Origin of the sequence: Alistipes sp. Marseille-P2263, assembly GCF_018101075.1 — a bacterium.
GTDB classification, from domain to species: Bacteria; Bacteroidota; Bacteroidia; order Bacteroidales; family Rikenellaceae; genus Alistipes; species Alistipes dispar.
Genome location: NZ_JAGQEJ010000006.1, coordinates 1 through 115343, shown reverse-complemented (window position 1 = coordinate 115343; position 115343 = coordinate 1). Strand labels below are relative to the sequence as shown.

Annotated in this window: 88 protein-coding genes and 2 riboswitches (1 of these 90 running past the window's edge); of the genes, 43 read left to right on the top strand and 45 right to left on the bottom strand. The window is 64.0% G+C overall.

Annotation, left to right across the window (positions count from 1 at the left end):
- The 10 genes from KB554_RS08710 to KB554_RS08665 all read right to left on the bottom strand — a co-directional run.
- Nucleotides 1–201: the 5' end (the start) of a hypothetical protein gene (locus tag KB554_RS08710; RefSeq protein WP_211035638.1), read on the bottom strand. Its footprint begins 204 nt before the window's first position; 201 of the gene's 405 nt are visible here — the first part of the coding sequence; its start codon is at nt 199–201; its stop codon lies beyond the left edge, outside the window.
- 3 nt (nt 202–204) lie between these two features.
- Complete coding sequence (locus tag KB554_RS08705; protein WP_211035636.1) at nt 205–3030, bottom strand: carboxypeptidase regulatory-like domain-containing protein; 2826 nt, start codon at nt 3028–3030, stop codon at nt 205–207.
- A 267-nt stretch (nt 3031–3297) separates the two neighbouring features.
- Nucleotides 3298–5358, bottom strand: coding sequence for an SUMF1/EgtB/PvdO family nonheme iron enzyme (locus KB554_RS08700; protein WP_211035634.1), 2061 nt, complete (start codon nt 5356–5358; stop codon nt 3298–3300).
- A 112-nt stretch (nt 5359–5470) separates the two neighbouring features.
- Complete coding sequence (locus KB554_RS08695) at nt 5471–7648, bottom strand: SUMF1/EgtB/PvdO family nonheme iron enzyme (RefSeq protein ID WP_211035632.1); 2178 nt, start codon at nt 7646–7648, stop codon at nt 5471–5473.
- Between the two features lie 52 nt (nt 7649–7700).
- Nucleotides 7701–9044 carry a DUF4302 domain-containing protein gene (locus tag KB554_RS08690; protein ID WP_211035630.1) on the bottom strand — a complete coding sequence of 448 codons (1344 nt, stop codon included), beginning with the start codon at nt 9042–9044 and terminating at the stop codon, nt 7701–7703.
- Nucleotides 9045–9064: 20 nt separating this feature from the next.
- Nucleotides 9065–9967, bottom strand: a complete 903-nt coding sequence (locus tag KB554_RS08685) for a putative zinc-binding metallopeptidase (protein WP_141429073.1) — start codon at nt 9965–9967, stop codon at nt 9065–9067.
- A gap of 19 nt (nt 9968–9986) precedes the next feature.
- Nucleotides 9987–11672, bottom strand: a complete 1686-nt coding sequence (locus KB554_RS08680; RefSeq protein ID WP_141429076.1) for a RagB/SusD family nutrient uptake outer membrane protein — start codon at nt 11670–11672, stop codon at nt 9987–9989.
- A 20-nt stretch (nt 11673–11692) separates the two neighbouring features.
- Nucleotides 11693–15025 (bottom strand): SusC/RagA family TonB-linked outer membrane protein, encoded by a 3333-nt coding sequence (locus KB554_RS08675; protein WP_141429077.1) that lies wholly within the window; start codon nt 15023–15025, stop codon nt 11693–11695.
- Nucleotides 15026–15724: 699 nt separating this feature from the next.
- Complete coding sequence (locus tag KB554_RS08670; protein WP_211035628.1) at nt 15725–17077, bottom strand: TrpB-like pyridoxal phosphate-dependent enzyme; 1353 nt, start codon at nt 17075–17077, stop codon at nt 15725–15727.
- Nucleotides 17078–17378: 301 nt separating this feature from the next.
- Nucleotides 17379–17951 (bottom strand): DUF2284 domain-containing protein, encoded by a 573-nt coding sequence (locus KB554_RS08665; RefSeq protein ID WP_211035626.1) that lies wholly within the window; start codon nt 17949–17951, stop codon nt 17379–17381.
- Between the two features lie 86 nt (nt 17952–18037).
- A riboswitch (cobalamin riboswitch) is annotated at nt 18038–18235 on the top strand.
- 432 nt (nt 18236–18667) lie between these two features.
- On the opposite strand from KB554_RS08665, the gene KB554_RS08660 reads away from it, so the two are divergent.
- Nucleotides 18668–19039 carry a hypothetical protein gene (locus KB554_RS08660; protein WP_141429084.1) on the top strand — a complete coding sequence of 124 codons (372 nt, stop codon included), beginning with the start codon at nt 18668–18670 and terminating at the stop codon, nt 19037–19039.
- The gene (locus KB554_RS08655; protein WP_141429086.1) at nt 19036–19572 is read left to right on the top strand and encodes a cob(I)yrinic acid a,c-diamide adenosyltransferase; all 537 of its coding nucleotides are present in this window, start codon (nt 19036–19038) and stop codon (nt 19570–19572) included. The genes KB554_RS08660 and KB554_RS08655 overlap by 4 nt, the downstream gene beginning before the upstream one ends.
- Before the next feature lie 11 nt (nt 19573–19583).
- On the opposite strand, the gene KB554_RS08650 is transcribed toward KB554_RS08655, so the two are convergent.
- The 4 genes from KB554_RS08650 to KB554_RS08635 are packed head-to-tail and all read right to left on the bottom strand — an operon-like array spanning nt 19584 to nt 24633.
- Entirely contained in the window at nt 19584–20294 is a 711-nt protein-coding gene (locus tag KB554_RS08650) for an adenine nucleotide alpha hydrolase (protein ID WP_211035624.1), read from the bottom strand.
- A 12-nt stretch (nt 20295–20306) separates the two neighbouring features.
- Entirely contained in the window at nt 20307–21458 is a 1152-nt protein-coding gene (locus KB554_RS08645) for an ABC transporter substrate-binding protein (protein ID WP_211035623.1), read from the bottom strand.
- Complete coding sequence (locus KB554_RS08640; protein WP_211035622.1) at nt 21455–23551, bottom strand: TonB-dependent receptor; 2097 nt, start codon at nt 23549–23551, stop codon at nt 21455–21457. The genes KB554_RS08645 and KB554_RS08640 overlap by 4 nt, the downstream gene beginning before the upstream one ends.
- A gap of 14 nt (nt 23552–23565) precedes the next feature.
- Nucleotides 23566–24633, bottom strand: coding sequence for a DUF5074 domain-containing protein (locus KB554_RS08635; protein WP_211035621.1), 1068 nt, complete (start codon nt 24631–24633; stop codon nt 23566–23568).
- Nucleotides 24634–24742: 109 nt separating this feature from the next.
- Nucleotides 24743–24955: riboswitch (cobalamin riboswitch) on the bottom strand.
- A gap of 18 nt (nt 24956–24973) precedes the next feature.
- On the opposite strand from KB554_RS08635, the gene KB554_RS08630 reads away from it, so the two are divergent.
- Entirely contained in the window at nt 24974–26728 is a 1755-nt protein-coding gene (locus KB554_RS08630; RefSeq protein WP_242116247.1) for a glycosyltransferase family 39 protein, read from the top strand.
- A gap of 74 nt (nt 26729–26802) precedes the next feature.
- On the top strand, nt 26803–27174 hold the full coding sequence (locus KB554_RS08625) for a GtrA family protein (RefSeq protein WP_211035620.1): 372 nt from the start codon (nt 26803–26805) through the stop codon (nt 27172–27174).
- A gap of 10 nt (nt 27175–27184) precedes the next feature.
- On the opposite strand, the gene KB554_RS08620 is transcribed toward KB554_RS08625, so the two are convergent.
- From KB554_RS08620 to KB554_RS08610, 3 genes are read right to left on the bottom strand one after another with little or no spacing between them, the layout of a single operon-like run.
- The gene (locus KB554_RS08620) at nt 27185–27910 is read right to left on the bottom strand and encodes a polyprenol monophosphomannose synthase (protein ID WP_211035619.1); all 726 of its coding nucleotides are present in this window, start codon (nt 27908–27910) and stop codon (nt 27185–27187) included.
- 37 nt (nt 27911–27947) lie between these two features.
- Entirely contained in the window at nt 27948–28658 is a 711-nt protein-coding gene (locus KB554_RS08615; RefSeq protein ID WP_211035618.1) for a DNA alkylation repair protein, read from the bottom strand.
- A gap of 13 nt (nt 28659–28671) precedes the next feature.
- Complete coding sequence (locus KB554_RS08610; protein WP_211035617.1) at nt 28672–29556, bottom strand: hypothetical protein; 885 nt, start codon at nt 29554–29556, stop codon at nt 28672–28674.
- Nucleotides 29557–29722: 166 nt separating this feature from the next.
- Here KB554_RS08610 and KB554_RS08605 point away from each other — a divergent pair, with 166 nt between their 5' ends.
- The gene (locus KB554_RS08605) at nt 29723–30295 is read left to right on the top strand and encodes a GNAT family N-acetyltransferase (RefSeq protein ID WP_211035615.1); all 573 of its coding nucleotides are present in this window, start codon (nt 29723–29725) and stop codon (nt 30293–30295) included.
- A gap of 3 nt (nt 30296–30298) precedes the next feature.
- Nucleotides 30299–31216: a lysine exporter LysO family protein gene (locus tag KB554_RS08600; protein ID WP_179954803.1), complete on the top strand. Its 918-nt coding sequence runs from the start codon at nt 30299–30301 to the stop codon at nt 31214–31216.
- A gap of 5 nt (nt 31217–31221) precedes the next feature.
- Here KB554_RS08600 and KB554_RS08595 read toward each other — a convergent pair whose 3' ends face one another.
- From KB554_RS08595 to KB554_RS08575, 5 genes are all read right to left on the bottom strand, one after another.
- Nucleotides 31222–31506 carry a transcriptional regulator gene (locus KB554_RS08595; protein WP_211035613.1) on the bottom strand — a complete coding sequence of 95 codons (285 nt, stop codon included), beginning with the start codon at nt 31504–31506 and terminating at the stop codon, nt 31222–31224.
- Nucleotides 31507–31585: 79 nt separating this feature from the next.
- Nucleotides 31586–32176: a hypothetical protein gene (locus KB554_RS08590; RefSeq protein ID WP_141429106.1), complete on the bottom strand. Its 591-nt coding sequence runs from the start codon at nt 32174–32176 to the stop codon at nt 31586–31588.
- A 33-nt stretch (nt 32177–32209) separates the two neighbouring features.
- Nucleotides 32210–32668: a DUF2141 domain-containing protein gene (locus KB554_RS08585; protein WP_211035611.1), complete on the bottom strand. Its 459-nt coding sequence runs from the start codon at nt 32666–32668 to the stop codon at nt 32210–32212.
- 12 nt (nt 32669–32680) lie between these two features.
- Complete coding sequence (locus KB554_RS08580) at nt 32681–32920, bottom strand: 2TM domain-containing protein (RefSeq protein ID WP_141429110.1); 240 nt, start codon at nt 32918–32920, stop codon at nt 32681–32683.
- Between the two features lie 479 nt (nt 32921–33399).
- Nucleotides 33400–33699, bottom strand: a complete 300-nt coding sequence (locus tag KB554_RS08575) for a GNAT family N-acetyltransferase (protein ID WP_141429111.1) — start codon at nt 33697–33699, stop codon at nt 33400–33402.
- Between the two features lie 70 nt (nt 33700–33769).
- Between KB554_RS08575 and mutY the strand changes: the two genes are divergently transcribed.
- Nucleotides 33770–34822 (top strand): A/G-specific adenine glycosylase, encoded by a 1053-nt coding sequence (mutY, locus tag KB554_RS08570; protein WP_211035609.1) that lies wholly within the window; start codon nt 33770–33772, stop codon nt 34820–34822.
- Here the strand turns inward: mutY and KB554_RS08565 are convergent.
- From KB554_RS08565 to KB554_RS08530, 8 genes are all read right to left on the bottom strand, one after another.
- Nucleotides 34798–35751 (bottom strand): calcium/sodium antiporter, encoded by a 954-nt coding sequence (locus KB554_RS08565; RefSeq protein ID WP_211035607.1) that lies wholly within the window; start codon nt 35749–35751, stop codon nt 34798–34800. The two genes, mutY and KB554_RS08565, sit on opposite strands and share 25 nt — an antisense overlap.
- A 51-nt stretch (nt 35752–35802) precedes the next feature.
- Nucleotides 35803–36603, bottom strand: coding sequence for a zinc transporter ZupT (gene zupT / locus KB554_RS08560; protein WP_141429117.1), 801 nt, complete (start codon nt 36601–36603; stop codon nt 35803–35805).
- 164 nt (nt 36604–36767) lie between these two features.
- The gene (locus KB554_RS08555; RefSeq protein ID WP_211035606.1) at nt 36768–37634 is read right to left on the bottom strand and encodes an HAD-IIA family hydrolase; all 867 of its coding nucleotides are present in this window, start codon (nt 37632–37634) and stop codon (nt 36768–36770) included.
- Complete coding sequence (locus KB554_RS08550) at nt 37631–38566, bottom strand: glycerophosphodiester phosphodiesterase family protein (RefSeq protein WP_211035605.1); 936 nt, start codon at nt 38564–38566, stop codon at nt 37631–37633. The genes KB554_RS08555 and KB554_RS08550 overlap by 4 nt, the downstream gene beginning before the upstream one ends.
- A 13-nt stretch (nt 38567–38579) precedes the next feature.
- A complete protein-coding gene (locus tag KB554_RS08545) occupies nt 38580–39788 on the bottom strand; it encodes an FN3 domain-containing metallophosphoesterase family protein (protein ID WP_211035604.1) in 1209 nt (402 codons plus the stop codon).
- A gap of 53 nt (nt 39789–39841) precedes the next feature.
- Nucleotides 39842–41407 (bottom strand): calcineurin-like phosphoesterase family protein, encoded by a 1566-nt coding sequence (locus KB554_RS08540; protein ID WP_141429124.1) that lies wholly within the window; start codon nt 41405–41407, stop codon nt 39842–39844.
- 21 nt (nt 41408–41428) lie between these two features.
- Nucleotides 41429–43201: a RagB/SusD family nutrient uptake outer membrane protein gene (locus tag KB554_RS08535; RefSeq protein WP_141429125.1), complete on the bottom strand. Its 1773-nt coding sequence runs from the start codon at nt 43199–43201 to the stop codon at nt 41429–41431.
- 13 nt (nt 43202–43214) lie between these two features.
- Entirely contained in the window at nt 43215–46523 is a 3309-nt protein-coding gene (locus KB554_RS08530; protein ID WP_211035603.1) for a TonB-dependent receptor, read from the bottom strand.
- A 564-nt stretch (nt 46524–47087) separates the two neighbouring features.
- Between KB554_RS08530 and KB554_RS08525 the strand changes: the two genes are divergently transcribed.
- The 32 genes from KB554_RS08525 (at nt 47088) to KB554_RS08375 (ending at nt 91045) form a co-directional block, all read left to right on the top strand.
- A complete protein-coding gene (locus KB554_RS08525; protein ID WP_211035602.1) occupies nt 47088–50039 on the top strand; it encodes a fibronectin type III domain-containing protein in 2952 nt (983 codons plus the stop codon).
- A 123-nt stretch (nt 50040–50162) separates the two neighbouring features.
- Complete coding sequence (locus KB554_RS08520; RefSeq protein WP_211035601.1) at nt 50163–51503, top strand: sn-glycerol-1-phosphate dehydrogenase; 1341 nt, start codon at nt 50163–50165, stop codon at nt 51501–51503.
- Nucleotides 51504–51609: 106 nt separating this feature from the next.
- The gene (locus KB554_RS08515) at nt 51610–52971 is read left to right on the top strand and encodes an MFS transporter (protein WP_141429132.1); all 1362 of its coding nucleotides are present in this window, start codon (nt 51610–51612) and stop codon (nt 52969–52971) included.
- A 49-nt stretch (nt 52972–53020) separates the two neighbouring features.
- Nucleotides 53021–53794 carry a DeoR/GlpR family DNA-binding transcription regulator gene (locus KB554_RS08510; RefSeq protein WP_141429134.1) on the top strand — a complete coding sequence of 258 codons (774 nt, stop codon included), beginning with the start codon at nt 53021–53023 and terminating at the stop codon, nt 53792–53794.
- A gap of 297 nt (nt 53795–54091) precedes the next feature.
- Nucleotides 54092–55354 carry a dihydroorotase gene (locus tag KB554_RS08505; RefSeq protein ID WP_211035600.1) on the top strand — a complete coding sequence of 421 codons (1263 nt, stop codon included), beginning with the start codon at nt 54092–54094 and terminating at the stop codon, nt 55352–55354.
- Between the two features lie 122 nt (nt 55355–55476).
- Nucleotides 55477–56568, top strand: a complete 1092-nt coding sequence (gene carA, locus KB554_RS08500) for a glutamine-hydrolyzing carbamoyl-phosphate synthase small subunit (protein WP_141429138.1) — start codon at nt 55477–55479, stop codon at nt 56566–56568.
- Nucleotides 56561–59743, top strand: coding sequence for a carbamoyl-phosphate synthase large subunit (gene carB / locus KB554_RS08495; protein WP_141429140.1), 3183 nt, complete (start codon nt 56561–56563; stop codon nt 59741–59743). Before carA ends, carB begins: the two co-directional genes overlap by 8 nt.
- A 147-nt stretch (nt 59744–59890) precedes the next feature.
- Nucleotides 59891–60631 carry a dihydroorotate dehydrogenase electron transfer subunit gene (locus tag KB554_RS08490; protein ID WP_141429142.1) on the top strand — a complete coding sequence of 247 codons (741 nt, stop codon included), beginning with the start codon at nt 59891–59893 and terminating at the stop codon, nt 60629–60631.
- Complete coding sequence (locus KB554_RS08485; RefSeq protein ID WP_211035599.1) at nt 60625–61584, top strand: dihydroorotate dehydrogenase; 960 nt, start codon at nt 60625–60627, stop codon at nt 61582–61584. Before KB554_RS08490 ends, KB554_RS08485 begins: the two co-directional genes overlap by 7 nt.
- 92 nt (nt 61585–61676) lie before the next feature.
- Nucleotides 61677–62381: an orotidine-5'-phosphate decarboxylase gene (gene pyrF / locus KB554_RS08480; RefSeq protein ID WP_141429145.1), complete on the top strand. Its 705-nt coding sequence runs from the start codon at nt 61677–61679 to the stop codon at nt 62379–62381.
- 186 nt (nt 62382–62567) lie between these two features.
- On the top strand, nt 62568–62852 hold the full coding sequence (locus KB554_RS08475; protein WP_141429147.1) for a thioredoxin family protein: 285 nt from the start codon (nt 62568–62570) through the stop codon (nt 62850–62852).
- A gap of 12 nt (nt 62853–62864) precedes the next feature.
- A complete protein-coding gene (gene pyrE, locus KB554_RS08470) occupies nt 62865–63497 on the top strand; it encodes an orotate phosphoribosyltransferase (protein ID WP_211035598.1) in 633 nt (210 codons plus the stop codon).
- 13 nt (nt 63498–63510) lie between these two features.
- On the top strand, nt 63511–64596 hold the full coding sequence (pyrB, locus tag KB554_RS08465) for an aspartate carbamoyltransferase (RefSeq protein WP_211035597.1): 1086 nt from the start codon (nt 63511–63513) through the stop codon (nt 64594–64596).
- A 260-nt stretch (nt 64597–64856) separates the two neighbouring features.
- Complete coding sequence (locus KB554_RS08460) at nt 64857–66155, top strand: MFS transporter (protein ID WP_242116245.1); 1299 nt, start codon at nt 64857–64859, stop codon at nt 66153–66155.
- 24 nt (nt 66156–66179) lie between these two features.
- Entirely contained in the window at nt 66180–68237 is a 2058-nt protein-coding gene (locus tag KB554_RS08455) for a family 20 glycosylhydrolase (protein ID WP_141429154.1), read from the top strand.
- A 21-nt stretch (nt 68238–68258) separates the two neighbouring features.
- A complete protein-coding gene (locus KB554_RS08450; protein WP_141429156.1) occupies nt 68259–69266 on the top strand; it encodes a glycoside hydrolase family 130 protein in 1008 nt (335 codons plus the stop codon).
- Nucleotides 69266–71530, top strand: coding sequence for a GH92 family glycosyl hydrolase (locus KB554_RS08445; protein ID WP_242116244.1), 2265 nt, complete (start codon nt 69266–69268; stop codon nt 71528–71530). The genes KB554_RS08450 and KB554_RS08445 overlap by 1 nt, the downstream gene beginning before the upstream one ends.
- 9 nt (nt 71531–71539) lie before the next feature.
- Complete coding sequence (locus tag KB554_RS08440) at nt 71540–73789, top strand: GH92 family glycosyl hydrolase (protein ID WP_211035596.1); 2250 nt, start codon at nt 71540–71542, stop codon at nt 73787–73789.
- Between the two features lie 21 nt (nt 73790–73810).
- On the top strand, nt 73811–76135 hold the full coding sequence (locus KB554_RS08435) for a GH92 family glycosyl hydrolase (protein WP_211035595.1): 2325 nt from the start codon (nt 73811–73813) through the stop codon (nt 76133–76135).
- Nucleotides 76136–76455: 320 nt separating this feature from the next.
- Nucleotides 76456–76923, top strand: a complete 468-nt coding sequence (gene purE / locus KB554_RS08430; protein WP_211035593.1) for a 5-(carboxyamino)imidazole ribonucleotide mutase — start codon at nt 76456–76458, stop codon at nt 76921–76923.
- Nucleotides 76924–76930: 7 nt separating this feature from the next.
- The gene (gene purK, locus KB554_RS08425) at nt 76931–78079 is read left to right on the top strand and encodes a 5-(carboxyamino)imidazole ribonucleotide synthase (RefSeq protein ID WP_339328763.1); all 1149 of its coding nucleotides are present in this window, start codon (nt 76931–76933) and stop codon (nt 78077–78079) included.
- Nucleotides 78080–78126: 47 nt separating this feature from the next.
- Complete coding sequence (locus tag KB554_RS08420) at nt 78127–81861, top strand: phosphoribosylformylglycinamidine synthase (RefSeq protein ID WP_211035589.1); 3735 nt, start codon at nt 78127–78129, stop codon at nt 81859–81861.
- A gap of 91 nt (nt 81862–81952) precedes the next feature.
- Nucleotides 81953–82669 carry a phosphoribosylaminoimidazolesuccinocarboxamide synthase gene (purC, locus tag KB554_RS08415; RefSeq protein WP_211035586.1) on the top strand — a complete coding sequence of 239 codons (717 nt, stop codon included), beginning with the start codon at nt 81953–81955 and terminating at the stop codon, nt 82667–82669.
- A 1-nt stretch (nt 82670) separates the two neighbouring features.
- The gene (gene purF, locus KB554_RS08410) at nt 82671–84083 is read left to right on the top strand and encodes an amidophosphoribosyltransferase (RefSeq protein ID WP_211035584.1); all 1413 of its coding nucleotides are present in this window, start codon (nt 82671–82673) and stop codon (nt 84081–84083) included.
- A gap of 107 nt (nt 84084–84190) precedes the next feature.
- Nucleotides 84191–85216 carry a phosphoribosylformylglycinamidine cyclo-ligase gene (purM, locus tag KB554_RS08405; protein WP_141429172.1) on the top strand — a complete coding sequence of 342 codons (1026 nt, stop codon included), beginning with the start codon at nt 84191–84193 and terminating at the stop codon, nt 85214–85216.
- Between the two features lie 4 nt (nt 85217–85220).
- Nucleotides 85221–85805, top strand: coding sequence for a phosphoribosylglycinamide formyltransferase (gene purN / locus KB554_RS08400; protein WP_211035582.1), 585 nt, complete (start codon nt 85221–85223; stop codon nt 85803–85805).
- Nucleotides 85780–86199 carry a pyridoxamine 5'-phosphate oxidase family protein gene (locus KB554_RS08395; RefSeq protein ID WP_211035580.1) on the top strand — a complete coding sequence of 140 codons (420 nt, stop codon included), beginning with the start codon at nt 85780–85782 and terminating at the stop codon, nt 86197–86199. The genes purN and KB554_RS08395 overlap by 26 nt, the downstream gene beginning before the upstream one ends.
- A gap of 7 nt (nt 86200–86206) precedes the next feature.
- Nucleotides 86207–87736, top strand: a complete 1530-nt coding sequence (gene purH / locus KB554_RS08390) for a bifunctional phosphoribosylaminoimidazolecarboxamide formyltransferase/IMP cyclohydrolase (RefSeq protein ID WP_211035579.1) — start codon at nt 86207–86209, stop codon at nt 87734–87736.
- A 91-nt stretch (nt 87737–87827) separates the two neighbouring features.
- Entirely contained in the window at nt 87828–89078 is a 1251-nt protein-coding gene (purD, locus tag KB554_RS08385; RefSeq protein ID WP_141429180.1) for a phosphoribosylamine--glycine ligase, read from the top strand.
- Nucleotides 89079–89080: 2 nt separating this feature from the next.
- Complete coding sequence (locus KB554_RS13395) at nt 89081–89203, top strand: hypothetical protein (RefSeq protein ID WP_277927708.1); 123 nt, start codon at nt 89081–89083, stop codon at nt 89201–89203.
- A gap of 56 nt (nt 89204–89259) precedes the next feature.
- On the top strand, nt 89260–90105 hold the full coding sequence (gene folD, locus KB554_RS08380; RefSeq protein WP_211035577.1) for a bifunctional methylenetetrahydrofolate dehydrogenase/methenyltetrahydrofolate cyclohydrolase FolD: 846 nt from the start codon (nt 89260–89262) through the stop codon (nt 90103–90105).
- A gap of 145 nt (nt 90106–90250) precedes the next feature.
- On the top strand, nt 90251–91045 hold the full coding sequence (locus tag KB554_RS08375) for a class I SAM-dependent methyltransferase (RefSeq protein WP_211035575.1): 795 nt from the start codon (nt 90251–90253) through the stop codon (nt 91043–91045).
- A gap of 53 nt (nt 91046–91098) precedes the next feature.
- Here the strand turns inward: KB554_RS08375 and KB554_RS08370 are convergent, their stop codons facing one another.
- The 8 genes from KB554_RS08370 to KB554_RS08335 all read right to left on the bottom strand — a co-directional run bounded on the left by KB554_RS08370 (nt 91099) and on the right by KB554_RS08335 (nt 100637).
- Nucleotides 91099–92484, bottom strand: coding sequence for a GNAT family N-acetyltransferase (locus tag KB554_RS08370; RefSeq protein ID WP_211035573.1), 1386 nt, complete (start codon nt 92482–92484; stop codon nt 91099–91101).
- Complete coding sequence (locus KB554_RS08365) at nt 92477–94387, bottom strand: LTA synthase family protein (RefSeq protein ID WP_211035572.1); 1911 nt, start codon at nt 94385–94387, stop codon at nt 92477–92479. The genes KB554_RS08370 and KB554_RS08365 overlap by 8 nt, the downstream gene beginning before the upstream one ends.
- A gap of 6 nt (nt 94388–94393) precedes the next feature.
- Nucleotides 94394–95248, bottom strand: a complete 855-nt coding sequence (gene nadC, locus KB554_RS08360; protein WP_141429189.1) for a carboxylating nicotinate-nucleotide diphosphorylase — start codon at nt 95246–95248, stop codon at nt 94394–94396.
- A gap of 9 nt (nt 95249–95257) precedes the next feature.
- Nucleotides 95258–95743 carry a hypothetical protein gene (locus tag KB554_RS08355; protein WP_211035570.1) on the bottom strand — a complete coding sequence of 162 codons (486 nt, stop codon included), beginning with the start codon at nt 95741–95743 and terminating at the stop codon, nt 95258–95260.
- A gap of 6 nt (nt 95744–95749) precedes the next feature.
- Entirely contained in the window at nt 95750–98032 is a 2283-nt protein-coding gene (locus KB554_RS08350; RefSeq protein ID WP_211035568.1) for a TonB-dependent receptor, read from the bottom strand.
- A gap of 92 nt (nt 98033–98124) precedes the next feature.
- On the bottom strand, nt 98125–98709 hold the full coding sequence (locus KB554_RS08345) for a LuxR family transcriptional regulator (RefSeq protein WP_211035733.1): 585 nt from the start codon (nt 98707–98709) through the stop codon (nt 98125–98127).
- 5 nt (nt 98710–98714) lie between these two features.
- A complete protein-coding gene (gene rlmH, locus KB554_RS08340) occupies nt 98715–99188 on the bottom strand; it encodes a 23S rRNA (pseudouridine(1915)-N(3))-methyltransferase RlmH (protein WP_141429193.1) in 474 nt (157 codons plus the stop codon).
- Nucleotides 99189–99299: 111 nt separating this feature from the next.
- Entirely contained in the window at nt 99300–100637 is a 1338-nt protein-coding gene (locus KB554_RS08335; RefSeq protein ID WP_211035565.1) for a glycoside hydrolase family 2 TIM barrel-domain containing protein, read from the bottom strand.
- A gap of 119 nt (nt 100638–100756) precedes the next feature.
- On the opposite strand from KB554_RS08335, the gene asnS reads away from it, so the two are divergent.
- From asnS to KB554_RS08320, 3 genes are all read left to right on the top strand, one after another.
- A complete protein-coding gene (gene asnS / locus KB554_RS08330; protein WP_141429196.1) occupies nt 100757–102145 on the top strand; it encodes an asparagine--tRNA ligase in 1389 nt (462 codons plus the stop codon).
- A gap of 113 nt (nt 102146–102258) precedes the next feature.
- The gene (gene rpoN / locus KB554_RS08325) at nt 102259–103680 is read left to right on the top strand and encodes an RNA polymerase factor sigma-54 (RefSeq protein WP_141429198.1); all 1422 of its coding nucleotides are present in this window, start codon (nt 102259–102261) and stop codon (nt 103678–103680) included.
- 88 nt (nt 103681–103768) lie between these two features.
- Nucleotides 103769–104377 (top strand): hypothetical protein, encoded by a 609-nt coding sequence (locus tag KB554_RS08320; protein ID WP_141429200.1) that lies wholly within the window; start codon nt 103769–103771, stop codon nt 104375–104377.
- A 162-nt stretch (nt 104378–104539) separates the two neighbouring features.
- Here KB554_RS08320 and gdhA read toward each other — a convergent pair whose 3' ends face one another.
- The 6 genes from gdhA to KB554_RS08290 form a co-directional block, all read right to left on the bottom strand.
- Nucleotides 104540–105895, bottom strand: a complete 1356-nt coding sequence (gene gdhA, locus KB554_RS08315) for an NADP-specific glutamate dehydrogenase (RefSeq protein ID WP_211035563.1) — start codon at nt 105893–105895, stop codon at nt 104540–104542.
- A gap of 239 nt (nt 105896–106134) precedes the next feature.
- Nucleotides 106135–106737, bottom strand: a complete 603-nt coding sequence (locus KB554_RS08310) for a DUF4923 family protein (protein WP_211035562.1) — start codon at nt 106735–106737, stop codon at nt 106135–106137.
- A 20-nt stretch (nt 106738–106757) separates the two neighbouring features.
- On the bottom strand, nt 106758–108686 hold the full coding sequence (locus tag KB554_RS08305; protein ID WP_211035560.1) for an NAD(+) synthase: 1929 nt from the start codon (nt 108684–108686) through the stop codon (nt 106758–106760).
- Between the two features lie 16 nt (nt 108687–108702).
- Nucleotides 108703–109920, bottom strand: coding sequence for a peptidase T (gene pepT, locus KB554_RS08300; RefSeq protein WP_211035558.1), 1218 nt, complete (start codon nt 109918–109920; stop codon nt 108703–108705).
- A 39-nt stretch (nt 109921–109959) separates the two neighbouring features.
- Nucleotides 109960–111960, bottom strand: coding sequence for an oligopeptide transporter, OPT family (locus KB554_RS08295; RefSeq protein WP_211035556.1), 2001 nt, complete (start codon nt 111958–111960; stop codon nt 109960–109962).
- Nucleotides 111961–112019: 59 nt separating this feature from the next.
- A complete protein-coding gene (locus tag KB554_RS08290) occupies nt 112020–112346 on the bottom strand; it encodes a nucleoside triphosphate pyrophosphohydrolase family protein (protein ID WP_141429211.1) in 327 nt (108 codons plus the stop codon).
- Nucleotides 112347–112606: 260 nt separating this feature from the next.
- Here KB554_RS08290 and KB554_RS08285 point away from each other — a divergent pair, with 260 nt between their 5' ends.
- Nucleotides 112607–113731 (top strand): porin, encoded by a 1125-nt coding sequence (locus KB554_RS08285; protein WP_242116242.1) that lies wholly within the window; start codon nt 112607–112609, stop codon nt 113729–113731.
- 105 nt (nt 113732–113836) lie between these two features.
- Here the strand turns inward: KB554_RS08285 and murF are convergent, their stop codons facing one another.
- On the bottom strand, nt 113837–115120 hold the full coding sequence (gene murF / locus KB554_RS08280; RefSeq protein WP_211035554.1) for a UDP-N-acetylmuramoyl-tripeptide--D-alanyl-D-alanine ligase: 1284 nt from the start codon (nt 115118–115120) through the stop codon (nt 113837–113839).
- Between the last annotated feature and the right edge of the window lie 223 nt (nt 115121–115343).

Here is a 115343-nt window from a genome sequence, read left to right as displayed (position 1 = left end):
CGCCGTGCGTTCGTAGGTGTTCAGGTTGTAGAAATAGGAGATGTCCGTGAGGATTTCGAGCCTCTCCACGGGGCGGCTGTCCGGCATCACGAGCCGGATGGAGACCTCGGTGAAGAGTTCGTTCCCGTCGGGGTGTTCGCAGGCTGCCGGCAGCAGCAGGGGCAGGCAGCAGAGCGTGCGTATGATGCGGTGTCGGATCATGTCTCAGAGTTTGAAATTGACCTCCATGCCGAAATAGGGATCGGAGTAGCGGCGCGTCCGCCCGCCCGATACGTTGATGTACGAGGGGCTGTAGTCGAACAGCCGGTTCACGAATACCGCCACGGTGAGCCTGTCTCGGTAGAGGCGTTTGGATAGTTTGAGGTTCACGTACATGCTGAACGGCGTGAGGTCGTAGAGGTACGCGATGTCGCTGACGTCGTCCTTTATCATGTGTTGCAGGATGCCGTCGGCGGCCGATTCGTCGGTGAAGGGGTGTTCCCTGAGGTCGGTGTCCAGGTAACTCGCCGGGCGCGGGTCGGTCCACTGCCGTTTCCGTCCGGTGAACCATTGGCATTGGAACGAGGTGGAGAAGATCATTCCCAGCCGCGGAATCTGCGTGTCGAACAGGAAATTGGTGTTGCACAGCTCGTTGTAGAAGCTGTCCTCCTTGTCGTAAAGGCCGATGTAGGGGTAGGGTTCGCCGCCCGTCACCACGACCGAGGTGGAGATGTACTGCGGCTCGCTGTTCTCGTAGTCGGTCCGGAAGTAGGCGCCCGAGACGATGAGTTTCGTGGCCAGCGGACGGATGCGCGGGGTCGAGAAGGTGAACTCGACGCCCTGCTTGAGCGTTCGGCTGCCGTTGGTCGTGCAGCCGGTCAGCGCCAGCCGCTTTTTCTCCTCGTAGGGAAGTCCTTCGAGCGACGGCGGCCCCGTGAGCGCCGAGGCGTCGATGGCCGTCTCGTCGTAGTCGCGGAACGTGAAGGCGAGGGGGCGTGACGAGGTGCGGAATCCCGAGGTCATGTCCTCCCGGAAGTAGCCCAGCGACAGCCCGAATCCGGCCCATTCCGCCCGGCCGCGGACCTCCCATTTGAAGTTGCGGGCGGCCAGCAGACCGTAGTTTGTCGGATCGTATTTGTAAACGATCAGGTTGATGCGCCGCAGTTCCGGGTCCTCGGGGAAATAGTTCAGTTGCGTGTAGTCGAAATAGACCGGGTCGGGAAAGAGCTGGTCGAGCGTCGGGGTTTTGGTGTGCCAGCCCGTGCCTCCCGAGAGGGTGAGACGCATCGGATCGCCCGCCACTTCGAATGCCGGCAGCGAGACGGAGAGGTTCAGGCGCGGGTCCAGATAGATTTTGCCCTGAAGCGCATAGCGGCTTCCGAGGTTGGCCATGGCCGTCGCGCGCAGACCCGCCATGGCCTCGATCCGCCATTTCCCGGCCCGGATCACGGTGTTGTCCTCCACGAAGGCCGAGAGCCGGTGCAGGGCCGGAAGCGCGTCGTAGCGTCTCGGGCGGGTGGACATCAGTTCGGTGATGGGGCGCGTTATGTCGTAGAGCAGTCCGCCGCCGTAGTTCTTGGCCATCGACCACTCGGCGCCCGCGCGCAGCGTGCTGCGCGTCGAGCGGGTGTTCGCCGCGAAGAGCGCCATCGCCTTGGCGAAGGCGTAGAACGGCTTGCTCTCCACGCGCAGGGTGGCCTCGTAGCGCGAAGGCAGGATCTCGGCGTCGCAGACCCCCTCCTCCAGCGCCGTGCGGATCGGCACGTTGGCGCTGGCGATCATGTATTTCCAGCGGTCGGTGATGTCGAAGTCCGCATCGACCGAGGCCGAGAGGTCGAAACTGCGGAAAAAGGCGGATTCCTCCTTGACCGCCGCCGAGAAGTTCAATGCGGCCGAAAGGCTGTTGTAGCTCGCCTTGTAACGTTCCAGCGGGCGTCCCGACACCCCTTCGTCGATGTCCTTGTCGCTCTTGATGCGGTCGAACGATCCGGTGTAGTCGATCGATCCGCCCAGCGTGTAGCGGTAGTCCGAAGCGGTCTCCCAGCGTTTTTTCATGCGCCACGAACCGGTCATGCGGCGGTAGTTCTGCCGCGTGTTGCGCGGGTCGGCGCGGGCGTCGAGGTAGTTCGCGCCGACGTTCATCGTCAGCAGGTCGGCCTTCCCGCCCCACTCGAATCCCTTGCCGACGTAGAGGAGCTGGCTCTTCAGGTCGGCCTTGAAGCGGGCCTCGAGGTTGCGGCCGCCCTCCTTGCGCTTGATCTTCACCAGTCCGCTCGTCAGGTCGCCGTATTCGACCGAGGGGATGCCCTGCACGATCTCCACCGAGGCGATTTCGTCCGTGGGGAGCGTGCGCATGTCGATTCCGGCGTTGAGCGATACGGGAACGCCGTTGTCGCTCGTCATGCCGCTCGACAGGGAGCCTCCGTACTGCATCGCCGCGTCGTTCGAGAGCGGCCGCCCGTCCATGACGAACGAGACGCCCAGCGACGAGGTGGCGTAGTCGGCGTCGGAGGAGGCCGCTTCGCGCAGGCGGATGTGGTTTGATGCCGAGAAGGCCGGATCCGACGCCCTTCCGCCGGGGAGCAGTTCGAGCAGGTCCTCGAAGCTCGACGGCTGGAGGTGCTGCATCGCCTCGCGGCCGATGTGCACGGCCGAGACGGGTCCCCGGACTTCGGTGGCCGTGATGACCACGTCGCGGATTTCCGTCGATACGGCCCGGAGCCTTACGACCCGGTAGATCGCGCTTCCGGACGGGACGGCGAGCGTCGTGCGCTGCGTGGCGTATCCGATGTAGGAGACCGTGACCTCGTAGCTTCCGGCGGGGAGCGCGAAGCCGCATTTGCCGGCCGCGTCGGTCGTGGCGGCGTAAGGCGGCTTTCCCGCATCGGGAACGGCCTTCAGCGCCACGGTGGCGTACTGGAGCGGATTTCTCAGCGAATCGGTTACCTCGAACGTGATTCCCGCGTCATTGGCCGGGCGCCGCTGCGCTCCGGCGGCGAGGGACAGGAAGAGGCCCGGAAGGATCAGTAGATATTTCGTCTTGCACCACATAATTCCGAGCACAAAGGTAGAGGGAGGCCGAAAAAGCGGCAATCCCCAATAATAGGTAATTTGCGTCGGAAAACTACTCCGAAAGGGGGAGCCGTATTTTGGGATGCCCTTCCGAGTTTCCGGGGCGGGTGCTGTCCGTCCGCCGGTCCGTCCGGCTGTCCGGACCTTTCTCCGGAAACCTGTTCCGGACCCGGAAAGAGGCGGATACGAAAAATCCGGGATCCCCTCGGAAGGGAATCCCGGACGCCCGGTAAGAATGTGAACTTTTTATTTTTTGGTGAGGGCGATGCGGAATCCGATGCCGTCTCCTTTCGAATCCGGCGTATTGATACGGTTGTAGATGTAATAGATCGACGAGTCGGAGCATTTGAAGTCGCCGCCCCGCTGGTAGCGGTAGTCCTCCCACGAAGGAAGCCCTTCGGGACCCGGAGCTCCCGTGGGGTCCGTTTCAGGTTCGGTCGGTTCCTTTCCGTACGGCCATTTCCAGTCGTACACCCATTCATAGACGTTGCCGCTCATGTCGTGGATGCCCAGCTCGTTGGGTTGCTTGGTCCCCACGGGGTGCGGCTGCTCGTCCTTCGCGTTGTTCCGGTTCCAGGAGACTTCGTTGGCGTCGTCGCCGCCGGCATACACGTAGTTTTCCGACCTGTTGCCGCCGCGTGCCGCGAACTCCCATTCGGCGTCGGTCGGCAGACGGTAGCCCGCGGCCGAGGAGTGGTCGTAAACTACGACGGCCGAGGAGATGCGTCCGCTTCCCTGCTTGTAGGTGACCTGTTCGAACCGGTAGGCCGGTTCGAGCCCTTTGATTTCGCTCAGCCGGTTGCAGAACTCCGCAGCGTCGTACCACGTGACGCCGGTCACCGGAAGGTCGTCACCCATGACCGTCGATTCGTTGAATCCCATCACTTTGGAGAAGACGTCCTGCGTCATTTCGTATTTGCCGATGGCGAAATCTTTCGTCAGCGTCACTTCGTGCTTGTTCTCTTTGGGGGATTTCGGGTGATCGCCGAGGATGAAGCTGCCGGCCTCGACATCGACCGTCTCCACCTGTACGTCGGTCAGTTCGACTGCCGTGGCGGTGTATTCGACCGTGGTCTGGCCGTCCTCGGAGGTGACGGTGTATTTGACCGGCGAAGAGAAGTTCTGGGCCGTACCCGAGGCGGGCGTGAGTTCGGCGTTGGCCGAACAATCGATCGTCGGTGTGAGCGACGAGCGGTCGAGGCCCGGTCTGACGTAAATGGTGATCGTCTTGGCTTCGGCGTCGAGCAGGGCGCTGTAAACGCCCGGGGTCGGTGCGGAGGTCTCCGGGTCGAGGAAGAGCATCCGGGTGATCTCGGCATTCGGGTTGGGCAGCATTTCGGCCGTGATCGTATAGGTCACCTGCGTTACGCCGTCTTCGGCCGTGATGGTGATGGTCGCCGGGTCCTTGAAGGAGCTGTCCCACGAATCCACGAACTGAATCTCTCCGGCGGTGGCCCCTTCGGAGATTTCGTATTCCTGATAGGTGTAATACCAGGGCCATTGGTCGGAGTAGGGAACTTTGAGCAGCACGGTGTGATTCTCCTCGTCGATGATGCCTTCGACCACCGGTTCGGTCGTCACCCTGAACGACAGCAGCCTGGCTTCGGAACTCTTGGCGACCGAGACGGTGACCGTGTATTCGCTCCGCGACTTTCCGTCCTCGGCCGTCACGGTGTACTTGACCGGCTGGGAGAAGTCCTGTTCGGCGCCGCTGGCGGGAGAGACGGTCGCGCCTTCCGATACCTCGATGGTCGGAACGAGCCTGGTGACGTCCGTGCCGCGGGTGACCGTGACGGCGATCGTCAGGGCCTCCTGGTCGATCGTCGCCGGGCCGCTCTGCTCCTCGAACGAGAAGGCCGTGATGGAGGAGGCGGTCAGTTTGGGCTGCGCCTTCTGTACGACCGTCAGCGAGACGGGCGTGACGTAGGTGGCGTCGGAGAACACCTCGACGTCGGCCGTGCGTTCGGTCTCCTTGTCGGTGTAGGGGTCGATCGCAAGGCGGAGCTTGCCGGCCTCCACCGAGGCCTTGCACCAGGAGGTTTCGCCCGTTCCGGAGACCTTCGCCGCCAGATTGAGGTTGCTGATCGCACCGCCGTCCTCGTCCGTGAGGCCGATCGAGACCGTCGCGCCGGAGGCGGTGACGGTGAGCTTGTTCTGAGAGAAGACGACGTTTTCGACACCGGAAAGCGGTGCGAATCCCAACGTCACGGGGTCGGGGGTGTCGGGGTCGTCGCTGCATGCGGCGAGGGCCGCCGCGGCGAAAATCCCCATGGCGAAGATTCGCCGGATATTGCGGAATTTTTTCATGGTCGTTTTTTTGATGGATGATGGGGAAGGGAGCGCCTCCTCGGCTGGAGGCGTGAAGAACGGAAGGGGCCGCATGGACCCGACCCCTTCCGTCGAGGGCCGGCAGGACGGATCAGCGGCGGATCACGACGCGGAATCCGATTCCCGACTGGCGGCACATGTTGTTGGGATTCATGTCGATACCGCCGGCTTGCAGACTCCAGTAGGTGATACGCAGGTTCCATTCGCTCGACGTGTCGTAGTCGCCGCCGCGGATAAATGCCAGGTCGTCCGCATCGCACGGCTCGTCAGGCCCGAACGGATCGGTCACCTCGTCGGTCGAGGGGAAGTCGCTCATGTAGGGGCGCTCGTACCAGTCGTGGTTCCACTCTCCGACGTTTCCGCACATGTCGTGGATTCCGATCGGATTGGCCGGTTTCTCGCCCACGGGATGCGTTTTCTCGCCCTCGTTCTCGCGCCACCAGCCCATTTCGAGCGGGTTGTCGCCTCCGGCGTAGAGATAGCTGTATTGGGCGATTCCCTCTGCGCCGCCCTTGGCCGCATACTCCCATTCGGCCAGCGTCGGCAGGCGGTATCCCGTCGCGCTCATGTCGCAGTTGCGCGTGGCCGTGAGGATGCGGCCGCTGCCGTCCTGTCCGTACTGGATGTCGGAGAGGTTGTAGAAAGTCGTGTAGCCTTCGCGTTTGCTCAGTTCGTCGCAGAACTGCATGGCATCCCAGATGGAAACGCTTTCGACCGGGTGGGTGGCTCCTTCCTTCTTGAACTCCGAGGGGTTGAAGCCCATCACCTCCTCGAACTGCGCCTGCGTCACCTCGTATTTGCCGATCGAGAACGACGTGAGGTTGCAGTAGCGGGCGTTCCCGATGACGCTTGTCGGATCGGGGCTGTCGCCTTGCAGGAAACGGCCGCCCGGAACGTCTATGAGCTCGATGAGCTGCGCGCCGACCTCGGTTCCGTCCTGCGAGATGCCGACCGAGCCGCTGCCGAAAAGCTTGGCTCCCGAGTTGTCGGTGCACGATACGGCGATCGTGGCGCGGCGGGCGTTCTCATCGGTGTTGGGATCGACCGTGAAGGTGAATGCGCCGGACGCGTCCACCTGGCTGATCTTCACCCAGGCGGCCGCTGCGCCGGACTTGGCGTCGGTGGCCTCGACCGCGAAGGTGTAGCCCGTCAGGTCGGCGATCGGGCTGCCCGAATAGGTCAGCGATACCTTGACCGTCGTGGCCGCTGCGGCGCCTCCCGCCACGACCGTATAGTTGTTGCCCGAGAGGGTTACGCCTGCGGCGGGCTCTGCGGAGGTGTCGAGCACCACTTCGCCGCCGACGGTCAGCGTGACGGTGTATTCCCGGGTGGTTTTGCTGTCTTCGGCCGTCACGGTGTATTTCACCGGCTGGGAGAAGTCCTGCGTGCTGCCGCTGGCGGGGGATATCTTGGCGCCTTCCGAAACCTTGATGACCGGAGCCAGCGACGAGAGGTTCGTACCCGCCTTCATCACCGCCTTGACGGTGTTTTCGCCGATTTCGGCCTTGCCGATCTGTCCGGGAACCGTGAACTCGAGGATCTCGGCTTCATGGCTCTTCTCCTCCTCGACCACCACGGCGGCCTGGTATTCCTGCCTGGTGATTCCGTCTTCGGCCGTCACGGTGTATTTCACCGGCTGGGAGAAGTCCTGCGCCTCGCCGCTGGCCGGCGACACGCTGGCTCCGGCCGAAATCTCGATTTCGGGCGTCAGGGCCGTGACGTCGGTTCCGAACGGCACGTTCACCGTGATCGTCATCTTCTCGTAGTCGATTTCGGCGGGCTGGGTCTGCTCCGGGATCGAGAAGTCGAGGATGTGGGCTTCGGCGCTCTTGGGCGTGGGAGCCTGCACGACCTTGAAGGTGAAGGGGTTGATCGAGACGCCGTTGCCCGATCCTGTGAGGCGCACGTCGATCGAACGGGCCGCTTCGCCGCCTTCGTAGGGCTGGACGGTGAATTGCAGCGCATTGTTCTTCGGTTCGATCTGACACCACTCTTCGGAGGCGCTGTTGTTCGACAGTTCGACCTGGAGCGTTACGCCGCTCAGGGCCGAACCGTCGGCCTTCTTGACGGCGATCGAGGCCGAGGGATAGATGCCGTTATTGCTTACGTTGAGCGTGTTGGCCGAGAAGCTCACGCCTATCAGAGAGGTCGAGGGGGAGAGAGCCACATCGGTCTTGACACCGTTTTCGCCGGTGTCGTCGTCGCTGCACGCCGCGAAGGAGCACGCCGCGAGCGCGAGGGCGAAGCCATACTGGAAGATACGTTTCATAATGCGATTGTTTTTAAGGGTTTTCGAATGGATGTGTCCGTTGGCCGGGGGCTCAGAGCAGGGCGCCGGGCATGTAGTTGGCCGGGTCCTTCGTGTCCGTGAGCGCGCCCATCCGGTAGGTTCCGAACGACTGCTTGAGCCAGGTCTTGCGGAAGGTCTTGCCCGTGAGGTAGTCGCAGAGTTTCTGTCCGCAGCCGTTGTCGAGCAGGGTCTGGGAATTTCCCACCGGATCGTAGTCCGTGTTGTAGCGGAGCAGTTTGGTCGTGCCGTTGGGATTTTCCAGGATGTCGAACGTGAAGACCGCCTGATAGAGGCCGAACTCCACCTCCATGTCGATATAGGGCCGGCCTTCGAGCTCGCCGAAGCGCATGTAGATATCGCCCAGCGTCATGCGGAACACGGTGGAGATCTCCTTGCCGAAATTGACGAGCTGCTGCGCGATCTCGCACGACGTGTCGCCGCCGTACATGGACAGACGCACGGCCAGCGCGGAGTATTTGTAGCCGCTGCCGGCGCCCAGCATCGCGTCGAGCCCGATGATGGCCTCGTCCTGCCGCTGCACGGGAATCTGCTGCGAGGAGACGGCCGTGTAGCTTTGCGTGGCGTCGTTCCAGAGGAATCCCGAGATGATCGACCCCTGCATGACGAGCGGCTCCTGCAGTACGATGTTGTGTTTCAGATCGACATAGGACGACGCGGTGGCCGAGATCACCGTGTTGGTGCCCTGCACGTAGCTCAGCGTGACGGAACGCAGGTCGAAATCCACGGCGACCTTCCCGCTGCCCAGCGCGACGTAGCAGTAGCCGTCGCGGTTGATGAATTGCTGGAGGTCCTCCTGCACCTGCATCAGCGCCCCCTGCTGCACGAGGTTCTTCTCTTCGGCCGAGGCTCTCGTCAGCGTGGCCTCGACGCGGTTGCGGCGGCCGAGCAGCGAGAAGGTGTCGCCGTCGAACGAGGCGATTTCGAACTCGAAGTCGGTTTCGAGGCCCTGGTTGTCCTCCGCGCTGCCGCCGCTGATGTCGGAGTTCGGGTCGTTGATGATGGCCAGGTAGCTGTACGTGTCGAAGATCAGCGTCGGACGCTGCAACCCCTGGATGCGGTAGCTGCTTTCGTCGGGCGTGGTCCGGAAGTCGGGGTACATCAGGTTGTCGGTGTACATCGTCACGCGGTTGTCGTCGGTGAAATCCATCCAGAACCGGTAGATGCCCTTCGATGTGGGAATGTTGGCGATCCAGCCGTTTTCGGCCGCGGAGAGCTCCCCGTAGTAGGAGGAGATGGCCTCGTCGAGGCGCTGGTCCACGTCGCCCATCGTCGTTTCGTAGTCGTTGTCGTTGCAGGCGGTCGCAGCCAGCAGCACGACCGGGAGCAGGAATATGCGATAGAGGTGTTTTTTCATCTTTCTGCCGTGTTATAGGGTTATTGATTGTCCGCGACCACCTGGGCGATGGCCTCCTGTACGCAGGTCACCAGTCCTTTTTCGCCCGCCGTGTCGTAGAACTCGATGCCCCAGGTGTTTTTCAGGTAGTCGATCACGATCTGCTCCTTCTGCTGCAACAGGGCCGCGCCGGTCGTCCCGGCCTCGGTCAGCACCGTCTCTTCGTACCATTCGCGGCCGTAGACCATGATCATCGAGATCATCTCCACGAAATCCTCGTCCTTGCCCGACATGGCGTAGGGGGTGATGAAGCCCAGTTGGCGCGCCTCCGAATCCGAGACGCTCGTCCAGCCCGAGGGAAGGTAGTTGCCGGCGCTGATCTTTTCGTAGTTCTTGTCGAAGAGCACCGTCTGGTGCAGAATGTGCGCGAACTCGTGCTCGATGGTGTGGAGGAATTCCTTGACGTTCGCGGCATCCGATGGGTCGAACCCGTTCACGTTGAGCAGCAGAATCTTGCGGCCGCCTTCGGCCTGTCCGAGCTTGATGGCTCCGAATTCGTACTCGGGGCTGCCGACCAGCACGACCTTCTTGGGCGTGATCTCCTTGACGAAGTCGAGTCCGGCCGTCTGCTCGTAGGGCGAGAACCAGACGTCGTACATCACCTGCATGAACGGGATGACCAGCTCCTCATCGACGGGCACTAACTGCTTGTCGATCGAAGGCATCATGTCCGTGGCGTCCCACTTGTATTCGACGTCGATGTTGAACGGCACGACGTAGTTTTCGTAGAGCCACCGGTCGGTCTCCGTCTGGACGGTCTCTTCGCCGCCCAGGCCGGGAATGTCGGCGTTGGGGTCGATGGGGTCCTCCTCGTTGCAGGCCGTGAAGGCTGCTCCGGCCAGGAGCGCGAAGAGGCAGAATTGGATATGACGTAGTGTTTTCATCGTATTTTCAGCTTTTGAATTACCACGGATAGGGGATGTTTACCATGTCGTTGAGTTGAATGCCCGAGGCGGTCGCGATCTGCGGGATTTGCAGGATGCGGCGGTCGTCGTCGGGCGTGAGGGTGCTGGTGGCGCCGTCGATGGTCGTGTGCGTCACGGGAATGTTCCAGCGCAGCACGTCCCAGTAGCGTATGCCTTCGTAGAGGAACTCGATGCGGCGGAAGTCCAGTACGGTCAGGATGAGCGCCTTCTGCACGTTGCCCTCGTCGCCCGCCTTGAAACGGCCGGCGTTGTAGGCGCTGTTGATGAAGTGGTCCGGAGCATTGAGCTGGGCCGTGTAGTAGTCGGTCAGCTTGTCCTTGTAGAGGGTGTTCGGTCCGTAGGCGTAATCGTCTATGCGGCAGGCGGCGAACATGTTCAGATCGTCCAGCGCGCCGTCGTAGTTGCCCAGCATGGCGTAGGCTTCGGCGCGGGCGAGCAGCACCTCCTCCAGCCGCAGCAGCGCGCACTTCGAGTAGGGCACTCCGGTCTGCGCCACGGGATTGTCGATCTTGAAGTCCTCGTAGAACTTCGGCAGCCAGTAGGTGCGTCCGCCGTTCCACTGGTAGGCTACGTTCTGGAAGATCCACGGGTCGCCCGTGACGTTCTCGGTCAGCAGCGTCACCATGGCCGTGCGCTCCATCGCGTGACGGACGTAGGCCGTTCCGACCATCTCCCGGTAGGCCAGCGTCACGCACTCGGTGAGGAGCAGGTTGGCGTTGGCGCTGGCGCTGGTGAAGTCCGTGCCCATCTGGTCGGGATTGCCGCTCTTGATATAGGTGCGCCAGTCGTGGAGGTTGCTCCGCATGAACTGGTCGGCCGCGTCGTTCGGGTCCACGCCCTGTGCCGGCGACCCGTCGGCGTTCAGTACGGGCGTGTCGTCGGTGTAGGAGAGCGCGAAGTGCTGTGTCGGCGTGGGCAGCAGCATGTTGGCGTAACGGATCACGTCGTTGTAGTTGCGCGAGAAGAGGGCGATGCGGGCGCCGAGCGCCGCGGCGGCATCCCGCGTGAAGTGGAATTTGGGCTGGTCGTAGTCGCTGCTGCCGCCTACGAGCTGCATTCCCTCCTCGAGGTCCTTCAGGACGTGTTCGAGCGTCTGGGCGGCCGTTTCGCGGTCGTAATGCTTGATGACGACCGTCTCCGGTTCGGTTACATAGGGGATGCCCGGATTGGCCGCGAGGTTGTTCGTGTCGAAGAAGTCGGCGAAGAGGGTCAGCAGGCAGAAGTGCGCGTAAGCGCGGGCCAGCAGCGCTTCGCCCTTCTGCAAGGAGGCCGCACCGGGATCGGGCAGTTGTTCGATGGCTTCGAGCGCGTGGTTGGCCACGGCGATGGCGTTGTAGGCCGAGGTCCAGTACTGCTCGTTGGTGTCGTTGCCCGATTCCGAGCGGGTGAACTCGTCCCAGAGGAAGGCGCTCACGACGTTGTCGAACGCCGCGTCGGGCTGCATTCCCTGGAAGGTGCTGCCGAAATCGGTGTATCCGTCGCAGCGGTGCTCAATGAGCGTCATGTAGGTTCGGTCGGGGTAGGCCGTGGCGAGCAGTTGGCTGATCTTTTTCGGCGTGTCGATGGTGGTGCGGTTGTCGGGCACGGTGTCCAGGAACTCGCTGCATCCCGCCGACAGCGCCAAGCCCAGCGTTACGAGGAATATTTCGATGATTCTTTTCATGATTGCTTGCGTACTTTATGTTAGAAACCTAAATCGAGCGAGAGCACGAACTGCGTCTGGACGGGCATGGCCACGCCGCCCGTGTTGAAGAACTCGGGATCCTGACCGTTGAGGGCCTTGTCCGAGTACATCAGCCAGAGGTCCTTGGCCGTCAGCCGCACGGCGGCGCGCTTGAACACGCGGCTCTTGCGGACGAGCGCCGAGGGCAGCTCGTAGTTGATCGAGAGCGATTTGAGGCGGATGAAGTCTCCCTTGGCCACGCGCGCCGACGAGTAGTTGTAGTTGTTGTACGGGTAGGCGCTCGAGAGGTAGAGCTTCTGCATGAGGTTGTCGGCGATGGCCGGGATGTCGGTGCGCTGCTCGTCGCCGCTCATGATCCAGCGGTCCTTGAACTCGTTCGGGAGAGCCGTGATGTCGCTGTAGCTGGAGCTGAACACCGGGTTGAGCCGGATGACGTTGCCCGCCTGGAACGTGAAGAAGAGGTTCATCGAAAGACTCTTCCAGCGCAGCGTGGTGTTCAGTCCGCCCGTGTATTTGGGGTCGATCTGCCCCTCGTACTTCAGGAAGTCGGTCTCGATGCCCTGCATGTAGCAGTCGTATCCGATCTCGCCCTTCTCGTTGTAGAACATGGGGATGCCCGTTTCGGGATTCAGTCCCGCGAAGGGAATCGAGAAGAGGCTGTTCACCGGGTAGTTGTTCTTGTTGCCTCCCTCCTGGCGGACGAGCTCGAACACCTCCGGACTGTTCTTGGCGTTGCGGATGATGTTCTTCGAATAGCCGAAGGTGAAGTGCGCCGACCAGGTCCAGTCCTTGGTGCTTATCATCTTGCCGCCGAGCGTGATGTCCACGCCCTGCGAGTCGAGATCGGCGTAATTCGCGTTCTTCCACATGAAACCGCCGATACCCGCCACCTTGATCTGCGAGATCAGGTCGAAACCCTGCCGGTTGAAGTAATCCACGTTGAAGTCGAGCCGTCCGCCGAACAGCGTCAGGTCGAAGCCCACGTTGAGCTGGTAGTTCTTCTCCCACGTCAGCTCGGTGTTCTGCAAGTCGGCCAGCGTGATGCCCACCTCGGCGTTTCCGGGCCGGTAGAGCTCCTGGTTGTAGTAGAGCGCCATGGCGTTCGAGGCCGAAGGCGGGATGTTGGCCGTCAGTCCGTAGCTGGCGCGCAGGCTCATGAAATCGACGATGCGCGAGGCGTTCTCCATGAAGGCTTCGTTGGAGATGATCCACTTCCCGGCGAAGGTCCATGTGGGCAGCCACCGCTTCGCGGCGCCGCGTCCTAACTGGTTCGAACCGTCGTAACGCGCCGAGGCCGAGATCGAGTAGCGGCGGTCGAACGTGTAGTCGGCGTTGGCGTAGAAGGCCGCATTGCGCTCGTAGGTGTCCTCCATCATGTAGTAGGGCGACTGCCGGTAAACGAGCATCTCCATCAGTTTGGGATCGAGCGACACCACGCCGCCGCCGTCGTACTGGTAGCCGTATCCGGTCGTGGAATTGACGCGCCGGTCGGTGGAGCGGATTTCCATGCCGCCCAGCACGCTCAGCTCGTGCGTGCGGTCCGTATCCCAAACCTTTGTGTAGCTGAGCGAGTTGCGGACGACGTAGTTGAGCATCTTGTTGGTGGCCGTGTTGTAGAAGCCGCCGTAGGGGAGCACGACGACCGGTTCGGCCGAGAGGTCGTTCGGGTCGCGGTAGAGGAACGGGTTGAGGCTGCGGATGGTCGAGTTGCCCGCCGCGCGGTAGGCGTTGGCGGCGTTGGCGTGCTCGGTGATTTCGTGCTCCTGCGTGGTCTGCACGTAGCGCAGCGCCCCGGTGAAGTTGTAGCGCAGTCCCGGGACGATCGTGTAGTTCAGCTCGCCCTGCAACTTCACGTCGGCCACCGTCAGGTGGAGCTGGTTGTTGCGCAGCTCCGAGAGGATGTTGAACGGGGCGTAGTTCATCGTGATGTACTCCAGGTTGCCCTCGTCGTCGTAGGGGCGCAGGGCGCGGCTGGTGTTGAGCGCGTAGCTGAAGGGGTTGATGTCGAAGTCGCGCGAGAAGCTGCCTGTCACCACGTCGGACTGGCGGGTGAATGAACCGGGGGCGTCCTGCTGGCGCAGCGATCCCACGACCTGAACCGACGTGCGGATTTTGCTGCTGACGTCGAAATCGTTGCGGAAATTGACCGTGTAGCGGTTCACCTTGTCCGCGATGCTCCAGCCGTTGTCGCCCAGGAAGCCGATCGAGGCGTAGGTGCGCGACTTCTCGGAGCCGGACGAGATGCTGAGCGAGTGCTCGTGCATGAGGTTGTAGGTGAACAGCTTGTCGAACCAGTCGGTGTTGGCCCTGGCGTACTTCATCAGGAAGTCGTGGCGTGCCTGCCGCGTGTTCTCCAGCCCGAATTTGCCGCTGCTGGCGTTGTAGGCGTTGATCTGGTTGTACATGATGCCGTAAACGCCCGAGTTCGCGGAGTTCACGATGTCGGGTCCGAGCAGCCCCTTGCGCTCCATTTCGGAGAAGACCGACATCTGGTCGTAGGAGTTCATGATGTTGTACTGCGAATAACGGGGCTTGGTCCGCAGCGTGAAGTTGCCGTTGTAGGTGATGATCGGGGCTCCCTGTTTTCCCCGCTTGGTGGTGATGACGATCACGCCGTTCATGGCGCGGGCGCCGTAGAGCGCCGTTGCGGCGGCGTCCTTCAGGATGTCGAAGGTCTCGATGTCCGAAGCGTTGATGCCCGCCACCGAGGAGCCGAGCAGCGTGGTGGGGTCGCCGCTCGAAAGCTGGTCGTTGGAGATGTCCACGACGTCCTCGAGCACCATGCCGTCCACTACCCACAGCGGCTTGTTGTCGCCGTTGATCGACGTGACGCCGCGGATGCGGACTTTGGGGGCCGCGCCGAACGTTCCCGAGACGTTCTGCACCGAGACGCCCGCCACCTTGCCTTCGAGCATGCGGCTTACGTCCGTCACGCCGGCCATGTTCAGGTCCTCGGTCTTGAGTTTGACGGACGATCCGGTGAAGGTCTGCTTCTTGATGTCCTGGAATCCGGTCACGACGACCGCGTCCATTTTGAGGGAGGATTTCTGAAGGGAGACGTCGATGTGCCGGCGCCCCTTGATCTCCACCTCCTGCGTGTCGTAGCCCACGTAGCTGACCACCAGCGTCGTCGCGCCTGCGGGCAGGGCGAGTGCGAATTTGCCTTGTGCGTCGGTCGCTATGCCGACGGTCGTGCCCTTGACGGCCACGCTCACGAAATCCAGCGGTTTGCCGTTCTCGGCATCCCTGACTACGCCGGAGAGTCTTGTCTGGGCGACGGCTGCTGCGAAGCCCGCACAAAAAAACAGAAACAGGAGTAGTGTTTTTTTCATTTCATAATGTGTTGGGTTAATAATTGATGAGGGTAGGGAGTTTTCGGTTTTCAGGGGCCCGGGCGCACAAAAAAGCCTGACATCCGGAGCGGATGCCAGACTTGACGGTATGATACGGGCGCAACGAAGGCTGCCTCCGAGTCCTTCTGGGGCACGGGGATCAGCGTCCATACATTGTTAAGCGTCTGATAGAAAATGCGTTCCGTGGATATGGAACGCCGGAGAACCTTACCGGAGTCCGTGTTTGAAAGTTCCCCCCCCCCTTCTCGGTCCGGCGGCTTCCGCAGCGGCTCCCGCCGGGCGGGTGGTCCGTCCGGTGAGGCAGGGGATTATCGGCTGGCGTCGTGACATGCGTTCGGGTTTGCGGGTGCGTTTCGGGGGAGGTTCGGTAGGCGTATGTTACGGTTTGGTATTGTTTTCGGTGCGAAAAGCGTCGGGTTGTAATCCGTATTTCGTTTCTAAGTTGCGGTTGTTAGTCTATTCTTGTTAAAAATACGACGATCTGAAATTTTGCATTGAATTAACTGGATGCAAGATATAAAAGATTTTTCGAAATTCATAATATTTTTTAATTTTTTAGCGAAAAAACGGATGGCTCTGTTTCCTCTGTGATTTCGGATTGTAAGCGGAAACCCTGCGCAGGAGGGTGCAGGACCGTGAAACGGGGCATTTCTCTCCCGTTTCACGGCCTTTCCCCTGTCAGGCGATCCGGTCCAGCGAACGGCGTATCTCCGCATCGGTCGGGGTATAGTCCTTCAGCGCACCGGAGAGGTATTGTTCGTAGGCATAGAGGTCGATCACGCCGTTGCCCGAGAGGTTGAAGAGGATGGTCTTCTCGCGCCCCTCCTCCCGGGCTTGCAGGGCCTCGCGGACGGCGGCGGCGATGGCGTGCGTCGATTCCGGCGCGGGGATGATGCCTTCGGTCTTGGCGAACAGGATGCCGGCGCCGAGCGTCTCGGTCTGCGGAATGGCGCAGGCTTCGACGAACCGGTCCTTGAGCAACTGGCTGACGATGGCTCCCGCACCGTGGTAGCGCAGTCCGCCGGCGTGGATGTCCGAAGGCTGGAAGTCGTGCCCCAGCGTGTACATCGGGATCAGGGGGGTATATCCCGCCACGTCGCCGAAGTCGTACCGGAAGGCTCCCCGCGTGAGTTTCGGGCAACTGGCGGGTTCGACGGCCACGACGCGGACCGGGTTGCCGCCGGTCAGCCTCTTTCTCAGAAACGGGAAGGCCAGCCCTGCGAAGTTGCTGCCGCCGCCGAAGCAGCCGATCACCACGTCCGGCTCGGCGTCGGCCATCTCCATCTGCGCGACGGCTTCCTGTCCGATGACGGTCTGGTGCAGCAGCACGTGGTTCAGTACGCTGCCCAGGCAGTAGCGCGTGTCTTCGGGGTGTTGCAGCGCCATCTCCACGGCCTCCGAGATCGCCAGTCCGAGGCTGCCCGAGCAGGCCGGGTCCTTCGCCAGCGCGGCGCGGCCCGAGGCGGTGCGGTCCGAGGGCGAGGGGAAGCACTGTGCGCCCCAGGTCTGCATCATCAGCCGCCGGTAGGGTTTCTGGTCGTAGCTCACGCGGACCATGTAAACCTCGACGTCGATGCCGAAGTGCCGTCCCGCGAAGGCGATGGCCGAACCCCATTGTCCGGCGCCCGTCTCGGTCGTGAGGCGGCGGATGCCCTGCTTGTAGTTGTAGTAGGCCTGCGGTACGGCCGTGTTGGGCTTGTGCGAGCCGGCGGGCGAGACGCTCTCGTTCTTGAAGTAGATTTTCGCCGGCGTGTCGAGCGCCTTCTCCAGTCCGGTGGCGCGTACCAGCGGCGTCGGCCTCCAGATGCGGTAGATCTCCTGTACCTCCTCGGGAATGTCGATGAACCGTTCGACGGACATTTCCTGTTCGATCAGCTCCTCGGCGAAAACGGCCGACAGTTGCTCCCGGGTGACGGGTTCCCGGGTGACGGGGTGCAGCGGCGGCAGCGGCCGGTTGGGCATGTCGGCTACGATGTTGTACCATTGGGCAGGCATCTGACGCTCGGTCAGGCAGAATTTCTTCGTTTTCATTTATCGTGGATTTTTAAGGGTTTTGTGCAAAAGAAAAGCCCGCTGTTCACTTTCGTAAACAACGGGCTTGTGGCTCGGGATTCCTGCTGACCTATACATACGCCGGACCGCACTCATTGTTCACGAGAGTCAATGAGCGCCACCACCAAGCCTGTATGTTCAGATTTCGAATCATGTTTTCGCAAATATAGGGAATCGGTTCCGAAAATGCAAATTTTCCGGCAGGATTTTCGCGGTTTTCTCCGAAAAGGGTTTCCCGGCGATTCCGGTTGCGCCGTGCGGCATTATATATAGGTGGCCGTCACTCCTTCCACGCGACATGCCCGGCGTCGTGGAAAAGACCGCATACGAGCGTCAGGTATTCGGGCAGCTTTCCCTCCGCGCCCCATTTCAGTTCGATGCCGAACAGTTCGGAGGTCGTGCGGCCGATGTCGAATCCGCACGCTTCGAGCGACGGCCTCACCCGGTCGGGATGGCGGCAGGGGAGCCCTTCCGGCCGGGTGCAGCTTCCTTCGGGGCAGTAGAGGCAGCTTCCGACGTAGGAGAATGCCCGTCCTCCGTAGCGGCGCTCCAGCGCGAGGAGCCTCCTTTCGATCCGGATGCGCTCGGGGCGGAGCAGCCTCCCGGCCTCGGCGAGGGGGAGCCCCTCTTCGCGGGGCGTGATCTTCGCGGCGACGAGCAGCGCCGTGCCGTACCGCAGCCACTCCTCCGCGGGGTCCTTCGCGAAGGGCGGGCAGCCCCAGTTGCGGCCGTAGTTGGGGCATCGGCGGCAATAGGCGGCGATGCGTTCCGCGTCGCGGAAGCGGGCGGTGTACTCGGCGGCGGGAAGCTCGACGGCGAATTCCTCGGCCGTATAGCGGACGGATGCGTTCATGCGGCAAAATTAGTCGTTTCCGCGGGCATCGGTGCGCGGAGCGAAAATTATTTTCCTGCCTTTTGCCTTTTTCGCGGGAAACCGCTATCTTTGTCTCCGGATCTGGTGTTCCGCTCCTCCTGCGGAGGACGGAATGAAAAGGGAATCGGGTGCAAATCCCGGACAGTCCCGCTGCTGTGATGCTCCGTGAGTTCCGAATATCTTCGGCCACTGACCCGCGAGGGGTCGGGAAGGCGTCGGGACGGGAGCGAGTCAGAAGACCTGCCAGATCGATTCGATGCCGGTCGCTCTCGTGGGTTAGGCCTCCGGTTTCGGCGAAGAATTGACATTCGTATGTGTTTCGTTCGGTCTTCGGACCGTCGGCCGCGGGTCGTGCCGATGCCCGTTTCGGGCGGTTATGTCCGGATCGCCTGCGGAGCGCCGGCCGCCGTTCTGTCGCTGCCGGTCCGACTGCTGCTCGCCGATCGGCGTGCTGTCCGGTGTTTCGATCCGCCGGCACGGGCCTGTCCGACTGGGCGGACAGCCTCCGACGGGACGTGGGAGGGCCGTGCCACGGTCTGCACGCTGGCCGGGTCCATCCGGGTGCAGGCGGCGCAGCTTTTGGTACTGGCTTCGGAAGAACCCGAAAAGGCGCGGCGGGGGAAAACGGACGCGTTACTGCCATAACGGATCGGTTCGGGAGATTGGTCGCCGCGCCTTTTTTAAATGCGATGATTATGAAGATCGTTTTCTATGGAATTCCCGAAGAGGAGGTCCGGCGTCTGGCCGGGCGGTACGGCTTCGGGCTCTGCCGTTCGTTCGGGGAGTTTGTCGCGGGCGGCGGGCGGAAGATGCTGTTGCAGCCGCTTCTGCGCACCGACGGGGAGCGGCTGGACTTCTTCGGACGGATGGCGCGGTACGGGGCGTCGGTCGATGCCGTCGTGGTCTCCTGCGCCGACGATTTCAGCGCCGTGCACTACTGCTCGCAGCCCGGGAGGTTCTTCTCCGTGAGCGGCGAAGCCGGGGAGGAGGCATTGGAGTACGAACTGACCCGCATCGTCGAGACCCGCCTGGGACTCGTCTGCGCGCACGAAGGGGTGGAGCCATGACGCGGGGGCAGGTCCATGTCTATACGGGCGACGGAAAGGGGAAGACCACGGCGGCCTTCGGCCTTGCCGTGCGTGCCTTGTGTGCCGGGAAGAACGTGTATATCGGGCAGTTCGTCAAGTCGATGGCTTACAACGAGACGAAGATCGCACGGCTGTTCGACGGTACGGACTCCGCATGGGGGCGCGTGCGCATCGAGCGGTTCGGCCGCGGCTGTTTCATCGGCCGGCAGCCGGAGGCGGTCGATGCGGAGCTGGCCCGGGAGGGGCTGAGGCGGTGTGCCGAAGCGCTTTCCGGTGGGGAGTACGGGGTGGTCGTCCTCGACGAGGTGTCCATCGCCCTCGACTGCGGCCTGCTGTCCGTCGGCGAAGTGCTGGAGGCGCTCGCTGCCCGGGCGCCGCAGACCGAAGCGGTGCTGACGGGGCGCTATGCCCCGCAGGAGCTGATTGCCGCGGCCGATCTGGTGACCGAGATGCGCGAGGTGAAGCACTACTATGCGCAGGGCGTCCTTTCGCGCGACGGCATCGACCGCTGACCTCCCCGCCGTCATTCGGCCGCCTGGAGGTCGGCGAACCAGTAGCCGTAGGTGCGTACCGATCCGTCGTCGAGGCGGATGTCGTAGCTCTGTGCGAAAGGCTTTCCGAGCCGGAACGGGACGGCTTCGCGGAAGATCGGGCCGTCGTAGCAGAAGGTGTGGTATTCGCCGTTCTCGCCGTTGGGGTCGGTCCCTGCGGGCAGCGAAGCGACGAAGGCGGCGTCGATCTCCCGGCCGATGGCTTCGGCTCCCAGTCCGTCGGCCATCGTCGTCACGACGACGGTCCTGAGTCCCGACGAGAGGAAACCGCGCATGACCTGCTCCGAACTCTCGCCCCAGAGCGGTTCGACGACCTCGATGCCCGCAGGGGCGAGCCGCTCCTCGCGGTAGCGGCGCACGTCGTGCAGGAAGATGTCGCCGAAGATGAAGTGCGTCACGCCCTCTTCGCGGTAACGGCGCACGGCGCGGTCCATCGCCGCCGAATAGTCCTCCATGTCGCCCTTCGGCGTGAGATCGACCGTGTGGAGCGGAATGCCGATGCGGTCGGCCTGCGCCCGGAGCAGCTCCGTCGGGATGCCGTGCATCGTCGAACGGAGCGTCGAGCGATTGACGGTGGTCAGCAGCGCGACGATTTCGTAGCGCTTCGATCGCATCGCCCGCCAGAGGGCGTGCGCCGAGTCCTTGCCGCCGCTCCAGTTGAAGACGGCCTTGTGTCTGGTCATTTCGGTCGGGAGTTATTCGAGTTTCCGATAATAATGCATCTCCCGGTCGGCGGCATCGAGCGCTTCGGGATGGAATACGGCGATCAGGTCGTGCAGCACCACGTCGGGCCGCACGACGCCCGATTCCCAGTAGTCGTTGCCTCCGGCGGCGTTCGTGCGCCGGTCGCAGTTGTAGATCTCGCCCCGGCGGACGCAGGGAACGCCGGCGAATTTCGGCAGCCGTGCACGGAATTCCGCGAGCGTCCGGAAACTGCCGGCATTGATCCATACGTCGGCTCCGGAGGCCAGCAGGTAAGCCTTCTCGAGGTCGATGGGCAGCGAGCGGTTCGACGTGTTCTCCCTGTAGATGTAATCCCCTCCGGCATCGGCGATGAGGCGTGCGACGTAGCTTTCGGCCGAGGCCATGAACCACGAATCGCCGTAGGGGGCGTTGATCATCACCTTCGGTCTGGCGGCGGACTCCGCGACCTTCGCCTTCAGCGCCTCGTACCGCTCCGGGATGGGGGCGAACGTCCGTTCGCCCTCCTCGCGCCGGTCGATCGTCTCCGCCACGGCCACGAGCCATTCGGCCTTGCCGAGCGGCGACTCCTCCAGATACTCCCCGATATAGCAGAACGGGATGCCCAGCTCGCGCAGCTTGGGTTCCATCGGGCTGGCGCCGTTCACGCCGAACAGCAGCACCAGGTCGGGGCGCAGCGACAGGAGCCGTTCGTAGTTCACGTTGCCGTCGTAGCCCACGTCGCCGACCCTGTCGGGGTGCGCGGCGACGTATCCGTTGGCGATGCTCTCCCGGCCCGATACGCCGACGATGCGCGGTGCGGCCCCCACGGCGTCGAGCATCGCCACGTGGGTCGAGGACATGCAGACGATGCGCTGCGCCCCGGCCTCGACGGTCTGTCCGTCGAATCCCGCAGGGGGCGTCTCTCCGTTGCGGGCGATGAAGAGCGCCGTGGCGGTTCCTTCGGCGGCCCCCTGCCACGGGGTCCGGGTCCGTAGGATCGTGCTTTGCAGGCCCTCGGCCCCGACGATTTCGAATCCCGCGGCGTAGGCGGGGCGGTAGATGGTCGTGCGGAACTCCTCGAGCGAGGTTCCCGGACGGGCGCCGCAGGCGGCCAGAAGCAGCGCGGCGGCGCAGAGCGTGAAGCGGCGGAGCGGTCGTATCATTTCGCGATTCGGTTTTTCTTTCCCCATTTGGGTTTGACGTTGATGAAGAATTCGCAGTTCATGCGGGGCATGGGACGCGAGAGGACGGAGAGGTACTCCTCGTTGAAGAGGTTGTTGATCGTCGCCTTGAGCGAAAGGTCGGCCCGGCGGAACGCGAAGCCCTTCTCGAGCGAGAGGTTGTTCATCACGTAGGGCGTGAGCCGTCCGGTGAGCGTGATGTCGTTGCTCGACATGGTGTAGCGTTCGCTGTAATAGCAGAACTGCCAGAGCAGCCCCCACGAGCGCCATGCGAGGCGTCCGGTCGCCGTGCCCGAGAACTCCGGTTCGTAGGGAAGCTGCTTGCCCACGGACTGATCGGCCGGGCTCATCGGTTCGCCCACGTTGATCGACGGGGACCACGAGAAGGTCCCGTCGAGGTCGAGCTTCAGTCCGCGGGCCAGCATGACGGACAGGTCGCCCCGCACCTCCACGCCGTAGGCGTGCACCTCCTTGATATTCACCGGCGAGAAGAATCCTTTGGTGGTCGGCAGCCAGAGAATCCAGTCGTCGATCCGCTGGTCGTACCACGAGGCCGAGCCCGAGAGCGTGTAGATCGCGTCACGTCCCACGGCGAACGACAGCCCGGCTTCGTACTGGACGCCGGTTTCGTTCTTCAGGTCGGGATTCCCGCCCGGCAGGAAGTAGAGGTCGTTCAGCGTCGGGAAGCGGAAGTTGCGCGACACGGAGGCTTTCGCCACGACGTTGCCGCGCTTCGAGAGCAGGTAGTCGGCGAAGAGGGCCGGAACCGTGGCCCATTTCGTGCCGTAGAGCTGTTCGCGCAGGACGGCCGACAGGCCGAGCCGCTCCGCGGGCCGCCATTTGGCCGACACGGCGGCGTCGATCTCGACGCGCCCCTGGTCGTAGCCCACGATCGCCTTGTCGCCCTGCTGCAGGACGATGTTCTTGTCGGCGCTCCGGACGAAGTGCTGGTGCAGCGCGATGTCGGCCGTGAAGAGCCACTCGTCTCCCACGGCGTATTCTCCCGCCGCCTGCCCGTAGAAGGTGTCGATCCGGCTTCGGGAGCGGGTCATGGAGGTCATGATGCCGTTGCCCGGGTCGCGGCGGTAGTCGTAGGCCATCCATGTATGGATGTATCCGGCCTTCGCGCCGACCTTCCAGTCGCGGCGCAGGCGGTCCCACGAGAGGACGCTGCGGAGCGTGTGCTCCCGCTGGCGGTTCTCGAACCGGGTGTCGTCGGCGTAGTCGGTCGTCAGCAGCGGCAGTTCGCGGTTCGAGTTGATGTACCAGGCATTCAGTCCGAAGCGGTCGCCGCGGCCGGTGTTGTAATAGATCTCTTGCAGCACGTGCACGTCGTCGAACGCGCCGCTCTTGTTCCGCTCCACCGGATAGTACGACCCGACGATGTTCATCTCCTCGTCGTAGATGTTCTCCTTCTTGTCGCGGTTGCGGTATTTGTAGTCGTTCCGCGAGGACTGGTAAACGGCTCGGGTCGATACCTGCCAGTGCTCGTCGCCCCACGTGAGACGCAGGAACTCGTCGAAGGTGCGGTACATGCCGATTCCCTGGATGTATTGCAGGCCGAATCCGTCGGCGGCGGCCGGTGCGGTCGAGAGCTTCACCACGCCGCCCAGCGCCCCGCCCGCCTCATTGACCGACGACGTGCCGTGCAGCAGCGAGGCGTCGTCGATGAAATACGACGGGATCATCGAGAAGTCGGTCATGCCGAGCATCGGGTTGTTGATGCGCATTCCGTTCCACGTCACCTGCGTATGCGAGGGTCCCGTGCCGCGGAACGAGACCGTCGAGAGCGTCGCCCGGCCGTACTGCTTGACGAAGAGCGGGGAGTTGAACGTCAGCACGTCGGCGATCGACAGGGCGATGTTCTCCTTGAGTGTCACCGAGTCGAACGTCGTCCGTTCGACGCCGATCTCCTTCATCGGCCGCCGGCCCCAGATCGGAACCTCGCGGATGGCTATGTTCCGCTCGGGCCGGGCCTCCGCGGCGGCCTCCTGCGGCGGCTGCGCGCCGCCCTGGGCATGGAGCGCCGCCGGAAACAGCAGCGCCGCGACTATCCGAACCGTCGTCTTTCTCATACTTCCTGTATCCGTTATTTCCAGCAGAATGCGCCGGGGATGATTCCCACATAGAACCGGTCGATCTGTTCGCCCTCGGCCGTATAGCGATAGACGATACCCTGCTGCTGGTAGTCGATGGCGTCGGCCACATAGACGTCGCCGTTGTGCGGATCGACCGTCAGTCCGTAGTATTTCGTGTCGCGGTACTCGATGAAGGGGCGCACCGGCACGCGCTCCTCCTCCACCTGCATCCGCCAGATGTCCCTGTTGATCCAGTAGAGCGTGTCGCGCGTTCCGTTGAGCTGCACCTCCGAGGGCCAGTCGCCCAGCTTGAACCGGAACTGCTTCTCGACCTCGAACGTCGCCGCGTCGATGCGGTAGAGCGACGGGGCTTCGTAGCCGTAGGGCGACCCTTCGTAGCCGCCGTCGGTGATCGTCCACAACTTGTGGTTCTTGTCCATCACGAGCGACGTGGGTTGGATGCCGACCGTCAGTTCGTCCACCACCTCGTCGGTCTCGGTGTCGATCTTCAGGATGCGGTTCTGGTACGACCAGCAATTGACATAGACGTACTTGCCGTACTGCACCATCTGCTCCGTGGAGCCCGATTCCATCGTCATTCCGGGGCACTCGATGTAGCCCGTGATCTCGTAGCGTTTGGGATTGACGATGAAGATGCGGTTGTCCCAGATCTGCGTCACGTAGGCCTTTTCGTCCGAAAGGAAGTGGATGTAGCGCGGCGAGGTGAGGTCCGTGATGCGTCCCACCTCCCGGAAGGTGTCGATGTCGATGGCGAAGATGACGTGCGAATTGTTCACCACGATCCAGCCCACGCCGTCGCGGACGGTCATCGACTGCGCCACGTCGCCCAGCTTGAAGCCGTTGGCGCGGAAGAAAACCTCGTTCTCCACCCGTTTGGTCTTGGGGTCGTAATAGGAGAGCGTGGCGTTGCCGTACTGGAAATTTCCCTCGTTGGTGACGAACAGTCCCCGCCCCGAGGCCGAGAACTCCTCCGTCGTGCCGTAGTCCCACTTCATGCAGCCCGCGAGCAGCATGAGGCAGCCTGCGGCCGGGAGTGTGTATCGTATGATCCGTTTCATGTTCCGCAAACCGTTCGTTCGGTACGGCGGCGCGCCGGCGGGACGGTGGGGAGGGGAGACCGGAGAACGGTGCGCTCCGACGATCCGATTCCGACCCGAAACCCGCGGGTGCAAATCCGTACGGCAAGGCAGGTCTTCTGACTCGTCCCGTCCGCCGCGCCTTCCCGGTCTGTCCCAGTGGCAAAGAGTGCGGCAAAACAGTTTCTCCCCGCAGGGGAGGGGACTTACAGCAGCGAGCACTGCTCCGGATTCTCACCGGATTCCCTTTTCATCCGCGCCGCGGAGAACGGCCGGCGCGGAAACCTTGCGACCGCAAAGGTAGGGAAAAATTCGGAATATTTTGCTACCTTTGCGGTCCGATATGAAGGAGTCGCTCAAAAGATCGTTCGCCTCGCTCGGGGCCGACGGGCTCGTTGCCCTGTGGCTCGGGGTGTGGTGGTGCGCCAACCTGATCGAGGCGGGCTGCACGGAGCTGGCCAACGACGAGGCCTATTACCACATGTTCGCCCAGCGGCTCGCATGGGGCTATTTCGACCATCCGCCCGTGACGGCGCTGCTCGTGTGGCTCGGGGAGCGGCTCTTCGGCGGCGAGCTGGGCGTGCGGTTCTTCTTTACCGTGTTGCAGCCGTTCTATCTCTGGGCGTTGTGGAGGCTCGTCCGTCCGGCGGATGCCGTGCGGCGCGATGCGACGCTGTTCGTCATGCTTTCGGCCTCGACGCTCCTGTTGCAGCTCTACGGCTTTATCGCCGTGCCCGACGGGCCGCTGCTGGCTTCGTCGGCGGTTTTCCTGTGGACGTTCCGGAACTTCTCGGAGGGCCGCCGCCTCGCATGGCTCTGGATGGGTGCGGCGATCGCGCTGATGGCTTACAGCAAATACCACGGCGCCCTGGTGCTGCTCTTCGCCCTGGCGGCCAATCCGCGGCTCTTCGCCCGCCCGGCGCTCTACGCTTCGGGAGCGGTCGCCGCCGTGCTGCTCGTGCCGCACCTCGTGTGGCAGTACCACCACGACTGGGCTTCGTTCGTCTACCACCTCTCGGCGCGCAACTCGGTTTTCCGTCCGGGCTACGTCGTCGAGTTCCTCGCCAACATGCTGGTGGTTTTCAATCCCTTCCTCGTGCCGATCTACGTGCAGGCATGGCGGAAGACGCGGCCGCAGTCGGCAGTCGGCCGGGCGCTGAAACTGCTGCCCGCGGCCTTCATCGGCTTTTTCCTCCTCTCGTCGCTGCGCGGCTACGTGCAGCCGCAGTGGGTGATCGTCTCGGTCTTCGGACTGATCTATGTCGCCTTCGCCTATGTCCGCCGCCATCCCCGCACGCGGCGGTACGCGATGGCAGCCGGCGGTGCGACCCTGCTGCTCGTCGCCGCCGTGCGTGCCGAGATGATCTTCAATCCGCTGGGACTCCGTTTCGAGGTCTTCGACAATTCCGAGAGCTACGGCGCCATCGCCGCCGAGGCGCAGGGCCGTCCGGTCGTTTTCCACCACGGCTACGCCGTCGCGGCCAAATACGCTTTCTATACGGGCGGCGAAGCCTATTGCCAGCCCAATATCCGCTATCGTACGCACCAATGGCAGTTCCGCGACGACGACTCGCGTTTCGCGGGCCGCGAAGTGCTCGTCGAGTGTCCCCCCCCCGGGATAGCCGACACGACCGGACGCGTGCGGACCGTCCGGCTGGCGAACGGGCGCAGCTTCACGTGGTTCGTCGATCCGGATTTCCGCCCCGTGCGCAAGGTCGGTGTCACGATCGGAGGAATGCCCCGGCGCGTCGCTGCGGGCGATACGCTGCGGCTCCGGCTGCGCTTTTCGAATCCTTACGATTATGCGATCCGTGTGGGCATGGAGCCGCAGGGCGTGCGGCTGTCGATGCTCTGGAAGCACGGCCGCTTCCGCGTCGAGGAGTTCCCGCTGGAGGACCGTTTCACGATTCCGGCCGGCGGCGAGGTGTCGCACGAGGTGATCTTCCCCGTGCCGCAGCGGCTCTCCGGCGCGCAGTTCGAGGCGGGCTTCGCCCTGTGCCGCGAGGGCTATACCAACTGGTTCAACGGAAAACCCGTCCGGACGGAGGTCGCGGCGGCGGAATCCGGTAAAGAATGAAACCCGTCCCCCGGGAGGGACGACAATATGAGAACGGCGGGCGGTGTGCCGTCCGGTGAGAGAGTCAGTCAGTTATGATCGAACAGTTTTTGAAATTCTGCGTCGTGGGAGGTTCCGGTCTCTTCGTGGACTTCGGAATCACCTATCTTTGCAAGGAGTGGCTTCGCCTGAACAAGTATGCGGCCAATTCGCTGGGATTCCTTTGCGCCTCGACGACCAACTATGTTCTGAACCGTCTCTGGACGTTTCACAACGAGAATCCCGACATCGCGGGGCAGTACCTGCGTTTCCTGGGCATCGCGGCCGTGGGCCTGGCGATCAACAACGCTACGATCTATCTGCTACACAATTGTTTCCGTCTGAATTTCTACCTCGCCAAACTCTTCGCCACGGGCGTGGTGACCTTCTGGAACTTCTTCATGAACTACTTCTTCACGTTCCTGTAGGGGCGGGCGTTCAGCGGGCGGCTTTTCTCCGTATCTTCCGCAGCGGCAGTCCCAGCACGCCGAAGAAGGCTTCGCGGAAGATGCCGCCCGACATCTTCGACACACCCTCGCGGCGTTCGACGAAGATGATCGAGACCTCCTTGAGTTTCAGCCCCAGCCTCCAGGCCGTGTATTTCATTTCGATCTGGAATCCGTACCCCTTCATGCGCACCGCGTCGAGGTCCATCGTCTCCAGTGCGCGGCGCGAGTAGCAGACGAAGCCCGCCGTGGCGTCGCGCAACGGCATGCGCGTCACCAGACGCACGTAAACCGAGGCGAAGTAGGACATCAGCAGACGCGACATCGGCCAGTTCACCACGTTCACGCCCTGCACGTAGCGCGAACCCACCACCACGTCGTACCCTTCGGCCGCCGTGCAGGAGAGGCGCACCAGATCGTCGGGATTGTGCGAGAAGTCGCAGTCCATTTCGCAAATGTAGTCGAATCCGTGTTCGAGTCCCCAGCGGAATCCCGTGAGGTAGGCCGTGCCGAGCCCCTGTTTTCCGGAGCGTTCCAGGAGGTGGAGCCTCCCGGGGAACTCCTGCTGGCGTTCCCGGACGATGGCGGCCGTGCCGTCGGGCGACCCGTCGTCGATGACGAGCATTTCGAACGCTTCCTCGAGCGAGAAGACCTTCGAGATCATCGCCGAGATATTCTCCTTTTCGTTGTAGGTCGGAATGATTACGAGCTTGCGCATGGGCGGGACGGTTTTGGTTTCGGGGGCAAATATACGATTATTTTGCCATTCCGCCCCTCTCCGCCCTGCTTTTTCCGGCACGTTTGAGCCGTCGGAGCGCCTTTTTGTCCGCATCGCTCACCCGGTAGGACTCCGCGATTTTCCGCAGCGACCTGTTGAACGTCCAGTCGTCGAGCGGGCAGTCCCGCTCCAGCCACCGGCGGGTGATTTCGGGGCATTTCACGAAGCAGACCGACACGGCCCACGCCACGCCCATCCGGGCGTAGTACCCTTCGTGGCGGACGGCGCCCAGCAGTCCGAGCAACTGCCCGATATGTTCCGCATCCGCGAAATTGCCCAGCGCCATGACGACGGCGAACCGTATGTCGTACTCCGCTCCGGAGCGGAAATAAGGCCGGATGAAACGCCACATCGGTTCGCGTTCGGCCGCTTTCAGACGCCAGCAGAAACAGTCGCATACGGCCCAGTTGTCGATCTTCGGCACGAAGCGCGCGACGTGGCGCAGCTTCTCCTCCGGCGTGCATTTCGCGCAGGCGATGACGAGCCCTTGCAGCAGCCGCTCCTCGAAGTAGAACCCTTCGGCCGTGTCGAGGTAGGCGCGCCACTCCCCGCGGGCGATTTCCCGGGCGATCCGCCGCAGTTGCGGGATGCGGATGCCGATGACATGCTCCTCGCCCGGCATCAGCGGCGAGATGAACTCCCGGTAGCGGGGTTCGGCCATTTCGAGCAGTTGTTCGCGGACGGTCATCGTGCGGCGCGGGTCATTCGCGGCGGGTGACGGTGCGGTAGCAGCCGATGCCGCACACCTCGGTCGAAATTTCGCCCACGCCGTTTCCGGCCTTGGCGTTTATGCCCGTCTGCACCTTCACGTAGTCGATCTGCGGCAGGTCGGCCGGCTGCCCGTCCGCATCCACGGCGTCGGCGATCCGGAAGCGGTTCTTCGCTCCCGTGCGGTCGGTCGCGGACCAGTTGTCGGCATAGCCCCATCCGAAGGCGGTCATGATGTATTTGTTGGCGGCCTCGTCGAAGGTCACGTTGTTGGGCAGCCGGACGCCGCGGTAGGTGAGCGACGGAACCCATGCCGGAACGTAGCTTGCCTGGGAGTGCACGCCGATGCGGTCTATGGTTCCCTTTCCGTCGCGGTTGTCGTGCCATTCGGCCGCGATGCCCTCCTCGTCCGACGGGGCGTAGGTCGCTTCGTAGTCGTAGAGCGTTTCGTCGTTGTCGTCCTCGCTGCCGCGCAGCCGGTACCATGTGCCCGGTGCGCCGTTCTCCCGCACGGCGACCCAGACGACTCCCGGCTCCGAGGAGCCGTCGAAGGCGTTGCCCGTCACATAGAGGTCGTATCCGCCCGTGTTGGCGACCGGTTCGTCGAATTCGGCGACGATATATCCGCCCCAGCCGCCCAGCGAGACGTAGAGTCCCCGGGAGAGCCGCTCTTCGGCGTATGCGACGGCCTCTTCGGGCGTCGTGATCGTCCGGTCGCCGAATCCGGCGTCGGTGCTGTTGATGAACTGTCCCGGTGCGGGAGTGTACTCCGTGACGGCGGAGGCCGGTTCCTCGACCTCGACCGTCGAGGTCTTCTCGCTCGTGTTGCAGGCGGCCGCCGCTGCGGCCAGCAGAAGCAGGCAGGCGTATTTTCCCATGCTCTTGTCTTTTTATGGTGCGTTTCGTCCCGGCGTGCGCGGACGCTCCGCCGGAACCCGGTTCTCGCGGGCGCTTTCGCCCCGCCGGGGCAAAAATACGCTTTTTTCCGCGATTGCCCTCCCTGTTGCCCGGGAAAAAGATTACCTTTGCACAAATATCGGAATTATGGCGGATTTCTGCATTCGGGAGGTTCGGGAGACGACGCCTCCGCTGCTCGATGCCTTCGCGGCGCTGATGCCGCAGCTCTCTGCGGGACTGGAGGCCCCCTCGGCGGCTGCGCTGGAGCGGATCGTGCGCTCGCCTTCGGCGGCGATGTTCGCGGCCTGGCGGGACGGTGCGGCGGTCGGGGCGCTGACGCTCGTGTGGTACGACGTGCCTTCGGGCCGCAAGGGCTGGATCGAGGATGTCGTGGTCGATGCCTCGGCCCGCGGGGCGGGCGTGGGAGAGGCCCTCGTGCGCGCCGCTCTGGAACGTGCCGCATGTGAGGGCGTCGAACGCGTGATGCTCACTTCGCGTCCTGCGCGCCGGGCGGCCCGGGCGCTCTATCGCAAGGTCGGATTCGAAGAGGCGGAGACTTCGGTCTTCGTCCGCAGGACGACGGGGCAGACCGGAAAGATCGCCGTCGGGGCGGCAGGGAACGAACTGGCGGAGGAGGCCGGGGAACAGGCGGCCGGCCTTCTCGCCGAAGCCGGCCGGCAGATGGAAAAACCGAAATCCTCCGCCTCGGACGAACGATAATCCATGCTCACCGTTTTCGCCGTCATTCTGTGCGGTATCCTGACAGGACGCCTGCTGCGCGGCCGGCGCCTCGCCTTTCTGCCGCGTCTCATTACGGCGGTCATCTGGCTGCTGCTGTTTCTTCTCGGTGTCGAAGTGGGAGGCGATCCCGCCGTCGTGGGGGGATTGGCGACGCTCGGCGTCGCGGCCTTCGTCCTCTTCGGCTGCTCGGTCGCGGGCAGCGTCGCCGCCTCGTGGCTCTTGTGGCGCCGTATCCGACTGCGGACGCAGCCTTCCGAGACTGCCGGCGGGCCGGCGGAGAAGTCTCCTTCGTCGCTTTGGTCGGCTTTGAAAGGCAGCCTGGTGATCGTGGCCTTCTTCGCCGCGGGGTGTCTCGTCGGGCTGTTCGCACCGTTCGATCCGGCGGAGTCGCAGGTCAGCGTGCTGGTGCTCTACGCGTTGATGTTCTTCGTGGGCACGACGCTGGGACACGATGCCACGCTCGCCTCCCGCGTGCGGCGGCTCGATCCCCGGCTGGCGCTGCTGCCCGCGGCCACGGCCGCGGGAACGCTCGCGGGAGCCGCACTCGCCGCGCCGTTCATACCCTGGTCGCTGACCGATTCGCTGGCCGTCGGTGCGGGATTCGGCTATTACTCGCTGTCGAGCATCTTCATCGCCGACCTCCGGGGACCCGAGCTGGCGACCGTCGCGCTGCTGTGCAACGTCATGCGCGAAATCTTCACGCTGCTCGCCGCTCCGCTCGTGGCGCGGCGGGCCGGACCGCTGGCCGCCGTGTCGATCGGCGGGGCCACGACCTTCGATACGACATTGCCCGTCATCACCCGTGCGGCGGGTGCGCCCTATGCCGTGGTGTCGATTTTCCACGGCTGCGTGCTGGATTTCAGCGTACCGTTTCTGGTGACTTTCTTCTGTACCCTCTGACGGGGCTATCGGCCGATGTAGCTCCTGAGCGCCTCGACGTATTCGGCGAAGGCGTCGCGGCCGGCATCGGTGATGCGGCAGACGGTGCAGGGCATTCTGCCCCGGAATGTCTTCTCGATGGTTATGTACCCCGCTTTGGCGAGTTTGTCGAGCTGCACGGAGAGATTGCCTGCCGTGGCTCCCGTCTGGCGGCGTATGAAAACGAAGTCGGCGCTCTCGACCCCTATGAGTATCGACATGACGGCCAGCCGCAGCTCCGAGTGCAGCAGGGGATTCAGTTCCTTGAACATGACTTGCGGTCGAAGATGCGGACGATGGGTTCCGATGCCTCCTTTTCTCGGAGATTCTTGTCGTTTTCCTCCATGCCGGTCACTTTTTGGGGTGGTTCGAGCGGTAGTTGAGGATGTGTCCCGGGACGATCATCATGGCGAGGAATCCCGCGGCGAAGAGCGCCGGCTGCCAGTCGTTGTGCACGATCAGCATGCCCGGGGCGAGCAGGATGGCCGCTGCGCCGCAGCATGCGGCGGGCCGGAAGCGCAGGATCAGCCCCGTGGCGGCCGTTCCCATGCCCATCGTGAGCAGGATGACGAACAGGATCGGCAGCCGGATCGGCGTGAACAGCGCGACAAGGCTGAGGAACGAGGCCGTGAGACCGGCCACGAGCCATACGCTGCCGAGTACGCGATCTACGAAGGTGTGGACCCTCCCTTCGGTCCGCTTGCCGCGCGTGAAGTACGTAAGCGTGCCGCCCAGCAGGGGAATCAGCAGCCAGAGGAGATTCCACCGCGGCTCGCCGGTCTGTACGACCGTGCCCCAGACGAGCAGCGTCGTCAGCAGGGTGACGTATCCCCAGACGAGGAACGGCCTCCCGGCGTTGCGTTCCATGTCGTTGCGGGTGTTTTCGATCATGCGTCCGATCAGCGCCAGGCTTTCGGCCGCATCGAGTCTCTTCTCTTCCATGTTCGTGTGTCTTTCCGTTGCAAAGGTATGAATTTATTCCGATCCGCGGTCCAGTTCGTCGGGCGTTCCGGCCGGCGACGTTGCCGCCGGGATCTTTGCACGAGCCGGTGTTTCCGCGGCCTCTCCCGCCGGTTCTTCCGGAAATTCGTAGCGCAGCCGGACCCGGATTTCGTTCTTTTCGGCGGAGAGGACGATGGCGCGGGTGCAGCACCCTTCGGCCGGCTTGCCGTCGTCGCGCCTGTCGAGCCGGTAGTTGCCGTTTTCGTCGTGGAAGAGGTAGAGGGTGACCGAATCGGCCGTGAAGTCTTCCGCGCTGAAAGCGACGCTTCCCGATTTGGGCTTTTCCATACCTTGCCGGGGGCGTGCGTCGCCGTGGATATACCATAGGATGCGGCCTTTGTCGGAGCGCAGGTCGGATACCGTGATTTTCAGATTCCGGGCGGAGGCCGTTGCGCAGAGCAGCAGGGCGGCCGATGCGATGATCGTTTTCATGGTTCTATCGTTTTAGCGGGTTTCGCAGGTGTCGTCTTCGTCCGTCAGGCGCCAGATGAGCGACAGCAGGAGATTGAGGCCCCATCCGGCCGCGACCCATGCGACCCACCAGTATTGGGGCGATGTCCGGTAGTTGATTACGGCGAGAAATGCGCAGGTCACGGCATAGTGGACGATACTGCGGGTGAACGTGCGGGTGAAAATCCGGCGCTTTGCGGTCGTGTCGCGGTTTTTTTCCGATGTGTTTTCCATTTTCCAGAGGATTCGTGGCCGTTGGTTTCGAATTTGTATTGCAAATATAAAGTAGTTTATAATATAAACCAAATTTTCGAGGAGGAAATCGTCGGAAAAAAGCGATACCGTGATTAATAAAGAGGAAATCCGACTTGGAGAAACCCCGATTTGTCGGAAAGGAGCCGATCCGGTTTCCTTCGGAGCAGGACCGTGATGCGTTGGGCTGCGATGCGGCGGAACAGGCCGGAGGCGGGATATGGCAGGAGAGAACGGGGCCGGGAATCGCAAAGCGGCGGATTCGGGGGAGGCCGTAGCGGAAGCGGCAGCCCCCTTTGCCGTGCCGGTTGCGGCTGCGCGGATTGCAGTACTGCGAACGCGCATTTTCCCGGGGCGTTCCGGCGGCATGAAACGGTGTTATTCCCGGGAGCCGATTCCGGAGGACCGGAGATAGCGGGCGGGACGGCTGTCCGGCGATCCGTCCGCCTGTTCGTCCGGGGCTACCTGCGTACCGTCTCCCGGAACACCAGTTTTTCCCATTGGGGATGGCGGTCGATATACTGCGCGACGAAACTGCATTGGGGAATGACCTGCAACTTTTTGTCGCGGAGGTCTTCCAGCGCGGCGGCGACCAGCTCCCGGCCGATGCCCTGTCCTTCGAATTTCGGGGGAACTTCTGTATGCGTCAGAATCCGGTAGCCCGGCCCCAGAATGTACTCGATCACGGCTTTGTCGCCGCCCAGGTCGAACTCGTAACGTCGGAGCGCGGTATTGTCCGTCAAAGTGTGTCTCTTCTCCATAATCCCGTTTTTTTAATTGTTTTCGGTTTCAAACCTCAAATTCGATTCCGAAGTTGTATTTTTGCAGACGATGACATACCGTATCGCCGACATATTGCTTGACTGGTACTCGCGCGAGGGGCGCGATCTGCCGTGGCGCCGCACCCGCGATCCCTACCGCATCTGGCTCTCCGAAGTGATTCTTCAGCAGACCCGCGTGGCGCAGGGAACGGAGTATTACCTCCGTTTCGTCGGGCGTTTTCCCGACGTCCGCTCGCTGGCGTCCGCTTCGGAAGACGAGGTGCTCAAGCTCTGGCAGGGGCTGGGTTATTACAGCCGTGCCCGGAACCTCCATGCCGCCGCCCGGCAGGTCGTGGACGACTTCGGAGGCCGCTTCCCGACGACCTTCGCCGGGGTGCGTTCGTTGCGCGGCGTGGGCGACTATACGGCCGCCGCGGTCTGTTCGGCGGCCTACTCGCTGCCTTATGCCGCCGTGGACGGAAACGTTTACCGCGTCCTGTCGCGTCTGTTCGACATCGCCGAGCCGATCGACACCGCCTCCGGCCGGCGTCTCTTCGCCGAACTGGCCCGCTCGCAGCTCGACGAGCGCGATCCGGGGCGTTACAATCAGGCGATCATGGACTTCGGAGCCCTTCGGTGCACGCCCTCCCCGCCCCGTTGCGGCGAGTGTCCGTTCGGCGACCGCTGTCTTGCCCTCGCGGCGGGCACCGTCGTCTCCCGCCCCGTCAAGCAGGGGCGGACGCAGGTGCGCGACCGCTGGTTCCATTACCTTCATATCACCTCGGGCGGGCGGACCCTGTTGTGCCGCCGTTCGGGACGCGACATCTGGCAGGGTTTGTACGAGTTTCCGTTGCTCGAAACCCCGGAGGCCGCGGATTTCGGGGCGCTGTTGCGGATGCCGCGTTTCGCGGAACTGCTGGGCGATGCGCCGTGGCGGCTGCTCGGCAGTATGCCTGTTGCGCGACACCAGCTTTCGCATCAGACGATCCATGCGGTTTTCCACCGCATCGAGACCCCTTCGCTTACGCCTGCCGCCGAAGCGCTGGCCGTTCCGACCGGGACGTTGGGCGACTATGCCGTGCCGCGGCTTATCGACCGCTACCTGATGAGCTGCCAGAGGTAGAGGGCGTAAGCGGCCAGGAACAAAATGCCCTCCGCTCGGTCTATGGCCTTGCGGCGGAATGTGAAGGCCGCGAGGAATAGCACCAGCGAACTCAATGCCGCCATGCCGAAATCCAGAGCCGTGATGCCGCCCGGCGTCAGCGGCCGGATCGTCGCGCTCAGTCCCAGAATCAGGAGAATGTTGGCGATATTCGAACCGATGACGTTGCCCAGCGCCATGCCGGCCTTGCCCTTCAGGAGCGACACGACCGACGAAGCCAGCTCGGGCAGCGACGTTCCGCCCGCCACGAGCGTCAGGGCGATCACCGAGTCGCTCACGCCCAGCCGCCGTGCGACGGCCGTCGCATTGTCAAGGAACATTTCGCCGCCGAAGACCAGTCCCGCGAGCCCTCCGAGAATCATGACGGCCATGATCCAGCCCTTCGTCGGGGACTTTGCCCCGCTTTCGGCCGGAACCGCATCGGTGCGGCCCGTGCGGCGGATCGTGTAGCCGATCAGCAGTACGTAGAGCGCGAGCATCGCAATGCCGTCGATACGGCCGATCCGGTCTGTCGCCCCGGCGCTGAAGAGCGAGTCCGACGCCAGCGCGACGAGCAGCAGCGACACTACCATACCTAACGGAATGTCGCGGCGAATATTGCCCGCCGTGAGCGGAAGAGGGCGTATGAGGGCGCAGACGCCCAGAATGACGAATACGTTGAAGATGTTGGACCCCACGACGTTGCCGATCGCCACGTCGCTCTTTCCGGCGACGGCCGAGAGCACCGATACGACCAGCTCGGGCGTCGAGGTTCCGACGGCTACGATCGTGAGTCCGATGATGAACTCCGGGACGCGGAGCCGTTTGGCGAGCGCCGCCGAGCCGTCCGTCAGAAAACTTGCGCCGGCGAGAATCAGGCCGAGGCCGGCGAGCAGGAGGAGGATTTCCATAGAGGGATACGTTTTTCCGGTCCGGGACCGCCGTACGGCCGCCGCGCCGGATCAGGACAACAGAATCAGGCTTGCGGCCATGACGGCCATTCCGGTCACCACGCCGTAGATCGAGATATGCGCTTCGCCGTATTCGCGGGCTGCGGGCAGCAGTTCGTCGATCGAGATGAAGACCATGATACCCGCCACGCCGGCCAGGATGCAGCCCATGAGCGTCGGCGACATGAAGGGCATGAGCACCAGCCATGCCAGCACGGCTCCCACCGGCTCGGCCAGTCCCGAGAGCAGCGAGAGGCGGAACGCCTTGCGCCGGTCGCCCGTGGCGTAGAAGATGGGGATCGAGACGGCGATGCCCTCCGGAATGTTGTGGATGGCGATGGCCACGGCGATGGCCACGCCGAGGGCCATGTTGTCCACCGCCGAGGTGAAGGTGGCGATGCCCTCCGGGAAGTTGTGGATACCGATGGCCAGCGCCGTCATCACGCCCATGCGCATCAGGTGCGGGTTGCGGGGCTGGTTGTCCATCTCCTCGACCATGTGGGCCTCGTGCGGATTCTCGAACGAGGGGACCAGCCGGTCGATGACGCCGATCAGGAGGATGCCGGCGAAGAAACTCGCCACGGTGACCGCCGTGCCCGTGCGGACGCCCCATTCGGCCGTGAGCGAGAGGTTCGCCTGCTGGAACAGTTCGACGAACGAGACGTAGATCATCACGCCGCCCGAGAGACCGAGCGAGAACGACAGCAGCCGCTTGTTGGTGCGGCGTGCGAAAAAGGCGATGGCGCTGCCGATGCCTGTCGCCAGACCGGCTCCGAGCGTCAGCAGTAGCGGCAGAAGTATGTTCGTTTCCATTGTAAGATGCGTTTTTGCCTGTCGTTGCAAAGATAGTGCATCATCCGGAATAAACCGCTCCCGAGGATTCGGTATTTCTTATGGCGCTATAAGCGGAACGGGCCCCGGACTGTCGGTTATGACTTGTCCGGGACCCGTTCCGTCGTCGGCGCCTGCGCTCCGGACTATGCCCGGCGGGCTTCGCGGAGCAGTTCGCCCAGCGTGCCGATGTGTTCGGCGATGAGATCGGGTCGGTGCTCGGCCGCCTCGGCGACGTCGAGCGTCGTCTCGCCCGAGAGCACCAGCACGCCCAGCGCCCCGGCGTTGCGGGCCATTTCGACGTCGGTGTAGATGCGGTCGCCGACCATGGCGATCTGTTCGGGCCGGAGACCGTGCCGGGCGAGGATGCCCGAGAGCATGTTCGGGTCGGGTTTGCCCAGCGTGACGTCGGGGCGGCGTCCCGTGGCGTGTTCGATCGCGGCGCAGATCGACCCGCAGTCCACCAGCACCGTCGGAAGGTCGGTTGGGCAGACGCGGTCGGGGTTCGTGGCGATGTAGGGAAGCCCCTGCTTCGCCCACCAGGCCGCGCGGCACAGACGGCTGTATTCGAGCGTCATGTCGAAGGCCGCGACGACGGCGTCGGGCACGTCGTCCGCCGAATCGGCCGTCGGGACGTATCCCGCGGCCTCGAACTCCGAGACCATCGAAGGGGTGCCGAGCAGGAACAGCCGCCGGGCTGCGGGGTAGTGCTCCCGCAGGTAGTCGATGGTGGCCAGCGTCGTGGTGTACATCTCTTCGCGTGTGGCCGCGATACCCAGCGAAGCGAGCTTCGTGAGGTAGTCGGCGATCGACTTCGAGGGGTTGTTCGTCAGGAACGAGTAGCCTATGCCCAGCTCCCGCAGCTCCGAGAGGAACGCCCCGGTCCAGGGAAACAGCGATCCGCCCATGTAGATCGTGCCGTCCATGTCGAGCGCCACATGGCGGATCCGGCCGAGGCGGCCGAGCAGCTCTTCGTGCTCCCAGACGGAGCGGTAACGGTGGAATTGCATCATTGGTCTGTTTTTTTCGTTGATCGTTCGGGGATGTGTCGGGTGCGGCGCAGGTCGAGGTCCCGGAACAGGTAGGGGTAGTCGGTCTCTATGACGTCGCAGCCGCTCGGGATTTCGAGTTCGTAGCCGCGGACCCGCTCGTCGTCCGAAGCCCGCCGGTCGTGGGTCGGCGCGACGGAGATCATGCACATCACGCCGTTGGCATGGAGGCTGTCGTAAAGCTCCTGCCGGGCGGGAATCATCATCGGACCGACGTAGGCCTGCATCTGCGACCACGGGATCCGGGCCTCTTCGTAGGCGCGGTATTCGTCCATGTCCTTGCACCAGGCCGAGAACATGGCGTCGGGGTCGCGGTCGAGCAGCATCCGGGCCTGTCGGGCGTCGTGCACCGTATATATGACGTTGGGCGGGTCGAGGCGGTTGATGAACGCCGACATGACGTCGAGCGGCACGTCCTTTATGTCGAGGTTGAGGACCGTCTTGCCCCGGCTCCAGCGGATGCATTCCTCGAGCGTCGGAATCCGGAACTGCGTGAGGTTGCCTTCGCGGTCCCGGAGGCGGAATCGCCGCAGCTCGTCGTAGGTGTAGTCCGAGACGCGGCCCGTACCGTCGGTGGTGCGGTCGATCGTGGCGTCGTGCATCAGTACGATCACGCTGTCTTTGGTCAGCCGGGGGTCGATTTCGAAGAACGACGGCATCATCGAGAGGGTCTTCTCGAACGATTCGATACAGTTCTCGGGATAGCCCGTGACCATGCCGCCGCGGTGTCCGCTGACGACTATGGGACGGTCGGGCGAGTAGCGGAACCATTCGTGCAGTTCGGCGCGGGTCCGGATGTCCGTGTAATGGGGTCCTTCGGTTCCGGAAGCTCCTCCGAAACAGGCTGCGCAGGACAGTGCCCCTGCGCAGAGAAGCGCGTATGGAACGATTTTCATGGCGTAGCGGCGTTTAGGGGCGTCGGTCCGGCGCGGTGTCCGCGCTCCGGCTGTCGATGCGGTGGCGTTTGAGCGTCGTGCCCGCCGGGTCGATCACTTCGAGGTCGATGCCCCGGCGGTCGGCCTTCACGACGAGTTTGTCGCGGTTCGAGTTGATGAGGATGGGAAAGTTCGTGCCGCGGCTTCCGTCGTCGATCCAGCCGTAGCGGTGGTAGTGCCCGCAGAGCATGACATCGACCTCGGCCTCGTTGAGAATCGGCACGAACAGCCGGCGGATCTCCTGTTCGCCGTGCCAACTGCTCTTGCCGCCCGGGACCATGTGCAGGAATACCACGTGCAGCGGAGCTTCGCGGTAGGCGTCGCTGGCCACCACCTGCCGCAGCCATTCGGCCTCCTGCGTGCGGTAGGCGTCCGTGGCGGCCAGTCCGTAGTAGCGGATGTCGCTATCGGGTTTGTCTTCGCCGCAGTCGAGCATCAGGAAGAATACCGGACCCTGCCGGAAGGCGTAGTAGGCTTCGCCGGTCGGGGTGGGGAAGTAGTCGAGGTAGCGGTGCGACGCCGACCCGCGGTTTTCATGGTTGCCGCGCGTGGCGAAGATCGGGATGCCGGCCGGCGAGAGCAGCTCCGCGGCCGTGTCGAGGTATCCGTCGAATAGTTCCGACACGGATTCGATCTGCGTCAGCATGTCGCCGTTGAAACAGACGAAGTCGGGCCTGCGTTCCGGAGCGTCGGCCAGAAGCTGCCGCAGGATCGAGTCCCGCCCGTGGATGTCGTTCACGACCCAGCATTCGATCCGCTCCCTGGACGGGTCGAGCGTCGTGGCTCTGTACGGTTCGTGTTTGAGTATGTCGCTGCCGTACCCCTCGCCCAGTATGACGCGCTTGTTGCCCTCGTCGCGGAGCACGGCCTGCTGCATGATTCGGTAGCGGTAGGTCGTGCCGGGGCGCAATCCCCCGACGCGGACGCGGTGCAACTGCCCGGTGCGGCGTTTGCCGATGTGGGTGTCGTAGTATTTCGGACGTTCTTCGGCGTAGAAGTGCGTGCCGTCGTCGGGCGCCACCTCGACCCATGCCGCGGCATCGACGGTTGTGGTCCATACGACGGTGAAACCGTCTTCGGAGACCTGTTGCAGATAGGGTCCGTGGGCGATGCGCACCGAGGGTTGCCCGCAGGCGGCGGCTGCGAGCAGCGATGCGGCGCACAGAAAAAGAAAGCGTTTCATGCGATCGTTTTTCGTTTATCGTTCAAAGATACGAATAATTATCGGGCTGCGCGTCATTCGTAGGCCGGGTAATCGGCGGCCGAGCCTGTCGTGAGGTGCGATTGCGTGTAAACGTTGCCGAACGGATCGGTCGCGCGGACCTCCGTTTCGGCCGACGGGTTGCGGAGCGTGTAGTGGAACAGATGCGAGGTGTTCGTGCGGTCGTAGTTGTCCGGATTGCGTCCCAGCACGCCGCAGTGGTAGCCCGAGGCCCATGCGTCGCGTTTGGTCGCGTCGTCCCCGAAGGGTTCCATTTCGCCTGTCCGCACGCCGTTCTCGTACACCTCGATCTTCCATGTCTCGTCGGCGTTCCAGACGTTGGCTACGATCTGCCCCTCCTCGGCGTAGGAGAAACGGTAATTGGGCGTGTAGCCCTCCATGAAGAGGTCGCCGGCACGGTAGAGCCGGATCTGGCAGCCGATGTCGAGCCCCGTGCCTTTGTATTTCCACGAGGCGATCGAAGGCCCTTCGATCCGGTAAACGGCGTATCCGTTCGGCGTGCCGTCGGTGTTGATCGTCGATTGCCACCATGCGCCGCACACGGCTCCGTGGACGTGTTCGTAGATGCCCGGATGCCGGTCCGCGTAGATCAGGTTCTCGGCGTAGTGCGTGTGGCCGGTCATGACGTGCACCTCGGCATAGCCTTCCAGCAGGTCCAGCACCGCCTGCACGTTTTGCGCCGTTCCGTCGCGCAGCGGCATGTGCGTGCAGAGAATCACCATCTTCTCCTTCGGTACGAAGCTCAGATCCGCGGCGAGCCATGCCACCTGATCGTCGCGGAATCCGAGCGCGTAGTCGTCGTGGTTGCGGAAGATCATGTCGTCCATCGCCACGATGTGTACGTCGCCGCGGTCGAACGAGTAGTTGATCGGGCCGAAGGCGTATTCGAAGTTGCGCTGCGCGGCGATGTCGTGTGCGTCGGTGTACTCCTCCTTCGACACGGAGATCACCTCGTAGTCGTGGTTGCCCATGAGCTGAAAGAGCGGCAGACCGGTCTTTTGGGCCTGCATGGCGCGCTTCATCAGCGGAAACACGGCGTTGGTGTAGTCCGTGTTCGCCGTGTTGTAGCCGATGTCGCCCAGCGTGATGCCGTAGCAGGGGAGGTCCGATGCGGCCGCCTGTCCGGCGATGTCGGGCACGGTCTCGTTTTCGAAACGCGCGATGTGCGAGTTGTTCTGACACTGCGGGTCGGCTACGCAGAAGAGGTTGAAGGCGCTCTCCTTGCCGCCGGCCAGCGGCGTGAGCGTGAAGTCGTAGCGTTTGCGGCCTGCGGCGATCTGCTGCCAGAAGCGCGGCAGCCCTTCGCCGAGCGGAATCTCGTATTCGGCCGGAACCGAGACGTAGATCTGATAGGAGTGTTCGCAGCCCGTGAGCTGATAGACGCCGTTTTCGTCGGTCGCCGTGCAGGAGTAGCCGTCGCTCACCACGACGCCCTGCAACGGGCGTCCGTGGTTGTCGGCGACTACGCCGTAGAAGTCCGTTTCGGGGCCGATCGGGCTCTTCACCGGACGGTCGTCGTCGTTCGCGCACCCCGGCGACAGCAGCGCGACGGCGGCGAGAAGTGTTATGATGCTTTTCATGTGACGTTGCGTGTTTGCGGGTTATTTCCAGTAATGGTTTTGTCCCAGGTCGGGATTGATGTTCAGCGCCGTCTGCGGCACGGGACGCAGGTAGCGTTTCTCCTCGAAGTTGCGTCCGACGGAGTAGAGCAGGCGTCCGCTGGTGTCGTTCTCGAGCGAGTAGAGCGACGATCCGCCTACCTGGATGTAGCTTACGCCCGGTTCGTTGCCGGCCTCGCCCTTCGTGAAGCAGACGTCGTTCGTCCCGTCGCCGTTGAGATCGTAGGGCGTGTCGAGCGCCGGAACGTAGATTCCGTACCACTGTTTGTTGAGCTTCTCGCCCAGATGCCAGCGCATCAGGTCGTCGTAGCGGCGTCCCTCGAGCAGCAGCTCGATGGCACGTTCGCGGCGGATCTCCAGCAGGTCGCAGTCGTCGATGCCGTAGTAGGTTTGCAGGAAGGGATCGGCCGAGGAGGGCCGGTCGCCCCTGACCCCGGCGCGCTCGCGCAGCGGGCGGATCGTGGCGTTCCATACCTCGTCGCCGAATTCGTTCAGCTCGGCCTTCGCCTCGGCGTAGTTGAGCAGCACCTCGGCATAGCGGATGATCGGCAGCGAGTTGTAGGAGACCTTGGCCGATTCGTAGTTCTTGTCGTCGATGTTGTACTTGATGATCTGGTAGCCGGTCAGCGTGACGGTGAAATCCGGCGGCGTGGGGGTCGCCGTGCCGCCGACGAGTTTCTCGTAGCCCGGCGTGATGATGCTCTGCCCGAGGCGGTAGTCGCGGTTCTCGACCTCGCGGGCGAACTCCTCGCCGGTGGCCGTGTGGCGCGAACCGTCGAGGTTGAGGTAGGTCTTCACGAAGTCCTGGTCGAGCGACCAGCGCTGTCCGTAGCTGCCCGACGTGTAGCGCCACGTCAGGTCGTGGAAGGTGGTCATGCCGACGCTCATTTCGCGGGCCCAGATGATCTCCGTGCGGTCGATCGCCTCCTCGGTGAAGAGTTTGCGGTACTGCGTCCGGACGTTGGCCGGGTTGTTCACGATCGAGTAGATGCCGGCCTGCATCAGTTCGTAGGCGGCTTCGGCTGCGGCGCGCAGGAAGCGTTCCGAGGCCTGCGTGTCCTCCCACGGTTTGCCGGTCGAAGGATCGACGGAATGGTACTTCCGGTAGGTGCCTTCGAACAGGCATACGCGGGATTTGTAGGCCAGCGCGATGTAGCGGTTGATCTGGGCCGAGTTGATCCAGGCGCCCGAATCGTAGCAGTGTTCGCAGGCGAAGTCGAGGTCCTCGAGCACGCGGTCCATGACGTATTCGCGGCTGTCGCGCGGTTTGTAGAGGGCCGCCATGTCCTCCGGGTCGATCGGTGCGTCGTACCAGGGGACGGCGCCGAAGGTTTTCACCTTTTCGAAGTACTGCCATGCGCGCCAGAACCGCGCCGTGCCTTCGTAGTGGGCGTACACCTCCTCGGAGAGTCCCTGCGCTTCGCGCATGTGCGCGAGGAAGTAGTTGATGTTGTAGATCGGCGTCCAGTCGCCGATCGACCAGCCCGATTGCAGGTCGGGTGTCCACGAAGCGTTGGTCAGGAAGGTGAACGACTGTTTCGTGGCCACGATGTCCGAATAGCCGTCGCCGTAGCCCAGGTCCTCGACGCCCGGCGTGTACTTCTGCAGGAATCCGTTCGTGTAGGTCAGCAGCGACGTTTCGTCCTTGAAGTAGTCGCCCGACCCCACTTCGGCGACCGGTTCCCGGTCGAGGAAACTCTCGCAGGAGGTCAGCGCAATGCAGGCCGAAAGCAATATGCTGATAGTTTTTTTCATAAGTCGTGCGGATTTAGAATGTTAAGGTCAGGCCGATCGTGTAGGACTTCATCACGGGATAACCGTCTCCGTCGCCGAAGTTGTCCGTGCCGTACTTGCCGGTTCCGTAGTCGGCGTCGCCGGCGTAGATGCCCTCCGGGTCGTAGTTCTTGGCGTGCTTCTTCAGCGGCGAGAAGGTCAGCAGGTTTTCGCCCGAGAAGTAGATCTTCAGCGCCTGGAGACCGATCTTGCCGATCAGCTCTTTGGGGAAGTTGTAGTCGATCGTGAGGTTCTTCAGCCGGATGTACGAAGCGTCCTGCAGGTAGCGCGTGTTGGGCTGCGAGAGGATCGTGCCCGAGTCGCAGGCCGCGTAGGCCACCAGCCTCGGCCAGTAGGCGCCGCGGTTTTCGGGCGACCAGCGGTCGGTTGTGTGCCACGGCAGGGCCATACTGTACGGCCGGCCGTACTGTCCCCAGAAGTAGCCCGACTCCTTGGCCGGATACCAGTCGCGTTTGCCTACGCCCTGCCACATCATGCTCAGCCCGATGCCGTTCCAGCGGATGCCGCCCTGGATGCTGTAACAGTAGCGCGGCGTCGTGTTGCCGATCTTCTCCAGGTCGCCGTGGTCGTAGATCGTGTTGTTGCCGTTGTTCACGTATCCGTCGCCGTTCAGGTCGAGGTAGCGCGGGTCTCCGGCCGACCATTTGGCCGATCGGTTGGTGAATTTCGAGTAGTTGGCGTAGGTCTGTGCCTCCTCGTCGCTTTGGAACAGGCCGTCGCACCGGTATCCCCAGATTTCGCCGAGCGTCATGCCCTCGTAGTAGTTCACCTTGTAGTTGGTCGGCAGCGTTCCGGTCTTGCTCGTGTAGCGGGTGATCTTGCTGGTGTTGTCCCACACCGACACCTTGATGTTGTAGCTCAGGGGCTTGCCCCCGACGGTGTGGGTGTTGCGCCACGAGATGCTGGCCTCCCAGCCGTCGGTGTGCATGTCGGCGTAGTTGCCTTTCGGGGCGCTGTTGCCGTAGACGGCCGGAAGCTCTTCGCCCACTACGTACATGTCGGTGGTTTTCTTGCGGTAGATGTCCGCCGAGAAATTCAGCCGGCCGTTGAAGGCTTCGAAGTCCACTCCGAGGTCGTAGGTCGTAGCCGTCTCCCAGGTCAGTCCGTCGGGGATCGGCGACGGTGCGGCCGTGTAGTTGAATACGCTGCCGTTGTTGAGCAGCGACGACTGGGAGATGCTCATGGTCGAGAGATAGGCATAGGTGTCGCTGATGAGTCCGTTGCCGGCCGAACCGACCGATACGCGCAGTTTGAGGTTGTCGAGCCATTCGGCATTCCTGAGGAAGCTCTCCTCCGAAATGCGCCATCCGGCCGATCCCGACGGGAAGAATCCCCAGCGCTGGTTGGAGGGAAATTTCGAATTGCCGTCGTAGCGGCCGCTCGTTTCGAAGAGGTACTTGCCCTTGTAGGAGTAGCTGATGCGGTAGAACGCTCCGACGAGTCCCCAGTCGTAGCTGCCGTTGTCCTTGAGCGTGATGGCCTCGCCCTCGAGCAGGCTGAAGTTCGGCATGCCGGGAATGATGATGCCCTCGCGGTTCATCAGGTTGCTCTTGTAGGTGTAGTCCTCGATGTTCCAGCCGCCGAGCACCGTCAGCGAGTGGTCGTCGCCCAGGCGGGGCGTGTAAGTCAGTGTGGCGTTCGAGGCCACCTTCTGGCGGTTGTACGAACGCTCTTCGTAGAGCGATCCCGAGGGCCGTTCGGCCGAGCTGTTCGGTCCGGTGTGGAAGGTGTAGCTGTTCACGGCCTGCCGGCGGTCGGTCTGGTTGAAGTAGAAGCTGACGTCGATGTTGCCCACCAGTACGTCCTTTATCAGGTCGAGGTTCACCGACGTGCGGTTGTTCATGTCGAACTTGCGGTCCTTGCGCCACGAGTTGCCCTCGACGAATCCGGCCCAGCCCGTGTAGACGGCCGCTTCGGTCCAGGAGCCGTCGGGATTGGTGACCAGCGTGACGGGGAATGCCTGGTGGTTGAGCATGCGGTTGATGTTCATCGGCGTGGACGTGATGTCGGTGTGGGCCGTCGGCTGGTGCGAATAGCGGTACATGAAGTCGGTCGTGTTCTCGATGCGCAGCCACGGTTTCACCCGGACGTCGCCTTTGGCCTTGACGTTGAACTGCTGGTACTTCTCGTCTCCGGCGTTGTAGATGCCGTCCTGCTCGAAGATACGTCCCGAGACGTAGTAGGAGGCCGTTTCGCCGCCGCCTGTCACGCTCAGGTTGTGCTGGTGGCCGGTCGTGTAGTCGCGGTAGAACACGTCGTACCAGTTCGTGTTGCCGAAATATTCGTAGGCGTTCTGGTTATTGATGCGCCATTTTTCGAACGACGGGTCGCTGTTGCGGCGGGCCAGCTCGTTGTACCATGTGCGGTTGAACTTGAAGACATTGTTGATGTTGGCCGGGTCCGTGCCGTAGGCGTTGGTGTAGGATTCGAGGAAGGAGGTGGTGAAGTCGTAGCCGTTGGTGACCATCTGCGGCGTCGTGGCCCGTTTGTAGAAGGTGTACGTGCCGTTGTAGGTCACCTTCGCGCGGCCTTTCTGGGGCGCTTTGGTCGTCATCAGGATTACGCCGAACGTACCCCGCGCGCCATAGACGGCCGTCGAGGAGGCGTCCTTGAGCACGGTGATCGACTCGATGTCGTCGGGGTTCACGGTGGACATGTCGGTTTCGACGCCATCTACCAGCACGAGCGCCGAACCGCCGGCTCCGATCGAGTTTTCCGCGCCGCGGATGCGGATCGTGGCGGCACGGTTGGGCTTGCCGTCGGAGAAGGTCATCGTCAGGCCCGGGATGGCGCCCTGAAGCGACCGCGAAATACTCATCGACGAGCCGTTCCGCTCCTCGAGCGTCTCGGCCGAGAGGGTCTCGACCGCACCTACGATGTCGCGGCGTTTCTGGAGGCCGTATCCGACCACCACCACCTCTTCGAGGCTGGTGTTGTCCTCCTCGAGCGTGACGTCGATGCGGGTCTGTCCGTTCACCCGGAGCGTCTGCTGTTTATACCCGATATAACTGAAGTTCAAGGTTTCTCCCGTCGCGGCTTCGATCGTGTAGCGGCCGTTGGCATCGGTGGTCGTGCCGCGGGTCGTGCCCGGTACGACCACCGTGACGCCGAGAACGGGTTGTCCGTTCGGGTCTTTCACGATGCCCGACACGGACCCCCCCCCTCCGTTCTGTGCCCCGACGGACAGCGAGAGGAGAGCGAAGAGCAGTGCCAGCGCGAGGTTCCGGATGCGCGGGCGGTTCTTCTCCGCGGCGTCCGTGCTGGGCGAGTAGCATTGTTTCATTGTACTGCGTGTTTAGTGATTAATCGGTTTTCGCCGTTCCGCCGATATACCTTATTATATATACGAAGCGTCGATCGAACGGCCGTGCAGGTTGTTTCCGATTATATCCTGTGGGAAGAGGGCTGTTGAAAAATTTTAAAAATTAAGGTTTTAGTTTTGTTGGTTTCTTTTGGTTTTCAAATTTATGTTTTTATTTCTTTTTATGCAACTTTTGGTGCGAAAAATTTCTTCCGATGTGTTTCTTTATTCTTCGCCGGATCTTTTGCTTTGCGAATGGTCGTGTGTAACATGTTGATTGATATGTGTTTTATTGTTTCGGTGCGAAAGTCGGAAAAGTTTGTTATAAAAGTGTTTCAGAGTTGTGTAAATGTTATTAAAGGAAAATTTTTCTTTCTAAAAGTTGTTTTTCGTATGGTTTGATTTGTGAAAAAGAAAAATAGTTTTTACTTTTGTCGTGCAGGTTATTCGATTCATATTCTTTTGCAGGGTAAAGAAGTGCCGTTCCGGGACCTCTGTCCCGCTGTTCTGTCGGCGATCGTTCTGTTTACTCTAATCGAATTGTGTATGAAACTTATGAAACGTTCTATGGGCATGATGCTCGCCCTGTCGGTCTGTTCGCTCGCGGCCTGTTCCGACGATCAGGATGCGGCGCCGCTCAGGCGCGACTCCGACGCGGTCGAGCTGGCGTATAACGCGGATGCCGCGACACGTGTCTCGGTCCGGTACGACGGGGCCTGGGAGGCGCGCGCGGAGTGTCCCGACCCCACCGGAGAGCCGGGCGAAGCCTGGTTCTCGGTCTCGCCGGCGAGCGGCGTGGGCAACGGTCGGGATTATCAGTATGTGACCGTTACGGCGCAGCGCAATCCGGGCGGCAAGCGCACCGGCTACCTTTATCTGAAATCGGCCGGCGGCGAGGTCGCCGTGACGGTAACGCAGTCCGACGGCCGCTTCTCGGTCGAGGATCCGGTGATTTCGGGATCGCTGCGCACGGGCTCGGAGTCGGCGGCTTCGCTCGATATCGTTTACGACAAGGCGTTCGGCGGCGAGCGGGTGCTCGTCGAGGCTTCGCTCGCAGGAGCCGGTTCGGACGGACTGCGGATCGAGGAGACTTTCGAGACGGAGATCGAGCGCGAAGGCAGCGGCACGATTTCGGTGCCGATCACCGGAACGCCCTCCTCGCTCGGCGACCTGGTTTGCCGGGTGAGGTTTTCACTCGACGGCGAAGTGAAGTTCGAGGGCGAGGTGCAGGGCAGCGTCAATTCGTCGAACGAGCTGTTCCGCATGGGCTTCGACCTGTTCGTCTGGGGCGGCAACTACCCCGATAACCGGAAGGGACCGGGCCCCAACGGTTCGGCGACGGCCGGCAAGGACTTCGTCGGTACGGAGCCTTCCGAACCGGATGTGATCACGGCCGGGTCGGACGGTACGAACGACGTTTTCAAGACGATGTCCGAGGAGTACCGCATCAACCGCGGCGTGGAGAAGTGGGACGGGCAGCGCGTTTACGAACACCCGGGCTATGTGAAGTTGGGTGTGACGAACAACGGCGGCTGGATCATGACGCCCGAGCTGGAGCAACTGTCGGCCGTCCCGGAGACCGTCGTCGTGTCGGTCGATTTCCTGCGTTTCGACAACGAGGAGGGAACCTACCTCGTTTCGGCCGAAGGGGCGGGCACGGTGCTCAACGGCAAGGTCGATGCCGCGGTGCTGCCGACGCAGTCCTCGGCGGCTGACAGGAAGTGGAAGACGCTGAGCTTCACCGTGCAGGACGCCACGAACAAGACGCGGATCAAGATATGCGCCGAATCGCTCGACGGCGCAGGGTATCGCATCAATATCGACAATATCGTCGTGATGGGTTCCGACGAGACGGAGGTGACCGAGAAGCTGCCGGCTCCCGACGCCGGGTCGATCGCCTACACGCCGGGCGACACGTCGATCGCGGTCGCCTGGGAGGGCGTGAAGGGCGCCTCCTCCTATGAGATCTCCCTGGCGGCGCGCAGCAACCCGGATTTCCGCAAGACGGTGGAGACGGCCGAAGCGGGCTACGAGTTCACCGGTCTCGTCCCCGGGCGCTACCTTTTCACGGTGAAGGCGCTCTGTGCCGGCAATGCCGAATTCGATTCCGACGAGACATCGAAGAACGTGGGAACCCTCGGCTTCGCCGACGAAAAGCTGGCCGCACCGGCCGGGCTTTCGGTCGGCGGGGCGACGGCGACCGGCGCCACGGTGTCGTGGAGTGCCGTGAGCGGAGCCTACGGCTACCGGGTTTCGGCCGTTCCGGCTGCGGGCGGCGAGGCTGCGGAGACGGCTCTGGTGCGGGAGACTTCCTACACCTTCGGGAAATTGCAGGCCGGTACGGAGTACACGGTTTCTGTGGTGGCGCAGGCCGCCGCCGAGGCGGGCGAGTACGATTCGGACGCCGCCGTCGCGCAGCTCGTGACGACCGACCCGCAGCCGCTGATCGCCCCGTCGGTGCGGATTTTCGCCAAGACGCACGGACTGGCCGTGCTCGAATGGGAGTTGTCGTCCGAGGCGCTCGCGCAGCAGCCCGTCACGACGTCGGACACGTACGATTTCCGCGTGAAGAACGCCGCGGGCGAGGTGATCCGGTCGGTCGAGGCGTACAAATCGTTCAACTTCGCCAAATACAGGTACTACCGTCTGGTATGGGGCGGGCTGGCGCCTTCGACGACCTATACGCTCGAGATGCGCCGCCGTTCGACGGCCGACGCGGAGCGTTACCTCGATTCGGAATGGGCCGCCGTGCAGGTGACGACCGATGCCGACCCCGCGGCCGATCACGCGGACTGCCTGCTTTACGCCGATTTCGAGCGAATGCCTACGGGCGGACAGCCGTTGTACGGAGCCTACGGCTTCAGCTACGGCGCGACCGAGGATTTCTCGGATCCGGACCGGGTGGACTACACGGCCCCGGGCGACAAGAACTCGATCTACTGTCAGGCCGTGAAGGCGGAACAGTCCTATTTCGACGCCTACCTGCCGGCCTGGGATCTCGACGACTGGACGAAGAACAGTTCGAATATGGGCATGGCGGCCGGGTACATGAAGTTCGGCGGCGGCAGCAAGCCTGCCTGGCTCACGCTGCCGGCGTTCCCCGGGCTGACCGGTCCCACGGAGCTGGAACTCGAACTGGATGCCTGCTCCTACTACGAACCGAGCAGCGGCGGCGACATGATGTCGCCCTCGAATTCCGATGCGGACGCTCCGTTCTATGTGGAGATTCTCGGCGGCGGCACGATCGCCGGGGTCTCGGGCGAGACCTCCGGGCAGGCCGTGATCTCCGGCGACGGACTGACTGCGGAGCTCCGGAACGTGACGGCCGCGACGATGCGCGGCGAAGGGCGGACCGACTCCTACCGTTATACGAACCACCGGGTCCGTATCTCGGGGGCTACGGCCGCGACCCGCATCCGGATCTATACGGCGCTCGAGAACGACAAGGCCCAGCACCGGATGTGGCTCGACAACCTCAAGGTCCGCAGGGCGCAGTAGCGTTCCGGACCGGTACGACGACAGGCAGCCGGGGACTGCGCGGATGCAGTCCCCGGGGCCTTTGCCGGGAACCTGCCGCAGGGCGGTTTCCCATGTTACCTGAAATCAACGGATACCGATATTATGAATAAGATCGAAAGTGCGCTCCGGCGCACGACCGACACCCGCGCGCTGGCGTTCGGGGTCGGAACGCTGCCCCGTGCGGCGGAACTTTTTGTCGAACTGTTTCCCGGGCGCCGGGCGCTGGTGGTCGCCGACCTCAATACGTGGCGCGTGGCCGGGGAGGAGGTGCACCGGATTTTCGGCGAGGCCGGAATCGGGCAGGACGAGCCCTGTGTCTTCGCCGATCCCGGGCTCTACGCCGAATGGGGCTACGTCGAACGGCTCGACGCGTTGCTCGCCGGAACCGACGCCGTGCCGGTGGCCGTGGGGTCGGGGGTGATCAACGACCTCGCGAAACTCGCCTCGCACCACAACGGGCGCCGTTATCTGGTGGTCGGTACGGCCGCGTCGATGGACGGATACACCGCCTACGGGGCGTCGATCACCCGGGACGGCAACAAGCAGACGTTCGACTGCCCGGCGCCGCTGGGCATGGTTTTCGACCCGGCGATCGCCGCCGCGGCCCCCGCCGCGCTCTCCGCCTCGGGGTATGCCGATCTGATCGCCAAGATTCCCGCCGGGGCCGACTGGATGCTGGCCGACGCCGTGGGAGCCGAGGCGATGGACGATTTCGCCTTCTCGCTCGTGCAGGACGGACTGCCGGAGGCGTTGTGCGATCCGACGGGCGTGCATGCGGGCGACGTCGGGAAGGTCGGCCGGCTGGCCGAAGGACTTCTGCTGAGCGGTTTCGCCATGCAGGCCGCGCAGTCGAGCCGTCCGGCCTCCGGGGCCGAGCATCAGTTCAGCCATTTGTGGGACATGGAGCACCTGCGCTTCGGAGGAGCGTCGGTTTCGCACGGTTTCAAGGTCGGAATCGGCACGCTCGCCTCGACGGCCTTTCTTGAGATGCTGCTCGAGGCGCCCGTCGAACGGCTCGACGTCGCGGGCTGCGTGGCCGCATGGAAGTCGTGGGAGGAGACCGAGCGGGACATCCGGGCCGTCTTCGCCGGCGATCCCGAGCTGGTGGCCCGCGGTCTGAAGGAGACGTACGGCAAGTATGTCGATCGGCAGGGGCTGTACGAACAACTGACGCGGCTGCGGCAGGCATGGCCCGAACTCCGGGAGCGGATTCGCCGGCAGATCATTCCGTTCGGGGAGGTGCACCGCCGGCTGCGGCTCGTCGGAGCGCCCTGCGAGCCGGAGCAGATCGGGGTGTCGCGCGCCCGGTTCCGGGAGGCTTTCGCGCGGATTCCCTACATGCGGAGCCGCTACTCGGTGATCGACACGGTGTTCCGCTGCGGGTGGATGGAGGAGTGGCTCGACCGTCTGTTCGGTCCGGGCTGTATCTGGGAGATCCGCTGACGGAACCGTCCGTCGGAGGAAAATTCGCGACTTTTTTCGCTCCGGGCGCGGTTTTTTGCTTCGGAAGGCGTATCTTTGTTGAGAAACTGCTAACTTTCATTTCGTAATGACACCGGAACAGGCAAAACGGTTCAAATATTGGCAGACGCGCACCATCCTCGCCACGATGGTGGGCTATGCGCTCTTCTATTTCGTGCGGAAGAACTTTTCGCTGGCCATGCCCGGCCTGGAGGCCGACCTCGGCATTTCGAAGACGAGTCTCGGCGTCTTTCTGACGCTCAACGGGCTCGTCTATGGATTCTCGCGCTTCCTGAACGGCATCCTGGCCGACAGGATGAACGCCCGCTGGTACATGGCCGTCGGTCTGGGGCTCTGCGCGCTGGCCAACTTCGCCTTCGGATTCGGCGAGGACGTCTCCTACTGGATCACGGGCGAGCACACCGGCGACCGTTTCACCAATACGATGATCCTCTTCATGGGGGTCATGTGGGTCGTGAACGGCCTGTTGCAGGGAACGGGCTTCCCGCCCTGCGCGCGGCTGCTGACCCATTGGATTCCGCCCGTGCAGTTGGCCACGAAGATGTCCGTGTGGAACACCTCGCACTCGATCGGCGCAGGGCTGGTGGTCATCCTCTGCGGATATATCATGGGATCGCTGGGCAGCGGCCCGGACCATGTCGGCGCATGGAAGTGGTGTTTCTGGATTCCTTCGGCGATCGCCTTCGCGGGCGCCGTCGGTCTGGTGGTCTTTCTGCGCGACACGCCGACGTCGGTGGGTCTTCCCGAACTCGAGGGGACGGAGACCCGCGGCGAAAAGTCCGCTCCGAAGGGGGCCGAGCACAAGGCGTTCCTCATGAAGCACGTCTTCCGCAATCCGCTGATCTGGATTCTGGGATTCGCCAACTTCTTCGTCTATATCGTCCGCTTCTCGGTGCTCGACTGGGGGCCGTCGCTGCTGAGCCAGTCGAAGGGCGTCAGCATGGAGCACGCCGGATGGCTCGTGGCCATGTTCGAGATCGCCGGCATTCTGGGCATGCTTTTCTCGGGCTGGGCGACGGACAGGTGGCTGAAGGGACGCGCGCACCGCACCTGCGTCTTCTGCATGGCGGGCGCCGCGCTCTTCGTCTTCGCCTTCTGGCAACTGCCTTCCGACGCGCCGATCTGGCTGCTCTTCGCCACGCTGTGCGCCGCCGGATTCTGCATCTACGGCCCGCAGGCGCTCATCGGCATCGCCGCCGCCAACCAGGCGACCAAGCGGGCCGCCGCCACGGCCAACGGCCTCACGGGGCTGTTCGGCTACGCCTCGACGCTCGTTTCGGGCGTGGGGCTGGGCTATGTGGCGCAGCATTACGGCTGGAGCTGGGCCTATGTCGGCATTCTGGCGATGGCTGTCGCGGGCATGGCGGTTTTTCTGCTGATGTGGGGTGCGAAGGCCGACGGGTACGGTTCCGGGGTGTCGGAGGCCTGACGCCGCGCGGGAGAAGCTCGGAGTGGAATATGACTAAATAGGAGTTGTTATGTTGAGTATCGCCGAACGGCACAAATACATTCTCGACTCGCTGAACAGGCGCGGGTTCGTGCGTATTACGGATGTCGCCAACGAACTGGGTGTGACGAAGGTCACGATCCGCAAGGACGTGAAGATTCTCGAAAGCAAGGGCCTCCTTTACAAGGTCCACGGCAGCGCGCGTCCGGCCAATCCCCATGTCGCGGACCTCGACGTGCATGTGAAGGACAATATCAACCGCGAGGCCAAGCGTGCCATCGCCCGCCGGGCGGTGGAGCTGCTCGACGACAACGACTCGGTGATCGTGGCGTCGGGTTCGACCATCCACGCCTTCGCCGAGGAGATCCGCCTGCGGCCGTGGCATCACCTGAATATCGTCACGCCGTTCCTGCGGCTGGGCGTACTGCTCAACGAGGTCGAGAACGTCGATGTGGTGCAGCTCGGCGGCGCAGTGCACAAGAAGTCGCTGTCCGTCTCGGGCAGCGAGGCGGTCCGGGCGCTCGACGACTGCATCTGCTCGAAGGTCTTTTTCGGAGTGGACGGCATCGACCTCGAGCACGGCATCACCACCTCGACGATCGAGGAGGCGAAGCTCACGCGGCGGATGATGGAGGCTGCCTCGCAGACGATCGTGCTGGCCGATTCCTCGAAATTCGGACAGCGCGGCTTCGGCCGTATCGGTTCGCTCGAGGAGATCGACGTGATCGTGACCGAAGCGGAGGTTTCCGAACAGATGGCCTCGGCGCTCGAAGAGGCGGGGGTCGATCTGATCGTCGTGAAGTAGGCGGAAGCGCCGGCTGACGGCGCCGCTTCGGGGACAGGGGCGTCGGGGAAGGAACCGGATGCCGGCTGTTGAAAAAATTTCCGGAAAAGTTTTGCATGCCCGGTGAAAAAGCCCTACCTTTGTACCCAATTAAGCGACGTTCGAATCCTGGACATGAATTGCAACCGCGACATATCTTCCGCACGGGTTTTCCGGCAGCAGGACTATTGGTCGGGGTTTCATTCTCCGGCGGATCCGGGCATTATTGTTTCATTAGGGTAACTGTTTCGGTTGCCCTATTTTTTTGCGCCTGCAACCATGAAGACCGTATATACCGGCGCCCGGATTTTCCGCGGCGGCCGTTTCGAAGAGGGCGATCTGGCCGTCGAGGGGAGCCGCATCGCACCCGCCGGGGAGCGCCGACCGGACGACCGGATGGTGGATCTGACCGGACTGGTCGTCGTCCCCGGACTGGTGGACGTCCATGTCCACCTGCGCGAGCCGGGATTTCCGCAGAAGGAGACCGTCGCCACGGGAACCGCCGCCGCCGCCCGCGGGGGATATACGACGGTCTGTTCGATGCCGAACCTCAATCCCGCGCCCGACACGCCGGAGACGCTGGAGCGGCAGATGGAGATCATCCGCCGCGACGCCGCGGTGCGCGTGAAACCCTACGGCACGATCACGATGGGGCAGCGCGGCTGCGGGGAGTTGGTGGACTTCGGGGCGCTGGCCCCCTGGGTCGTGGGCTTTTCGGACGACGGACGCGGCGTGCAGTCGGCCGAACTCATGGAGGAGGCGATGCGCCGTGCGGCGGCCGTCGGCCGGCCGATCGTGGCCCATTGCGAGGCGGACGATCTGCTGCGCGGCGGGTATATCCACGACGGCGTGTACTGCCGCGAGCGCGGCCACCGGGGAATCTGCTCCGAGAGCGAGTGGCGGCAGGTGGAGCGCGACATCGAACTCTCGGCCCGAACGGGCTGCCAGTACCACGTCTGCCACGTCTCCACGAAGGAGAGCGTGTGTCTGGTGCGGCAGGCCAAGGCGTCGGGACTGCGCGTGAGCTGCGAGACGGCTCCGCACTACCTGCTTCTCACGGACGCGGATCTGAAGGAGGAGGGGCGTTTCAAGATGAATCCGCCGCTGCGCGGCCGCGAAGACCGCGAGGCGCTCGTGGAGGGCCTCGCCGACGGAACGATCGAGGTGATCGCCACCGACCATGCGCCGCATACGGCCGAAGAGAAGCTGCGCGGACTGGCCCGCAGCGCCATGGGTATCGTGGGGCTGGAGTGTGCTTTTCCGCTGCTTTACAGATATTTGGTGCTGCCCGGAACGATTCCGTTCGGGCGGCTCGTCGAGGCGATGGCTCTCGCGCCCCGGCGGATATTCGGCCTCGAAGGGGGCGTGGAGCCCGGCGACGAGGCCGACTTCACGGTGCTGGACCTGGAGGCGGAGTACCGTCTCGATCCGGCGACGTTCCGTTCGAAGGGGCGCGCCACGCCTTTCGCCGCATGGCCCGTCCGGGGACGCGCCGTGCTGACGGTGGTCGGCGGGCGCGTGGCCTACGACGGGCGGAGCTGAGAGGCGCGGGGACCGGCCGGAAGCGGAGAAGGCTCCGTGCGGCGGATTCTGTTGCGGCGCGGGAAGGGGACTGCGCCCGTGCCGGGACGTTCGCGGAAACTATGAAATTCAAATAGATAAGGATGAAGCCATTTACGAAAAAAATTGTCCTGGAGAACGGCCGCGAGTTTTACGGCTACGGATTCGGGGCCGACCGGGAGGCGATCAACGAAATCGTCTTCAATACCTCGATGGTGGGGTATCAGGAGATTCTCTCCGATCCGTCCTACACCGATCAGATGGTCGTGATGACCTATCCGCTGATCGGCAACTACGGCACGGCCGAGGAGGATTACGAAACGAAATTCCCGACCATCGGCGGCATGATCGTCCGCGAGTACAACGACACGCCTTCGAACTTCCGTTACACGAAGACGCTGCACGAGGTGCTCGAGGAGCACAACATCCCGGCCGTTTCGGGCATCGACACCCGCACGCTGACGCGCATCATCCGCGACGAGGGTTCGCAGAAGGTGCTCGTCACCGACGCCGCGACGCCTTCCGGGGAGGCGATGCGCCGCCTGCGCGAATACGACCTCCCGCACGACATGGTTTCGCGCGTGAGCTGCCGCAAGCGCTGGTTCTCGCGCACGCCCAACCACCGGTGGGACGTGGTGGCCGTCGATTGCGGCATCAAGTACAACATCATCCGCAAACTCAACGAGAAGGGGTGCAACGTCACCGTCGTCCCGTTCGACGCCTCGGTCGAGGAGATTCTCGCCTTCCGTCCCGACGGCATCTTCCTCTCGAACGGTCCGGGCGATCCCACGGACGTCCGGCCTGTGATCGAGAAGGTGCGGGCGCTTCGGGGACGTCTGCCGATCTTCGGCATCTGCATGGGCCATCAGCTCATTTCGCTGGCTTACGGCGCGCGGACCTTCAAGATGAAATTCGGCCACCGCGGCGGCAACCATCCCGTCAAGTGCCTGGCCACGGGCAAGATCGAAATCACGAGCCAGAACCACAGCTTCGCCGTGGACATCGAGTCGCTGAAGGGTACGCCTCTCACGCTCACGCACGTCAATCTGCTGGACGGCACGGCCGAGGGCGTCGAGTGCGCCGCCGACCGGGTCTTTTCGGTGCAGTACCATCCCGAGAGCGCGCCGGGTCCGCAGGACAGCGCCTATTTGTTCGATAAGTTCATTAAAATGATGGAGGAGTACAAAAATGCCTAAGAGAAAGGATATCAACAAGGTAATGGTCATCGGCTCGGGGCCCATCGTCATCGGGCAGGCCGCCGAGTTCGACTATGCGGGCACGCAGGCCTGCATGGCCCTCAAGGAGGAGGGTTACGAAGTGGTGCTGGCCAACTCGAACCCCGCGACCATCATGACCGACACGCATATCGCCGACAAGGTTTACATGGAGCCGCTGACGCTCGAGTACGTCGCCAAGATCATCCGCTACGAACGTCCCGACGCCATCGTTCCGGGGCTGGGCGGCCAGACGGGTCTGAACCTGGCGGTGCAACTGGCCAAGAAGGGCATTCTGAAGGAGTGCCAGGTCGAGATTCTGGGCACGTCGTTCGAGTCGATCGAGCGCGCCGAGGACCGCGAGCTGTTCAAGGAGCTGTGCGAGGAGCTGGGCGAGCCGGTGCTTCCCTCCGAGGTGGCCTCGTCGATCGACGAGGCCGTCGGGATCGCCGCGCAGATCGGCTATCCGGTGGTGCTGCGTCCCGCCTTCACGCTGGGCGGCACGGGCGGCGGCTTCGCCGACAACGAGCAGGAGCTGCGCGAGATGATGCGCAACGCACTCTTCCTCTCGCCCGTGCATCAGGTGCTCATCGAGAAGAGCATCAAGGGCTACAAGGAGATCGAGTACGAGGTGATCCGCGACAGCAACGACACGGCCATTGCCATCTGCAACATGGAGAATATCGATCCCGTAGGCGTGCACACGGGCGATTCGATCGTCGTGGCCCCGAGCCAGACGCTCACCAACCGCGAGTACCAGATGCTGCGCGACTCGGCGCTGAAGATCATCCGCGCCCTCCGGATCGAGGGCGGCTGCAACGTGCAGTTCGCGCTCGACCCGCTGTCGTTCAAATACTACCTGATCGAGGTCAATCCCCGCGTGTCGCGCTCCTCGGCCCTCGCGTCGAAGGCGTCGGGCTATCCCATCGCGCGGGTGAGCGCCAAGATCGCTGTGGGCATGACCCTCGACGAGATCCGCATCGCCAACACCCCGGCCTCGTTCGAACCGACGCTGGACTACGTGGTGACGAAGATCGCCCGCTTCCCGTTCGACAAGTTCTCTGACGCCTCGAACAAGCTGGGTACGCAGATGAAGGCCACGGGCGAAGTCATGTCCGTGGGCCGCACGATGGAGGAGTCGCTCCTGAAGGCCGTGCGGTCGCTCGAGACGGGCGTCTGCCACATCCACCACAAGAAGTTCGACACGTGGTCGAACGACGAGCTGCTCGACTACATCAAGGACGGCACGGACGACCGGCTCTACGCCATCGCGCAGTTGATCCGCGGCGGCATCGACCTCGTGCTGATCTACAACCGGACGAAGATCGACATGTTCTTCCTCGAGAAGTTCAAGAACATCGTCGAGTTCGAGAGCGTCGTCCGTGCGCATCCGATGGACGTCGAGACGCTGCGCGACGCCAAACGCATGGGCTTCAGCGACAAGTATATCGGGCAGTTGTGGGGCCTCTCGCAGCACGACATGTACCGTCTGCGCGAGAAGAACGGCATCTTCCCCGTCTATAAGATGATCGACACGTGCGCCAGCGAGTTCGCCTCCTACGTACCCTATTTCTACTCGACCTACGAGCTGGAGAACGAATCCGTGGTGAGCGGCAAGGAGAAGATCGTGGTGCTCGGCTCCGGTCCGATCCGCATCGGGCAGGGCGTCGAATTCGACTACTCCACGGTGCACGCCATCTGGTCGATCCGCGAGGCGGGCTACGAGGCCATCATCATCAACAACAATCCCGAGACCGTCTCGACGGACTACACCACCAGCGACAAGCTCTACTTCGAACCCCTCACGGTCGAGGACGTGATGAACGTCGTGCACCTCGAAAAACCCAAGGCGATCGTCGTGTCGCTCGGCGGCCAGACGGCCATCAATCTCGCCGAGCCGCTCGCCGAGCTGGGCGTGCCCATCATCGGCACGGACTGCGCGGCGATCCGCAACGCCGAGGACCGCGGCTGTTTCGAGCGGATCATGGAGGAGCTGGGCATTCCTCAGCCCGAGGCCGAGGCCGTGACGGACATCGAGGCCGGCGTGCGGGCCGCCGCGCGTATCGGCTATCCGGTGCTGGTGCGTCCGAGCTACGTGCTGGGCGGCCGCGCCATGCAGATCGTCTCGAACGAGGAGCGGCTGCGCCACTACCTTCAGACGGCCGTCGAGGTGAACGAGGATTCGCCCGTGCTGGTGGACCGTTACATCATGGGCAAGGAGCTGGAGGTGGACGCCATCTGCGACGGCCGCGACGTCTTCATTCCCGGCATCATGGAGCATGTCGAGCGCACGGGTATCCACTCGGGCGACTCGATCAGCGTCTATCCGACCTTCAGCGTGAGCCGGAAGGCCAAGGAGAAGATCATCGATTACACGGTGCGGCTGGGTCTGCGCATCGGCATCGTGGGTCTCTACAACATCCAGTTCATCCTCGACGGCGACGACGAGGTGTATGTCATCGAGGTCAATCCGCGCTCGTCGCGCACCGTGCCTTTCCTCTCGAAATCCACGGGTGTGCAGATGGCCCACATCGCCACGCAGGTGATTCTGGGCCGCTCGCTGCGCGAGCAGGGCATCACGGAGGTCTATGGCCGGGAGAAGGAGCGCTGGTACGTGAAGGCGCCGGCCTTCTCGTTCGCCAAGATCCGCGGCATGGACTCCTACCTCTCGCCCGAGATGAAGTCCACGGGCGAGGCGATCGGCTACGACGACAAACTGACCCGCGCACTCTACAAGGCGTTGCAGGCCACGGGCATGAACGTCTCGAACTACGGCACGATCTTCGTCACGATCGCCGATCAGGACAAGGAGCAGGCGTTGCCGCTCGTGCGCCGTTTCTACGATCTGGGCTTCAACGTCGAGGCGACGACCGGCACGGCCGAGTTCCTGCGCGAGCACGGCATCCGCACCCGCACGCGGCGCAAGCTCAACGAGGGCAGCTCGGAGATCATCGACGCGCTGCGGCAGGGGCATGTGAGCTACGTCATCAACACGATCGACATCAACCAGCACAACACGCGTCTGGACGGGTACGAGATCCGCCGCACGGCCGTCGAGAACAACGTGACGGTCTTCACGGCGCTCGAGACGGTGAAGGTACTGCTCGACGTGCTGGAGGAGATCACGCTGCGCGTTTCGACCATCGACTCGAAATAGGGATGCCGGCGGGAGGCGGGAACCGTAGGCGGTGTGCGGCCTGGAAGTGCGGAGAACAGGGGCGGTTTGCGGACCGGGTCGCACGGAGCAGGCGGCCGTCCGGTTCTGCGGCGCTTTTGCCGGGCCGAAAGCGATTTGGAAGATTATATGTATAAGAAAGCAGTTTACAGAATCCGTGCGAACGAGCCGCTGACGGCCGCCGTGTGGCGCATGACGCTGGAGGGCGACACGCGGTGGATCGCAGCGCCCGGGCAGTTCGTCAATATCGCGCTGGAAGGACGGTATTTGCGCCGTCCGATTTCGGTCTGCGACTACGACGAGGATTCGATCACGTTGATTTATAAGGTGGTAGGTGGAGGAACCGCGCAGATGAGCCGTATGCGGCCGGGCGAGTGCCTCGACCTGCTCACGGGGCTGGGCAACGGCTTCTCGACGGCCAACGACGCCCGGCGGCCGCTGCTCGTCGGGGGCGGCGTGGGCGTTCCGCCGCTCTACGGCCTGGCCCGGAAGCTGCTCTCCGAGGGGCGGCCGGTGCAGGTCGTGCTGGGCTTCAACACCGCCGCGGAGGTCTTCTGCGAGGAGGAGTTCCGCGCGCTGGGATGCGACGTGACGGTCGCCACGGCCGACGGGTCGCGCGGCGTGCGGGGCTTCGTCACGACGGCCATCGCCGAACGGACGCCCGATTTCGACTACTTCTACGCCTGCGGCCCGCTGCCGATGCTGCGGGCGCTCGCCGAGGCGGTCGCGCAGGACGGACAGCTCTCCTTCGAGGAGCGCATGGGCTGCGGCTTCGGCGCCTGCATGGGGTGTTCGTGCAAGACCAAATACGGGAACAAGCGCATTTGCAGGGAGGGTCCCGTGCTGGAGAAAGGAGAGGTGATATGGTGAACGATACGCAAAAGAGCGTCTCCGCACCGGAAGGGGCGGCGGCGCGGGACCTTTCGGTCGAGCTGTGCGGTCTGAAGCTGGACAATCCGGTGATTCCGGCCAGCGGGACTTTCGGCTACGGCAACGAGTTCCGCGAGTTCTACGACATCAACATCCTCGGGTCGTTCTCGTTCAAGGGGACGACGCGCGAGGCGCGTTTCGGCAATCCGACGCCCCGCATCGCCGAGTGCGAGGCGGGCATGATCAACGCCGTGGGGTTGCAGAATCCCGGCATCGACCGCGTGATCGCCGAGGAGCTGCCGCGGCTGAAGACCTTCTTCCGCAAGCCCGTGATCGCCAATATTTCGGGCTTCTCGGTCGAGGAGTACGCCTACTGCTGCGAGCGGATCGACCGCGAGGAGCAGGTGGGACTGATCGAGGTGAACGTCTCGTGTCCCAACGTGCGGCACGGGGGCATGTCGTTCGGCACGTCGCCCGAGGCGGCGGCCGAGGTGACGCGCGCGGTGAAGGCCGTGACGACCAAGCCGGTGGTCATCAAGCTGTCGCCCAACGTGACGGACATCGTAGCGATCGCCCGGGCGTGCGAACGGGCGGGGGCCGACGGATTGTGCCTCATCAACACGATGCTGGGCATGCGCATCGACCCGGTGCGGCGGCGTCCGGTGATCGCCAACACGATGGGCGGATTCTCCGGGCCCGCGATCTTCCCCGTGGCCGTGCGCATGGTCTATCAGGTGAGCCGGGCGTGCCGCATTCCGGTCATCGGCTGCGGCGGCGTTGCGACGGCACGCGACGTGATCGAGATGATGATGGCCGGGGCGACGGCCGTAGAGGTCGGCGCGGCGAATCTGGTGAATCCCTACGCCTCGAAGGAGATCGTCGAGGCGCTGCCCGCGGAGATGGAGCGGCTGGGCATCGGCCGCCTGCGCGACATCGTAGGCTGCGTGGAGTGACGCGCCGGACGGAGTGAAGAGACCGACGGCCTCTCGGAGCGCGGCATGTCCGGGCCCGGGGAGGCGGCGACGAAAAGCAAAAAACTTACAGCATGCAACACGACGTAATCATCGCCTGCGACTTCAAGTCCGCGGCGGACACATTCGGCTTTCTCGACCTGTTCCGGGGCGAGGAGCGCAAACCCTTTCTGAAGATCGGCATGGAGCTGTTCTATGCCGAGGGACCCGAAATCGTGCGCGAGATCAAGCGCCGCGGCCACCGGATTTTCCTCGACCTGAAGCTCCACGACATACCCAACACCGTGCGCAAGGCGATGGCCGTGCTGTCGCGGCTGGACGTGGACATGTGCAACGTCCATGCCGCCGGGACGATCGAGATGATGAAGGCCGCGCGCGAGGGACTTACGCGCGAGGACGGCACGCGGCCCCTGCTGATCGCCGTGACGCAGCTCACCTCGACCAGCGAGGAGCGCATGCAGCGCGAGCTGCTGATCGGAGCCCCGATCGGCGAGACGATCGTGCAGTATGCCCGGAATGCCCGCGAGGCGGGGCTGGACGGCGTGGTCTGCTCGCCGCTCGAAGCCGGCATGGTGCACGGGGCGTGCGGCGCGGAGTTCCTGACCGTGACGCCCGGCGTGCGTTTCGCCGACGGCGACGTGGCGGACCAGGTGCGCGTCACGACGCCGGCCCGCGCCCGGGAGATCGGCTCGGACTTCATCGTCGTGGGACGCCCGATCACCGCGGCTGCGGATCCCGTGGCGGCCTACCGCCGCTGCGTGGCCGAGTTCGTGGGGTGACGGACGCGCCGCGCGGACTGCCGGAGACGGCTGCGGCGGTGCGGTCGGGGCGCTGCATGTCCGGTTCGGCGTGCGGCGCGGCAGGCGAATCGGGCGGCGCCGTACGGAATTCGCGCGGCGAAGCCGGAATTGTCGTATATTTGCAGGGGCGCATCCGTGCGCGACTGCATGAAAAAGCACCGTTTTATGAAACCCGTGAAACTGTTTTACCTGAAGAACTGCCCCTTCTGTAAGAAGGCGCTGCGGTATATCGAAGAGGCGAAAGCCGCGCATCCCGAACTGGCGGAGGTCGAGATCGAGATGATCGAGGAATCCGAGCAGCCCGGGGTGGCCGACGGATTCGACTATTACTATGTGCCTACATTCTATGTGGACGGCGAAAAGGTCCACGAAGGCGGAATCTATCCCGAGGAGGTGGAGCGGATTCTGCGGCGGGCGCTCGGCGCGTGCCGGACGACTGAGAACCGATAAACAAGGATAAGTATGGAGAAAGCTATTGCGAAAGACCTGCTCTCGATCGGCGCGGTGTTCCTGCGTCCCGAGCAGCCGTTCACGTGGGCGAGCGGAATCAAAAGCCCGATTTATTGCGACAACCGTCTGACGCTGTCCGCCCCCGAGGTGCGCGGGCGTGTCGAGGCGGGGCTTGCGGAGATCGTCCGCACGAAGTTTCCCGGCGCGGAGGTGCTGATGGGAACCTCCACGGCCGGCATCGCCCATGCCGCCATCACGGCGACGATCCTCGGCCTGCCGATGGGCTACGTGCGGTCGGGAGCCAAGGACCACGGCCGCGGCAACCGCATCGAAGGACGGCTCGAAAAGGGGCAGAAGGTGGTCGTCGTCGAGGACCTGATCTCGACGGGCGGATCGTGTATCGAGGTGGTCGAGGCGCTGCGCGAGGCGGGCGCCGAGGTGCTGGGCGTGGCGTCGATCTTCACCTACGGCATGAAGAAGGGCGTGGAGCGCCTGCGCGAGGCGAACGTCGTGAATTACAGTCTCTCGAATCTCGACGCGCTGGTGGAGGTGGCCGCCGACGAAGGGTATATCGAACCCGGGGACAAGGCGCGCCTGCTCCGGTTCCGCGACAACCCGTCGGACGAATCGTGGATGAACCGATAAACGCGCCGGAACCATGCGACATCTGATTGATCCGACCGATCTGACGGTCGAGGAGACCGAGCGGATCGTGGCGCTGGCGGAGGACATCATCGCCAACCGCGCCAAGTACCGCGAGGCCTGCAAGGGCAAAAAACTCGCCACGCTGTTTTACGAGCCTTCCACCCGCACGCGCCTGAGCTTCACCTCGGCGATGCTGGAGCTGGGCGGCGAGGTGATCGGCTTCTCCGACGCCAGCTCCTCGTCCGTGTCGAAGGGCGAGACCGTGGCCGACACGGTGCGCGTGATCCGCTGTTTCGCGGACATCATCGCCATGCGCCACTTCAAGGAGGGCGCGCCGCTCGTGGCCTCGCAGTATGCCGGCATTCCGGTCATCAACGCCGGGGACGGCAGTCACGCCCACCCGACGCAGACGCTGACGGACCTGCTGACGATCAAGCGCGAGAAGGGGCGTTTCGACCACCTGACGATCGGGTTCTGCGGCGACCTGAAGTTCGGCCGCACGGTCCATTCGCTCATCAAGGCGCTGTCGCGTTACGAGGGGATCCGCGTGATGCTCATCGCGCCCGAGGAGCTGCGCCTGCCCGATTACATGCTACAGGAGATGCGTTCCGCCTCGAAGCTGGAGTTCCGCGAGGTGCGCACGATGGAGGAGGTGATGCCCGAGCTGGACATCCTCTACATGACGCGCGTGCAGAAGGAGCGCTTCCTCGACGAGGAGGAGTTCGACCGCGTGAAGGACAGCTTCGTGCTCGATCCGGGGAAGCTGCGCACGGCGCGGCCCGATATGATCGTGCTGCATCCGCTGCCGCGCGTGAACGAGATCACGCGCGAGGTGGACAACGACCCGCGTGCGGCTTACTTCCGGCAGGTAGAGAACGGAAAATTCGTGCGTATGGCATTGATCTATACGCTGCTGCGCTGGGCCGACGAGAACCGTCCGTTCGCCCGGACCCCGGTCTTCGGCGAGGAGTACGTCGTGAACGGAATGACCTGTTCGAATCCCCGCTGCATTTCGGCCACGGAGGATGTCGATCAGCTTTTCCGCCGCGCGGCCGACGGCGTGTGCCGCTGCGCCTACTGCGAAGCGAAAGCCCGGTAGCGGCTTCCCGCGCCCTGCGCGCGGGGCGCTTCCGTCCCGGGTGCCGGCGCGGAAGGGGTGTTCGGAAACTCTGCGAAGGTTTCCGGACACCCCTTCCGCATACGGCCGGGAGTTGTGTGCGTTTTTGTGCGGGAAGCCTCGGAAAATCGCGGGAAATGATTATCTTTGTCCTCGGAGAAAACATCGTTCGGGGTGTGGAGACGCGCCGCCGGACGCAGGTCGTCTCCGTTTGCCAGAACCGAATTAATGCCTGCTCTGCGATGAGTGAAAAAAGACCCGTTTCCCCGCTGGCGTGGGTTCCCAGCCTCTATTTCGCCATGGGCCTCCCGTTCGTGGTGCTGAACATGGTTTCGGCCGTACTGTTCAAGGACCTCGGCATTCCGGACGCACGGATCGCCTTCTGGACCTCGCTTATCATGTGGCCGTGGACGATCAAGTTCCTCTGGAGTCCCTTCCTGGAGATTTTCAGGACAAAGAAGTTCTTCGTCGTGGCGACGCAGCTTCTGAGCGGCGTCATGTTCGGCGTGGCGGCGCTGGCGCTGCATCTGCCGTCGTTCTTCGCCGTGACGGTCGCCGTCTTCGCCGTGGTGGCCTTCAGCGGCGCGACGCACGACATTGCGGCCGACGGCGTTTACATGTCGGAGCTCTCTACGCGCGACCAGGCGAAGTACATCGGCTGGCAGGGAGCCTTCTACAACCTGGCGAAGCTGGTGGCCACGGGCGGTCTGGTATGGTTCGCCGGGTGGCTCTACGAGCGCTCCTCCGCAGAGGGCGCCGCCGCGTTCGACGCCTACGTCCATGCGTGGACCGTCGTGCTGGCGATTCTCTGCGGGCTGCTTCTGCTGCTGGGCTGCTACCACGGGCGGATGCTCCCTTCGGGCGCCGCGGCGGCGGGCGGGCACTCGCTCGGCGAGGGGCTGCGGGGCCTGAAGGAGGTGATCGCGGCCTTCTTCACCAAGAAACACATCTGGTACTACATCGCCTTCATCATTCTCTACCGGCTGGGCGAGGGGTTCGTCATGAAGATCGTGCCGCTGTTCCTCAAGGCCGACACCGCGGCGGGCGGACTGGGCCTGACGAACCAGCAGATCGGATTGTATTACGGCACGTTCGGCGCCGGGGCGTTCCTCGTGGGGTCGCTGCTGGCCGGCTACTACATCGCCGCGCGCGGACTGCGCCGCACGCTCTTCACGCTCTGCTGCGTCTTCAACGTACCCTTCGTGGTCTATGCGCTGCTGGCCTTCTTCCAGCCCTCCTCCATGTGGCTCGTGGGCGGCGGCATCGTCGTGGAGTATTTCGGCTACGGATTCGGATTCGTGGGACTGACGCTCTTCATGATGCAGCAGGTGGCGCCCGGCCGTCACCAGATGGCCCACTACGCCTTCGCTTCGGGCATCATGAACCTTTCGGTGATGCTCACCGGCGCCGTGTCGGGCTACCTGAGCGACTGGCTCGGCTATTCGCTCTTCTTCGTCGTGGTGATGCTGGCGACGATTCCGGCCTTCGTCATGACGCGTTTCATCCCCTTCACCTATCCCGATGGAAATAAAACCGAATAAACTCCGTTTACCAAGCAAACACGTATGAAGAAAAATCACCTGCTCTCCCTTCTTGCGGGGCTGTCGCTCTGCGCCGCGTCGTGCGGAGGTCCTACGGCCGAGACGGACGCCGTGATCCCGCGTCCCGCGTCGGTCGAGAAACGCTCCGGCGCATGCCGCCTCGCATCGCCCCTGGCCCTGTCGTTCGACGCTCCGGCGGAGGTCGCCGACGCCCTGACGGCCTACCTGCGGACCACGCCGCTGGCCGTCCGCACGGACGATCCGCAGGCGTCGGACGGCTACCTGCGTCTGACGGTCGCCGCGTCGCCCGAACTGCCCGCCTCGGAAGAGGGTTACGTGCTTTCGGTCCTTCCCGAAGGCGTCTCGGTCGCTTCGCGCGGCGAAGCGGGTCTTTTCTACGGCATACAGACTCTCTTGCAGTTGCAGGAGCAGTTCGGCGATCGGATTCCCGCGCAGCGGATCACCGACTCCCCGCGCTTCTCCTACCGCGGCATGCACCTGGACGAGGCGCGCCACTTCTTCGGCAAGGAGTTTGTGAAAAAACAGCTGCGGATGATGGCCTCGCTCAAACTCAACCGCTTCCATTGGCATCTGACGGACGGTGCGGGGTGGCGCATCGAGATCGACCGTTATCCCGAGCTGACCGAGCTCGCGGCTTGGCGCCCGATCGAGGGATGGCAGCCGTGGCTCGACGCCGGGCGGCCCTATTGCCGGCGTGACGACCCGAACGCCTACGGCGGATTCTACACGAAGGACGACATCCGCGAAGTGGTGGCCTATGCCGATTCGCTGCATATCACGGTGATTCCCGAAATCGAGATGCCGGGCCACTCGGAGGAGGTGCTGGCGGTCTATCCCCACCTGTCGTGCGCGGGAAAGCCGCACGTTTACGACGACTTCTGCATCGGCAACGACGCGACGTTCGAGTTCTTGGAGAACGTACTCGAGGAGGTGATGGAACTCTTCCCCTCGGAATACATTCATGTCGGCGGCGACGAGGCCACGAAAAAGGGGTGGCCGACCTGTCCGAAGTGCCGGGCGCGGATGCAGCGCGAGGGGCTGAAGGACGTGGACGAGTTGCAGAGCTATGCCGTGCACCGGCTCGAGGCGTTCCTCAATGCCCGCGGGCGCCGGCTGCTGGGCTGGGACGAGATTCTGCAGGGCGGTCTGGCGCCCAACGCCGCGGTCATGTCGTGGCGCGGCGAGTCGGGCGGCCGCGAGGCGGCGGCCTCGGGGCATCCGGTGGTGATGGTTCCGGGCAGCTACTGCTATCTGGACAAGTATCAGGGCAATCCCTCGACCGAGCCGGAGGCGCTCGAAGGGTCGGTTCCCCTGCCCAAGACCTATATGTACGAGCCGGCGCCGCAGGACATGCCGGGCCGCGAGAGGGTGCTGGGCGTGCAGGCGAACCTGTGGACCGAACGCATCGCTACGCCCGAATACGCCGAGTACATGCTCTACCCGCGGGTCTTCGCGGTGGCCGAGATCGCCTGGTCGGCGCCCGAACTGAAGGACTACGAGGATTTCCGCCGCCGGGCGCTGATGCGTATCGACGCCGTCCGTGCGAAGGGATACAACACGTTCGATCTGGCGGGTTCCGTGCGCGGCGAGCGTCCCGAGTCGCTGGAAGAGGTGCGGCATCTGGCCGTAGGCTGCCCGGTGACCTATGCTTCGGAGTGGTACGAGGGCTATCCGGCCGACGGTCCCGGTTCGCTGACCGACGGGAAGCTGGGGTCGTGGACCTACGGCTACCGCTGGCTGGGCTTCCTGAATACGGACGTCGAGGCGACGGTCGATCTGGGGGCCGTGAAGCCGATCCGCGAGGTGAAGGCCGATTTCCTGCAGTGGCGGTCGGCGTTCATCGGGCTGCCCAAACGTGTCGAGATCGCGGTCTCGACCGACGGGGAGCGCTTCACGGTGCTGGGCGGCGAGGAGAACGATCTGCCGTTCGACGACCCGAAGCTCCAGTGCCGCGCCTTCGGCTGGACGGGCGAGGCCGAAGCCCGCTATGTCCGCTGCCACGCCTTCTCGCACGGCCATCCGGGCGGCTGGCTGTTTATCGACGAAATTATCGTGAATTGACGGATTTATTATTGATAGAACATGGAAAATCTCAGAATCGCGGGCCCCGCATTGCCCGATATGCCGTGGGAGGATCGTCCCGCGGGTTCGAACGAGGTGCTCTGGCGTTACAGCGCGAACCCGATCATCGGGCGCCATGCGCTTTCGACCTCGAACAGTATTTTCAATTCGGCCGTCGTGCCGTTCAGAAACGGGAAGTACAACTACGCCGGTGTTTTCCGCTGCGACGACACGAACCGCCGCATGCGCATCCACGTCGGTTTCTCGGTGGACGGACTGAAGTGGGACATCGAGGAGGCCGACTTCCGGCTGGAGGGCGCCGACCCGGAGATCGGGGAGTGGGCCTACGGCTACGATCCGCGCGTGGCGAAGATCGACGACAAGTACTACGTGACGTGGTGCAACGGCTACCACGGCCCGACGATCGGCATCGCGTGGACCGAGGATTTCCGGACCTTCCACCAGTTGGAGAACGCCTTTCTGCCCTATAACCGCAACGGCGTGATGTTCCCCCGGAAGATCGGCGGCAAGTTCGCCATGCTCTCGCGTCCGAGCGACACGGGACATACGCCTTTCGGGGATATTTTCTACTCCGAGTCGCCCGACCTCTGCTATTGGGGGCGCCACCGGCACGTCATGTCGCCCGCGGCGTTCGAGGTGTCGGCCTGGCAGTGCATGAAGATCGGTGCGGGCCCCGTGCCCATCGAGACGAGCGAGGGGTGGCTGCTGTTCTACCACGGCGTGCTGCGCTCGTGCAACGGCTACGTCTATGCCTTCGGTTCGGCGCTGCTGGACCTGGAGGAACCCTGGAAGGTGACGGCCCGCAGCGGTCCGTATCTGATTTCGCCGCGCGAGCCGTACGAGTGCATGGGCGACGTGCCGAACGTGACGTTCCCCTGCGCTGCGCTGCACGATCCCGCGACGGGGCGCGTGGCGGTTTACTACGGCTGTGCCGACACGGTGACGGGGCTTGCGTTCGGATATATTCCGGAGATCGTCGAATTTACGAAGAAAAACTCGATCCTCTGATGCGACTGCGACGAACGCTTCCTGCTGCGGCGCTCGCCGCAGCCGTTTTCTGCGCGCCGCTGCGTGCGCAGGAGCCCGTCGATCGGGTCGATCCCTTCATCGGCACGACCAACTTCGGCACGACCAATCCCGGGGCCCTGTGCCCGAACGGCATGATGGCGGTGGTTCCGTTCAACGTGATGGGTTCGGACACGAACATCTACGACAAGGACGCCCGATGGTGGTCGACTCCCTACGAGTACCATAACAAATTCTTCACGGGCTTCGTCCACGGGGCGCTGAGCGGCGTGGGATGTCCCGAGATGGGGTCGCTGCTGACGATGGCGACGACCGGGCCGCTGACGGTGGATTACAAGGAGTACGGCACGGCGTATGAAGATGAAACGGCCTCGCCGGGCTACTACGCCGTGACGCTGGACGAGTACGGCGTCCGGGCCGAAGTGACGGCCACGCCGCGCACCTCGGCCGAGCGCTACACGTTTCCCGCCGGGGAGGGGCACATCCTGCTGAATTTGGGCGAGGGCCTCACGAACGAGTCGGGCGCTACGGTGCGCCGCGTGAGCGCCACGGAGATCGAGGGCATGAAACTGCTGGGGACGTTCTGCTACAACCCGCAGAAGGTGTTTCCGGTGTATTTCGTGCTGCGTGTGACGAAAACCCCGTCGTCGTCGGGCTACTGGAAGAAGCAGCGCCCGATGACGGGCGTCGAGGCGGAGTGGACCCCCGACAACGGCAAATACAAGCTCTACACGGAGTACGGCCGCGAACTGGCGGGCGACGACGTGGGCTACTGGTTCACGTTCGACGACCTCCGGGAGGGCGAACAGATCGAGGTGCGCATGGGCATTTCCTATGTGAGCACGGAGAACGCCCGCCGGAACCTCGACGCCGAACAGCCCGCCGGAACGTCGTTCGACGCGATCCGCGGGGCGGCCCGCACACGGTGGAACGACGACCTTTCGCGCATCCGCGTCGAGGGCGGCACGGCGGAGCAGCAGACCGTGTTCTATACGGCGCTGTACCATGCGCTGATCCACCCGAACCTCCTGAGCGATGTCAACGGGGAATACCCGCTGATGGAGCATTCGGGAGAGGTGGGGGTTACCGACGGCGAACGCTATACGGTCTTTTCGCTGTGGGACACCTACCGCAACGTGCACCAGTTGCTGACGCTGGTCTATCCCGAGCGGCAACTGGACATGGTGCGTTCGATGATCGGCATGTACGAGGAGTGGGGGTGGATGCCCAAGTGGGAGCTGTACGGCCGCGAGACCTTCACGATGGAAGGCGACCCGGCCATTCCGGTCATCGTCGATACGTGGATGAAGGGGCTGCGCGACTTCGACGTCGCGACGGCCTACGAGGCGTTCCGCAAGTCGGCCACGACGCCCGGAGCGCAGAACCGGCTGCGGCCGGACATCGACCCCTATGTCGAGCGGGGCTACATTCCGCTGGGCTTCTACGCCAAGGACCTCGCGGGCGACACTTCCGTGTCGCACGCGCTGGAGTACTACGTCGCCGACCATGCGCTGTCGCTGCTGGCCGACTCGCTCGGACACGGGGACGACGCGCGTCTGTTCCGCGACCGTTCGCTGGGGTACAGACACTACTACGACAAGGAGTTCGGGACGCTGCGGCCGATCAACGACGACGGGACGTTCCTCGAGCCCTTCGACCCGAAGGCGGGCGAGAACTTCACGGCCGCGCCGGGATTCCACGAGGGGTCGGCCTGGAACTACACCTTCTTCGTGCCGCACGACGTGGAGGGGCTGGCGAAACTCATGGGAGGCCGGCGGAAGTTCGTCGATAAGCTCCAAATGGTCTTCGACGAGGGGCTGTACGACCCGGCGAACGAACCCGACATCGCCTACGCCTACCTCTTCAGCCGCTTTCCGGGCGAGGAGTGGCGCACGCAGCGCGAGGTGCGCCGCTTGCTGGCCAAATACTTCACCACCGCACCCGACGGCATTCCCGGCAACGACGACACGGGTACGATGTCGGCTTGGGCCGTCTTCTCGATGATGGGATTCTATCCGGACTGCCCGGGCGAGCCGTACTATACGCTGACGGCCCCCGTGTTCGACCGCGTGGAGATCGCGACGGAGCGGGGTCCGCTGGTGATCGAGGCCGAGCGGCCGGCGGCCGGCGCCGGTTACATCGGCCGCATGACGCTCGGCGGCAGACCGCTCGGCAAGTACCGCCTCTCGCACGACGAGCTGCTCGGGGGCGGACGACTGAAATTCGAATTGAAAAACGACAAATAACGCTTGACTATGAAACGGACATACAGCTTTTTGCCGGCGGCGGCCCTGCTTATCGCGGCGGCCTGCTCGCCTTCGCAGCCCGCTGCGGAGAGCGATTTCACCCGCTTCGTGGACCCGAAGATCGGCACGGGCGGCCACGGCCACGTCTTCGTCGGGGCGAACGTGCCGTTCGGCATGGTGCAGGTCGGCCCCACGAGCATTCCGCAGGAGTGGGACTGGGTTTCGGGATACCACCGGTCGGATTCGACGGTGATCGGCTTCTCGCACACGCACCTCTCGGGCACGGGGATCGGCGACCTGTTCGACGTCACGGTGATGCCCGTCGTGGGCGAGGTGACCTATGCCCGCGGCACGGAGGACGATCCGTCGTCGGGACTCTGGTCCTATGCCGACCGCACGCGGGAGATCGCCCGGCCGGGCTACTACTCGGTTCCGCTGACGCGCTACGGCATCACGGCCGAAATGACGGCCACGCCCCGCGTGGGACTGCACCGCTACACCTTCCCGGCGTCGGATGCCGCGGCCGTGGTCTTCGACCTGGAGAACGGCGGCTGCTGGGACAAGGCGACCGATACGGGCTTCCGCTTCTCGGACGACAGCACGCGCATCAGCGGATGGCGCTACTCGACGGGCTGGGCGAAGGACCAGAAGGTGTACTTCGTGGCCGAGTTCTCGAAACCCGCCAGGGGAATCGCCTACCTGCATCCGGGCGAGATGGACGATTCCAAGATGCCGCGGATCGCGGCCCGCTATGCGCGCGTGGATTTCGACACGGAGGAGGGCGAGCAACTGCTCGTGAAGGTGGCCCTGTCGCCCGTGAGCGTCGAGGGAGCCGAGGCGAACCTCGCCGCGGAGCTCCCCGGATGGGATTTCGAGGCGACCGCGGCGGCGGCCGACAAGGCGTGGAACGACGAGCTGTCGAAGGTGAAGATCACGACGGAGGACGAGACGGCGAAGCGGATTTTCTACACGGGGCTGTATCACACGATGGTGGCGCCCTCCGTGTTCTGCGACGTGAACGGCGATTACCGCGGGTCGGATTATGAAATCCACCGTGCGCCCGGCTTCACGAACTACACGACCTTCTCGCTGTGGGATACCTACCGCGCCGCGATGCCGCTGATGACGATCCTGCATCCGGAGCGGATGCCCGACATCGTGCAGACGATGCTGCATATCGCCGACGAGCAGGGGCGCCTGCCGGTATGGCATCTGTGGGGCAACGAGACCGACTGCATGGTGGGCAACCCGGGTATTCCCGTCGTGGCGGACGCCATCGTGAAGGGCATCGAAGGATTCGACCGCGAAAAGGCTTTCGAGGCGATCCGGAAAACGGCGATGGATCCCGGCCGCGGCAACGGCCTCAGAATGGAGCACGGCTACATCCCGTGCGACCTGTTCAACGAGGCGGTGGCCTACGACATGGAGTACGCCCTGGCCGACGGCGCCGCGGCGCGTGCCGCCGAAGCGCTGGGCCGGACGGAGGACGCGAAATACTTCACGGAGCGCAGCCATAGCTACCGCAACTACTTCGATCCGGCGACGCGCTTCATGCGGGGCCGCGATTCGAAGGGGGGCTGGCGCACGCCGTTCAACCCCTTCGCCTCGACGCACCGCGCCGACGACTACTGCGAGGGCAACGCCTGGCAGTACACATGGCTGGCGCCGCACGACGTCGAGGGACTCGTCGGATGCTTCGGCGGCCGGGAGAGGATGCTCGAAAAGCTCGATTCGCTCTTCACGGTAAGTTCCGTCATCGAGGGTGCCGAGACTTCGCCCGACATCTCGGGTCTCATCGGCCAGTACGCCCACGGCAACGAGCCGAGCCACCACGTGCTCTACCTCTATACGATGCTGGGCCAGCCGTGGAAGACGGCCGACAAGGTGCGCGAGGTGCTCACGACGCTCTACCACGCCGAGCCGGACGGACTGTCGGGCAACGAGGACGTGGGGCAGATGTCGGCATGGTACGTCCTCTCGTCGCTGGGCATGTACGAGGTCGAACCCGCCGGCGGACGCTACTGGTTCGGTATCCCGCTCTTCGACCGGGCCGAAGTGAAGGTCCCGGGCGGGGTGTTCGTCGTCGCGGCGAAGAACAACACGCCGGAGAACCGCTACGTGCAGCGCATCACGCTCGACGGCAAACCCTATGACAAACCCTATATCACGCACGGGGAGGTGATGCGGGGCGGCGTGCTCGAGTTCGAAATGGGACCCGAGCCGGCGCTCTGGTACGATGCCCCGGCTACCGGAAAATAACCCTTAAAACGATTGATCGACATGAAAAGACTCGCAACGGCGGCCGCCCTGGCTTTTCTCTCGTCCGCATGCGCCACGACGGCGCAGCCGGATGAAAAGCTGCTGCCGCCCGTGGATTACGTGACGACGCTGATGGGCACGCAGTCCGACTATTCGCTCTCGACGGGCAACACCTATCCGGCCATTGCGCTGCCGTGGGGCATGAACTTCTGGACGCCCCAGACGGGCAGGATGGGCGACGGCTGGACCTATACCTACGGCGCCCACACGATCCGCGGCTTCAAGCAGACGCATCAGCCCTCGCCGTGGATCAACGATTACGGACAGTTCTCGCTGATGCCCGTGCGCGGCAGGGACAAACTCGACGAGGAGTCGCGGCAGAGTTGGTTCTCGCATCAGTCCGAGACGGCCAAACCCTACTACTATTCGGTCTATCTGGCCGACCACGACGTCAAGGCCGAGATCGCACCGACCGACCGCGCGGCTGTCATGCGCTTCACCTTCCCCGAATCGGACGAGAGCGGGGTGGTGATCGACGCCTTCGACCGCGGGTCGCGGATCGGCATGGCGGACGACCGCACGATCGTCGGCTACACCTCGCGCAACAGCGGCGGCGTGCCGGACAACTTCAGGAACTGGTTCGTCGTGCGCTTCGACACGCCGTTCACGGCCGTGGAGCTGACCGACCGGCCGGGACGTTACGAGCCGGGGCGGAACATGCTCTATCCCGACGGCAGCAAGTCGGTCGAGGGCGAGCACGCCGTGGCGAAGGTGCACTTCTCGACCGCGCGCGGACAGCAGATCACGGCGCGCGTCGCCTCGTCGTTCATTTCCGAGGAGCAGGCTTTCCAGAACCTCCGGGAGCTGGGCGAGGGCGGTTTCGATTCGGTGCGGATGCGTGCCGAAGCGCGCTGGAACGAGGTGCTCGGCGCCATCGAGGTCTCGGGCGGCACGCTCGACCAGTACCGCACCTTCTATTCGTGCCTCTACCGTTCGGTACTCTTCCCGCGCAAGTTCTACGAGGTGACCGCCTCGGGCGAGATCGTGCATTACAGCCCCTACAACGGCGAGGTGCTGCCTGGCTACATGTATACCGACACGGGCTTCTGGGACACGTTCCGCGCGCTGTTCCCGCTGCTGAACCTGGTCTATCCCTCGGTGAACGCCGAGATCCAGGCCGGACTGGCGAACGCCTGGCGCGAGAGCGGCTTCCTGCCCGAATGGGCGTCGCCGGGCCACCGCGGCTGCATGGTGGGCAACAACTCGGCGTCGGTGGTCTCCGACGCCATCCTGAAGGGCATCACGCCGGAGGAGGATGTCGCCGCGCTCTACGAGGCGATGCTCTCGGGGCGCGAGAAGGTGCACCCCGAGGTGAGTTCGACGGGCCGGCTGGGCCACGAGTACTACAACACGCTGGGGTATGTGCCCTACGACGTGAAGATCAACGAGAACGTGGCCCGCACGCTCGAATACGCCTACGACGACTGGTGCATCGCGCAGGTGGCCGCCAAACTCGGCCGCAGCGAGGATGCCGCGAAGCTGGAGAAGGCGGCGCAGAACTACCGCAATGTCTTCGATCCCGGGACGAAACTCATGCGCGGCCGCAATGCCGACGGGACGTTCCAGTCGCCGTTCAGCCCCTACAAGTGGGGCGACGCCTTCACCGAGGGCAACTCGTGGCACTACACCTGGTCGGTGTTCCACGACGTCGAGGGGCTCGCCGGGCTGATGGGCGGCGGGAAGGAGTTCTCGAAGATGTTGGATTCGGTGTTCGTCGTGCCGCCGATCTACGACGACAGCTACTACGGCGTGCGCATCCACGAGATCACGGAGATGCAGGTGGCCAACATGGGCAACTACGCCCACGGCAACCAGCCTGCGCAGCACATGATCTATCTTTATGACTACGCCGGCGAACCGTGGAAGGCGCAGTGGTGGGCGCGCGAGGTGATGGACCGTCTCTATGCGGCCCGTCCCGACGGCTATTGCGGCGACGAGGACAACGGCCAGACCTCGGCGTGGTACGTCTTCTCGGCGCTCGGGTTCTATCCCGTCTGTCCCGGTTCGGGCGAGTACGCGATCGGTTCGCCGCTGTTCCGCAAGGCGACGATCCGCCGCGACACCGGCGCCGAGATCGTGATCGAGGCTCCCGCCAACGGACCGCAGATGCGCTATATCGGCGGCGTGACGCTCGACGGCGAGCCGTGGACGCGCAACTACCTGCCGTGGTCGGACCTGGCCGACGGCGCCGTGGTGCGCTTCGCTATGCAGGCCGAACCCGACACCGGGCGCGGCACGCAGCCCGACGATGCGCCTTACTCGTACAGTCGCCGCCAATGTCGATAAATTGTCGATAGAATCTGCCCGGGAATTTTGAAAATCTGCCGGAAAGCGTTACTTTTGTCACGTTATTCCGAATACGGACGAACTCCCGGTCAGCGATGATTTCTGTCGAACATACGGATCAGTGTGAACGCAAGAGAGAGCAGTGCCTCGCCGCCGCTTTCTATTCGGCGTCCCGCGGGTCGCAGAAGCGTTGCGGGTGCTCCCGCGACGGCCGGACGGTCGCCTGTGGAGTACTCGGATAGATACCGGACCGCCATGACATACCCTGTCGTGGCGGTTCGTCTTTTTCGTCGGACAACTTTTAAACGGATCGAAAGGATATGAAGGTCGGAGTGATAATGGGCTCGGTGAGCGATTACGAGGTGATGGCCGATGCCGTCGCCACGCTCGAGGCATTCGGCGTGGAGTTCGAGAAACGGGTGGTCAGTGCCCACCGGACGCCCGATCTGCTGTGCGAATACGCCAAGACGGCGCGCAGCCGCGGCATCGGGGTCATCATCGCCGGCGCGGGCGGTGCGGCGCACCTTCCGGGCATGGTGGCGTCGATGACGACGCTGCCCGTGGTGGGCGTGCCCGTGAAGTCGCGGGCGCTCAACGGGCTGGACTCGCTGCTGTCGATCGTGCAGATGCCCGCCGGCGTGCCGGTGGCCACGACGGCGATCAACGGGGCGAAGAACGCCGCCCTGATCGCCGTGTCGATCCTCGCCCTGGGGGATCCGGAGCTGGCGGCACGGCTCGAGGCCTTCCGGGCCCGTCAGACGGCCGACGTGCTGAAAGCCGAAATATAGGAAGGATTTGCGACGGACCGCGGTCCGAGGACCGGCCGGCCGAAAGTCGGAGAAGAGCATGAACGAGAGAAAAACGATAGGAATAATAGGAGGCGGCCAACTGGGGCTGATGATCGCCGAGGCGGCGCGTCCGATGGGGATTCGCACGGTGTGCCTCGATCCGGCGCCGGACGCTCCGGCGGGCGCCGTGTGCGACGAACACATCGTCGGCCGGTTCGACGACGCGGCGGCCGTCGAGGAGCTGTGCCGCCGCAGCGATGCGGTGACCTACGAGTTCGAGAATGTCCCGGGGGAGATTCTGATTCCGCTGTGCGGGAAGTACAACATCCCGCAGGGCTACAAACCCCTCTACGACTCGCAGGACCGCCTGCGCGAGAAGACCAACGCCCGGGAGCACGGACTGACGACGCCGCGCTTCGCCGCCGTGGACGACGAGCGGTCGCTGCGGGACGCCGTGGACGGGATCGGGCTGCCCGCCGTGCTGAAGACCCGCACGCTCGGTTACGACGGCCACGGACAGCTGGTGCTGCGCACGGAGGCCGATCTGGAACGGGCGCTGCCGCTGCTCTCCGTGCCGTGCATTCTCGAGGAGTTCGTCCCGTTCGACTTCGAGGCGAGCATCGTGATGGTCGCCGACCGCGAACGGGTCGTGAGCTTCCCCGTGGGGCGCAACGTCCACCGCGACGGTATCCTGGACCTTTCGATCGTCCCGGCCGGGGACGGCGCGGAGGTCGCGGAGCGCATGAGGCGCGAAAGCGAGCGGTTCATGCGCGAATGCGGTTACGAGGGGATTCTGGCCATCGAGTATTTCGTCCGCGGCGGTGAGATCTATTTCAACGAGATGGCGCCGCGGCCCCACAATTCGGGACACTACACGATCGAGGGGGCCACGACGAGCCAGTTCCGCGAGCTGGTGCGCTACCTTGCGGGGATGCCGCTCGAAGAGCCGCGGCTGGTGGCTCCCACGGTGATGAAGAACATCCTGGGACAGGACCTCGAAACGGCCGAACGCATCGCCGCCGAGGGCCATGAGGGTGTCCATGTCCACCTTTACGGCAAAACCGAAAGCCGCCCCAAGCGCAAGATGGGCCACATCACCTTCGTCGGTATGACCGCCGGGGAGTACGAACGCCGCTGGGCCGCGCGTTTCGTGTAGGCGCCGGACCGGATTGCAGAATACAGTGAGAACGCTATTTGAGAAATATGAACCATACGACCGATTACCGCATTTTCGTTGAGAAACTTCCCCGCTTCCGCGTCGAGGCCGAGAGCCTGCGCCGCGAGCTGAACACGAACCTGAACCTCGCGCTGGGCGAGCTGCGCCTGCTGAACGTCTATGACCTGTTCGGCTTTTCGGAGGAGCTGCTGGAGAAGACCCGCTACACGGTCTTCGGCGAGGTGGTGACCGATTCGGTGACCGACTCGTGCGACCTCGGGGGACGCAAATATATCGCCGTGGAGTGTCTTCCCGGCCAGTTCGACCAGCGCGCCGCCTCGGCGGTGGACTGCGTGCGGCTGATCGACCCTGCGGCCGACGTGCGCATCCGCTCGTCGAAGTTGCTCCTTTTCGAGGACGGAACCACCGACGAGGAGCTGGAGAAGATCCGCCGCTACTATATCAACGCCGTCGAGTCGCGCGAGAAGGACCTCTCGGTGCTCAGCGACATGGAGCAGGCCGAGGTGCGCCCCGTGGAGGTGCTCGGCGGGTTCACGCGCATGGGGGAGGCGGAGCTGGAGGGCTTCTGCCGCGAGAAGGGGCTGGCGATGAATGCCGACGACCTGCGCGAGGTGGTGAAGTACTTCCGTACGGAAGGCCGCGATCCCTATGAGACCGAGCTGCGGATTCTGGACACCTACTGGAGCGACCACTGCCGTCATACGACCTTTACGACCGAGTTGGAGGGCATCGCCGTCGAGGAGTCCTTCGTGCGGGAGGAGATCGAGGATTCGCTGGCGCTGTACCTGCGCATCCGCCGCGAGCTGGGGCGCGAGCACAAGAGCGTCTGCCTGATGGACATCGCCACGATCGGCGCGCGCTACCTGCGCAAGCGGGGGCTGCTGGACGATCTGGAGGTCTCGGAGGAGAACAACGCCTGTTCGATCTACGTCGATGTGGACGTGGACGGGCGGACCGAGAAGTGGCTCCTGCAATTCAAGAACGAAACGCACAACCATCCCACCGAAATCGAACCGTTCGGCGGAGCTTCGACCTGTCTGGGCGGCGCCATCCGTGACCCGCTGTCGGGCCGCAGCTACGTTTACCAGGCCATGCGCGTAACGGGAGCCGGCAATATCTACCAGAAGGTGGGCGATACGCTTCCGGGCAAGCTTCCGCAGAGCGTCATTTCGAAGAAGGCCGCGGCCGGCTATTCGAGCTACGGCAACCAGATCGGTCTGGCGACGACCCATGTGCGCGAGATTTACCACCCGGACTATGTGGCCAAGCGCCTCGAGGTCGGGGCCGTGGTGGGAGCCGTGAAGGCCGGGAACGTCCGCCGCGAGCGGCCGGAGGCCGGGGACGTGATCGTCATGCTCGGAGGCCGCACGGGCCGCGACGGCATCGGCGGGGCGACGGGTTCTTCGAAGGAGCACGACGCCAGGTCGCTCGAGACGTGCGGCAGCGAGGTGCAGAAGGGCAACGCCCCCGAGGAGCGCAAGCTCGAACGCCTGTTCCGGCGTCCGGAGGTGACGCGCCTGATCAAGAAGTCGAACGACTTCGGTGCGGGCGGCGTGAGTGTGGCCATCGGCGAGCTGGCCGACGGGCTGGACATCTACCTCGACCGCGTGAAGACCAAGTACAGCGGCCTGAATTCCACGGAGCTGGCCATCAGCGAGTCGCAGGAGCGCATGGCCGTGGTGATCGAGGCGAAGGACGTCGAAGAGTTCATGCGCTACTGCCGCGAGGAGAACATCGAGGCGGTGCATGTGGCCGACGTGACCGCGACGGCGCGGATGCGCATGTTCAACGGCGATCGCAAGGTGGTGGACCTGAGCCGCGAATTCATCGACAGCGCCGGCGCGAAGCACTACGCCGAGGCGAAGATCGCCGCGGTGGAGGACTGCGATCCCTTCGCGCGCGAGATCGCGGGCGGCACGCTCGCCGAGCGCTTCGCGAACAACCTCCGGGACGACAACGTGCTCTCGCAGCGGGGTCTGGTGGAGATGTTCGACTCGACGATCGGCCGTTCGACCGTGCTGATGCCCTTCGGCGGCCGCACGCAGCGCAGCGAGACGCAGGTCTCGGTGCAGAAACTCCCGACGGACGGCTACACCGACACGGCCAGCATCATGGCCTTCGGCTACAACCCACGGATCGCGTCGTGGAGCCCCTATCACGGCGCGGCCTATGCCGTCGTCGAGGCGGCGGCGAAGGTCGTGGCGGCGGGCGCGCGATACGACCGGATGCGCTACTCCTATCAGGAGTATTTCGAGCGCATGACCCACGACCCCGAGAGCTGGGGCAAACCGCTCGGCGCGCTGCTCGGTGCGCTGAAGATGCAGGTCGAGCTGGGACTGCCGTCGATCGGCGGCAAGGATTCGATGTCGGGAACCTTCCAGCAGATCAACGTGCCGCCGATGCTCATGGCTTTCGGCATCACGACGGTGAATGCCGGAAAGGTCGTATCGACCGATCTGAAGGGTCCGGGACACCGCATCTACCTCGTCCGGCACACCCCGAAGGAGAACCGGATGCCCGACACGGAGCAGCTCAGGCGCAACTTTACCTTCGTCGGCGACCAGACCGAGGCGGGGCGGATCCTCTCGGCATGGGCCGTGGGCTTCGGCGGCGTGGCCGAGGGTCTGGCGAAGATGGCCTTCGGCAACGGCATCGGCGTCGAGACGTCGATGGAGGAGGCGCGGCTCTACGAATACGCTTACGGGTCGATCCTCGTCGAATGCGAGGGGACGCTCGAATACCCCTTCGCCGAGCAGGTCGGCGTGACCGTGGCGGACGAGGCGCTGACGGTCGGCGGCGTACGGATGCCGCTCGAAGAACTGTACCGGGCCAATACCGAACGTTTCGCAACCGTCTATCCGGACAAGGGGATCAACTCGGCCGAGGTGATGACCGCCGCTCCGGCGACGGGCTGCGTCGCCTATTCGGGCGACGCGGTGGAGCACCCGCGGGTCTATATTCCCGTCTTCCCCGGCACGAACTGCGACTACGACACCGCCAAGGCGTTCCGCACGGCGGGCGCCGAGGTCTGCATGAGCGTGCTCTGCAACCTCGGGGGCGACGACATCCTGCGTTCGATCGCCGGGATGAAGGAGCACATCCGCCGGGCGCATATCTTCGTGCTGAGCGGCGGTTTCTCGGCGGGCGACGAGCCGGACGGAAGTGCGAAATTCATCGTGAATGTTCTGAATAATAAAGATATACGCGAGGAGATACATGCGCTGCTCGACCGCGGCGGCCTGATTCTCGGCATCTGCAACGGGTTTCAGGCCCTGGTCAAGTCGGGGCTTCTGCCCTACGGACGGCTGGGAATGGTGACGCGCGAATCGCCGACGCTCTTCCGCAACGACATCAACCGCCACATTTCGCAGATCGTCTCGACGCGCGTGGCCGCGACCGCCTCGCCGTGGCTCGCGGGATTCCGCCCGGGCGAGATCCACTCGATCGCCGTCAGTCACGGCGAGGGCAAATTCGTGGTGAGCGAGGAACTGGCCCGCGAACTCTTCGCCAACGGCCAGGTGGCTTTCCAGTACGTCGATGCCGCGGGACAGCCCACGGCCGAGGCGCCGTACAATCCCAACGGTTCGTCGTACGCCATCGAGGGCATCGTGTCGCCCGACGGCCGGATTCTCGGCAAGATGGGTCACACGGAGCGCTACGAGCGGAATCTTTTCCGCAACATCGCCGGCAACAAACGGCAGTCGCTGTTCGAGAACGCCGTGGCCTACTTCCGGAAGACGGCTCCGGAGACGGCGCGGTAGGTGCGGGACTGCGGCCGGGGCGGCAGACAGGACACCGGAAAAGAGAAGAAGAAACAGATAAGATCATAGAACTTAAAAATTCACACACACCATGAAACAGCTCGAAATGCTCTACGAGGGCAAGGCAAAACAGGTTTTCCGTACGGACGATTCCGACAAGATCATCATTCATTACAAGGATGCCGCCACGGCGTTCAACAACGTGAAGAAGGCGACGATCGAGAACAAGGGCGTGCTGAACAACGCGATTTCGACCCTGATCTTCAAGGAGCTGCAAAAGGCCGGCGTGAAGACGCACTACATCGAGACGCTCAACGAGCGCGACCAGCTCTGCCGCCGTGTCGAGATCATTCCGCTCGAGGTGATCGTGCGCAACACGATCGCCGGGTCGATGGCCCAGCGCCTCGGGATCGAGGAGGGCACGCAGCCCGGGAACGTGATCTACGACATCTGCTACAAGAAGGACGAGCTGGGCGATCCGCTCATCAACGACCACCACGCCGTGGCGCTGGGCGCCGCGACCTACGGGGAGCTGGACGAGATCTATAAGATGACGGCCAAGATCAACGAGGTGCTCAAGGGGCTGTTCGCCAAAATGAACATCAAGCTCGTGGACTTCAAGATCGAGTTCGGCAGGACGTCGGACGGCGAGATCGTGCTCGCGGACGAGGTGTCGCCCGACACCTGCCGCCTGTGGGACGCCACGACCAACGAAAAACTCGACAAGGACCGTTTCCGCCGCGATCTGGGCAAGGTCCGCGAGGCATACGAGGAGATTCTGGCACGTCTGAAGAAAATCACGGCATAAGATGATGGAGTTGGTTCGTGACCGCGAGCTGCATGAGGAGTGCGGGGTGTTCGGCGTCTTCGGCGTGCCGAACGCCGCGTCGCTGACCTATTACGGTCTGCATGCGTTGCAGCACCGCGGACAGGAGGGGGCCGGAATCGTGTCGGCGGACGACGGCGTATTCCGCCGCATCAAGGGCGACGGACTGGTGACGGAGGTGTTCGACGAGGCGAAACTCGCCACGCTGCGCGGCGACATGGCGATCGGCCATGTGCGCTATACGACGGCCGGAGGCGGCGGCGTCGAGAATATCCAGCCGTTCCTGTTCCGCCACAATACGGGCGATTTCGCGATGGCGCACAACGGCAATATCGTCAATTCGGCCCTGCTGCGCACCTACCTCGAAAACAAGGGCAGCCTGTTCCAGTCCACCTCCGACAGCGAGATTCTGGCCCACCTCATCAAGAAGGAGACCCGTTTCCGCGACCGGCCGCGCATCCATGCGATCGTCGATGCGCTGAACATGATCGAGGGCGCCTTCGCCTTCCTCATCATGACGGCCAACCGCATCTACGCCTGCCGCGACAAGTACGGCCTCCGGCCGCTGTCGATCGGCCGGCTGGGCGACGGCTGGGTCGTGTCGAGCGAGACGTGCGCCTTCGACGTGCTGGGCGCGGAGTTCGTGCGCGACGTCAATCCCGGCGAGATCGTGACGATCGACCGGCAGGGGTTGCGGAGCTGCGATTTCTCGATGTACAAGCGTTGCGAAATGTGCTCGATGGAGTATATCTATTTCGCCCGCCCGGACAGCGACATAGAGGGCTGCAATGTCCACGCCTTCCGCAAGGTGTCGGGCCGGCTGCTGTACGAGGAGTCGCCGGCCGACGCGGACATCGTGGTCGGCGTTCCGGATTCGAGCCTGAGCGCCGCGATGGGTTACGCCGAGGCGAGCGGCCTGCCCTACGAGATGGGGCTCATCAAGAACAAGTATATCGGCCGCACCTTCATCCAGCCTTCGCAGGAGCTGCGTGAGAAGGGCGTGCGGATGAAACTCTCGGCCGTGCGCACCATCGTCCGGGGCAAGCGCGTGGTGCTGGTGGACGATTCGATCGTGCGCGGCACGACCTCGCGGCGCATCGTCACGATGCTCAAGGAGGCCGGCGCCACCGAGGTCCACGTGCGTATCGCCTCGCCCCCGATGACGAACCCCTGTTTCTACGGCGTGGACACCTCGACTTACGACGAGCTGATTTCGGCGCGCAAGGATCCGGCGGGCGTCTGCCGGGAGATCGGGGCCGACTCGCTCTGTTTCCTCTCGCCCGGGGCGCTGCTCAGGGCCGGCAACCGCAGGGAGCTCTGCATGGCCTGCTTCACGGGGCAGTACCCCACGGCGCTGTACCAGTCGCCCGACGAGGCGAACCGCGAGACCAAGTGAGCGGGCCGGGAGCGGCGGAGAACGGAAATACGGATTGCACCCGGTCCGGAGCGTGCGCCGCAGGGCGGTGCGCGGGAGACGGGGCGGATTAACACTGAAAAAGAGATATGGCACAAAGTTATGAAAAGGCCGGCGTGAACCTCGAAGCCGGGTATGAAGTGGTGCGGCGCATCAAGAAGCACGTGGCATCGACCTCGCGCCTGGGGGTGATGGGCAATATCGGCGCCTTCGGCGGCATGTTCGACCTTTCGGCGCTGCAGGTGAAGGAACCGGTGCTCGTGAGCGGCACGGACGGCGTGGGCACGAAGCTCAAGCTGGCCTTCGAGATGGACAAGCACGATACGATCGGTATCGACGCCGTGGCCATGTGCGTCAATGACGTGCTGGCGCAGGGGGCCGAGCCGCTCGTGTTCCTCGATTACGTGGCCGTGGGTCACAACGAACCCCAGAAGATAGAGGCCGTCGTGGCGGGCGTGGCCGAAGGCTGCCGCCAGGCGGGATGCGCGCTGGTGGGCGGCGAGACGGCCGAAATGCCGGGCATGTACGCCGAGGGCGAGTACGACATCGCCGGCTTCACGGTGGGTGTCGTGGAGAAATCGAAGCTCATCGACGGTTCGAAGGTCAAGGCGGGCGACGCGCTCGTGGGCATCGCTTCGAGCGGCGTGCATTCGAACGGATTCAGCCTCGTGCGCAAGATCCTTTCGGACAACGGCCTCGACCTGCACAAATCCTATCCCGAGCTGTCGAACAAGCTGCTGGGCGAGGTGCTGCTCACGCCGACGCGGATCTATGTCAAACAGGTGCTCGAGGTGATCCGCCGCTGCGACGTGCACGGCATCAGCCACATCACGGGCGGCGGTTTCGACGAGAACATCCCCCGCATCCTGCACGACGGGCAGGGGCTCGAGATCGAGGAGGGATCGTGGGAGATTCCGCCCGTGTTCCGTTTTCTCGAGAAGTACGGCCGGGTTCCCCACCGCGAGATGTTCAACATCTTCAACATGGGCGTCGGCATGGTCGTCGCGCTCGATGCCGCGGAGGCGCAGACGGCCGTGGAGATTCTCGCGGCGCAGGGCGAGCGGGCTTCGGTGATCGGCCGCGTGACCGCGACCGAAGGCGTCGTCATCCGGTAGTGCCATGCGGCGGCTTGCGGTATTCGCCAGCGGCAACGGGACGAACTTCGAGGCCATCGTCTCCGCCTGCGAGCGGGGAGAGCTGGCCGCCGGGGTCGTGCTGCTGGTCTGCGACCGCCCCGGGGCGCGGGTCGCGGAACGGGCCGCGGCGCACGGCGTCGAGGCGTTCGTCTTCTCTCCGAAGGAGTACGCCTCGAAGGCGGCCTACGAGCGGGAGATCGTCCGCCGGCTCGATGCCGCGGGCGTGGAGCTGGTCTGTCTGGCGGGATACATGCGCATTGCGGGCGAGACGCTGCTCGGAGCCTACGGCGGGCGGATCGTCAACATCCATCCCTCGCTGCTGCCCGCCTTCCGCGGGGCGCACGCCATCGAGCAGGCGCTGGAGTACGGCGTGAAGGTCTTCGGCGTGACGGTTCATTGGGTGGATGCCACGCTCGACGGCGGCCGCATCATCGCCCAGCGCGCCTTCGGGTACGAAGGCGGCGATGCGGCGGAACTGGAAGCGAAGATTCATGCGGTGGAATACCCGCTCTATATAGATACGATCCGAAAACTGCTGGAGGATGAGCGACTTGCAAAAAGAACTTGAACCGTTCCCCGACGAAGCGGGTCTGTCGTTCGTCGGCTCGGTCGATGACGGGGGATTTCCCCAGGTGAAGGCCATGCTCGCCCCGCGCGGGCGCGAGGGGCTCCGGGTGTTCTGGTTCTCGACGAACGCCTCGTCGATGCGTGTGGCGCAGTTCCGCCGCAACGGCGCGGCGTGTCTCTACTTCTGCGACCCGCGGACCTTCCGGGGGTTGCTGCTGACCGGCACGATGGAGGTGCTGGAGGATGCCGCGAGCCGGCGCCTCGTGTGGCGCGAGGGCGACGAGCGGTATTATCCCGGCGGCGTGGACGGTCCGGATTGCTGCGCGCTCCGGTTCACGGCCCGCACGGGACGGTATTACTGCGATTTTCATTCGGAAAATTTTGAAATAAAATAACGGAAACATGAGAGCATTGGTAAGTGTGAGCGACAAGACCGGCGTGGTGGATTTCGCGCGCGGGCTGCGGTCGCTGGGCTGGGAGGTGATCGCCACGGGCGGCACGATGAAACTGCTGCGCGAGAGCGGCGTCGAGGTGGTCAATATCAGCGACGTGACGGGATTTCCCGAAATCTGCGACGGACGCGTGAAGACCCTGCACCCGAAGGTGCACGGCGGGCTGCTGGCGCGCCGTGACGATCCGGAGCACCTGAAGGCCCTGAAGGAGAACGGCATCGGCTTCATCGACCTGGTGTGCGTGAACCTCTATCCCTTCCGGCAGACGATCGCCAAACCCGGCGTGAAGATGGAGGACGCCATCGAGAACATCGACATCGGCGGACCTTCGATGCTGCGTTCGGCGGCCAAGAACTGGGCCGCCGTGACGGTGGTGTGCGATCCGGCGGATTACGGGCAGGTCCTCTCGGAGATCCGCGCCGGCGGCAATACCGAGAAGACGACGCGTCTGAAGCTCTCGGCCAAAGCCTACACCCATACGGCCGAGTACGACGCGATGATCGCCACGTACATGCGTGCGCAGGCGGGGCTCGACGAGAAGCTGTTCCTGGAATTCGACCTCGTGCAGCCGCTGCGTTACGGCGAGAACCCCCACCAGAGCGCGAAGTTCTACCGCGAGGGGAGCCGGACGCCCTATTCGCTGGCCTTCGCCCGGCAGCTCAACGGCAAGGAGCTGTCGTACAACAACATTCAGGATGCCAATGCCGCGCTCTGCATCGTGCGCGAGTTCGACGAGCCGTTCTGTGTGGGGCTGAAGCACATGAATCCCTGCGGTGCGGCCACGGGGCGCGACGTCGCGGAGGCGTGGACGAAGGCCTACGAAGCGGACAAGGTGTCGATCTTCGGCGGCATCGTGGCCACGAACCGCGAGGTGACGCGCGAGGCGGCCGAGCTGATGAAGCCGATCTTCCTGGAGATCGTCATGGCGCCGAAGTTCTCCGACGAAGCGCTGGAGGTGCTCCGCACGAAGAAGAACCTGCGTCTGCTGGAGGTCGATATGACCCGCGGCGAGGAGGCCCGAAAGCAGTACGTGAGCGTGAACGGCGGCCTGCTGGTGCAGGACCTCGACGCGGAGACCCGCCGCGTGGAGCCCTCGATGTGCGTGACGAAGGTCCGGCCGGCCGAGGCGCAGATGGAGGACCTCAATTTCGGCTGGCGGATCGTCAAGCACGTGAAGTCGAACGCGATCGTCGTGGTCCGCGACGGCCGGACGCTGGGCGTCGGCGCCGGACAGATGAACCGCATCGGTTCGGCCGAGATCGCCCTCAAACAGGCGCATGCCGCGGGCTTCACCGAGGGGCTCGTGCTGGCGTCGGACGGCTTCTTCCCCTTCGACGACTGCGTGGCGCTGGCCGCCGAATACGGCGTGACGGCCATCGTGCAGCCCGGAGGTTCGGTCCGCGACGAGGATTCGATCCGCAAGGCCGACGAGAAGGGAATCGCCATGTGCTTCACCGGGGAGCGTCACTTCAAGCACTGATGCGCGCCGGGCGGGGTCCGGCCGAAAGAGGGAGTATGAACGATTCCGTACCGTCCCGGGAAGGGCGGTGCGGACGAGAAACGGAACGAATATGAAGATTCTTGTGATAGGTTCGGGCGGCCGCGAGCATGCCATCGTCGATGCGCTGACGCGTTCGCCTCAGGTGGAAAAGATCTGGTGCGCGCCGGGCAATGCGGGCATCGCCCGGCAGGCCGAGTGCGTGGCGATCCGGGAGACCGAGGTGGAGCGGCTGCGCGATTTCGCCGCGGAGAACGGCGTCGGGCTGACGGTCGTGGGACCCGAGGCGTCGCTGGCGGCGGGTGTCGTGGATTGTTTCAGGGCGGCGGGGCTGCGGATTTTCGGTCCGACGAAGGCTGCCGCGCGCATCGAGTCGTCGAAGGAGTTCGCCAAGGACCTGATGGCCCGCCACGGCATTCCGACGGCCGGTTACCGCACCTTCTCGGACTACGGCGAGGCGATGGCCTATGTCTCCTCCCGTCCGCTGCCCGCCGTGCTCAAGTACGACGGACTGGCCGCCGGCAAGGGCGTGGTGATCGCGCAGACGATGGAGGAGGCCGGGGCGGCGCTGCGGGACATGCTGCTCGACGACAAGTTCGGCAAGGGACGCGTGGTCGTGGAGGATTACCTCGAAGGTCCCGAGTTCTCGCTGCTGTGCTTCGTCTCGGGCCGCCGCGTCTGGCCGATGGTTCTCTCGCAGGACCACAAGCGCGCCTACGACGGCGACAGGGGGCCGAACACGGGCGGTATGGGGGCCTATTCGCCGCTGCCGTTCATCACGGAGGAGGACGAACGGGAGGCCGTGGAGCGGATCATGCGCCCCGTGGCCGAGGCGATGGTTGCCGAAGGGGCTCCTTTCGAGGGAGTGCTCTACGGCGGACTGATGAAGACGGCCGGCGGCATCAAGGTGATCGAGTTCAACGCCCGCTTCGGGGATCCCGAGACGGAGGTCGTGCTGCCGCGGCTGAAAAGCGACATCGTGGATATCTTCTGCGCCGTGGCCGACGGACGCGATGCGCGGATCGAGTGGGACGACGTGCCGGCGCTGGGTATCGTGCTGGCGTCGAAAGGCTATCCCGGAAGCTATGAGAAGGGGTATGAAATCAGGGGGCTGGACCGGGTCGAAGGGACGGTTTATCACATGGGCACGAAGGCCGACGGCGACCGGATCGTGACGGCCGGCGGCCGGGTCCTGTTCGTCGTGGGACGCGGGGCGACGCTGGCCGAGGCGCGTGCCGCCGCGCTGCGCGATGTGGAGCGGATCGAATGCGACAACCTCTTCCACCGCACCGACATCGGCCATTGGGCGCTGGAGAACGAATGACGGTGGGTACGCAGGGTTGCCGGAGCGGCCTGCGGGCCGGGATTCCGGAGCGGTTGCGGCGCACGGCGCGGACGGTCCGTTCGCAGACGATGCCGCTGCCGGCCGGAGGTTCGGTGCGGGCGTGATGCGGACCTGTCGGTACGTCGGAAGACCGTAAGAATGTAATTATTATTATACGGATATGATAATCAGCGGAAAAGAGTTGTCGGCCCGGTTGAAGGCCGAGATGGCGGAGAAAGTGAAGGACTTTCCCGCGAAATACGGGCGTGTGCCGCATCTGGTGGTGATTCTCGTGGGCGAGGACCCCGCCAGCGTGAGTTATGTGACGGGCAAGGCCAAGGCTTCGGCCGAGGTGGGGATTCGTAACACGACGATCCGCAAGCCCGCGACGATCGCCGAGGAGGAGCTGCTCGGAATCATCGCCGGGCTGAACGCCGACCCGGAGGTGGACGGGATTCTGGTGCAGTTGCCGCTGCCGAAGCATATCGACGAGGAGAAGGTGATCGCCGCCATCGACAAGGCGAAGGACGTGGACGGTTTCCATCCGCTCAATGTGGCGGCGTTGTGGCAGAAGCAGCCCTGCACGCTGCCCTGCACGCCGAAGGGAATCGTCAAGATGCTGAAGGCCGCGGGCGTGGAGATCGCCGGCAAGCGTGCCGTGGTGGTCGGGCGCAGCAATATCGTGGGGCTGCCCGTTTCGAAGCTGCTGCTGGACGAGAACGCCACGGTGACGGTGACGCACAGCCGGACGCGCGACCTCGGGGAGGTGACGCGCGGGGCGGAGATTCTGGTGGTGGCGATCGGGCGTCCGAAGTTCGTCACGGCCGACATGGTGTCCGAGGGCGCCGTGGTGATCGACGTGGGCGTGAACCGCGATCCGGAGACGGGACGGCTGTGCGGCGACGTCGATTTCGCTGCCGTGGAGCCGAAGGCCGCGGTCATTACGCCCGTGCCGGGCGGCGTCGGGCCGATGACGATCTGCTGCCTGATGGAGAATACGATCGAGTGTTTCCTGCGGCGCATGTAGCAGGTGCGCCTCTTTTGCCGTCCGCCCCGGATGACCTTCGCGTTGTCCGGGGCGGACGGTTTCATGCAGGCAGACGGCCGGAAATCCTCATATTTCGGTATTGCTTCGGGGACGGGAAAGGCGTAGATTTGCAGAAAAAAGCGATATGGAAAAGATCCGACCCGACCTGTCCGAGGTTCCCGCCACCCTGCTCGTGCCCCTTTGGGCCCGTGCCGAAGAGCAGAAACGCGCCGATCCGCTCGTGCGCGACCCGAAATCGGCGGAGATTCTCCGTGCACTCGATTTCGACTTCGGCCGGTTCCGCGGAGGGTGGATGTCGCAACTGGGATGCTGCGTGCGGACGGCGATTCTCGACAGGGAGGTGCAGGCCTTTCTGTCGGACCGTCCCGGGGCCCCGGTGGTCAATCTGGGCTGCGGGCTCGATGCCCGGGAACTGCGCATGACGGGTTACGGCATGTGGTACGATCTCGACCTGCCCGAAGTGATCGGCCTGAGGGAGCGGTTTTTCCCCGATACGGAGCGCGTGCGGCGGATCGCCTGCTCGGTGCTGGATTTCGGATGGATGGACCGGATCGCCGCCGAAGGTCCGGTGCTGATCGTCGCCGAAGGGCTGTTCATGTATCTTTCGGGCGAGGAGGTCGGGGCGCTGCTCCGGGCATTGGGGCGGCGCTTTGCGGAAGCCGTGCTGCTGGTCGAGATGCTGGCTCCGCTGCTGGTCGGCCGCAACGGGATGCACGACACGGTGAAGGAGGCTGCCTTCAGGTGGTCGCTCCGCGACAGCCGCGATTTCGAACGGATGGCCGACCGTCTCCGGTTCGATCGGGAGTGGAGCTATTTCGACGAGGCGCGCCGCCGCTGGCGGTATCTGCGTCTCTTCCGCCGGATTCCGTGGTTCCGGCGTAACTTGAACAACCGGATCGTCCGGCTCCGTTTCGGTTGATACGGGGTGCGGCGGTGACGAAACCGGCCCGGGGATGTTCCCGGGCCGGTTTTTTACAGTGTGCAGGTCGCCGTGAGCGTTTCGGGCGGCGGTGCGGCGGAATCCCGCCGCCGGATCATCGCGCGGTCCGTCGCCGGGTCGCCCGATCCGAAGTCGAATCCGTCGGACGTGACGAACCGCACGGGCAGCGCGCCTTCGAACCCGAAACGGCCGTAGAAGCTGCGGAGCCACTCCTCGCCCGGCGTGGGGATCAGGAAGGCCGCGTCGTCGCCGCGTTCGTCGATCAGGCGCACGGCTTCGCCGAGCAGCCGTGCGGCGAGGCCGCGGCCCCGGAATGCGGGGTCGGTGGCCACGCCGTAGATGTAGGTCGTGCGGCCCAGTTCCGTGTCGAACGGCACGAGGTGGAGCATCGCCGCCGTGCGTCCTTCGCACTCGGCCGTGAGCATTCTCCGCCGGCTGTAATAGCGGATGAGGAAGGAGTCGATGAAGGGCTCCTCGTCGCCGAAGGCCTTCTGCCACAACTCCTTGCATGCCAGTTCGTCGGGATGCAGGCGGATGGCCGTGAACTTGTGCTGGAGGAACGCCGGGTGGTAGGAGAGTTTGGCCTGCCGCAGGCCGTCGATGCCGAGGTCCTCCTCGCGGTTGATGAGCGTGAAGCGTCCGGGGAGGTGTTGCGCGAAGAGCTTGTTGATGACCGTGAAAGCCCCGTCGAACGAGGTGTCGGCCTTTTCGACGTGCGTGTCGAACGTATGGTCGTTCACCGCCGAACCGTAGGTGAAGGCGGCCAGGCGGTCGCCGACGTAGAGGCAGCCTCCGGTCAGCCCCAGCTCCCCGAAATGGCGAAACGCCAGGTGCATGGCCCGCTGCTCGGCGCATAGCTCCGAAGTGTGTCCTTCATGCGCCCGGCGCCATTCGCGTTCGAGCGCCATGCATTCGTCGAAGCGGTCGGGCGTCAGCTCTTCGTAGCGGTGGTCGGGGTATTCGGCCGTGAAGCGGTTGATGTGGTTGCGCTTGGGCTGGTAGCGGCGTCCCGTGAGGTTGCGCAGGTCGTCGGCGCGGTACACGTAGTCCTCCAGCGCACGGTCCGATTCGAAGGCGAACTGCCCGGCGTGCATGCGGCGGATCGTTTCGCAGCCTTCGTCCGTGAGGCCGATGATCCGGAGCCGCTGCCCGTGGGCGTGGGCGTCCTCGCGCAGCAGGGGGACGATCGGACCGAAGTCGCCTTCGCCCACGGGCTGCATGTAGCCGATCCGTTCGCCGCCGTCGATATGGAACCGGATGACGAGGAACCCGTCGATTTCGGCCCATGCGCTGTGGTAAACCGACTGCCAGCAGAACATGTTGGCGAAGGCGAGGTCGCAGTTGCAGATGCCCGAAGGCATCGTATATCGCTCGATGACGGGGCGGTCTTCGAGCCGGATGGGCCGGAATTCAATCATGTACGGTGTAGTCTTTCTGTTCGATACGGGTGTAATACTGCTGCACCAGCGCCCGGAAGCGTCCGGGGAGGCTGTCGGCCGCGGAGACCGGCGGACCTTGCGTCTGCCGGTCGTCGGTGTCGTCGAACGAGACGATGCCCCGGTCGGTGAGGGCGCGGAAACGGCCGTCGTACGACACCGACCAGCGGGGTCGGCCGGGTTCGTTCAGCACGTCGCGTCCGAAGGCGAAGTAGGGGGCGTCGTTGCCCGTGAGTCCCAGCAGCGTGGGCATGATGTCGAGTTGTTGCACGATGTCGTCCACCTCGCCCCGCAGGGCGCCGTCGGGCGTGTAGAGGAAACCGATGATGTGCATGTTGCCGGGATACTCCCGCGTATCGGGCGCGAATTTCTCCGAGGAGACGTGGTCGGCCACGAAGACGAAGATCGTGCGGCGGAACCACGCTTCGCCGCCGAACCGTTCGAAGAAGCGCCGGAAGGCCATGTCGTCGTAGGCCACGCCCCGGTGGATTCTGGTGTAGCCCTTCGGAAGCGTCGCGGCGTACCGCTCGGGAACGACGAACGGATGGTGAGACGAGAGGGTGAACAGCGAGGCGAAGAAAGGTTCGTGTAGGGAGGAGAGCTCCTCGCCCGCGAATTGCAGGAACTCTTCGTCCCAGATGCCCCAGTAGCCGTCGAAGTCCCCCTTGCCGTGGCGCGCCTCGTAGTCTTCGCGGCTCACGAGGCGCTCGATCCCCGCCGAACGGGCGTAGGCGCCGAAGCCCATCGACCCGTGCTCCGAGCCGCAGAAGAAGACCGTCGAGTAGCCTTTGTCCGCAAGGATCGCGGGGAGCTGGCGGCTCGCGCCGAGCGATTGCGGCATCAGCACGAAGGGGGTGCGGAACGACGGGATGCTGCCCAGCACCGAGGGCATGGCCTGGATCGACCGCGTGCCGTTGGCGTACATGCGTCGGAAGCAGAGTCCGTTGCGCATCAGCGAATCGAGGAACGGCGTGAATCCTTTCTCGGGCCGGTCGGCATAGAGGTCGGGGCGCAGGTGGGCCGAGTGTTCGGCCGACATGCTCTCCATGATGAAAACCATGACGTTGCGCCCCGAAAGATCGACCGCCGCCGAGTCGGCGGGCATGTGTACGGGGGTGAACCACCGTCCGAGCTCTTCGGGCGGGAAGAATTTGCGGTAGCCGACGCCGCCTGCGCTGCCCACGGTGCGGAGGATGCAGAAGGGGTTGCTCAGGATGAGATTCGCCTGCGCATTGTCCGAAGCGTAGAGCGTGGCGTTCGAGAGGGTGATCGGGCGCGTCATGCGGGTAAATCCGCCGCGTGCGCCTCCGATGCAGAGGACGGCGGCGAGCAGGAGGATCGCCGTGCCGCCCGCGTAGTAGGGCCAGCCGCGGCGCAGGAGGCTCTCCTCGCGGACGCGGCGTCCGTAGCCCCACGCCAGCAGCGCCGTCAGCGCGAGCCACGCCAGCACCAGATACCAGTTCTCGGCCATGAACTTCCCGACGAGTTGCAGCGAATTGTCGTTGTCGGCGAAGAAGATCTCGTCGGCCGTGAAGCGTTTCTGCGTGTAGCGGAAATAGACCGCATCGGCGAGGTTCGCGGCCACGACGAACAGGCTGTTTACCGCGACGTAATAGCCGAAGAGCAGGTTGCGGTACCAGCGCCGTTCCCGCAGGTGCAGGGGCAGGAGCGACAGCAGGACGAACAGCCCGTCGGCATAGACCACCGAGGCCGTGTCGAAGAGCAGCGCCCCGCCGAGGAGCTGCCGCAGCCCGGTCTGCGGAAGGGCGCCGAGCTGGGCGGCGTTGTAGGCCCAGAACGCCGCGCGGCAGAGCATCAGCACGGCGTAGAGCAGGGCGATACGCCGCAGAAGCATACCCGCCGGGGTGTGGAGCAGGCGTCGCATGGCGGGTTATTCGCAGGCTTTGAGCGACATGTCGAGCGAGCGGATCTGGTGCGTCAGCGCGCCGACCGAGATGAAATCGACGCCGCATTCGGCGTATCGGCGCATCGTCTCGAGGGTGATGCCGCCGCTCGACTCCGTTTCGCAGCGTCCGGCGACCTTCTCGACCGCGAGGCGTGTCATTTCGGGGGTGAAGTTGTCGAACATGATGCGGTCCACGCCTCCGGCTGCGAAAACTTCGTCGATGTCCTCCAGCGAACGGACCTCGCATTCGATGGGCAGTTGCTTGCCGTGTGCGGCGAGGTACTCGCGGACGCCGAGAATGGCTTTCCGGATGCCGCCGGCGAAGTCGATGTGGTTGTCCTTCAGGAGAATCATGTCGAACAGCCCCATGCGGTGATTCTCGCCGCCGCCCAGCTTGACGGCCATCTTGTCCAGCACGCGCATTCCGGGCGTGGTCTTGCGCGTGTCGAGCACGCGGGTGCGGAGCCCTTCGAGCTGTTTGACATAGACGGCCGTCTGCGTCGCCACGCCGCTCATGCGCTGCATGATGTTGAGCAGGATGCGTTCGGCCTGCAGGAGCGACCGCAGGCGTCCCGAGACGTAGAACGCCACGTCGCCGGGCGCGACGCGGTCGCCGTCGCGGAGAATCTGTTCGAAACGCATCTCCGGATCGAGGCGTTGCAGCACCAGTTGCGCGATCTCGATTCCGGCGATCGTGCCCTCTTGTTTGCATAGCAGGCGCATCCGGCCGTGTTCGCCGGCGGGAATGCACGCGAGCGACGTGTGGTCGCCGTCGCCGATGTCCTCTTTGATGCAGAGCTCGATGAGCTCGTCCACGAAAGGTTTGTATTCGGGTATCATGACATTTGTTTATTTGAGTTTTCTCGTTCCTTCGAACTCCGCCTTGTGGTTCAGGCGGTAGTCCGTGTTCTTGCAGATGAAGGCGATGCGCAGCCTGTTCGAGTCGTCGGTGAGCGTGCACTCGAACTCTTCGATCACGAAGTCGGGGCGCGGCAGGTCGCCGATCTCGGGGACGATTCCGTCGTTCCCGATGCCGTAGATGGTCGTCTTGCCCGCTTCGGACCGGGAGGCCAGCCGGGGGAAGACGATGGTCTTGCTGGGTTCGTGCGGGCTCGTGGAGAATTTCACGTCTTTCATCGTCAGCGAAATGCTCTTGTCCGGCTGTTCGGTGAGCAGGCACTCGATGCCGGTGTCTTCGAGCGTGGGCTGCCCCGTCGAGGCGTCCGTCACGCGCAGCGAGCAGACGTAGGCCCCGGCATCGGGCGTGAACTCCTCGTCGTCGTTGCAGGCTGCGAGGAGAAGGGGCGTGAGGAGCAGAATCAGGAATTTCTTCATGGTCGTTCAGTTGTTGATGTGAATGTTCAGGGTGATGCCCAGCGTGCGGGGACGTCCGCACTGGACGAATTCGTTGCCCACGGACTTGAAATAGAAGACGTCGTAGGATGTACCGGCGAGGTTGCGGCCCCAGAGACCGATCGAATAGCGGGCGTGTTCGAGGCGCACCGAGGCGTCGAGGAGCGCGTAGAAGGGCTGCGACAGCGAATTGGCTTCGTTCCACCAGATGCGTCCCGTGCCGCGGACGCCGGCTTGCAGCACGAGGTCGCCCAGCCAGGCGACGCCCGTGGGGAGCGTCCAGACCGCCCGGGCCGAGAAGGTGTGCTGCGGAGCGTAGGGGATGCGGTTGCCGCCGAAGTCCTCCTGCCCGTCGTCGTAGCGGACGAAGCGGGCGTCGGTGTAGCCGTAGGAGGTGTCGATGCCGAGGTTGCGCCACGGCGTGAACCGGACGGCGGCTTCGGCTCCGAAGCTGCGCGTGCGGCCCGCGTTGGTCATCAGGCGGCCCGTGGTCGAACCTTCGGGGAAGACGGTGAGCTGCTGGTTGCGGCAGTCGATCCAGAACAGGGCGAAATCGCCCCGCACGGCCCCCTCCATGCAGGAAAAGTGGCCGCCCAGCTCGTAGTTCCAGCTCTGTTCGGGCTCGTAGGTCACCACGTCGTCCACGTCGTACGTGCGGCCGAAACCCATGGCCGCGGTCATCTCCTGCTGGAGCACGTCGGAGAACATCTGGGTGTTGAATCCGCCGGCCTTGTAGCCTTTGGAGACCGTCAGGTAGAGGTTGCGCACCTCGTCGAAGGCGTAGAGGACGCAGAAGCGGGGCAGCAGCTCCGCGAAGGTGCGTTCGAGCCGCCCCGCGACCTCGATGGGTTTGTGCAGCGAGGTCGAAACGCCGGTGCGGCGGTCCGTGGCGGTGTAGTTGGCGACGGTCCGGCTGTCGTAGCGCAGCCGCGAGTGTTCGACGTCGAGACGCAGCCCGGCGGCGAGATGCCAGCGGCCGAGGGTGCAGGCGGATTCGTGGTAGAGGGCGCCCCCTGCGGCGGGGATGCGGAAGCGGCTTGCCAGCGGCAGTTCCGTGTCGTCCCACGAATAGGTGTAGAGCCCGTCGTGGGCGTTGGCGTTGGCCAGGATCAGCTCCTCGATGCCGGTCTGTTTGAAGACCACCGGGGCGGACATCGTCGCATGGCGGTAGAAGCCGAAGACCCCGAAGAGCCAGCGGTAGGAACGGTCGTCGCGGGAGCGGAAAACGAGGTCCTCGGTCAGGGCGTGTTCCGTGCGGGCCTGCCGGAGCGTGAAGTAGGAGAGCGGCAGAAAGTCCTGGTCGAGCGTCATCGCGTCGTCGGAGTACTGGTACGAGGTGATCGACGAGACGGAGAAGGCCGCGGCGTCGTAGCGGAGCGTGAGGCCGTCGCTCAGAGTCGTGCGGCGGTAGCCCGAAGGGTCGTTGTAGCGGATCTCGCCGGGCCGGATGACGGTCTGTCCGTCGCGGACGATCTCCTCGCCGGCATAGGCGTAGGGATAGCCTCCCTGTTCGAGCACCGAGAAGGATAGGGAGTTGTCGAGGCGCAGCCCCTTGCCGTTGCGCCACTGCGTGCGCCAGCGGCCGCCGCCGAACCGTTCCCAGTCGCATTTGCGGCCCGTCGCGAGGTTCTCGAAAAAGCCTCCGGCACGGGTGTAGTAACCCGAGACGGCCGTGCCCAGCCCGGGTGCGAGTTTCTCGTAGAGCGAAGCCCGGAAACGGTAGCTGTCGCCGCTGCCGTATTCGGCCGTGAGGCGCACGCCCTGCCAGTCGAGCGGCGAGAGGGTGTAGATGTTGATGACGCCGCCCATCGTGTTGCGGCCGTAGAGGGTCGATTGGGGCCCGCGCAGAACCTCGATGCGTTCGACTTCGGCCAGCTCCGTGTCGAAGTTGTCCTTGTTCATCACCGGCACGTTGTCGATGTTCAGCCCCACGACCGGCTGGTCGATGCGTGCGCCCAGTCCGCGGACGTAGATCGACGAAGTCATGCGCGACCCGTAGTCGGGGATATGGAGGTTGGGCACGTTCTGCGACAGATCCCCGAGCGCGACGACGCGGTCGCGCCCGATGGCGCGGCTGCCGACGATCGACGAGGCGACGGGCTGCGAGCGCAGCACCATGCCCTGCTTGATGGCCGTGACCTGCACCTTGTCCACGACGATCACCGTGTCGGCCGCCTCCGTATCGGGGGCCGGCGAAGGGCTTTTCACGGCGTGCGCCGCGGCCGGAAGGGCCGGGAGCAGCAGCAATATGGACAGCAACCTGTAACGCATGATCCGCAAATGGGTCGATCGGGGGTACAAAGTAACGGTTTTATTTTGGTTGCTGCAATCCTAATTTGTGAGGAGACCGTTTTTTCGGGCGGTCACATGTCGTCCGTCGGAGCGTAACCCTCCGTCAGCGCATAGACGACCAGCCCCGCGACGGAGCGGATGCCGAGTTTCTCCATGATGTTGCGGCGGTGGGAGATGACGGTCGTCAGGCCGATTCCCAGCCGTTGAGCGATCTGTTTGTTCAGCAGCCCTTCGGCGATGAGCGTCAGCACTTCGGCCTCACGGTCCGAGAGCGTCTGCGCGGCGTGCGGCGGTGCGGTCAGGGCGTGCTCGGGGCGCCGGGCGCTGCGCTGGAGGCGGAGCAGGGAGCTGACGAGCCGCTCTTCGGCGGTGCGGACGTCGAGACAGTGCATTCCCCGTGCGGCCAGATGGGGCTCGCCCGACGAGAGAACGATCGTCTTGTGGCGGCGTTCGCGGAAGAAGGCGGCGTGGGCGACGAAGAGGCGGGCGGTGACGAAGTAGTGGAAGAAGCGCTCCGGGCCGGCGGCCTCGAAGTCCCGGAACGAGCCGAAGAGTTCGGTCTCGGCCGCCGGGGCGACCTTTTCGAGGATCGACCTCAGTCCGATGGCCGTCAGGACGTTGGGGGAGAGGATCGCTATGGCGGGAGCTTGTCGCATGACGGTCATTCGTGGTGGTAGGGTTCGTTGCGCAGGATCGTGAAGGCGCGGTAGATCTGTTCGGCGAAGATCGCACGGACGATCTGGTGCGAGAAGGTCATGCGCGAGAGCGAGATGCGGGCGTCGGCTCGGGCATAGACCGCCTCGGAGAAGCCGTAGGGACCGCCGATGACCAGCACGAGACGTTTCGGCCCGCTGTTGAGGCGTTTCTGGAGCCAGAGGGCGAACTCCACCGAGCGGAACTCCTCGCCCCGTTCGTCGAGCAGCGCGACGAAATCGCCCTCGGCCGTCTGGCGCAGGATCGCCTCGCCCTCGGCCGCGGCCTGCTGGCGGGGCGTGAGCTTGCGCGTGTTGCGCACGTCGGGAAGCGTCGTGACGGAGAACTTGCAGTAGAAGTTCACCCGCCGGGCGTACATTTCGACCAGCGCGGCGACCTCCTTCGAGTCGGTCTTTCCTATGGCGAGCAGTTCGATGGTCATGGTTTTCCGTTTTGCATGTCGGGAGGGGAGGATGCGCCGGCCTCCTTTACAGAGCGGCGTTTCGGAGCCGGGCCCCGCGCGTTCCGCCCGTCCGCACGGGGCCCCGCCGGATCAGAGGTCCGTGTTCCATTCGCCGTCGGCGTCGCCGTAGATCACCGGACGCGACGGTTCGACCGACCTGAGCCATTCGTAGGCCTTATACATATTGTATCCGTTGCCCGAGGGGCTGCCCAGGTCGTAGGCCACCACGCAGGTGAAATTGCGCGAACGGTAGTACATGGCCCGGACCCGCTCGAGGTACTCGTCGGCCAGTGCGGGGTCGTTCGAGGGCGTGCCGCCCACGCGGCGGTCGTCGCGCCGCTCGGGGGCGTCGATGGCGGCCCGGTCGATCACGTAGAGCCCCGTCCGGTCGCAGAGCTCGTAGAACCACGCCGGCTGCGGGAAGTCGGGGCAGACGGTGTTCTTGCCCTGCGCCTTGAGCGCTTTCAGCTCGGCGAGGGTCGTCTCGGGATCGGCCGCGGCGTTGTAGGAGGCGCGGACGAGCTGCAACTCCCTGCCCAGCCGCATCGGGCGGCCCTCCTCCAGTTCGGTCCGGCCGAATCCGATCCGCAGGGGCATGTACTCCTTGTAAACGCCGTCGCGGCGCGTGAAGAGCATCACCTTGTAAAGGGGCGGCGTCTTGCCGCCGGCCTTCCACTCGTTGTCGTAGGAGCCGTAGATGAAGGGGCTGAAACGCACCGTATCGACCGAACGGCCCGGGATCGAGACTTCGCGCATGTTGAAGTCGAGCAACTTGCCCTGCGGCGAGTAGATGTCGTATCCGACGGTCACCTTCTCGTCGTAGTTGAAGGCGTTCTGGGCGACGATGGCCAGCTCCAGGACGCCGAACCTGCGGGTCGAGTCGGGCACGAGGGCGATCTCGAAGTCGCGGATCGAACGTTTGTTCTGGTAGTAGAGATAGCTGTTCGCGAAGGCTTCGCGCCGGGGCGTCGCGGGGTTGATCTGCGGCGTCGCGCTCGGGCGCAGGACCAGGCGGATGTCGTTGGCTCCCTGCCGGATGTAGGGCGAGACGGCGAACTCGGCGGGTGTCGCGGGATCCTCGACTTCGGCCACGGGGCGGTCGTTGATCCAGAGCGAGTAGGCCGATCCGACGTTCTCCAGGTGGAGGTAGATCACCCCGTCGGTCCAGGCGTAGGGAATGTCGAGGGTCGCGCCCGATACGGCCATGTCGCCGGCCGCGGCCATCTGCCGCGGCGAGAAGGCGAGGTAGTAGCCGCCCGCCTCGCGGTTGCGGGCCTCGGCGTCGCGGCGCGTATCGTAGGGAATGACCTCGGTGCGGTGGATGCGTCCCGCCTCGTCGATTCTCACGGCGGAGGATTCCCCGTAGTCCTGCGCCGCTGCGGCCAGCGCCGAGAGGGCGAGGGCCGCTGTCGTTATCGTTCGTTTCATCGGAGTCCGAATTCGGTTCGTGAGTACGTGCAAAGGTACTTTTTTTTTGCCAAATCGCAAATTATGGCTAACTTTGTCAATTCGGAAAAATACCCTGAAACAGGATTAAAACAGATAATATGAAAACGCAGAGAATCGTAGAAATTCTGAAGTCCGGAGCCGTGGACTCCGACGTGGTGGTCAAAGGCTGGGTGCGCACCAAGCGCGGAAACAAGAACGTGGCCTTCATTGCCCTGAACGACGGGTCGTGCGTTGCGAACATACAGGTGGTGGTCGATTTGCAGAAGATCGCCGAAGAGCGGCTCAAACCCGTGACCACGGGGGCCTGCATCCGTGTGGACGGCCGGCTCGTGGCCTCGCCCGGCTCGGGGCAGGGCGTCGAGGTGCAGGCTTCGGACATCGAGATCTACGGCACGGCCGATCCCGACAGCTACCCCCTGCAGAAGAAGGGCCACTCGCTGGAGTTCCTGCGCGACATCGCCTACCTGCGTCCGCGCACCAACACCTTCGGCGCCGTGCTCCGCATCCGTCACGCCATGGCCTACGCCATCCACGAGTATTTCAACCGGAACGGCTTCTACTATTTCCACACCCCGATCATCACCGCTTCGGACTGCGAAGGCGCCGGGGCCATGTTCCAGGTGACGACGCTCGATTTGAACGATGTCCCCCGCAATGCCGAGGGAGAGGTGGACTACACGAAGGACTTCTTCGGCAAGTCGTGCAATCTCACGGTGTCGGGACAGCTCGAGGGCGAGCTGGGCGCGCTGTCGCTGGGACGCATCTACACCTTTGGTCCCACGTTCCGCGCCGAGAACTCCAATACGCCGCGCCATGCGTCGGAGTTCTGGATGATCGAGCCCGAGGCGGCGTTCTACGACCTGGAGGACAACATGGAGCTGGCCGAGGACTTCCTCAAGTACCTGATCCGCTATGCGCTGGAGCACTGCCGCGAGGACCTCGAGTTCATGAACAAGATGTGGAATCCGGGGCTGCTGGAGCGGCTGGGCTTCGTGCTGGAGAACGACTTCAAGCGCCTCGACTACACCGAAGGCATCGAAATACTGAAGGCTTCGGGCCGCAAGTTCGAATTTCCCTGCGACTGGGGCTGCGACCTGCAGTCGGAGCACGAGCGCTACCTGGTGGAGGAGCACTTCAAGCGTCCGGTCATCCTGATCAACTACCCGAAGGATATCAAGGCCTTCTACATGAAACAGAACGACGACGGCCGCACGGTACGCGCTATGGACGTATTGTTCCCCGGAATCGGCGAAATCATCGGCGGTTCGGAGCGCGAGGCCGATTACGGCAAGCTTCATGCACGGGTCGCCGAATTAGGCATGAGCGAGAAGGAACTCTGGTGGTATCTCGACACCCGCCGCTGGGGATCGGCTCCCCACTCGGGCTTCGGGCTGGGCTTCGACCGGCTGCTGCTCTTCGTGACGGGCATGACCAACATCCGTGACGTGCAGCCTTTCCCGCGCACGCCGCAGCATGCCGATTTTTAAGACGGACACCCGAACGATGAAGAGACCAGATTGGAATGAACGACCGCACGGCGGGGCTTCCGACGGTTCGGCCCGGCGAACGGCGATTGTGAAATTCTAAATTTGGACCCATTATGGCTATCAATCAGAAACAGGTACTTTCCCTTCAGCAGAAACTCTCTCCGCAGCAGATCCAGATGATCAAGCTGCTGGAACTGCCCGCCGTGCAGCTCGAACAGCGCATCAAGCAGGAGATCGAGGAGAACATCGTGCTGGAGGAAGAGGAGCATGCCTCCGACGAGGAGGAGCAGCCCCAGCAGATCTCCGTGGACGAATACCTGCGCGAGGACGACACGCCTTCGTACAAGAGCCGCATCAACAACTATTCGAAGGACGACAAGCAGCGGCCGGTCTATCTCACCGAAGGACGTTCGCTGCCGGAGTACCTGCTCGAGCAGTTGGGCTATCGCAATCTCTCGGAGCGCGACATGAAGCTGGCGACCTACCTCGTCGGGAGCATTGACGAGGACGGTTATCTGCGCCGCGACCTGGAATCGGTGGCCGACGACATCGCCTTCACGGTGGGCATCGAGACTTCGGCCGGGGAGCTGGAGCGGCTGCTCGGGATCATTCACGAACTGGAGCCCGCGGGCATCGGCGCGCGCGATCTGAGGGAATGTCTGCTCCTGCAGATGGCCCAGCAGCCGATGGACACCCGTCCCAAGCGGCTGGCGCGGAAGATTCTGACGAACTATTTCGACGAGTTCGTCAAGAAGCATTACGAGAAGCTCATGTCGCGGTTGCAGATCTCGGAGGACGACTTCCGGGACGCGATCGCCGAGATCAAGCGCCTCTCGCCCAAGCCCGGCAACCTTTATGTCGAGGGCGGAACCGACACGACGCCCTATATCGTGCCGGACTTCCTGCTCGACTACCAGGACGGGCATTTCCAGTTGTCGCTCAACTCCTACAACGTGCCCGAGGTGCGCATCAACCGCCGCTACATGGACATGATCCGGGAGATGGTCGGCTCGGGCGGGCTGGTCCGCGAGAAGGACCGGGAGGCGGTGCAGTTTGTCAAGAGCAAGATCGACTCGGCGAAGTGGTTCATTTCGGCCATCAAGCAGCGGCACGATACGCTGATGCGCACGATGCAGACCATTCTGGACTACCAGCAGGAGTATTTCAAGGACGGGGACAAGTCCAAGCTGCGGCCGATGATCCTCAAGGACATCGCCGACCGCACGGGGCTCGACGTCTCGACCATTTCGCGCGTGGTGAACAGCAAGTACGTGCAGACGCAGTTCGGGATCATCCTGCTCAAGTCGCTCTTCTCGGAGGCGATGCAGACCGATTCGGGCGAGGAGGTGTCGAGCTACGAGATCAAGAACATCCTGCAGGAGTGCATCGACGAAGAGGACAAGCGCAAGCCGCTCACGGACGAGACGCTGATGGACATTCTCAACGCGAAGGGCTACCGCATCGCCCGCCGCACGGTGGCCAAATACCGCGAGATGCTCGGCATTCCGGTCGCGCGGCTGCGCAAACAGATATGAGTATGAACGGGCGGGAAGACCGCCTGCGGAGAATTTTCACGGACGACGGCGCACCGCGGCGCGCCGGAAGACATAAACCGAATCCGGAATGAATTACACGAAACTTTCGAACGGCATATCGTGGGTCCTGCATCCGTTCGTGCTGCCGGTCTATATGATCGTGCTGCTGCTGACGGCCACGACCTTCGCGCTTTACCCCGCCAACGTGAAATTCTATCTGCTGTGGGTGGTCGTGCTCTATGCGGTCATCATTCCCGTCCTGGCGCTCGGGGTGCTGCGGTCGCTGGGGCGCATCTCCGATTTCCGGGTCGATGACCGGCGCGAGCGGCTGCTGCCGTTGCTGGTCGGGACGGTCTGCTACGTGTTGTGCGCCGTCACGATCTCCAAGATTCCTTCGGTGGTCTTCCTGCGGAAGTTCATGGTCGCGGCGGCCTGCTGCGAGGCGATGTGCTTCGCGGTCTCCCTGCGGTGGAAGATCAGCCTGCACCTGACAGGCATGGGGGCTGCCGTGGCGCTGCTGGTGGTGATGAACGTCGCAGGCGTGGGGCACATGCTCCTGCCGCTGACGATCGCCCTGCTCGGAGCGGGGGCGCTGGCCTCGGCGCGGCTCTACCTCGGCTGTCACAACGGGCGGCAGGTGCTGGCCGGTTTCGGCGGCGGGTTCGTCGTGGCGACGCTGGCGATGCTCTTTCTCTGACCCGGGAGGTGCGTTTCGGCCGTGCCCGTCGTTTCCGCCGGGAAGCGGAAGCCGGGTCGGCGGACTTCTGGAAAAACGGTTCACCCCTGTCGCAATCGAATTGCGACAGGGGTGAATTCCGTTTCGGAGAGCGCTTTTCCGGGGATCCGGTGGCGGCGTGCGTCAGACGCAACCTTGGGCGAGCATGGCGTTCGCCACCTTCATGAAGCCGCCGATATTGGCCCCCACGACGTAGTTGATATACCCGTCCGGCTCCGTGCCGTACTGCACGCAGACCGCGTGGATATTGCGCATGATCGCGTGCAGCCGGGCATCCACCTCCTCGGGCGTCCATGCGAGGCGCATCGAGTTCTGGCACATTTCGAGTCCCGAGGTGGCCACGCCGCCGGCGTTGGCCGCCTTGCCCGGGGCGTAGAGCAGGCGGTGCTGCTGGAAGAGGCGGATCGCCTCGGGCGTCGAGGGCATGTTGGCCCCTTCGGCCACGCACCGGCAGCCGTTGCCGACGAGTTTGCGGGCGTCCTCGCCGTCCAGCTCGTTCTGCGTGGCGCACGGCATGGCGATGTCGCACTTCTCGCCCCACGGACGCTCGCCGGGGTGATAGACGGCCGACGGATAGCGGTCGGCGTACTCCCGGATGCGGCCGCGGAAGATGTTCTTCAGCTCCATCACGTAGTCGAGCTTCTCGGGCGTGATGCCGTCGGGGTCGAATATGTAGCCCGACGAATCGGAGAGCGTCACGACTTTGGCTCCCAGCGCCGTGGCCTTCTGGCAGGCGTATTGGGCGACGTTGCCCGAACCCGAAACGGCCACGGTCTTGCCTTCGAACGAATCGCCGCGTGCGGCGAGCATCTCCTGGGCGAAGTAGCAGACGCCGTAGCCCGTGGCCTCGGGGCGCAGAGGGCTGCCGCCCCAGTCGCGGCCCTTGCCCGTGAGCGTGCCGGTGAACTCGTCGCGCAGCCGCTTGTACTGGCCGAAGAGGAAGCCGATCTCCCGGCCGCCCACGCCGATGTCGCCCGCCGGGACGTCGGTGTCCTGTCCGATGTGGCGCTGCAACTCGGTCATGAACGACTGGCAGAACTTCATCACCTCGTTGTCCGACTTGCCCTTCGGATCGAAGTCCGATCCGCCCTTGCCGCCGCCCATCGGGAGGGTCGTGAGGCTGTTCTTGAAGGTCTGCTCGAAGGCCAGGAACTTGAGGATCGAGAGGTTCACCGAGGGATGGAAGCGGATGCCGCCCTTGTAGGGGCCGATGGCGCTGTTCATCTGCACGCGGTAGCCGCGGTTGATCTCGATCTCCCCTTTGTCGTTGAGCCACGGTACGCGGAAGATGACGACGCGTTCGGGTTCGGCGATGCGTTCGAGAATCTTCATCTTCTGCAATACGGGGCTCGCCACGATGTGCGGGGCCAGCGATTCGGCCACCTCGCGGACGGCCTGGTGGAACTCCGCCTCGCCCGGGTTGCGGGCGATGAGCCGGGCCATGAAATCTTCGACATACTGTCTGGCTTGTTCGTTCATAGGCGTGATATTGTGTGATTCGTGTGATTTCCGACCCTAAAAATACGACATTCGGCGCTATTGTGCAACTTCTTTAAAAATTTCGTAAATATTTTACATATCTGTTCCGGCCCTGTTGCTTACGGTCCGGGAGTTGTGCGGGGACGGAGCCGTGCAACCGTAACGAAAAATGACGGATTCGCCGCGAATCCGTCATCTGGAATTTTTTTGAAAATTTTTCCGGCCTTTCGGCCGTCGGGCTATTTCTTGAACGAAAATCCGATGTAGAGGTTCTTGTAGTTGGCCAGCAGTGCCGAAGCGGCTTCCAGCGAGGCGGCCTGACTGCTGACGTCCTTCGCCAGTTCGAGCAGTTTGGTGACGGGGAAGAGCAGTTGCAGTTCCGAGCCGGAGACGTAGGCGCGTCCCGAAACGGCGCCGATCTTCTCGAGTTTCTCGTCGGAGGGGCATACCGAGACGGTGTGGCTCCCGGCGTCGTATTCGTAGGAGCCCGTGAGTTTCTGCTTGCCGAATGCGGCGGTGAATCCGCCTTCCCTGTCGAATGTGACGGTGCTGCTGCCCGGCTGGATACCCGCGGCCAGGTAGAGTTTGGCGAGCTGTTCCGAAATGGCGGGGACGAGCAGCGCGGCTCCGAGGTCCGCGGCGGCGTCCTCGCCCTCGAACCGCACGCCCGGGGCCGAATAGGTCCATGTGCCGGGCAGGGCGTATTGCGTCAGTTTGCCGTCCGTGGCCTTGTCGCCGACGGCGGTGGCGGCCTGTTTGAGGGCCTCCTGCCAGTTCTGCGCCGCGGCCGTGCCGCCGGCGAGCAGCAGCAGGAACAGCGGGAATATGATCCGTTTTTTCATCGTTCGTTCGTTTTTGGGTTTCAGGATAGGGTGTCGAGTTCTTTCAGCCATGCTTCGGCCGCGGCGTCGGAGGGCATCCGCCAGTCGCCGCGCGGCGAGAGGGTCACCGTGCCGACTTTCGGGCCGTCGGGCATGGCCGAGCGCTTGAACTGCTGCGAGAAGAAGCGGCGGATGAAGACCCCGAGCCATTTGCGGACTGCGGCCGCATCGTGGCTTCCGGCGAAGGCCCGCTCGGCCAGATAGCACAGTTTCGCCGGGCCGTATCCCGCGCGCAGGAAGTAGTAGAGGAAGAAGTCGTGCAGTTCGTAGGGACCCACGAGGTCTTCGGTGCGCTGGGCGATCGAGCCGTCGGCCTCGGCAGGCAGCAGTTCGGGGCTGACGGGCGTATCGAGTATGTCGAGCAGCGTGGCGCGCGTCGCGCCGTCCTCCGCGGTGTCGGCGACCCATCGGACCAGGTGGCGCACGAGGGTCTTGGGAACCGAGGCGTTCACGCCGTACATGGACATCTGGTCGCCGTTGTAGGTGGCCCAGCCCAGCGCGAGTTCCGACAGATCGCCCGTGCCGACCACCAGACCGCCCTCCATGTTGGCCACGTCCATCAGAATTTGCGTCCGTTCGCGGGCCTGGGCGTTCTCGTAGGCCGCCGAACGGTCCTCGGGCGGCAGGCCGATGTCGCGGAAGTGTTGCAGACAGGCGTCGCGAATCGGGATTTCGCGCACCGTGACACCCAGTCCGCGCATCAGTTGCAGGGCGTTGCGGTAGGTGCGGTCCGTCGTGCCGAAGCCCGGCATGGTGATTCCGAGGATGCCCTGCCGGTCGAGCCCCAGGAAGTCGAACGCACGGACGGCGACGAGCAGGGCGAGGGTCGAATCCAGTCCGCCCGAAATGCCGATGACGGCTTTCTGGCAGCGCGTGTGGCGGAGCCGCCGGGCCAGTCCGTGCGACTGAATGCGGAACACCTCCTCGCAGCGTTCGCTGCGGCGGCGCTCGTCTCGGGGTACGAACGGCATCGGGTCGATGTCGCGGTCGAGCGCCGCGGCACGCAGCCCTTCGGGAACCTCCATTTCGATCACGGTGAGCTCCGGGGCCGTTTCGGCCTGCCGGAACGAGGTGTTGCGGCGGCGTTCGAATTCCAGCCGCTGGAGGTCCACATCGGCCACGACGAGCTGTTCGTCGGCCGAGAAGCGCTCCGCCTCGCGCAGGATCCGTCCGTTCTCGGCGATCAGGGCGTTTCCGGCGAAGACCAGGTCGGTCGAGGATTCGCCGAAGCCCGCCGAGCAATAGACGTAGGCCGAGAGCGTCCGTGCCGACTGCTGGGCGACGAGCTGCCGCAGGTAGTCGTGCTTGCCGACGACCTCGGGCGAAGCCGAGAGGTTGAAGATCACCTTCGCGCCGCCCGCCGCGAGGAGCGACGAGGGCGGAACGGCGGCCCAGAGGTCCTCGCAGATCTCGATGCCGAACTCCGCGCCGTTCACCTCGAAGGTGAGATCCGTGCCGAAGTCCGCCGACTGGCCCGCCACGTCGATCCGTTCGCCGGAGATACCGGCTCCCGAGGCGAACCAGCGGGGTTCGTAGAACTCGGAGTAGCCGGGAATGACGCTCTTGGGAACGACGCCCAGCACGCGTCCCTGCGTGAAGACCGCGGCGCAGTTGTAGAGCGTCGTGCCGTGGCGCAGCGGGAGACCGGCGATGAGCGTGAGCGGAAGTTTGCGCGTCGCGCGGACGAGCCGTCCGAACGCTTCGTCCGCGGCGTCGAGCAGCGTGGATTGCAGCAGCAGGTCGCCGCACGTGTAGCCCGTGACGCCGAGTTCGGGGAACACCGCGATCTCGACGCCCCGCTGCGCGGCCTCTTCGGCCAAAGCGGCCATGCGCTCCGTATTGTAGTCGCAGTCGCCGACGCCGAGATGCGGGACGGCCGCCGCGACCTTCAGGAATCCGAAAGCATCCATAGGATTTGTTCCGTGTTTAGCGCGCCCAAAGCTGCGCCAGATTCAGGATGACCTGCCGGGCCTTGTGCATCGTGTCGAGCGAGCAGTATTCGAATTTGCCGTGGAAATTCATGCCTCCGGTGAACAGGTTCGGACACGGCAGCCCCATGAACGAGAGGCGCGCGCCGTCCGTGCCGCCGCGGATGGGCCTCACGAGCGGCTTCACGCCGGCCTGTTTCATCGCTTCGAGGGCCTTTTCGATCACCTGGGGGTGCGGCTCGACCATCTTGCGCATGTTGAAATACTGGTCCTTGAGCGTGAGCGTCAGCACGCCGTCGCCGTATTTCTTCTTCAGCAGGTCCACGCAGCTCCAGAGGAACACCTTCTTCTGTTCGAACCTGTCGGCGTCGTGGTCGCGGACGATGTAGCTCACCGCGGCCCGTTCGACCGTGCCGTTCACGCCGACGCAGTGGTAGAATCCCTCGTATCCTTCGGTGTACTGGGGCCGCTGTTCGGCCGGGAGCAGGGTCTGCAACTCGCAGGCCACGTCGAGGGCGTTGATCATCTTCCCCTTGGCGTAGCCCGGGTGGACGTTGCGGCCCTGGATGTCGATCCGGGCGCTCGCGGCGTTGAAGTTCTCGTACTCCAGCTCGCCCTCCATGCCGCCGTCCACGGTATAGGCGAAATCGGCGCCGAACGCCGCGACGTCGAAGTGATCGACGCCGCGACCCACCTCCTCGTCGGGCGTGAAGCCGATGCGGATCTTGCCGTGTTCGACCTCGGGATGCGTCATGAGGTATTCCGCGGCGCTCATGATCTCCGCCACGCCCGCCTTGTCGTCGGCCCCGAGCAGCGTCGTGCCGTCGGTGTGGATCAGCGTGTGGCCCTTGAAGAACGCCAGCTCGGGGAACTCCGCGACGCGCATCGTGAGCTGTCCGTTGAGGACGATGTCGCCGCCGTCGTACTCCTCGATGACGCGTGGCCGGACGTCTTTGCCGCTCATGTCGGGCGAGGTGTCCACATGGGCGATGAAGCCGATGACCGGAGCGTTCACGCATCCGGGCGTCGCGGGGATCGTGCCCATCACATAGCCGTATCGGTCCATCGTCACTTCGGTCATGCCGAGTGCCTCCATCTCGTCGCGCAGGACGCCGAGCAGCACCTTCTGCTTTTCGGTCGAGGGAAAGGTCGCGCTCTCCTCCGACGACTGCGTGTCGTAGGAGACGTATTTCAGAAATCGTTCCTTGAGTTCCATATCGTGTCTTTTTAATCGTGTCTTTTTAGATGTTACTCCTCATTTCTTGGCCCGCAGGGTGTGCCATGCGAAGTAGCCGATCAGGGCGATGTACATGGCGAGCCCGGTCCATTCGGCCGCGTTCGAGGCGGCCCAGCGTGCGAGATACCAGTCCACCTCGCAGAATTTCAGCACGGCGCTCACCACGCCCATCAGCGCGCCGCCGGCGATGAATCCCGAGGCGATGAGCGTGCCGCGGTCGAAGCGCGCCTTGTTCAGCGCGCCGTCCTTCGAGCGGTTCGAGACGAACCATGCCACCAGGCCGCCGACGACCAGCGGGGCGTTCAGTTCCATCGGGATGAACATGCCCAGCGCGAAGGCCAGGGCCGGAACCCCGATCGCGGTGAGCGTCAGCGCCAGCGCGGCGCCGCAGAAATAGAGCATCCACGGGGTCTGCCCTCCGGTCATGAGCGGTTGCAGCACGGCGGCCATGGCGTTGGCCTGCGGGGCGACGAGCGCCCCTTCACCCACGAAACCGTAGGATTTGTTGAGCACGATCATCACGCCGGCGACCGTGGCGGCCGAAACCAGCGTGCCGAGGAATTTCCAGGTCTCCTGCTTCCGGGGCGTCGTGCCGAGCCAGTAGCCGATCTTGAGGTCCGTGACGAAGCCGCCGGCCATCGAGAGAGCCGTGCAGACCACGCCGCCGATGACCAGCGCGGCGGTCATGCCCGTCGTGCCGCTCAGCCCGACGCTCACCAGCACGAGCGACGAGAGGATGAGCGTCATGAGCGTCATGCCCGACACGGGGTTCGTGCCGACGATGGCGATGGCGTTGGCCGCGACGGTGGTGAAGAGGAACGAGATGACGAAGACGATCAGCAGCGCCGTGACGGACTGCACCCAGCCGTCCAGCAGGCCGAAATGGAAGAAGACGAAGACCGCGAGCAGCGTGGCGACGAGAATCGTCAGCACGCGCTTCATCGTGAGGTCGCGCTGCGTGCGCTGCGTGTCGCCACCTCCCGTCGTCTTGCCGCCGCCGAACTCCGAGACGGCCAGCCCCACGGCCTGACGGATGATTTTCGACTGGCGGACGATGCCGATGATCCCGGCCATGGCGATGCCGCCGATACCGATGGGCTTGCCGATGAAGGCGAAGAGGTTCTCGGCCGTGAAGAGGCTCTCGGGATGCGCGAGCAGTTCGGGGTTCGTCACGCCCAGCAGCGAAGCCATCGCCGCGGGGTCGATCGCTTCGGCCAGCGACCCCGCGACGGGCACGAGGACGAACCACACGAGGCACGAACCGGCGGTGATGATCATGGCGTATTTGAGTCCGATGATGTAGCCCAGACCCAGCACGGCGGCCGAGGTGTTGAGGCCGAAGACCACCTTGAACTTGTCGGCGGCGACCTGTCCCCACGTGCAGATGCGTGTCGAGACGGACTCGGTCCAGAGCCCGAAGGTCCCGACGACGAAGTCGTACAGACCGCCCACGAGGCCCGCCACGGCCAGCAGGCGGGCCTGGTCGCCGCCCTTCTCGCCCGAGACCAGCACTTCGGTGGTGGCCGTCGCTTCGGGGAAGGGATACTTGCCGTGCATCTCCTTGACGAAGTATTTGCGGAAGGGGATGAGCAGCACGATGCCCAGCAGGCCGCCGAAGAGCGACGAGAGGAACACCTGCCAGAAGGCGGCGTCGAGGCCGAGGATGTAGAGCGCCGGAAGGGTGAAGATCGCTCCGGCGACGATCACGCCCGACGAGGCGCCGATCGACTGGATGATGACGTTCTGTCCCAGCATGTTCTTCTTGCCCAGCACCGTGCCCATGCCTACGGCGATGATGGCGATCGGGATGGCGGCTTCGAACACCTGGCCGACCTTGAGGCCGAGGAACGCGGCGGCGGCCGAGAAGACGACGGCCATTGCGACGCCCATGAGGACCGAATAGGGGGTTACCTCCGTCGGCGACGAGGCGGCGGGCATCAGGGGACGGTACTCCTCGCCCGGTTTGAGCTCCCGGTAGGCGTTCTCGGGCAGCGAAGTCTGAGGTTTCTGCTCTTCCATGTATCGAATCTCTATGAGTTGGTGTGTTTGTCGGGGCTTTTCCGCAGGATGTGCGGCGGTCAGCGGTTGTCGCCGCTGCCGGCGATCCGGTGGCGCTGCATCCGCGAGCGGAGTTTGTCCACGTTCGTCTGCGCGACCTCTTCGAGGTCGAAGCCCAGGTCGTGCGAAAGCGTGGCGCAGTACCACAGTACGTCGCCGATCTCCTTCATGATCTCCTGCCGCTTCTCGGGCGTGAACTCCCCGCCGGCGTCGCGGATCACCTTTTTCACCTTGTCGGCCACTTCGCCGGCTTCGCCCGTAAGTCCGAGCGTGGGGTAGATGATGCGGCTCTGTTCAGGATAGACGGCCGTTTCGAGGGCGTGCCGCTGGTATTCGTTGAGTGTCATGGTGCGAGTGTTTTTTCGGGGTTCGTGTTACCGAAAGGCAAAAATAACAAAAAATACGGAAAATCCGCCCGGAAGCGGACCTCCTTCGCCTGCTTTCCGGAAAAAATCCGCTGTGCGGCGGTGCTGTGCGGTCTCCTTTTACCGGAATGTAATACGGATGCCGCCGGATTGTAATATCCGTTCGCTTCTTTTGCGGCCGGTTGAACACGGCAGCCGGACGGCCCGGGCGGGCCTCTGTCCGCTGCCCCGCTAAAACGGATATGCGAATGCTGAAACATCCCGTCATCCTTCTCCTTTCGTCGGTCCTCTGCGCCGCGCCCTCCGCTGTCCGGGCGGGCGGTCTGATGCCGTTCGGGCGGCGGACCGCCGGGACGGCCGTCGCGGAAGAGACCGGCGGCTCTGCGGCAGGGTCCTCCGATACGCTGGCGGTCCGGAGCGCCGGGCGCGCCTTTTCCGTGCAGGTCCACGGGACCGTGCGCGGCAAGTTCGAATACCAGCCCGAAATCGGCAAGGGGCGCTTCGAGGTGCGGAACGCCCGCTTCAGCCTTTCGGGCGATCTGCTGCCGGCGGTGGCCTACAAGGCGGAGATCGACCTCTCGGACGAGGGTTCGATCAAAATGCTCGACGCCTATGTCCGGCTGGGGATGCTGCGCCGCAGGCTCTCCTTCACGATCGGACAGATGCGCGTGCCGTTCACCATCGACGCCCACCGTTCGCCCCACGAGCAGTATTTCGCCAACCGTTCGTTCATCGCCAAGCAGGCGGGGAACGTGCGCGACGTCGGGGCGACGCTCGGCTGGCGGTTCGGGCGGCGTGTGCCGGTGGTGCTCGAGGCGGGCGTTTTCAACGGTTCGGGGCTGACCGCGCAGAAGGATTTCTGGACCGGACGGTTCAACTATTCGCTCAAGGCGCAGGCACGGCTGGGCGGGCGTTTCAACCTGTCGGCCAGCGTGCAGAAGATACGTCCCGGCGAGGTCGATATCATGATGTACGACGCCGGGGCCTACTACGAGCACGGCCGCTGGCATGTCGAGGGCGAGTACCTGCGCAAGGAGTATGCCGACGGGCTTTTTCCCGGCGTGAATGCCGTGGATGCCTTCGTATGCCGGGATTTTCCCCTCCGGCGATGGTTCCGCAAGGTCTCGGTGCTGGCGCGTTACGACTACATGTCCGACCACAGCGACGGCCTGTTCGGCGAAGGGGGCGTGCTGGAGACGGACGACGCCCGCCGCCACCGTCTCACGGGCGGCCTGACGTTCAGTCTCGGGCTGCCTTTCACGGCCGACATCCGGCTCAACTACGAGGCCTATTTCTACCGCGAATCGGTGCGTCCGGCCCTTTCGGAGCAGGACAAACTGGTGGTGGAGCTGATGTGCCGCTTCTGATTCCGAAGGCGGAGCCGTGCTCTCTTCCGGAGACTCCGGTGGCGGCGATACGACGGACGGCGCGGAAATCCGTTTCCCGCGCCGTCCGTGCCGTGTTCCGGCGGATCACAATGCCTCGAGCGCCTTCTCCAGTCCGATGCCGCGCGATCCCTTGAGCAGGACGAGCGCGTTCTCCACGGGGCGCGTGCGGAGCCGTTCGAGCAGCTCCTCGCGCGAGGCGAACAGCTCCGTCGCGGCGGGTTTGCGGGGAAGGGCCGCCACGGCGCGGGCGAACTCCGGACCGACCAGCAGCAGTTGCGTGGCGGTTCCGGCCGGAAGCGGTGCGGCGCCAAAGGCGCCGGCTCCCTGCAAAGCGAGCCGGACGACGGTGGCATGCTCTTCGGCCGACCACTCGCCCAGTTCGAGCATGTCGCCCAGGATGAGCACCCGGGCCGTGCGGCGGCCGAGCGGTTCGGCGAGGAAGTTCTCGACCGACGCGCGCATGCTCGACGGATTGGCGTTGTAGCAATCGACCACGAGCGTGTTGCGCTCCGTCTCGGTGCGCTGCGAGCGGTTGTTGTCGGGCGTGTAGGAGGCGATGGCTCGGCGTATCTCCCCGTCGGGGATGCCGAAGCGGTGTCCCACGGCGACGGCCGCGGCGATGTTGTACCGGTTGTAGCTACCTTCGAGCCGGTTTTCCAAGCCGTCGGCCAGCGAGCGCGAATAGCGTTCGACGGCCATCGCGGGGCGTTCGGCGGCCATCGCCGAGAGCGTCGCGTCCTCCTCGGGGACGAAGGCCGTGCCGCCGTGCGCGGCGAGGTAGTCGAACAGCTCGCCCTTGCCGCGGCGGACCCCCTCGGGGCCTCCGAACCCTTCGAGGTGGGCGCGTCCCACGTTGGTCAGCAGGCCGTAGTCGGGGTCGGCGACGGAGGCCAGCAGGGCGATTTCGCCGCAGGCGCTCGCGCCCATCTCCACGATGCCGAACTGCGTGCGGGCATCCATCGCCAGCAGCGTCAGCGGGACGCCGATGTGGTTGTTGAGGTTGCCGCGGGTGGCATAGACCTCGAAACGGCTCGCGAGGACGCGGCTCACGAGTTCCTTGGTGGTGGTTTTTCCGTTGCTGCCCGATATGGCGAGGATCGGGATGCCCAGTGCGCGGCGGTGTTCGCGCGCGAGAGCCTGGAGGGCTTGCAGCGTGTCGGGTACGAAACGTATGCGGGGATCGCCGCCGGCCGCCGCGGGATCGTCCGCCACGGCGAAGGCCGCTCCACGGACGAGGGCTTCGGCGACGAAGCGGTTGCCGTCGAACGTGGCGCCGCGCAGGGCGAAGAAGACCGACCCCGGCACGATCCGGCGCGTGTCGGTCGAGACGACGGGGTGTTCGAGGAAAAGTTCGTAGAGTTCGGACATGGGGTTCTGGAATGGCGGGGCGGGGGGGGGCCCCCGGCCCCCCGCGGGCCGGGGGGGGTGGTGGCGGTGTGGGGGTTTACTTTCTTTTTCCTTTTTACATCTCCCCGCCCCCCCCAAACCTCCGGAAATCGGATGCCGTCTTTTGTTTTTTAAAAAAAAAAAAAATACAAAAATCAACCGACCTTCTGGACTCTCCACTCCCCGTTAACTTTCCTTACGTCTT

Coding starts and splice junctions, on each gene's coding strand:
- gdhA (WP_211035563.1), bottom strand. CDS start 105,895: ATGAACGAACAAGCCAGACAGTATGTCGAAGATTTCATGGCCCGGCTC.
- purC (WP_211035586.1), top strand. CDS start 81,953: ATGAAACAGCTCGAAATGCTCTACGAGGGCAAGGCAAAACAGGTTTTC.
- KB554_RS08310 (WP_211035562.1), bottom strand. CDS start 106,737: ATGAAAAAACGGATCATATTCCCGCTGTTCCTGCTGCTGCTCGCCGGC.
- KB554_RS08555 (WP_211035606.1), bottom strand. CDS start 37,634: ATGATGCAATTCCACCGTTACCGCTCCGTCTGGGAGCACGAAGAGCTG.
- purD (WP_141429180.1), top strand. CDS start 87,828: ATGAAGATTCTTGTGATAGGTTCGGGCGGCCGCGAGCATGCCATCGTC.
- KB554_RS08535 (WP_141429125.1), bottom strand. CDS start 43,201: ATGAAAAAAACTATCAGCATATTGCTTTCGGCCTGCATTGCGCTGACC.
- purN (WP_211035582.1), top strand. CDS start 85,221: ATGCGGCGGCTTGCGGTATTCGCCAGCGGCAACGGGACGAACTTCGAG.
- pepT (WP_211035558.1), bottom strand. CDS start 109,920: ATGGAACTCAAGGAACGATTTCTGAAATACGTCTCCTACGACACGCAG.
- KB554_RS08540 (WP_141429124.1), bottom strand. CDS start 41,407: ATGAAAAGCATCATAACACTTCTCGCCGCCGTCGCGCTGCTGTCGCCG.
- KB554_RS08365 (WP_211035572.1), bottom strand. CDS start 94,387: ATGCGACGCCTGCTCCACACCCCGGCGGGTATGCTTCTGCGGCGTATC.
- purF (WP_211035584.1), top strand. CDS start 82,671: ATGATGGAGTTGGTTCGTGACCGCGAGCTGCATGAGGAGTGCGGGGTG.
- KB554_RS08440 (WP_211035596.1), top strand. CDS start 71,540: ATGAAACGGACATACAGCTTTTTGCCGGCGGCGGCCCTGCTTATCGCG.
- KB554_RS08605 (WP_211035615.1), top strand. CDS start 29,723: ATGGCGGATTTCTGCATTCGGGAGGTTCGGGAGACGACGCCTCCGCTG.
- KB554_RS08660 (WP_141429084.1), top strand. CDS start 18,668: ATGAAGATCGTTTTCTATGGAATTCCCGAAGAGGAGGTCCGGCGTCTG.
- pyrF (WP_141429145.1), top strand. CDS start 61,677: ATGCAACACGACGTAATCATCGCCTGCGACTTCAAGTCCGCGGCGGAC.
- KB554_RS08305 (WP_211035560.1), bottom strand. CDS start 108,686: ATGGATGCTTTCGGATTCCTGAAGGTCGCGGCGGCCGTCCCGCATCTC.
- KB554_RS08590 (WP_141429106.1), bottom strand. CDS start 32,176: ATGGAAGAGAAGAGACTCGATGCGGCCGAAAGCCTGGCGCTGATCGGA.
- KB554_RS08420 (WP_211035589.1), top strand. CDS start 78,127: ATGAACCATACGACCGATTACCGCATTTTCGTTGAGAAACTTCCCCGC.
- KB554_RS08475 (WP_141429147.1), top strand. CDS start 62,568: ATGAAACCCGTGAAACTGTTTTACCTGAAGAACTGCCCCTTCTGTAAG.
- murF (WP_211035554.1), bottom strand. CDS start 115,120: ATGTCCGAACTCTACGAACTTTTCCTCGAACACCCCGTCGTCTCGACC.
- KB554_RS08290 (WP_141429211.1), bottom strand. CDS start 112,346: ATGACACTCAACGAATACCAGCGGCACGCCCTCGAAACGGCCGTCTAT.
- KB554_RS08515 (WP_141429132.1), top strand. CDS start 51,610: ATGACACCGGAACAGGCAAAACGGTTCAAATATTGGCAGACGCGCACC.
- KB554_RS08565 (WP_211035607.1), bottom strand. CDS start 35,751: ATGGAAATCCTCCTCCTGCTCGCCGGCCTCGGCCTGATTCTCGCCGGC.
- KB554_RS08700 (WP_211035634.1), bottom strand. CDS start 5,358: ATGAAAAAATTCCGCAATATCCGGCGAATCTTCGCCATGGGGATTTTC.
- KB554_RS08395 (WP_211035580.1), top strand. CDS start 85,780: ATGAGCGACTTGCAAAAAGAACTTGAACCGTTCCCCGACGAAGCGGGT.
- KB554_RS08690 (WP_211035630.1), bottom strand. CDS start 9,044: ATGAAAAAACACCTCTATCGCATATTCCTGCTCCCGGTCGTGCTGCTG.
- KB554_RS08655 (WP_141429086.1), top strand. CDS start 19,036: ATGACGCGGGGGCAGGTCCATGTCTATACGGGCGACGGAAAGGGGAAG.
- KB554_RS08675 (WP_141429077.1), bottom strand. CDS start 15,025: ATGAAAAAAACACTACTCCTGTTTCTGTTTTTTTGTGCGGGCTTCGCA.
- KB554_RS08345 (WP_211035733.1), bottom strand. CDS start 98,709: ATGCGACAAGCTCCCGCCATAGCGATCCTCTCCCCCAACGTCCTGACG.
- KB554_RS08485 (WP_211035599.1), top strand. CDS start 60,625: ATGGTGAACGATACGCAAAAGAGCGTCTCCGCACCGGAAGGGGCGGCG.
- purM (WP_141429172.1), top strand. CDS start 84,191: ATGGCACAAAGTTATGAAAAGGCCGGCGTGAACCTCGAAGCCGGGTAT.
- KB554_RS08545 (WP_211035604.1), bottom strand. CDS start 39,788: ATGAAACGCTTTCTTTTTCTGTGCGCCGCATCGCTGCTCGCAGCCGCC.
- KB554_RS08530 (WP_211035603.1), bottom strand. CDS start 46,523: ATGAAACAATGCTACTCGCCCAGCACGGACGCCGCGGAGAAGAACCGC.
- KB554_RS08705 (WP_211035636.1), bottom strand. CDS start 3,030: ATGTGGTGCAAGACGAAATATCTACTGATCCTTCCGGGCCTCTTCCTG.
- rlmH (WP_141429193.1), bottom strand. CDS start 99,188: ATGACCATCGAACTGCTCGCCATAGGAAAGACCGACTCGAAGGAGGTC.
- KB554_RS08680 (WP_141429076.1), bottom strand. CDS start 11,672: ATGAAAAGAATCATCGAAATATTCCTCGTAACGCTGGGCTTGGCGCTG.
- nadC (WP_141429189.1), bottom strand. CDS start 95,248: ATGATACCCGAATACAAACCTTTCGTGGACGAGCTCATCGAGCTCTGC.
- zupT (WP_141429117.1), bottom strand. CDS start 36,603: ATGGAAACGAACATACTTCTGCCGCTACTGCTGACGCTCGGAGCCGGT.
- KB554_RS08650 (WP_211035624.1), bottom strand. CDS start 20,294: ATGACCAGACACAAGGCCGTCTTCAACTGGAGCGGCGGCAAGGACTCG.
- KB554_RS08670 (WP_211035628.1), bottom strand. CDS start 17,077: ATGAAAACGAAGAAATTCTGCCTGACCGAGCGTCAGATGCCTGCCCAA.
- KB554_RS08505 (WP_211035600.1), top strand. CDS start 54,092: ATGAAGACCGTATATACCGGCGCCCGGATTTTCCGCGGCGGCCGTTTC.
- KB554_RS08695 (WP_211035632.1), bottom strand. CDS start 7,648: ATGAAACGTATCTTCCAGTATGGCTTCGCCCTCGCGCTCGCGGCGTGC.
- KB554_RS08685 (WP_141429073.1), bottom strand. CDS start 9,967: ATGAAAACACTACGTCATATCCAATTCTGCCTCTTCGCGCTCCTGGCC.
- KB554_RS08435 (WP_211035595.1), top strand. CDS start 73,811: ATGAAAAGACTCGCAACGGCGGCCGCCCTGGCTTTTCTCTCGTCCGCA.
- KB554_RS08350 (WP_211035568.1), bottom strand. CDS start 98,032: ATGCGTTACAGGTTGCTGTCCATATTGCTGCTGCTCCCGGCCCTTCCG.
- KB554_RS08665 (WP_211035626.1), bottom strand. CDS start 17,951: ATGAACGCATCCGTCCGCTATACGGCCGAGGAATTCGCCGTCGAGCTT.
- KB554_RS08335 (WP_211035565.1), bottom strand. CDS start 100,637: ATGAAACGAACGATAACGACAGCGGCCCTCGCCCTCTCGGCGCTGGCC.
- KB554_RS08460 (WP_242116245.1), top strand. CDS start 64,857: ATGAGTGAAAAAAGACCCGTTTCCCCGCTGGCGTGGGTTCCCAGCCTC.
- KB554_RS08615 (WP_211035618.1), bottom strand. CDS start 28,658: ATGACCGTCCGCGAACAACTGCTCGAAATGGCCGAACCCCGCTACCGG.
- KB554_RS08575 (WP_141429111.1), bottom strand. CDS start 33,699: ATGGAGAAGAGACACACTTTGACGGACAATACCGCGCTCCGACGTTAC.
- KB554_RS08490 (WP_141429142.1), top strand. CDS start 59,891: ATGTATAAGAAAGCAGTTTACAGAATCCGTGCGAACGAGCCGCTGACG.
- KB554_RS08295 (WP_211035556.1), bottom strand. CDS start 111,960: ATGGAAGAGCAGAAACCTCAGACTTCGCTGCCCGAGAACGCCTACCGG.
- pyrB (WP_211035597.1), top strand. CDS start 63,511: ATGCGACATCTGATTGATCCGACCGATCTGACGGTCGAGGAGACCGAG.
- KB554_RS08520 (WP_211035601.1), top strand. CDS start 50,163: ATGAATAAGATCGAAAGTGCGCTCCGGCGCACGACCGACACCCGCGCG.
- KB554_RS08645 (WP_211035623.1), bottom strand. CDS start 21,458: ATGATACGACCGCTCCGCCGCTTCACGCTCTGCGCCGCCGCGCTGCTT.
- KB554_RS08450 (WP_141429156.1), top strand. CDS start 68,259: ATGGAAAATCTCAGAATCGCGGGCCCCGCATTGCCCGATATGCCGTGG.
- mutY (WP_211035609.1), top strand. CDS start 33,770: ATGACATACCGTATCGCCGACATATTGCTTGACTGGTACTCGCGCGAG.
- KB554_RS08455 (WP_141429154.1), top strand. CDS start 66,180: ATGAAGAAAAATCACCTGCTCTCCCTTCTTGCGGGGCTGTCGCTCTGC.
- KB554_RS08610 (WP_211035617.1), bottom strand. CDS start 29,556: ATGGGAAAATACGCCTGCCTGCTTCTGCTGGCCGCAGCGGCGGCCGCC.
- folD (WP_211035577.1), top strand. CDS start 89,260: ATGATAATCAGCGGAAAAGAGTTGTCGGCCCGGTTGAAGGCCGAGATG.
- KB554_RS08625 (WP_211035620.1), top strand. CDS start 26,803: ATGATCGAACAGTTTTTGAAATTCTGCGTCGTGGGAGGTTCCGGTCTC.
- KB554_RS08595 (WP_211035613.1), bottom strand. CDS start 31,506: ATGTTCAAGGAACTGAATCCCCTGCTGCACTCGGAGCTGCGGCTGGCC.
- KB554_RS08585 (WP_211035611.1), bottom strand. CDS start 32,668: ATGAAAACGATCATCGCATCGGCCGCCCTGCTGCTCTGCGCAACGGCC.
- KB554_RS08285 (WP_242116242.1), top strand. CDS start 112,607: ATGCGAATGCTGAAACATCCCGTCATCCTTCTCCTTTCGTCGGTCCTC.
- KB554_RS08580 (WP_141429110.1), bottom strand. CDS start 32,920: ATGGAAAACACATCGGAAAAAAACCGCGACACGACCGCAAAGCGCCGG.
- KB554_RS08620 (WP_211035619.1), bottom strand. CDS start 27,910: ATGCGCAAGCTCGTAATCATTCCGACCTACAACGAAAAGGAGAATATC.
- KB554_RS08640 (WP_211035622.1), bottom strand. CDS start 23,551: ATGAGAAAGACGACGGTTCGGATAGTCGCGGCGCTGCTGTTTCCGGCG.
- asnS (WP_141429196.1), top strand. CDS start 100,757: ATGAAAACGCAGAGAATCGTAGAAATTCTGAAGTCCGGAGCCGTGGAC.
- KB554_RS08600 (WP_179954803.1), top strand. CDS start 30,299: ATGCTCACCGTTTTCGCCGTCATTCTGTGCGGTATCCTGACAGGACGC.
- KB554_RS08550 (WP_211035605.1), bottom strand. CDS start 38,566: ATGAAAATCGTTCCATACGCGCTTCTCTGCGCAGGGGCACTGTCCTGC.
- pyrE (WP_211035598.1), top strand. CDS start 62,865: ATGGAGAAAGCTATTGCGAAAGACCTGCTCTCGATCGGCGCGGTGTTC.
- KB554_RS08445 (WP_242116244.1), top strand. CDS start 69,266: ATGCGACTGCGACGAACGCTTCCTGCTGCGGCGCTCGCCGCAGCCGTT.
- KB554_RS08635 (WP_211035621.1), bottom strand. CDS start 24,633: ATGAAACGGATCATACGATACACACTCCCGGCCGCAGGCTGCCTCATG.
- carA (WP_141429138.1), top strand. CDS start 55,477: ATGAAGCCATTTACGAAAAAAATTGTCCTGGAGAACGGCCGCGAGTTT.
- KB554_RS08510 (WP_141429134.1), top strand. CDS start 53,021: ATGTTGAGTATCGCCGAACGGCACAAATACATTCTCGACTCGCTGAAC.
- rpoN (WP_141429198.1), top strand. CDS start 102,259: ATGGCTATCAATCAGAAACAGGTACTTTCCCTTCAGCAGAAACTCTCT.
- purE (WP_211035593.1), top strand. CDS start 76,456: ATGAAGGTCGGAGTGATAATGGGCTCGGTGAGCGATTACGAGGTGATG.
- KB554_RS08320 (WP_141429200.1), top strand. CDS start 103,769: ATGAATTACACGAAACTTTCGAACGGCATATCGTGGGTCCTGCATCCG.
- KB554_RS08375 (WP_211035575.1), top strand. CDS start 90,251: ATGGAAAAGATCCGACCCGACCTGTCCGAGGTTCCCGCCACCCTGCTC.
- KB554_RS08355 (WP_211035570.1), bottom strand. CDS start 95,743: ATGAAGAAATTCCTGATTCTGCTCCTCACGCCCCTTCTCCTCGCAGCC.
- carB (WP_141429140.1), top strand. CDS start 56,561: ATGCCTAAGAGAAAGGATATCAACAAGGTAATGGTCATCGGCTCGGGG.
- KB554_RS08525 (WP_211035602.1), top strand. CDS start 47,088: ATGAAACTTATGAAACGTTCTATGGGCATGATGCTCGCCCTGTCGGTC.
- KB554_RS08370 (WP_211035573.1), bottom strand. CDS start 92,484: ATGATTGAATTCCGGCCCATCCGGCTCGAAGACCGCCCCGTCATCGAG.
- purH (WP_211035579.1), top strand. CDS start 86,207: ATGAGAGCATTGGTAAGTGTGAGCGACAAGACCGGCGTGGTGGATTTC.